Annotated in this window: 105 protein-coding genes (1 of these 105 running past the window's edge); 48 read left to right on the top strand and 57 right to left on the bottom strand. The window is 55.5% G+C overall.

Translation table 11 applies throughout. The annotated features are described in order from the left end of the window. Positions 1-236: 236 nt before the first annotated feature. Complete coding sequence (locus SCARR_RS26560; RefSeq protein WP_136065797.1) at positions 237-581, bottom strand: NADH-quinone oxidoreductase subunit K; 345 nt, start codon at positions 579-581, stop codon at positions 237-239. A gap of 196 nt (positions 582-777) precedes the next feature. On the opposite strand from SCARR_RS26560, the gene SCARR_RS26565 reads away from it, so the two are divergent. Next, a complete protein-coding gene (locus SCARR_RS26565) occupies positions 778-1,248 on the top strand; it encodes a hypothetical protein (protein ID WP_136065522.1) in 471 nt (156 codons plus the stop codon). Here the strand turns inward: SCARR_RS26565 and epmA are convergent. Then, positions 1,202-2,011 (bottom strand): EF-P lysine aminoacylase EpmA, encoded by an 810-nt coding sequence (epmA, locus tag SCARR_RS26570; protein WP_246044549.1) that lies wholly within the window; start codon positions 2,009-2,011, stop codon positions 1,202-1,204. The genes SCARR_RS26565 and epmA overlap by 47 nt on opposite strands. 38 nt (positions 2,012-2,049) lie before the next feature. Further along, the gene (gene efp, locus SCARR_RS26575) at positions 2,050-2,616 is read right to left on the bottom strand and encodes an elongation factor P (protein ID WP_136065526.1); all 567 of its coding nucleotides are present in this window, start codon (positions 2,614-2,616) and stop codon (positions 2,050-2,052) included. Positions 2,617-2,839: 223 nt separating this feature from the next. Here efp and SCARR_RS26580 point away from each other — a divergent pair, with 223 nt between their 5' ends. Beyond that, positions 2,840-3,550, top strand: coding sequence for a hypothetical protein (locus SCARR_RS26580; RefSeq protein WP_136065528.1), 711 nt, complete (start codon positions 2,840-2,842; stop codon positions 3,548-3,550). A 296-nt stretch (positions 3,551-3,846) separates the two neighbouring features. Here SCARR_RS26580 and SCARR_RS26585 read toward each other — a convergent pair whose 3' ends face one another. Next, a complete protein-coding gene (locus tag SCARR_RS26585) occupies positions 3,847-5,652 on the bottom strand; it encodes a phosphoenolpyruvate carboxykinase (GTP) (protein WP_136065530.1) in 1,806 nt (601 codons plus the stop codon). Positions 5,653-6,962: 1,310 nt separating this feature from the next. On the opposite strand from SCARR_RS26585, the gene SCARR_RS26590 reads away from it, so the two are divergent. The 16 genes from SCARR_RS26590 (at position 6,963) to SCARR_RS26665 (ending at position 23,499) form a co-directional block, all read left to right on the top strand. Continuing rightward, the gene (locus SCARR_RS26590; protein WP_136065532.1) at positions 6,963-8,861 is read left to right on the top strand and encodes a phosphoenolpyruvate carboxykinase (GTP); all 1,899 of its coding nucleotides are present in this window, start codon (positions 6,963-6,965) and stop codon (positions 8,859-8,861) included. 470 nt (positions 8,862-9,331) lie between these two features. Beyond that, on the top strand, positions 9,332-9,724 hold the full coding sequence (locus SCARR_RS26595; RefSeq protein WP_136065534.1) for a hypothetical protein: 393 nt from the start codon (positions 9,332-9,334) through the stop codon (positions 9,722-9,724). Positions 9,725-10,035: 311 nt separating this feature from the next. Further along, on the top strand, positions 10,036-10,446 hold the full coding sequence (locus SCARR_RS26600) for a type IV pilus modification PilV family protein (RefSeq protein ID WP_136065536.1): 411 nt from the start codon (positions 10,036-10,038) through the stop codon (positions 10,444-10,446). Between the two features lie 4 nt (positions 10,447-10,450). Continuing rightward, the gene (locus SCARR_RS26605; RefSeq protein WP_168433646.1) at positions 10,451-11,227 is read left to right on the top strand and encodes a type II secretion system protein; all 777 of its coding nucleotides are present in this window, start codon (positions 10,451-10,453) and stop codon (positions 11,225-11,227) included. A 5-nt stretch (positions 11,228-11,232) separates the two neighbouring features. Further along, the gene (locus SCARR_RS26610; protein WP_136065540.1) at positions 11,233-12,282 is read left to right on the top strand and encodes a type II secretion system minor pseudopilin; all 1,050 of its coding nucleotides are present in this window, start codon (positions 11,233-11,235) and stop codon (positions 12,280-12,282) included. After that, positions 12,239-13,630, top strand: coding sequence for a PilN domain-containing protein (locus tag SCARR_RS26615; RefSeq protein ID WP_136065542.1), 1,392 nt, complete (start codon positions 12,239-12,241; stop codon positions 13,628-13,630). The genes SCARR_RS26610 and SCARR_RS26615 overlap by 44 nt, the downstream gene beginning before the upstream one ends. After that, positions 13,627-14,172: a GspMb/PilO family protein gene (locus tag SCARR_RS26620; protein WP_136065544.1), complete on the top strand. Its 546-nt coding sequence runs from the start codon at positions 13,627-13,629 to the stop codon at positions 14,170-14,172. Before SCARR_RS26615 ends, SCARR_RS26620 begins: the two co-directional genes overlap by 4 nt. A gap of 13 nt (positions 14,173-14,185) precedes the next feature. Then, positions 14,186-14,809 carry an MBL fold metallo-hydrolase gene (locus SCARR_RS26625; RefSeq protein ID WP_136065546.1) on the top strand — a complete coding sequence of 208 codons (624 nt, stop codon included), beginning with the start codon at positions 14,186-14,188 and terminating at the stop codon, positions 14,807-14,809. Between the two features lie 27 nt (positions 14,810-14,836). After that, positions 14,837-15,217: a RidA family protein gene (locus SCARR_RS26630; RefSeq protein WP_136065547.1), complete on the top strand. Its 381-nt coding sequence runs from the start codon at positions 14,837-14,839 to the stop codon at positions 15,215-15,217. Next, positions 15,217-16,278 carry an FAD:protein FMN transferase gene (locus tag SCARR_RS26635; protein ID WP_136065549.1) on the top strand — a complete coding sequence of 354 codons (1,062 nt, stop codon included), beginning with the start codon at positions 15,217-15,219 and terminating at the stop codon, positions 16,276-16,278. Before SCARR_RS26630 ends, SCARR_RS26635 begins: the two co-directional genes overlap by 1 nt. A gap of 56 nt (positions 16,279-16,334) precedes the next feature. Continuing rightward, positions 16,335-17,051, top strand: coding sequence for a LysM peptidoglycan-binding domain-containing protein (locus tag SCARR_RS26640; RefSeq protein WP_136065551.1), 717 nt, complete (start codon positions 16,335-16,337; stop codon positions 17,049-17,051). Between the two features lie 16 nt (positions 17,052-17,067). Beyond that, positions 17,068-17,529 (top strand): methylated-DNA--[protein]-cysteine S-methyltransferase, encoded by a 462-nt coding sequence (locus tag SCARR_RS26645; RefSeq protein ID WP_136065553.1) that lies wholly within the window; start codon positions 17,068-17,070, stop codon positions 17,527-17,529. A 95-nt stretch (positions 17,530-17,624) separates the two neighbouring features. Next, complete coding sequence (locus SCARR_RS26650) at positions 17,625-20,084, top strand: glycogen/starch/alpha-glucan phosphorylase (RefSeq protein WP_136065555.1); 2,460 nt, start codon at positions 17,625-17,627, stop codon at positions 20,082-20,084. A 703-nt stretch (positions 20,085-20,787) separates the two neighbouring features. Beyond that, positions 20,788-20,970 (top strand): hypothetical protein, encoded by a 183-nt coding sequence (locus SCARR_RS26655; protein ID WP_136065557.1) that lies wholly within the window; start codon positions 20,788-20,790, stop codon positions 20,968-20,970. Positions 20,971-21,066: 96 nt separating this feature from the next. Then, positions 21,067-21,711, top strand: coding sequence for a 6-phosphogluconolactonase (locus SCARR_RS26660; RefSeq protein WP_168433647.1), 645 nt, complete (start codon positions 21,067-21,069; stop codon positions 21,709-21,711). A 129-nt stretch (positions 21,712-21,840) separates the two neighbouring features. Beyond that, positions 21,841-23,499 (top strand): hypothetical protein, encoded by a 1,659-nt coding sequence (locus SCARR_RS26665; RefSeq protein ID WP_136065561.1) that lies wholly within the window; start codon positions 21,841-21,843, stop codon positions 23,497-23,499. Positions 23,500-23,560: 61 nt separating this feature from the next. Here the strand turns inward: SCARR_RS26665 and ilvN are convergent, their stop codons facing one another. From ilvN to SCARR_RS26700, 7 genes are all read right to left on the bottom strand, one after another. After that, complete coding sequence (ilvN, locus tag SCARR_RS26670; protein WP_187356393.1) at positions 23,561-24,064, bottom strand: acetolactate synthase small subunit; 504 nt, start codon at positions 24,062-24,064, stop codon at positions 23,561-23,563. 118 nt (positions 24,065-24,182) lie between these two features. Then, positions 24,183-25,904 carry a biosynthetic-type acetolactate synthase large subunit gene (gene ilvB, locus SCARR_RS26675; protein ID WP_136065563.1) on the bottom strand — a complete coding sequence of 574 codons (1,722 nt, stop codon included), beginning with the start codon at positions 25,902-25,904 and terminating at the stop codon, positions 24,183-24,185. A gap of 247 nt (positions 25,905-26,151) precedes the next feature. Further along, the gene (locus tag SCARR_RS26680; protein ID WP_136065565.1) at positions 26,152-28,206 is read right to left on the bottom strand and encodes an LPS-assembly protein LptD; all 2,055 of its coding nucleotides are present in this window, start codon (positions 28,204-28,206) and stop codon (positions 26,152-26,154) included. After that, the gene (locus tag SCARR_RS26685; RefSeq protein ID WP_136065566.1) at positions 28,193-29,314 is read right to left on the bottom strand and encodes a tetratricopeptide repeat protein; all 1,122 of its coding nucleotides are present in this window, start codon (positions 29,312-29,314) and stop codon (positions 28,193-28,195) included. The genes SCARR_RS26680 and SCARR_RS26685 overlap by 14 nt, the downstream gene beginning before the upstream one ends. A 98-nt stretch (positions 29,315-29,412) precedes the next feature. Continuing rightward, positions 29,413-30,933 (bottom strand): proline--tRNA ligase, encoded by a 1,521-nt coding sequence (gene proS, locus SCARR_RS26690; protein ID WP_136065567.1) that lies wholly within the window; start codon positions 30,931-30,933, stop codon positions 29,413-29,415. A gap of 353 nt (positions 30,934-31,286) precedes the next feature. Continuing rightward, positions 31,287-32,324, bottom strand: coding sequence for a virulence RhuM family protein (locus SCARR_RS26695; protein ID WP_136065569.1), 1,038 nt, complete (start codon positions 32,322-32,324; stop codon positions 31,287-31,289). 137 nt (positions 32,325-32,461) lie between these two features. Next, complete coding sequence (locus SCARR_RS26700) at positions 32,462-33,211, bottom strand: TIR domain-containing protein (RefSeq protein ID WP_136065571.1); 750 nt, start codon at positions 33,209-33,211, stop codon at positions 32,462-32,464. A gap of 394 nt (positions 33,212-33,605) precedes the next feature. Between SCARR_RS26700 and SCARR_RS26705 the strand changes: the two genes are divergently transcribed. The 3 genes from SCARR_RS26705 (at position 33,606) to SCARR_RS26715 (ending at position 36,353) form a co-directional block, all read left to right on the top strand. Then, positions 33,606-34,625 carry a hypothetical protein gene (locus SCARR_RS26705; RefSeq protein ID WP_136065573.1) on the top strand — a complete coding sequence of 340 codons (1,020 nt, stop codon included), beginning with the start codon at positions 33,606-33,608 and terminating at the stop codon, positions 34,623-34,625. 58 nt (positions 34,626-34,683) lie between these two features. Then, complete coding sequence (locus SCARR_RS26710) at positions 34,684-35,709, top strand: hypothetical protein (RefSeq protein WP_136065575.1); 1,026 nt, start codon at positions 34,684-34,686, stop codon at positions 35,707-35,709. A gap of 155 nt (positions 35,710-35,864) precedes the next feature. After that, complete coding sequence (locus SCARR_RS26715; RefSeq protein WP_136065577.1) at positions 35,865-36,353, top strand: 3'-5' exonuclease; 489 nt, start codon at positions 35,865-35,867, stop codon at positions 36,351-36,353. A 393-nt stretch (positions 36,354-36,746) separates the two neighbouring features. On the opposite strand, the gene SCARR_RS26720 is transcribed toward SCARR_RS26715, so the two are convergent. From SCARR_RS26720 to SCARR_RS26760, 9 genes are all read right to left on the bottom strand, one after another. Continuing rightward, complete coding sequence (locus SCARR_RS26720) at positions 36,747-37,448, bottom strand: RluA family pseudouridine synthase (RefSeq protein WP_136065579.1); 702 nt, start codon at positions 37,446-37,448, stop codon at positions 36,747-36,749. 114 nt (positions 37,449-37,562) lie between these two features. Continuing rightward, the gene (locus tag SCARR_RS26725; RefSeq protein WP_222846483.1) at positions 37,563-37,934 is read right to left on the bottom strand and encodes a DUF6172 family protein; all 372 of its coding nucleotides are present in this window, start codon (positions 37,932-37,934) and stop codon (positions 37,563-37,565) included. Between the two features lie 17 nt (positions 37,935-37,951). After that, the gene (gene rnhA / locus SCARR_RS26730; RefSeq protein ID WP_407984931.1) at positions 37,952-38,467 is read right to left on the bottom strand and encodes a ribonuclease HI; all 516 of its coding nucleotides are present in this window, start codon (positions 38,465-38,467) and stop codon (positions 37,952-37,954) included. Positions 38,468-38,567: 100 nt separating this feature from the next. Next, positions 38,568-39,680: a DEAD/DEAH box helicase gene (locus SCARR_RS26735; protein WP_136065583.1), complete on the bottom strand. Its 1,113-nt coding sequence runs from the start codon at positions 39,678-39,680 to the stop codon at positions 38,568-38,570. Positions 39,681-39,991: 311 nt separating this feature from the next. Beyond that, positions 39,992-40,894 carry a ThuA domain-containing protein gene (locus SCARR_RS26740; protein ID WP_168433648.1) on the bottom strand — a complete coding sequence of 301 codons (903 nt, stop codon included), beginning with the start codon at positions 40,892-40,894 and terminating at the stop codon, positions 39,992-39,994. A gap of 36 nt (positions 40,895-40,930) precedes the next feature. Next, positions 40,931-41,533 carry an HAD-IA family hydrolase gene (locus SCARR_RS26745; RefSeq protein WP_136065587.1) on the bottom strand — a complete coding sequence of 201 codons (603 nt, stop codon included), beginning with the start codon at positions 41,531-41,533 and terminating at the stop codon, positions 40,931-40,933. 4 nt (positions 41,534-41,537) lie between these two features. Beyond that, a complete protein-coding gene (gene brnA, locus SCARR_RS26750) occupies positions 41,538-41,765 on the bottom strand; it encodes a type II toxin-antitoxin system BrnA family antitoxin (RefSeq protein ID WP_136065589.1) in 228 nt (75 codons plus the stop codon). Next, complete coding sequence (locus tag SCARR_RS26755) at positions 41,755-42,015, bottom strand: BrnT family toxin (protein ID WP_136065591.1); 261 nt, start codon at positions 42,013-42,015, stop codon at positions 41,755-41,757. The genes brnA and SCARR_RS26755 overlap by 11 nt, the downstream gene beginning before the upstream one ends. 120 nt (positions 42,016-42,135) lie before the next feature. Beyond that, positions 42,136-43,194 carry an AraC family transcriptional regulator gene (locus tag SCARR_RS26760; RefSeq protein WP_222846484.1) on the bottom strand — a complete coding sequence of 353 codons (1,059 nt, stop codon included), beginning with the start codon at positions 43,192-43,194 and terminating at the stop codon, positions 42,136-42,138. Between the two features lie 81 nt (positions 43,195-43,275). On the opposite strand from SCARR_RS26760, the gene SCARR_RS26765 reads away from it, so the two are divergent. From SCARR_RS26765 to SCARR_RS26775, 3 genes are read left to right on the top strand one after another with little or no spacing between them, the layout of a single operon-like run. Beyond that, positions 43,276-44,118 carry a sugar phosphate isomerase/epimerase family protein gene (locus tag SCARR_RS26765; RefSeq protein ID WP_136065593.1) on the top strand — a complete coding sequence of 281 codons (843 nt, stop codon included), beginning with the start codon at positions 43,276-43,278 and terminating at the stop codon, positions 44,116-44,118. A 14-nt stretch (positions 44,119-44,132) separates the two neighbouring features. Continuing rightward, on the top strand, positions 44,133-45,455 hold the full coding sequence (locus tag SCARR_RS26770; RefSeq protein ID WP_222846485.1) for a Gfo/Idh/MocA family oxidoreductase: 1,323 nt from the start codon (positions 44,133-44,135) through the stop codon (positions 45,453-45,455). After that, positions 45,455-47,002 (top strand): DUF6807 family protein, encoded by a 1,548-nt coding sequence (locus SCARR_RS26775; protein WP_136065597.1) that lies wholly within the window; start codon positions 45,455-45,457, stop codon positions 47,000-47,002. Before SCARR_RS26770 ends, SCARR_RS26775 begins: the two co-directional genes overlap by 1 nt. On the opposite strand, the gene SCARR_RS26780 is transcribed toward SCARR_RS26775, so the two are convergent. The 3 genes from SCARR_RS26780 to SCARR_RS26790 form a co-directional block, all read right to left on the bottom strand. After that, a complete protein-coding gene (locus SCARR_RS26780) occupies positions 46,995-48,455 on the bottom strand; it encodes an FAD-binding oxidoreductase (RefSeq protein WP_136065599.1) in 1,461 nt (486 codons plus the stop codon). The genes SCARR_RS26775 and SCARR_RS26780 overlap by 8 nt on opposite strands. Before the next feature lie 63 nt (positions 48,456-48,518). After that, a complete protein-coding gene (locus SCARR_RS26785) occupies positions 48,519-49,250 on the bottom strand; it encodes a pseudouridine synthase (RefSeq protein ID WP_136065601.1) in 732 nt (243 codons plus the stop codon). Between the two features lie 114 nt (positions 49,251-49,364). After that, positions 49,365-50,225, bottom strand: a complete 861-nt coding sequence (locus tag SCARR_RS26790) for a PocR ligand-binding domain-containing protein (RefSeq protein WP_168433649.1) — start codon at positions 50,223-50,225, stop codon at positions 49,365-49,367. Between the two features lie 141 nt (positions 50,226-50,366). Here SCARR_RS26790 and galK point away from each other — a divergent pair, with 141 nt between their 5' ends. Together galK and galE are read left to right on the top strand one after the other, a co-directional pair. After that, entirely contained in the window at positions 50,367-51,533 is a 1,167-nt protein-coding gene (galK, locus tag SCARR_RS26795) for a galactokinase (RefSeq protein ID WP_168433650.1), read from the top strand. Between the two features lie 67 nt (positions 51,534-51,600). Next, positions 51,601-52,572 carry a UDP-glucose 4-epimerase GalE gene (gene galE, locus SCARR_RS26800; RefSeq protein WP_136065607.1) on the top strand — a complete coding sequence of 324 codons (972 nt, stop codon included), beginning with the start codon at positions 51,601-51,603 and terminating at the stop codon, positions 52,570-52,572. A 254-nt stretch (positions 52,573-52,826) separates the two neighbouring features. On the opposite strand, the gene SCARR_RS26805 is transcribed toward galE, so the two are convergent. Then, positions 52,827-52,985: a hypothetical protein gene (locus SCARR_RS26805; RefSeq protein ID WP_222846486.1), complete on the bottom strand. Its 159-nt coding sequence runs from the start codon at positions 52,983-52,985 to the stop codon at positions 52,827-52,829. 241 nt (positions 52,986-53,226) lie between these two features. Here SCARR_RS26805 and SCARR_RS26810 point away from each other — a divergent pair, with 241 nt between their 5' ends. Next, positions 53,227-53,751: a hypothetical protein gene (locus SCARR_RS26810; RefSeq protein ID WP_136065609.1), complete on the top strand. Its 525-nt coding sequence runs from the start codon at positions 53,227-53,229 to the stop codon at positions 53,749-53,751. A gap of 77 nt (positions 53,752-53,828) precedes the next feature. Beyond that, a complete protein-coding gene (locus tag SCARR_RS26815) occupies positions 53,829-54,158 on the top strand; it encodes a putative signal transducing protein (protein WP_136065611.1) in 330 nt (109 codons plus the stop codon). Positions 54,159-54,259: 101 nt separating this feature from the next. Here the strand turns inward: SCARR_RS26815 and SCARR_RS26820 are convergent, their stop codons facing one another. Continuing rightward, positions 54,260-54,634, bottom strand: coding sequence for a group II intron maturase-specific domain-containing protein (locus SCARR_RS26820; RefSeq protein ID WP_136065613.1), 375 nt, complete (start codon positions 54,632-54,634; stop codon positions 54,260-54,262). A 204-nt stretch (positions 54,635-54,838) separates the two neighbouring features. Further along, the gene (locus tag SCARR_RS26825) at positions 54,839-56,083 is read right to left on the bottom strand and encodes a mechanosensitive ion channel family protein (protein ID WP_136065614.1); all 1,245 of its coding nucleotides are present in this window, start codon (positions 56,081-56,083) and stop codon (positions 54,839-54,841) included. Positions 56,084-56,205: 122 nt separating this feature from the next. Between SCARR_RS26825 and SCARR_RS26830 the strand changes: the two genes are divergently transcribed. Next, positions 56,206-57,036, top strand: a complete 831-nt coding sequence (locus SCARR_RS26830) for an alpha/beta hydrolase (protein ID WP_136065616.1) — start codon at positions 56,206-56,208, stop codon at positions 57,034-57,036. Positions 57,037-57,060: 24 nt separating this feature from the next. Here SCARR_RS26830 and SCARR_RS26835 read toward each other — a convergent pair whose 3' ends face one another. Then, a complete protein-coding gene (locus tag SCARR_RS26835) occupies positions 57,061-58,269 on the bottom strand; it encodes a helix-turn-helix domain-containing protein (protein ID WP_136065618.1) in 1,209 nt (402 codons plus the stop codon). A gap of 149 nt (positions 58,270-58,418) precedes the next feature. Here SCARR_RS26835 and SCARR_RS26840 point away from each other — a divergent pair, with 149 nt between their 5' ends. The 4 genes from SCARR_RS26840 to SCARR_RS26855 all read left to right on the top strand — a co-directional run bounded on the left by SCARR_RS26840 (position 58,419) and on the right by SCARR_RS26855 (position 63,582). Next, positions 58,419-59,525 carry a methylenetetrahydrofolate reductase gene (locus SCARR_RS26840; RefSeq protein WP_136065620.1) on the top strand — a complete coding sequence of 369 codons (1,107 nt, stop codon included), beginning with the start codon at positions 58,419-58,421 and terminating at the stop codon, positions 59,523-59,525. Beyond that, a complete protein-coding gene (locus tag SCARR_RS26845) occupies positions 59,477-60,856 on the top strand; it encodes a methylenetetrahydrofolate reductase C-terminal domain-containing protein (protein ID WP_136065622.1) in 1,380 nt (459 codons plus the stop codon). The genes SCARR_RS26840 and SCARR_RS26845 overlap by 49 nt, the downstream gene beginning before the upstream one ends. A 25-nt stretch (positions 60,857-60,881) precedes the next feature. Then, positions 60,882-61,730: a formate/nitrite transporter family protein gene (locus SCARR_RS26850; RefSeq protein WP_136065624.1), complete on the top strand. Its 849-nt coding sequence runs from the start codon at positions 60,882-60,884 to the stop codon at positions 61,728-61,730. 88 nt (positions 61,731-61,818) lie between these two features. Continuing rightward, positions 61,819-63,582: a formate--tetrahydrofolate ligase gene (locus tag SCARR_RS26855; RefSeq protein ID WP_136065626.1), complete on the top strand. Its 1,764-nt coding sequence runs from the start codon at positions 61,819-61,821 to the stop codon at positions 63,580-63,582. A 2-nt stretch (positions 63,583-63,584) separates the two neighbouring features. Here SCARR_RS26855 and SCARR_RS26860 read toward each other — a convergent pair whose 3' ends face one another. Continuing rightward, positions 63,585-64,784 carry a glycoside hydrolase family 10 protein gene (locus SCARR_RS26860; protein ID WP_168433651.1) on the bottom strand — a complete coding sequence of 400 codons (1,200 nt, stop codon included), beginning with the start codon at positions 64,782-64,784 and terminating at the stop codon, positions 63,585-63,587. A 95-nt stretch (positions 64,785-64,879) separates the two neighbouring features. On the opposite strand from SCARR_RS26860, the gene pyrH reads away from it, so the two are divergent. From pyrH to SCARR_RS26885, 5 genes are all read left to right on the top strand, one after another. Continuing rightward, positions 64,880-65,590 (top strand): UMP kinase, encoded by a 711-nt coding sequence (pyrH, locus tag SCARR_RS26865; RefSeq protein WP_136065630.1) that lies wholly within the window; start codon positions 64,880-64,882, stop codon positions 65,588-65,590. Positions 65,591-65,606: 16 nt separating this feature from the next. Beyond that, positions 65,607-66,164, top strand: coding sequence for a ribosome recycling factor (frr, locus tag SCARR_RS26870; RefSeq protein ID WP_136065632.1), 558 nt, complete (start codon positions 65,607-65,609; stop codon positions 66,162-66,164). Between the two features lie 87 nt (positions 66,165-66,251). Next, complete coding sequence (locus tag SCARR_RS26875) at positions 66,252-66,806, top strand: flavoprotein (protein ID WP_136065634.1); 555 nt, start codon at positions 66,252-66,254, stop codon at positions 66,804-66,806. Positions 66,807-66,818: 12 nt separating this feature from the next. Beyond that, entirely contained in the window at positions 66,819-67,472 is a 654-nt protein-coding gene (locus SCARR_RS26880) for a phosphopantothenoylcysteine decarboxylase domain-containing protein (protein WP_136065636.1), read from the top strand. Between the two features lie 133 nt (positions 67,473-67,605). Beyond that, a complete protein-coding gene (locus SCARR_RS26885; RefSeq protein ID WP_136065638.1) occupies positions 67,606-67,983 on the top strand; it encodes a hypothetical protein in 378 nt (125 codons plus the stop codon). A 64-nt stretch (positions 67,984-68,047) separates the two neighbouring features. Here SCARR_RS26885 and pnp read toward each other — a convergent pair whose 3' ends face one another. From pnp to SCARR_RS26965, 16 genes are all read right to left on the bottom strand, one after another. Further along, positions 68,048-70,153 carry a polyribonucleotide nucleotidyltransferase gene (gene pnp / locus SCARR_RS26890; protein WP_136065640.1) on the bottom strand — a complete coding sequence of 702 codons (2,106 nt, stop codon included), beginning with the start codon at positions 70,151-70,153 and terminating at the stop codon, positions 68,048-68,050. A 183-nt stretch (positions 70,154-70,336) separates the two neighbouring features. Further along, a complete protein-coding gene (gene rpsO / locus SCARR_RS26895; RefSeq protein WP_136065642.1) occupies positions 70,337-70,600 on the bottom strand; it encodes a 30S ribosomal protein S15 in 264 nt (87 codons plus the stop codon). Between the two features lie 169 nt (positions 70,601-70,769). Beyond that, a complete protein-coding gene (locus SCARR_RS26900; protein WP_136065644.1) occupies positions 70,770-71,837 on the bottom strand; it encodes an SMP-30/gluconolactonase/LRE family protein in 1,068 nt (355 codons plus the stop codon). Between the two features lie 8 nt (positions 71,838-71,845). Further along, positions 71,846-72,535 (bottom strand): cupin domain-containing protein, encoded by a 690-nt coding sequence (locus tag SCARR_RS26905; protein ID WP_136065646.1) that lies wholly within the window; start codon positions 72,533-72,535, stop codon positions 71,846-71,848. A gap of 11 nt (positions 72,536-72,546) precedes the next feature. Beyond that, positions 72,547-76,446 carry an SUMF1/EgtB/PvdO family nonheme iron enzyme gene (locus SCARR_RS26910; protein WP_136065648.1) on the bottom strand — a complete coding sequence of 1,300 codons (3,900 nt, stop codon included), beginning with the start codon at positions 76,444-76,446 and terminating at the stop codon, positions 72,547-72,549. A 1-nt stretch (position 76,447) separates the two neighbouring features. Next, positions 76,448-78,076 carry a sulfatase family protein gene (locus SCARR_RS26915; protein WP_136065650.1) on the bottom strand — a complete coding sequence of 543 codons (1,629 nt, stop codon included), beginning with the start codon at positions 78,074-78,076 and terminating at the stop codon, positions 76,448-76,450. 13 nt (positions 78,077-78,089) lie between these two features. Next, positions 78,090-79,022, bottom strand: a complete 933-nt coding sequence (locus tag SCARR_RS26920) for a beta-propeller domain-containing protein (RefSeq protein WP_136065652.1) — start codon at positions 79,020-79,022, stop codon at positions 78,090-78,092. 14 nt (positions 79,023-79,036) lie between these two features. Next, positions 79,037-80,599, bottom strand: coding sequence for a sulfatase family protein (locus tag SCARR_RS26925; protein ID WP_168433652.1), 1,563 nt, complete (start codon positions 80,597-80,599; stop codon positions 79,037-79,039). Positions 80,600-80,752: 153 nt separating this feature from the next. After that, positions 80,753-82,228: an FGGY-family carbohydrate kinase gene (locus SCARR_RS26930; protein WP_136065656.1), complete on the bottom strand. Its 1,476-nt coding sequence runs from the start codon at positions 82,226-82,228 to the stop codon at positions 80,753-80,755. A gap of 11 nt (positions 82,229-82,239) precedes the next feature. After that, positions 82,240-83,505 (bottom strand): MFS transporter, encoded by a 1,266-nt coding sequence (locus tag SCARR_RS26935; RefSeq protein WP_136065658.1) that lies wholly within the window; start codon positions 83,503-83,505, stop codon positions 82,240-82,242. Between the two features lie 55 nt (positions 83,506-83,560). Next, positions 83,561-84,322 carry an SDR family NAD(P)-dependent oxidoreductase gene (locus SCARR_RS26940; RefSeq protein WP_136065660.1) on the bottom strand — a complete coding sequence of 254 codons (762 nt, stop codon included), beginning with the start codon at positions 84,320-84,322 and terminating at the stop codon, positions 83,561-83,563. Positions 84,323-84,397: 75 nt separating this feature from the next. Beyond that, a complete protein-coding gene (locus tag SCARR_RS26945) occupies positions 84,398-85,441 on the bottom strand; it encodes an alcohol dehydrogenase catalytic domain-containing protein (RefSeq protein WP_168433653.1) in 1,044 nt (347 codons plus the stop codon). Next, positions 85,428-86,114, bottom strand: coding sequence for a deoxyribose-phosphate aldolase (gene deoC, locus SCARR_RS26950; RefSeq protein ID WP_136065664.1), 687 nt, complete (start codon positions 86,112-86,114; stop codon positions 85,428-85,430). The genes SCARR_RS26945 and deoC overlap by 14 nt, the downstream gene beginning before the upstream one ends. 51 nt (positions 86,115-86,165) lie before the next feature. Beyond that, on the bottom strand, positions 86,166-86,960 hold the full coding sequence (locus SCARR_RS26955; protein WP_136065666.1) for an SDR family NAD(P)-dependent oxidoreductase: 795 nt from the start codon (positions 86,958-86,960) through the stop codon (positions 86,166-86,168). A 40-nt stretch (positions 86,961-87,000) separates the two neighbouring features. Next, a complete protein-coding gene (locus tag SCARR_RS26960) occupies positions 87,001-87,780 on the bottom strand; it encodes a DeoR/GlpR family DNA-binding transcription regulator (protein WP_222846487.1) in 780 nt (259 codons plus the stop codon). A 132-nt stretch (positions 87,781-87,912) separates the two neighbouring features. Further along, a complete protein-coding gene (locus SCARR_RS26965) occupies positions 87,913-88,380 on the bottom strand; it encodes a hypothetical protein (protein ID WP_136065668.1) in 468 nt (155 codons plus the stop codon). A gap of 93 nt (positions 88,381-88,473) precedes the next feature. Between SCARR_RS26965 and SCARR_RS26970 the strand changes: the two genes are divergently transcribed. Continuing rightward, a complete protein-coding gene (locus SCARR_RS26970) occupies positions 88,474-89,133 on the top strand; it encodes a response regulator transcription factor (RefSeq protein ID WP_136065670.1) in 660 nt (219 codons plus the stop codon). 56 nt (positions 89,134-89,189) lie between these two features. Next, entirely contained in the window at positions 89,190-90,635 is a 1,446-nt protein-coding gene (locus SCARR_RS26975; RefSeq protein WP_136065672.1) for a sensor histidine kinase, read from the top strand. Positions 90,636-90,657: 22 nt separating this feature from the next. On the opposite strand, the gene SCARR_RS26980 is transcribed toward SCARR_RS26975, so the two are convergent. From SCARR_RS26980 to SCARR_RS26990, 3 genes are read right to left on the bottom strand one after another with little or no spacing between them, the layout of a single operon-like run. After that, complete coding sequence (locus SCARR_RS26980; RefSeq protein ID WP_136065674.1) at positions 90,658-91,047, bottom strand: VOC family protein; 390 nt, start codon at positions 91,045-91,047, stop codon at positions 90,658-90,660. 22 nt (positions 91,048-91,069) lie between these two features. Beyond that, positions 91,070-92,239 carry an MFS transporter gene (locus SCARR_RS26985; protein WP_136065676.1) on the bottom strand — a complete coding sequence of 390 codons (1,170 nt, stop codon included), beginning with the start codon at positions 92,237-92,239 and terminating at the stop codon, positions 91,070-91,072. A gap of 16 nt (positions 92,240-92,255) precedes the next feature. Further along, positions 92,256-93,278, bottom strand: coding sequence for an ROK family protein (locus tag SCARR_RS26990; RefSeq protein WP_136065678.1), 1,023 nt, complete (start codon positions 93,276-93,278; stop codon positions 92,256-92,258). A 428-nt stretch (positions 93,279-93,706) separates the two neighbouring features. Here SCARR_RS26990 and SCARR_RS26995 point away from each other — a divergent pair, with 428 nt between their 5' ends. The 3 genes from SCARR_RS26995 to SCARR_RS27005 are packed head-to-tail and all read left to right on the top strand — an operon-like array spanning position 93,707 to position 97,655. Then, positions 93,707-96,067: an SUMF1/EgtB/PvdO family nonheme iron enzyme gene (locus tag SCARR_RS26995; RefSeq protein ID WP_136065680.1), complete on the top strand. Its 2,361-nt coding sequence runs from the start codon at positions 93,707-93,709 to the stop codon at positions 96,065-96,067. Further along, entirely contained in the window at positions 96,064-96,891 is an 828-nt protein-coding gene (locus SCARR_RS27000; protein ID WP_136065682.1) for a hypothetical protein, read from the top strand. Before SCARR_RS26995 ends, SCARR_RS27000 begins: the two co-directional genes overlap by 4 nt. Next, positions 96,891-97,655, top strand: coding sequence for a sulfatase-like hydrolase/transferase (locus SCARR_RS27005; protein ID WP_136065684.1), 765 nt, complete (start codon positions 96,891-96,893; stop codon positions 97,653-97,655). Before SCARR_RS27000 ends, SCARR_RS27005 begins: the two co-directional genes overlap by 1 nt. Positions 97,656-97,810: 155 nt before the next feature. Here the strand turns inward: SCARR_RS27005 and SCARR_RS27010 are convergent, their stop codons facing one another. The 5 genes from SCARR_RS27010 to SCARR_RS27030 all read right to left on the bottom strand — a co-directional run bounded on the left by SCARR_RS27010 (position 97,811) and on the right by SCARR_RS27030 (position 101,747). Beyond that, positions 97,811-98,869 (bottom strand): alpha/beta hydrolase fold domain-containing protein, encoded by a 1,059-nt coding sequence (locus tag SCARR_RS27010; protein WP_136065686.1) that lies wholly within the window; start codon positions 98,867-98,869, stop codon positions 97,811-97,813. A 275-nt stretch (positions 98,870-99,144) separates the two neighbouring features. Further along, on the bottom strand, positions 99,145-99,333 hold the full coding sequence (locus tag SCARR_RS27015) for a ferredoxin (protein ID WP_136065688.1): 189 nt from the start codon (positions 99,331-99,333) through the stop codon (positions 99,145-99,147). Next, a complete protein-coding gene (hcp, locus tag SCARR_RS27020; RefSeq protein WP_136065690.1) occupies positions 99,333-100,946 on the bottom strand; it encodes a hydroxylamine reductase in 1,614 nt (537 codons plus the stop codon). Before hcp ends, SCARR_RS27015 begins: the two co-directional genes overlap by 1 nt. A 19-nt stretch (positions 100,947-100,965) precedes the next feature. Next, the gene (locus tag SCARR_RS27025; RefSeq protein WP_136065692.1) at positions 100,966-101,430 is read right to left on the bottom strand and encodes a carboxymuconolactone decarboxylase family protein; all 465 of its coding nucleotides are present in this window, start codon (positions 101,428-101,430) and stop codon (positions 100,966-100,968) included. 122 nt (positions 101,431-101,552) lie between these two features. Then, positions 101,553-101,747: a hypothetical protein gene (locus SCARR_RS27030; RefSeq protein WP_136065694.1), complete on the bottom strand. Its 195-nt coding sequence runs from the start codon at positions 101,745-101,747 to the stop codon at positions 101,553-101,555. A 166-nt stretch (positions 101,748-101,913) separates the two neighbouring features. Here SCARR_RS27030 and SCARR_RS27035 point away from each other — a divergent pair, with 166 nt between their 5' ends. The 4 genes from SCARR_RS27035 to SCARR_RS27050 all read left to right on the top strand — a co-directional run bounded on the left by SCARR_RS27035 (position 101,914) and on the right by SCARR_RS27050 (position 107,994). After that, positions 101,914-103,410, top strand: coding sequence for an aryl-sulfate sulfotransferase (locus SCARR_RS27035; protein WP_136065696.1), 1,497 nt, complete (start codon positions 101,914-101,916; stop codon positions 103,408-103,410). 86 nt (positions 103,411-103,496) lie between these two features. After that, entirely contained in the window at positions 103,497-105,371 is a 1,875-nt protein-coding gene (locus SCARR_RS27040) for an aryl-sulfate sulfotransferase (protein WP_168433654.1), read from the top strand. Continuing rightward, positions 105,368-106,474 carry a TlpA family protein disulfide reductase gene (locus tag SCARR_RS27045; RefSeq protein ID WP_136065700.1) on the top strand — a complete coding sequence of 369 codons (1,107 nt, stop codon included), beginning with the start codon at positions 105,368-105,370 and terminating at the stop codon, positions 106,472-106,474. Before SCARR_RS27040 ends, SCARR_RS27045 begins: the two co-directional genes overlap by 4 nt. Positions 106,475-106,500: 26 nt before the next feature. Beyond that, complete coding sequence (locus SCARR_RS27050) at positions 106,501-107,994, top strand: sulfatase (RefSeq protein WP_136065702.1); 1,494 nt, start codon at positions 106,501-106,503, stop codon at positions 107,992-107,994. A 23-nt stretch (positions 107,995-108,017) separates the two neighbouring features. On the opposite strand, the gene SCARR_RS27055 is transcribed toward SCARR_RS27050, so the two are convergent. Genes SCARR_RS27055 through SCARR_RS27070 form a run of 4 tightly spaced genes read right to left on the bottom strand, consistent with a single transcriptional unit; the run spans position 108,018 to position 112,155 of the window. Continuing rightward, positions 108,018-109,166 (bottom strand): cell division protein FtsZ, encoded by a 1,149-nt coding sequence (locus tag SCARR_RS27055; protein WP_168433655.1) that lies wholly within the window; start codon positions 109,164-109,166, stop codon positions 108,018-108,020. Beyond that, positions 109,159-110,382 carry a cell division protein FtsA gene (gene ftsA / locus SCARR_RS27060; protein ID WP_136065706.1) on the bottom strand — a complete coding sequence of 408 codons (1,224 nt, stop codon included), beginning with the start codon at positions 110,380-110,382 and terminating at the stop codon, positions 109,159-109,161. The genes SCARR_RS27055 and ftsA overlap by 8 nt, the downstream gene beginning before the upstream one ends. 14 nt (positions 110,383-110,396) lie before the next feature. After that, the gene (locus SCARR_RS27065; protein ID WP_136065708.1) at positions 110,397-111,236 is read right to left on the bottom strand and encodes a cell division protein FtsQ/DivIB; all 840 of its coding nucleotides are present in this window, start codon (positions 111,234-111,236) and stop codon (positions 110,397-110,399) included. Between the two features lie 28 nt (positions 111,237-111,264). After that, positions 111,265-112,155 (bottom strand): D-alanine--D-alanine ligase, encoded by an 891-nt coding sequence (locus SCARR_RS27070; RefSeq protein WP_168433656.1) that lies wholly within the window; start codon positions 112,153-112,155, stop codon positions 111,265-111,267. Positions 112,156-112,308: 153 nt separating this feature from the next. Between SCARR_RS27070 and SCARR_RS27075 the strand changes: the two genes are divergently transcribed. Further along, positions 112,309-113,004, top strand: coding sequence for a hypothetical protein (locus tag SCARR_RS27075; protein WP_136065712.1), 696 nt, complete (start codon positions 112,309-112,311; stop codon positions 113,002-113,004). 4 nt (positions 113,005-113,008) lie between these two features. On the opposite strand, the gene ptsP is transcribed toward SCARR_RS27075, so the two are convergent. Continuing rightward, positions 113,009-114,499: the 3' portion of a phosphoenolpyruvate--protein phosphotransferase gene (gene ptsP, locus SCARR_RS27080; protein WP_136065714.1), read on the bottom strand. It continues 285 nt past the right edge of the window; 1,491 of the gene's 1,776 nt are visible here — the last part of the coding sequence; its start codon lies beyond the right edge, outside the window; its stop codon occupies positions 113,009-113,011.

The following is a 114,499-nucleotide window of genomic DNA, read 5'->3' on the forward strand; positions in this document are numbered from 1 at the left end:
TTCGCTCCGCCCTCGGCCCTCCGGGCCGCCCCTTCGGGGACGGGCTCCGCAAAGCGACGGCATCATAAAGGGGCGGCCTTATTGGCCGCCGGAACACGGAACAGGGAACCGCAGGTTCCACCTTAAATTCGCCGATCCGTGGTCGAAGATTGGGGGTAGGCGCATGGTCCGCAGCCCGCGATGAAACATCAGGCAAAGCAGGCCGGTCAGAAGCGGAAGAAATACCACCAGAAGGATCATCCATCCTCCTTCCAGTGTTCCTCAATTTCATCGACTTCCAGCGTGGGGTACCGTTTGGCAATATACATGCTCTGCACCAGAACCAGTGCCACAATAGAGAATCCGATCACAATCGCTGTAAGGATGACCGCCTGAAGAACGGGATCGGCATACGGTTCGACAGCCGCTTCTTCGGAAACGGTTGGAGTACGCCTGCCGTGGCGCGTGGCATAAAGAACAAACAGGCTGATCACTCCCGTGCCCATCACATCCATCGAAAGAACGCGTAGAAGCAAGTTCCGCTTAAAAAGCAATCCCAGCAGACCAATCAGTATGGTCGCGAAGATCAGTCCCTTCATAATTTGATCGGGCAACATGGCCTTAAACAGCTCCGTTTAAAAAGACGCACTACCTGTGCCGACTATAAGAACCTCTGCACGACAGACCCGTCAATTTAAAATAGGCATCAAAGAGGCCCGACGCGGATTCATAATCTATAGATATTGAAGAAAGCGGTAATGCCCATATAATCCGATGCAATCAAACAGGAGTTTCATCATGGAAGAACTAGACCCAGTCAAACTGAAGGCGGAGTTGGATCAGTTCAAGAAAGAGAAGGAAAAAATTCGGCAGCTCATGGGCCAGATCGGCGGCAAGCATGCCGAAAAGATCGACCGGCGGGTGAACTTCTTTTTCATCGGAGCGATCTCATTGCTGGCGCTGAACGACTTTCTCCACCACATCTTCGAATTCCACACCCCGATCCCTTCCCTGTTTTCGCTGGAAATCGCGGTGCTGCTGGTTTCGATCAAAATTATTTGGATGATGCACAAAGCCACCAAGGTGGAGCATTTCCAGTTCTGGATCCTCAACTCCATCGAGTTCCGGCTCAACGACGTCGCCAAGCAGGTGCGCAACCTCGACAAGACGGTTAAGAAATACCATACGGAGGAAGAGCTGGAACAGCCGATCATCCCAACCTTTAACGAAATGGAAGTACCTGATCCAGCGAAGGTGCCCCCGAAATAAGCATCAACAGCCGGTCCACACCCAGCGCCACGCCACCGGAGGGAGGCATGGTTTCCAGCGCTTGGAGAAATGCCTCATCAATGGGATAAACGGCGGCCCCAAGCGCCTTGCGATGTTCCGCGCATTTCTCAAAGCGGAGACGCTGCTCGGCCGGATCAGTCAATTCGGAATAGGCGTTGGCCAGTTCGATGCCGTCGATGTATAGCTCCCACCGCTCGGCCAAAAGCGGATTGCCCGGCTTGCGTCGCGACAGCGCCGCCGCTTCAACCGGATAGTCGATCAGCACCACCGGCCCGCCGATGGCCTTTAAGGCGGGCTCGACCTTTTCGACGAGATCGATATCGAACCGGTCTTCGTCATAGTTTCCCGCAGGATCCCAGCCGGCATGCTCAAGAAAGGCTTCGGAAACCGCAATCAACTTCCAATCCGTCGAACAAGATTCCCAAACCGTGGCAATCAGCGCCTTGGTGTCTTCGAGAATACCGAGATAGTCGGTCTGGGCGCGGTACCATTCGATCATCGTATATTCGGGATGGTGCAGCGGGCCGCGCTCGCCGCTTCGGAAGCACTTCCCCACTTCAAAGATTTTTTCATGCCCGTGCGCCAGCAGCCGCTTGTGGAACATTTCCGGCGAGGTGCGCAAAAAATGATCCCCGCTCGGCTCGGCGTCGATATGCAGCTCCATGCAAGGCGTTTTAACCCGGATCGGAGTTTCGACCTCCGAAAAGCCACGTTCATAAAAAAACGCCCGGATGCGTCGCATCAAGGCGTCTCTCAGCGTTATGCTGTCTTGAACCATTCCTACCCCTTGGCCACGCGGTCGGCATAGGTGCCGGTACGGGTGTCGATACGGATGGTGTCGCCTTCGTTGATGAAGATCGGCACATTGATTTCGAATCCGTTCTCCAGCTTAGCCGGCTTCATGACATTGGTAGCGGTGTCTCCGCGTGCGCCGGGCTCGGTTTCCGCGACAATCATTTCCACAAAGTTCGGCAGGGTGATGTCGAGTGCGCGTTCGTTGTGGAAAAGGATTTCCACCTGCATATCATCGACGATGAAGTGTTTTAAGTCCCCGAGCAGTTCTTCGCTCAAGAGCGCCTCTTCAAAGGTCTCGTTGTCCGAAAACACATAGTTGCCGCCGTCTATGTAAGAGAAGGTGTAGTCGCGCGAAAGGAGCGCGCAACGGTTCACTTTTTCGACGGAACGGTAGGTTTTATCGAAGGTATTGCCGGTTATAAGGTTTTTGATTTTGCAACGATAGAGCGCCTGCCCCTTGCCGGGCTTGGAAAACTCAAAGTTGGTAATCATGCAGGGATCGCCATCGATTTCGATTTTCAATCCCTTTTTCAAGTCGGATGCACTGTACATAATAGATAGCCCTTGGTTGTAAGCTTAAAAACGGGCGCGCATTATGCAGAAACCCCAATCGACTGCCAAGCGGTTTTTACCGTCGCCGAGCGAAATAAACGGTCATGACTTAAAAAAGTATGGAAAAATATGGAGATTTCATCCAAAAGCATATATATCTAGCACCACATTGGATCTAATCCAGATAGAGCTTCACACCCTAACTCGACCAAGGAGAGAGAGCATGAAAAAAACAATCGCAACCATGATGACAATGACTTTGGCGTTTGGCATCGCCACCAGCGTTATCGCCAAATCGGAAAAGAAAAATGCGCCAAGAAACACAGCCGCCGTTGAAAAAGACCTAAAAGAAGCGGGTTCTGAACATTTCCCAGAAAAAATGAAGGTCGGAAAAGTTGGACCGATCAAAGTAGGCGACACCTACTACCACGCCTTTTGCGGCAACTTGAAAAAGAGTGGCTACCGCGTAATCATTTATGACAATACCCCGAAATATATGGGGTACTACGAAACCGAGTTCGAGCCCTACGACTATGAAGAAGGCGCTATTTTGCTGGACTCCGGCGAAAGCGACGAAGATGGCAACGACATTCCGTTCATCCTGCCGCTCGGCAAGAAAGGTCCGGCGGACCGGATCAACATCGACGGCATCCCCACTACGTTTGTAAAAGCGCCTGGAAATGAAGGCGAAGCGGCTGGCGGAATACCGGCGGGGCCGGCTAAAGTTAAAACGGTTGGCGGCGACGACATGCAACCGGAATACCGCGACTGGACCATCAGCATGAGAGGCAAAAAAATCACCTTCCGCGCCATCTACATCAAGAAAGACCGAAGCAAGGTTTTCTTGAAGGATGAGAAGCAAGGAAACGAGAAGGACTTCTACATCAGAGACTTTTCAAAAGCAGACCAGGAATACATGGAGCAGTTCAAATAAACCGAGCATAACAAACCAATCGGCAAAGGAACCACCCTCGCAAGGTGGCTCCTTTTTTTATGTCTACATGCTGCCACGGTCCGAGAAAACGACTGCGCTTATCGTTTGCTCTGGTGACCCCGCCATACAAGGAAACCTTTCTGGAGAACACTTCCTTGCGGAAGCAACATGCACCCAACAGCATGACGGAGTCTTGCTCCGATGTGAAACAGCGAGTGCCAGCGCTCTTCTTGGCAGGCACAAAAAAAAACGCCCCGCGAACGGGACGCTTTTTATCATTCAATCCGAAGATTGAATTAGCCGAGACGAGCTTCGAGTTTTTCGAGCTGCTCAGTCATCTTGGCAGGAAGCTTGTCGCCAAACTTAGCCAGATAGTCCTTGGCGTCAGCCACAGTGGCTTTGAACGCTTCGGTGTCTACCTTCATCAGTTTTTCCCAATCTTCAGCCGGGATGTCGAGGCCATCGAGGGTCAGGTCACCGTCGATAGGCATCAGGCCGATCGGAGTTTCGCGAGCTTCAACTTTGCCTTCAACACGGTCGCACATCCATTTCAGAACGCGGGAGTTTTCGCCAAAGCCAGGCCACAGGAACTTCTTGCCGTCTTTCTGGAACCAGTTGACGTAGAAACAACGCGGCGCTTTGTCGCCGAGCTTTTCGCCCATGTCGAACCAATGCTGCATGTAGTCGCCAGCGTGGTATCCGATGAACGGAGTCATCGCAAAGGGGTCGAAGCGGAGCTTAGCACCAACGTCGAGGGCCGCAGCAGTCGGCTCGGAAGAAGCCGTTGCGCCCATGTATACGCCCTGTTCGAAATCAAATGCTTCGTGAACCAGCGGCATAACCGAAGTACGCTTGCCACCGAATACGAAGATATCGATCGGAACACCGGCCGGATCTTCCCAATCAGCGCAGATGACCGGACAGTTGGCGGCACGTGCAGAGAAACGGCTGTTCGGGTGAGCGCCTTTGATGGTGTTGCCATCAGCGTCTTTCATGCCCGGCTTCCACGGATTGTTCTTCCAATCGGTTCCGCCGGCGCAATCAATGCCCATGTCTTCCCACCACACATCTTTGTCTTCCGTCACAACGACGTTGGTGAAGATGGTGTCTTTCGAACAGGCGGCAAGTGCCATCGGGTTGGAGTATTCCGCAGTACCCGGAGCAACACCGAAGAATCCAGCTTCCGGATTGATCGCGTAGAGACGTCCGTCAGCGCCAGGCTTCATCCAGGCAATGTCGTCGCCAATGGTTTCAACTTTCCAGCCCGGAACAGTGGACTGCAGCATGGCCAGGTTGGTTTTTCCGCAAGCAGACGGGAATGCCGCAGCAACGTGGAATTTCTTGCCTTCCGGATTGGTGAAACGCAGGATGAGCATGTGCTCGGCCATCCAGCCTTCACGACCGGCCATGGCAGATGCAATACGCAGCGCCAGGCACTTCTTGCCAAGCAGAGCGTTTCCGCCGTAACCCGAACCGAAGGACCAGATGAGGTTTTCTTCCGGGAAGTGGGCGATGTATTTCTTTTCGATCGGGGCGCAAGGCCAGCGTACGTCTTTCTGACCTTCTTCAAGCGGCGCACCAACGGAGTGCAGGCAAGGAATGAAGTCATCAGTCTTTTCGATCAAGCGCAGAACTTCAGTCGTTACGCGGGTCATGATGTGCATGTTGCAGACAACGTATGCAGAGTCAGTGATTTCGATCGCGTTTTTAGCAATCGGAGAACCAACAGGCCCCATGGAGAACGGGATAATGTACATGGTGCGGCCCTTCATGCAGCCCTTATACAGTCCACGCATGGTTTCTTTCAGCTCTTCCGGGTCAATCCAGTTGTTGGTAGGACCGGCATCTTCTTCCTTAACGGAAGCGATGTAGGTGCGGTTTTCAACACGCGCTACGTCGGACGGATCGGAGTTGAACGCAAAGCTGTTCGGACGCTTTTCTTCGTTCAGCTTGATCGCCGCACCAGATTCGACCATTTCGGCCATCAGGCGGTCATATTCTTCTTTGGAACCGTCACACCAGACGACTTGATCCGGCGTGCACATTGCTTCTACTTCAGCTACCCAGTCGAGCAGCTTCTTGTTTGTTGTGGGAGCACTCATTATGCATTCCTCCTGTTAGGTTAAATCTACTGAAATTCAACAAATGGTTCGGTAAGATGAAGAAATGGATTAGCGATGTCAAACCTTGAGCCATTAAATTCATGATCGAATTGGTAATGTTCGCAAACCCCCGCCGAAGAAATAGCTTATCTTGCGCTGTTGCAAATCTTTCCTACTTAAAACCTCGAAAGCAAAAGGTTTGGAATATTGAAAAAAACAGGCTCCAGGTTATCCGGAGCCCTTTAAAAAAAACAGAGGTTTTCAAAATTTATTGCGCAGCTTGAGTCTAATACTCGCCGCATGCGGCGAAAAACAACTCAGAAAGATCGCCTATAAAAAACCCCGCTTGAGCGAAGCGAAAGGCAAGCCTAAGCGAGATAGCTTGCTGCGGAGATTTTTATTGCGATCTGTTACGCCGTAATAAATGAAGGCAGGAACCACAGAGACTCCAAGGATTTTCCAACCCCCCTAATGGATAGGAGGTTAAGCATTGCCTTTCAGTCGATTCGCTACGCAACCTCTTCATATTCAAGGCATAGAAAGATCGAGGTTGCCCGCTGGATTCGGCGCTTCAGAATGATGACCGCAAAGACACGAAGGCGCAAAGATGGGACAGGGCTTTTCATACCCTCTCCGAGGCACAATAAACGTTTCCTGCGGATGGCAAAGTCGCCTCACAAAAAAAAGAATGGATAGTTTTTGTCCACCCGTTTATTCATAGCGAAAAAGAGTAAAAAGGAGCAGGAATCCTTAGTGTCTTTGCGGTCAAAAAACACCGTCTAGGAGAACCTGAAATGCGCTTAACCTCCACCCCATTACCCCCCCCCCGACATTCCAATTAACAATCCGTTCTTCAGCACGGACAGGAACGGGCTTTCAGATTATCTCTCACCAAAACCCCACCCTCAGCATCTGAAGCAATCGGTGAAGAATCGACCAACCCGAATCTCTACTCTGCTCACCCCTATTCGTCTTGGGAACGCGGCCCCAACGAAACCGCCAACCGCATCATTCGCAAGATCATTCCCTAAGGATGCGATATCGGGAAGGTTACTTATATAGGTATCCGTAAGATCAAGGACTGGATCAATCACTATCCTTGCAAGATCCCGAATTTTAAAACCGCTGAAAAACTGTTCGCTCTGGAGGTGGCAGCATGAGATGCCCACCATTATCAAAAGTTGGGCATTTTAATTTTCAGTCTACCTCAATTTACTAGTTTAGCTAAAAAAGCTCTTCTCCTCTTGCGACGCCCTGAAAATATGAATACAGTGCCCCGCATTATGAATTTTGACTCAAAGGAGATTAATATGAATTCAAAATATACAGAATTACTCAAAAGCAAAATGAATGCTGAGAGCTATGAAAAACTGATCGCTCTCGGAAACAACGAAGTCATTGACTTTGTTGGCCTATTCGCAGGCCACTGCAACCCTGCCTCCATCTATGTTTGCAATGACAGCAAGACGGATGAAGAATACATCAAATCCAAAGCCCTTGAACTCGGCGAGGAATTCCAGCTCGCGAAAAACGGCCAAACCATTCATTGGGATGGCTATGCCGATCAAGCACGCGATAAAGTGAACACAAAATACATGGTTTACAAAGAGAATCTCGAGAAGATGAAATCTCTTAATTCCGTGGAATTCGAAGCCGGACAAGAAGAGATCATGGGCATCTCCAAAAATATCATGGCAGGCAAAGAGGTCGTCGTTAAATTCTTCTGCGAAGGCCCCGCGTTCTCTGAATTCACCATGCCTTGCGTTCAGCTCACCGATTCCTGGTACGTTGCCCACTCCGAATCCATTCTCTACCGCCCAGCCTATGAGCATTTCAAAAGCATGGCGGCAGACGATAAACAATTCTTCAAATTCGTCCACTCTGCGGGTGAACTCGATGAACGCAACTGCACGAAGAACATCGATCAGCGCAGAATCTACATGGACACGCAGAACAACATTGTCTACTCCATGAATGATCAGTATGCCGGGAATTCCATCGGCCTGAAAAAACATTCCATGCGCTTGGCCATCAATAAAGCCGGACAAGAAGGCTGGCTCTGCGAACACATGTTCCTCATGGCTTGCCTCAACGAAGAAGCAGGAAGAAAGACCTACTTTGCAGGTGCTTATCCTTCCGCTTGCGGAAAAACATCCACGGCCATGATTCCCGGCGAACAGATCGTCGGCGATGACATCGCCTACTTCCGCAACATCGACGGTGAATTCCGCGGCGTAAACGTTGAACAGGGCATCTTCGGAATCATCAAAGACGTCAATACAGAAGACGACCCGGTCATTTTCGCCAATCTCATGCGCGATCAGGAATTGATTTTCTCCAACGTACTGCGCGGACCCGACAATCAGCCCTACTGGCTCGGCTCAGGCCTTGAAACGCCCAATGAAGGTGACAATCACTCCGGATCCGACTGGAAAGAAGGCAAGACCGATGCGGCAGGAAACGTCATTCCAGTTGCTCATGGAAACGCCCGCTACACCATGCGACTCGACTACCTCGAGAATTACGACAAAAAAGGCTTTGAAGCCAAAACAGGCGTCAAAGTCGACGGCATCCTTTACGGCGGACGCGACAGCGACACCTGCGTTCCGGTTGAAGAATCCGCCTCTTGGGAAGCCGGAATTCTGATTAAAGCATGTACGCTTGAATCCGAAACCACCTCGGCCACCCTCGGAAAAGAAGGCGTTAGAAACCCGAGCCCAATGGCGAATATGGACTTCGTTTCTTATCCTTTGGGTGAGTACACCATGAACAACATTGCTTTCGGAAAAAGCGTTGATCAGACTCCGAAGGTATTTTCGACCAACTACTTTCTGCGGACCAAAGAAGGTAAATTCTGCACCGACAAACTGGCCAAGAAAGTTTGGTTGCACTGGGCGGAAGGAAGAATCCACGGCGAATATGAAACCCTCGATACTCCGACTGGTAAAATTCCCCTTTTCGAGGATTTGAAGGTTCTCTTCAAAAAGTACCTCGATCTGGACTACACCCTGCCCGAGTACACCTACCAGTTCACCTTCCGTTGTTCCAAATGGATCGAAAAACTGCAACGTTCGACCGCATACTTCAAGAAAATGGATGCAAACTGCCCGTCCACCATCTTTGAAGCTTGGGAAAAAGAAATTGCAACCATTGAAAAAGCCCAGGCTGATTTCGGCGACGAAATTGAACCGGGCAAATTTTCAATCTAAGAAAATCATCCAATCCGGAACCTTCCGGATTGGATGTCCTCCGAAAGGGTTGCTTTCAGGAAACTGGACAGCAACCCTTTTTTATCCCCTCCTCCCAACACTTCTTCGACAACAAAACAGGCAACTAGCTCAATCTATGCTAAAGGATGCCTTTTGCGATAGCCACAGTAGCCGTTGCGACGGTTCAGGGTATGATGCGGCCATGGATAGAGCCTGTCGCATTGAAACAGGTTTTAATGCCGCGCATCATTTCGTCTTTTTATCAGCAAACCAAAGTATAAGCACCTAACAACCAGGAATATGTAAAAATTTTATCGCAAGCAACTCTTATGCAACCGGCCCGGTTTGCGATATACTCATAAAGCGTTTTTGAAACAATTGGGGTAATCATAGTTTGATCAGATGTGACTTCATTTAAATCCCAACATCCGGCTTGAGTTTCCCCTCTCGATCCTATTTTTTTACTCGTTATGAGACACCAAAAAGCCAAAGCATGGGAAAAGAAGCTCAAAAGCGTCTTCGACGAAATCGACGCTGAGCTTGAAAAGCAGTACAGCAACCGCTTTAACCTGCACCCCTCCCGCTCCAGCGAGGGCACCACCTCCAATCCCGAAATGGACGGCCTCTTCAATGTGGGCGCCTCCTACTCCGCCGGCTTCGGCTCGAAGTTCGGCCCCGGCTATGTGGTTGAAGTCCGCCTGTCCACCCTCCAGCGCGTGCCTCTGGAACTGACGAGCGAAATGAATGAGAAAGTGAAAGCCTTGCTCAGCGAAAAGCTCCCTCTCGCTTTTCCCGGAAAAACGCTCCACATCGACAACGAGCGCCACCACCTGCGCATCCACGGCGACCTGAGTCTGGACTAAACCACGGTGCATTCTTGATATGCATGCATGAAGGGAATAGAAACCATTCAATACACGATTCGCCCAGCTTCAGCTCCAGGGAACCCCTCTTCCGACAAACGATATTTGGATCGCGGCGCTCGCTATCCTGCATGACCTTCTCCTTTATTCCCGAGTCACGCACTTCGACAACCTCCCACAGGTCGCGAGGATCGATTGATCTTCAAGCACATCCGTCCTAAATTGTGCTGACATATATTTGAAGGCAATAAAAAGCGGGCGATGTTTGTCTTTATTTAACCCATGCGAACTGGGATTGTTTAATTCTGATTATGAAACGCACTTCCCCATCCCGAAAAGGCCTGACATTGATCGAGGTTCTTGTCGCCATGCTGATCCTCAGTATAGGCGTAACCTCCATGATGGTGGCCATGACGCGCTGCCTGGCCGTGGTGCGGACCGCCCGCAACCGGGAGGTGGCCCGCGGCCTGATCCGGCGCGTCGACATCGAACACCCCATTGAAAGCGTCGATATGGCAGAACTGTCCGAATCGGGCGATTTCGAGGATGTCGACGGCTATGTCTGGATGCGCGACATTTTAATGGTCGATGAAGAGGAGCGTCCCGGCCTGTTTTTTGTAACCACGCGCATTCAATGGTCGGAGCGCGGCCGCGACGCCTTTGAGGAAATCACCACCTATAAGTATGCGCCCGACGCAGAAAGCATCAGCAAAGAATTCTAGAACCGTGAAACTCAAAACTCAAAATCTGAATATAGAACAAAAGCGAGCCTTCACGCTGCTGGAAGTAATCGTGGCGATGGTGGTGCTGACGATTGCGCTGTCGGTGGCCTTCCAAGCCTTCAGCGGCACGATCCGTGCGTGGAAGCGCGGCACCGAAGTCATCGACGGCATGAAGCATGGCGATTTTGCGATGAACCAGCTTGTTTCGGCAATCAACTCCACCATCTACTTCAACAATCCCCGCAAAACCTATGCCTTCAAGGTTGAAAAAAACACCTCCGCCGGACTGCCGGCCGACGAGATCAGCTTTGTAACCTCCAGTGGCGCCTTTATGCCGGAATACTCCCCCTTCACCGACGGCCCGCACCGGATCAAGCTGCTCATCGACGACGATGACCGCGGAAACCCCGCCCTGTTCGTCATCGCCATGCCGGCCATTGCAAACGACGAAGATTTTGAAGACGAATACGACGCCGAGCCCGAGTTGGCGTCGCGCGCGGTCCAAGGACTGGAAGTTCTCTTCTGGGATGACGAAGCCGAAGACTGGACCGAAGAATGGGAAAAGGAGAATTCCGTTCCCGAGCGCATCCTGCTGACGGTCTTTGTTGTATCCGACGATGAAGACGAAGAGCCGATAGAGTTTGCACGGGTCATCGATATTCCCGTTGCCCGGTCCGTCGAAGCCAAACTGAGAAGCCCCTCCTCTACCGATCAAAGCAGCGGAAGTACCGGAAACTCCGGCGGTGGCAACAACAGCATCACAATCGGCGGAGCAAAATAAAACCGATGAGCAAGCATCCCTCCCATCATGATTACACGAAGAAAAACGGCGCCGCGCTGATCGTGGCGCTGTGGGTGCTGATCATCCTGTCGCTGATCGTCGGCTCGTTCGCCTTCGAGGTGAAGCTCGAATCCATGCTGGTTTCGTATAAACGCAAAAGATTCCGCGCCGAAATGATGGCGCTTTCCGGGCTGGAATACGCCAAGGCCATCCTCGACCAGCGCCAAGACGCCAAAGAGCTCGAAATCGAAGACCTCGATGAGGACAAAGACGGCTTCATGCAGGCGGCGCTGTTTGTCAAACGCGGCCTTTCCACCACCTCCACCATCGAGCTCGGCGACGGCTCCTTCTCCGTCACCCTCGAATCGGCCGAAGGAGGCCGCAACGTCAACACGCTCACCCGCGACCAGTGGATCGGCATATTTGAAATTGCCAACATTCCCTCGACGGACTGGGATGCCATGATCGACTGCCTCGAGGACTGGATCGATGAAAGCGACCTTCACGGACTCAACGGCGCAGAGTCCGACGACCCCTTCTACGAGGAGCGCGGCTATCCCGTAAAAAACGGCCCGCTCGACAGCATCGAGGAGCTGCTGCTCATCAAAAACTGGGGACCGGACATCCTCTACGGCAAGCCCGCCGATGAAGACAGCGACGAGATCTACCCGATTGCCGACATCCTCACGGTTTGGGGCGACGGCAAGGTGAACCTCAACACCGCCAGCGCCGACCTGCTGCTCAGCTATGCGGAATATGAAGACTGGGAGCTCGAAAGCGTCTTCGAAGCCCGCAAAGGCGAAGACGGCGAAGACGGAACGATCGACGATGGAATCAAGAGTCTGGCCGACGTCGGGGCCGATCCCAATAAATTTAAATTGCAAAGTGAGTTTGTGAAGGTAACTTCTATTGGCGATATATACGGCACCCAGTATCAAATCGAGTGCATCTTCCTGGTGCAGAACAAAGACTCAATGGTGGTTTACTGGAGCGAAGGACCGGTTAAGAAAAATGCGAATACGCGAGAAGATGATAACGGCGACCTGCCGTACTGAGAACGGCATAGAATGGACCAGCCTGAAGATCAAGGCGGACGGTCCGGAACCCGCACAGCACGGTGCTCTCCCGCTGTCGATCCCTGACGGCTCCGCCGCCGAAATTCTGGACAAACTCGTGTTGCCGGATGATATTGCCGAGCATCTCAAGGGCGACATCACCGTAGCAATGCGCACCTCCGAACTGCTGATGCGAACCATGGAGTTCCCCACGGCGGACCCTCAGGAAATTGCCGACATGGTCGGCTTTCAAATCGACAAGGCCTCCCCCTTCCCCGCCGACCAGCTCGCCATCGCGCACGAAGTGCTGCACTTTTCAGAGAACAGCGCAACCGTGCTCATGGCCGCCGCCAAGCGCGAATGCATCGACGCCATCGGCGACACATTCAGCCGGCACGGCGTCCACATCCACAGCATCGACGCCAGCATCCTCGGATGGATGCAGCTGATCCGCGAACACGGCGAACTGGCCAAGACCGGCTGCGAAATCCTGATCGTAGACGACGGCATGGACTTTTCTCTGGCCGTCCTCTCGGACGGCCTGCCGATGGCGTTCCGCGCCCTGCATGCCCAACTCGACGACATGAACGTCGTGGACGAACTGGCCTACGAAATAAACTACACGCTCACGATGCTCGACGGCGAACACGTCCTGGAGACGCCAGAAGCCATTCAGTTCTGGAGCTTCAACGGCGTGCCGGAACCGCTGCAGGCCAAACTCACGGCCAAAACCGGACTCGCCATCCACTGCGGCGAACTCAGCGCCCTGCCGCCACTCTCCGAAGGCATCATCCAGCGCGCGCTCAAAACCGAAAGCCACATCGAACTGATTCCGCGCGAATGGATCGACCATGAAAACCGCGTGATGCTGCGCAAAAAGTTCACCCTCATTTCCTCCGCCATCGCCGCCGTCTGGATCTTCGTCCTGCTCATCTTCTTCGGCATCTACAAGACACGCGACCTCAAGCTCGCCGGCGTGCAGGGCCGCGCCAACGCCATTGCTCCTGCCGCCAACCAGGCGTTGCAGAACCGCAAGAAGCTCAAGGCGCTCAAGGTCTACACCGACCGCTCTGATTCCGCACTGGAATGCCTCCGCGAAGTCACAAGCCAGCTACCGTCCGGCGACATCGAGTTTGTTTCCTACAACTACAGCAAAGGCAAAGGGGCGACCCTGCGCGGCACGGCCGCCAACGACGACCTCGTTAACGACTTTTTTGTCAAACTCACCAAGTCAACGCTGTTCGAACGGCTCAAGGACCAGTCGGTGAACACCAAAACGACCAAAGGCGTGCGGCGCGCCGTCTTTTCGGTTACGCTGGTGCTGCCGGCTGAGGAGGAAGACAAATGAAAATTACTCAACGCGAAATGATTCTGGGCGTGGCCACGCTCGCCTGCGTGCTCGCCGGCGCAACGTGGTACATCATCGACAGCAAAATTGATGCTTGGCATACCAAGAAAAACGAGATAGCAAAACTCAACCAGCAAATCAGCCTGCACCAGAACGCCATTAAAATGCAGGAAGACTGGCTGGACGACTTGAACGCGCTTCAAAAAGAACTGCGGGCGTTCGACTCCAAACAAAAATCCGTGTCCCCAGCGCTGATGAAAACCATCAAATCGATCTCCAGCAAGCACGGCCTCGTCATCAACCGCAGCCAACCCTACAACGAAAAGCCGACCGGCGACCTCTTCGAACTTGGCATCAACTGCACCTGGGAAGGCACCCTCGAGTCGATGGTGAACTTTCTGGCCGACCTGCAGCAGCAAGGCGTCCGCTACGACGTGCGCACCCTCAACGTCACCCCGGTCGGCAAAAGCACCGGCAAGCTTAAAGGCAACATGGTGATCAACTGCGCCTATACCCGAAAGCCGGGCGCGGCAAAGAACTAACCAGAGCAGCGAAATGAACCTCGACGCAATCACAACCGGCGCCTTTCAAGAAATCTGCTACATCGTCTGGGGCAAAGCCAAGCGGGCGCTGGTGCTCGATCCCGGCCAGGACGCCCCGCTCATTTTCCAAGCGCTCGAAAAGCACGGCTTGGAGGTCGAGGCCTACATCTGCACGCACGGCCACGCCGACCACATCAATGCACTCGCCGAGGTGCACGCCAAGCACCCCGCCCCCGTTGCCATGCACTCCGGCGACTGGTCGTGGGCGTTCGGCGACATGAACCAGATTGAGCCCCACTACCCCGTTCCCAGACGCCCGGACGTCGAAGATGCCCTGCGTCTGGAAAGCGCCAAAGACTGGACCTTTTCCGACCTGAAGTTCCAATGCCTGGAAACACCGGGGCACACCCCCGGATCCTGCTGCATCCTCTTTCCCGAAGGACGCATCATGATTGCCGGCGACACGCTGTTCAAAGGCTCCTGCGGACGCACCGACCTGCCCGGAGGCAGCCCGCGCCAACTGAAAGATTCGCTGAACAAACTCAAACAGCTGCCCGACGAAGTACGCGTTTTCCCCGGCCACGGGCCGGACACCACCGTCGGCATTGAACGCGCCACCAACTTTTTCATGCACTAGCCGCTACAGTAAAAAAAGGAGCCACCTATGAAGCATATCATCAATACCGAAAACGCGCCGGCGCCGATCGGCCCCTACAATCAAGCCGTCAAAAGCGGCCACCTGCTCTACACCTCGGGCCAAATCCCGATCGACCCCGCCACCGGCCTGCTGGTGTCTGGAGGCATCCGCGAACAGGCGATTCAAGTGCTCGAAAACCTTAAAGTGGTTTTGGAGGAGGCGGGAAGCACGCTCGAAGACGTCATCAAAACCACCGTATTCCTCGCCGACATGACCGACTTCCCCGAACTCAACACCATCTATGCGGAATATTTCAGCGAGGCCAATGCTCCAGCGCGCTCCACCGTACAAGTCGCCGCCCTGCCCAAAGGCGCTTTGGTGGAAATCGAGCTGGTGGCCAAGGTCTGATGACGCGCAAGAAAGTGATCCAAATGATCGCCGGGCTGGTGCTGGTGCTGGTGCTCGGCATCGGCAGCTATTGGCGCTCGCCCACCATTGAAAACCCCGCGCACTGGGGCGAAACCATGGGCACGACGTACAGCGTCAAAATTACCGGCCCGGTCAAGCAGCGCGAGCTTAAGCGGCTCACGCAACTCATCAACCAACAACTGGCCGAAGTCAATCGCCAGATGTCGACCTGGGATGCCGCGAGCGAGATTTCCCGCTTCAACCATTCGGATTCCACCGAACCGTTTCGCTGCTCGGATGCATTTGCCGCGGTGGTCGGGCGCGCGCTGGAGCTTTCGGGTTCGAGTGGCGGTGCATTTGATCCCACTCTGCAGCCCCTGCTCAATCTATGGGGATTCGGCAGCGAAGGCGCAGAGCGCCAGATTCCGGCCGACGCCGCAATTGCCAAAGCCAAAGCGCAAACCGGTTGGCGCAAGCTGACGGCCGAAGACGGCCCCATCCTCCGAAAAAGCACCCCCGAACTCTCACTCGCTCTCGGCGCCATTGCCAAAGGCTACGGCGTGGACGAACTGGCAAGCACGCTGACCGATTCCGGCTATGAAAACTGGTTTGTTGAAATTGGCGGCGAAGTGGTGGTTCAGGGAACCAACCCCGACGGCGTTCCGTGGAAGATCGGCATTCAGAAGCCGACCACCAACCCGATGGAAGAGGGACAGCTGCAGGGCATCGTCCACATAACCAACGGCGCCGTGGCCACCTCGGGCGACTACCGCAACTATATCCTTGAAGACGGCGTCGTCTATTCCCACATCCTCGATCCGCGCTCCGGCCGCGCCGTGCTTTCGGACACGGCCAGCGTGACGGTCGCTGCGCCGAACTGCATGGATGCCGACGGCTTGGCCACGGCGCTCTTCGTGATGGGCGCGGACGAAGGCCTGCCCTGGGTCGAGCGTCAGCCAGATGTTGAGGCCCTGTTTCTGACGCGTGGCGCCAGCGGGGAAATATTCGAAAAATTTAGTTCGGGATTTGTCGAGGCCGCAGGCTATATTCCCAACTATTAACTGCTCGAGAAAACGAAGCAGACCGGCCTGCCTAAACGAAGAAAAGGAATAACACCATGCGCACAATCTGCCCCCTCCCCCTGTTCATAGCGGCCCTGTTGCTGGCCGGTTGCAGCAAAGACGCCAAAACGATCGACGAAAAAGAAGAGCGCGATCCGCTGGTCAAGACCGGGCAGTCGTATATGGATATCGAGGACTGGAATAAAGCCGAAGACGCCTTCAAGCAGGCCATCGAAAACGAACCGCGCATGGCCCGCCCGCATCTGCAGCTGGCCACGATCTACCAGCAGCACAAGCCGGACTACGCCCACGCCATCTATCACTATGACCGCTATCTTGAACTGCGGCCGGACTCCGAAAAGGCCGGACTGATCAACGACCAGAAACAAAAGATCGAGCAAGCGCTGGCCTACAACATCATCAAAAACTCGCCGGATGTGCAGCGGGTCGTCAGCCAGCTGCAGGCCGCCCAGCGCGAAAACGCCGAGCTCAAGCGCCAGTTGGCCGGCATGCAGCCGAAAAGCGCGGCAACCGTCACGCCCGCACAACAGACCGTCACGAAAACAGTCCCCAAAAGCGCAACGCAAGCCGTCAATTCAAATTCAGCCGCCCACCAGATCTACCATGTTGAAGGCGGCGACAACCTCACTAAGATTGCCCAGAAATTTTACGGCAACGACGAATGGGAGCCAATCTACGAAGCCAACCGAGACCGCATGAAATCGCCGGGCGACCTGCGCGTGGGCCAGACGCTGGTCATTCCTAAAAAATAGAACCGAGCGCCATCCGATGAAAATCAAACGCCATTGCACAACGACATGGGGCGTCATCACCGTATGTCTGGAAGACGGTGCCGTGACGGACTGCACGCTGCCCTTTCTCGAAGAAGAACCCGCCGAAGGCTTCGCCATTCTAGAAAAGGACGCCGGACCGGAGGGCGCCTTCATTGAAGCGGTCTTTTCCGGACGCACCGTGAAAAACCCTCCCGCTGTAAAACTAAAGGGCACCGGTTTCCAGCAACTGGTTTGGCGGGCCATTGCCGACACGCCCAAAGGCCAAACCAAAACCTATGGCGAGCTCGCTAAGGCGGTCGGACGGCCCCGCGCCTGCCGGGCGGTTGCCAACGCCTGCGGACGCAATCCAGCGCCGCTTTTCTTCCCTTGCCACCGAATTGTAGGTGCGAACGAAAACATGGGCGGTTTCTCTGCGGGACTCCCTTGGAAGCGCCTTTTGCTGAACGCAGAACACTAAGCTCTTTTTTTCATGCCAAGAGGGCTTGCATCCCCCTACCCGCTGGGCTAAGTAGAAAGGCGATTTACGTGAACAAACTAAAGGAATTTTAAAAAATGAAGCATTTTAAAGAAAGCATAACCGCCGACCTGTTGGCTGAACGCGCGCTTTTCCACCTTAAATACAGCCGGGGAAAAGACCTCCGCGCCGCTACGACCTTCGATAAAATGAGCTGCTTTTCCCACGCCGTGCGCGACATGGCCGTGGATGGATTCATCGCCACACAGCGCAAGTACCTCGACAACGACGTCCGCCGCGTCAACTATCTTTCAATGGAATACCTCATCGGCAAAATGCTGGCGAACAACGTCGTTGCACTCGGCATCGTGGAAACCTCCAAAGAAGCGCTAAAGAAACTCGACATCACGGTTGAAGAAATTCTCGAACTCGACGTCGAAGCCGGACTCGGCAACGGAGGCCTCGGCCGTCTGGCCGCCTGCTACCTTGACTCGCTCGCCACCATGGAACTGCCGGCCTACGGCTACGGCATCCGCTACGAACACGGCATCTTCCGGCAGGAGTTCGACAACGGCTGGCAGTGCGAACGCCCCGACGAATGGCTGGCCAACGGCTACCCATGGGAGCTGATTCGGCCGGAATACACGCTGCCGGTTTGCGTCTACGGACGCGTGAAGAAAAACTTTATTCCGGGCCGCGGCTCGGTGGATGTCTGGGAAGACTGGCAGATGTTCGAAGCCGTCCCCTACGATGTTCCGATCATTGGATACGGCGTCAACACGGTCAACATGCTCCGCCTGTGGAAATCGCAGCCGGCCGAAGGCTTCCGCCTCGACGTCTTCAACCAAGGCGACTATGTCCGTTCGGTGGAAGAAAAAAACTGGGCGGAAAACGTGACCAAGGTGCTGTATCCATCCGACTACACCTATGCCGGCAAAGAGCTGCGCCTCATTCAGGAATACTTCCTGGCCTCCTGCTCCGTACGCGACATTATCCGCCGCTATAAGAAAACCCACAACGACTTCAGCAAGTTTGCCGAAAAGAACGTGGTTCAGCTCAACGACACACACCCGACGCTTGCCATTGTCGAGCTGATGCGCGTCCTGCACGACGAAGAAGCCATGCCGTGGGACAAGGCATGGGATATCACCGTCAACACCTTCTGCTACACCAACCACACCCTGCTCGCTGAAGCATTGGAAAAATGGACGGTCGACCTCCTGCAGCGCGTACTTCCGCGCCACATGCAGATCATCTACGAAATCAACCACCGCTTCCTCCAGAAGCTGGAAATCAACTTTCCCGGCGACGGCGACTTGATGCGCGCGGTATCGCTCATTGAAGAAGGCCCTCACCAGCAGGTGCGCATGGCCAATCTTTGCGTGGTCGGCAGCAGCAAGGTCAACGGCGTTTCGGCGCTGCACTCTGAACTGCTCCGCACCAAAACCATGCCGGAGTTCGACAAAGTCTACCCCGGCAAGTTCTGCAATGTCACCAACGGCATCACACACCGCCGCTGGCTGCTGAAGTCCAACCCGGAACTGACCGGTCTCATTTCCGATAAAATCGGCGAGGAATGGAAGAAGGACCTCTCCCTCATTAAAACGTTTGAGGACTTCGCCAAGACCAAAGCCATTCAGAAGCGCTTCATGGAAATCAAGCGCGACAACAAGGTGGAGCTTTGCAAAGTCATTAAAGAGCTGACCGGCGAGCATGTCAGCCCCGACTCAATGTTTGATGTTCAGATCAAGCGGCTGCACATGTACAAGCGCCAGTTGCTCAAAGTAATGCACATCATCTACCTCTACCAAAAGATCAAGGCGAATCCCAAAGTCAAGATCCAGGCAAGCACCTTTATCTTTGCGGCCAAAGCCGCGCCGGCCTACCTAATTGCCAAATCGGTGATCAAGCTGATCAACTCCATGGCCGATGTCATCAACCACGACGTGGATGTGGCCGGCCGCCTCAAGGTGGTCTTCCTGCCCGACTACAATGTCTCGCTGGCCGAAAAGATCATTCCGGCCGCCGACATTTCCGAGCAGATCTCCACCGCCGGCCTCGAAGCCTCCGGAACCGGAAACATGAAACTGTCGTTGAACGGCGCACTGACCGTCGGCACCCTCGACGGAGCCAATGTTGAAATTGCCCAGCATGTGGGAGATGAAAACATCTTCATCTTCGGCCACCGCACCGAGGAGCTTGAAGAGCTTCGCACCAAGGGCTACAACCCGTGGGCCTACATGGACAAGTCCAAGGATCTGCAGAACGTGCTCGAAGCCATTCGCGACAATATCTTCGATCCCACGCAGCCCGACCTGTTCAAGGATATCTACAACGACATCACTGAGCACGGCGACTTTTACTTCTACCTCGCCGACTTTGAGCCTTACATCAAGTGCTTCAAAAAAGTCGACAAGCTATACGAAACACCTTCGAAGTGGGCCGAAAAAGCCATCCTCAATGTGGCCCGCATGGGCTGGTTCTCGTCCGACCGCTCCATCCAGAACTACTGCGACGACATATGGCATCTGGAGCGCACACCGATCGAGATGGTCTAAGCCACCAGACGGACCTGAGAAAAAGCGATGGCCCAGCCATCGCTTTTTTTCTGCTCGCTCTTCCGCTCAATCCTTTGATTTTTCTGATTCAATCCTACTTAATTCGTCCCGGTAACGACAAAGATGCCCGGCAACACCTTTCCGCGCCAACCACTTCTGTTTTCTATAGCACTATTCTTTCGCATCAATATCCCCCGTTCCTGCCCATTCCCCTTCCAATTGTGACTCGTGAATCCCGACTGGAGTGGTTAGGGTTTTGCCTGACATCGTCGGAAGGGTCGCATGCCTTACCGAATTTGTGCCCCAATACGGCCCAGCACCTGCACCGGCTGCAAACGGGCGGTTAACCGGAACAGCAGTACGAGGCGGGCAAGCTGTTGGTGTGTTCAGTGAGGCGTAGGCAAACTTTGCTCCGGGAAAGAACCGCAACCGGGCGTCGATGAAGGACATGGCGTGCAAGTCCTTCGTTCTCGCGGTGATTGGGTTTTTACAACCTTGAGTGTTCATAGCCGAGACGCTTTACCTAACTTCATGTTGTGCAGGATGGCACTGCCATTGCTGTTGGTTGGCTCCTGGGTTCATCTTCTGAAAAGATAAGAGACCATTCGACATGCGGCCGAGTGAATCCCTTTCACAAAAAGAGTTGAATCCATCACCGATTTAATTTATACATAGATTAACGAACTTTAAAAGGACTGTAATTATGAGCAAAAAACCCAGTAAACAAGAGTCCAACAAGACCATCGGCATCAACATGAATAAGAAAATGGCGGATGAGCTTACTAAACGGGCAGAATCGATGCACCTTTCGGTCAGCAAATACTGCAAGATCATTCTGCAGCAATGGGTGGATTCCGGCAACAAGCTGAACCTCACCGAAAAATAGAATCCCCATGCGGGAACACGCAACCGGCCTTCTGGCCGGTTTTTTTATGTCCTTTACTCTAACAGCAAGTCAGCTATCTTTCCGCCCATGATCACGTTGCATAGATTTAACTCCATAGAAACACTGACCCTCCAGATGCTGGAGCTTTTGCGCCAAACCCTTTCGACTCCCGGAAACCTGATGCTCAGCGGCGGCTCAACGCCCTACGCCGTCTATAACCGGCTCGCGGCCGCCCCCTGCCCCGTACATCCCAACCGTCGCCTGTTCCTCAGCGATGACCGCATGGAGCCGGCCGATTCTCCAAATAACAACGCCCACAACCTTGACCCGATGCTCAAGGCGCTCGCCTGCGAAGACCGCTTTATCCGGATCGACACCTCCTTGCCGATTGAACAGGCCGCCCGCCAGTTCGAGGCCTGTCTCCAACCCATGGAAACCGGGGATCTCGGCTTCCTCGGCATGGGCGCCGACGGCCATACCGCCGGATTGTTTACGCCAGAGCAGGCGCGGATGGATACGGGGCCTTTAACGCTCTACACCAACCGGCCCGATGGCATGCAGGGCATCAGCGCAACCCCTGCTTTTTTTAAGCGGATTGAAAAAATCGTTCTGCTCGTCACGGGAGAATCGAAGCGAAGCATCATCAATACGCTTTTATCTCGCCCCGACAGCATTCCCGCCGGAATCGCCCTCGGCAAGCATCCCTGCGTTGAGCTTTGGACGGATCTCGAATCGGCTTAAGTAACGCGTTGCATTTCATGCAAATCCCCCATCGCAGATTTGCGCCGTTTCCTTCCTTGAAAAACGGTTTAGGCATGATTCATGCTTTGACTTTAAACATCAAAACTAATTTCAAGAATCAGGGGCTTTATGCAACCAGGAAACCTACACGCAGACCATATGTTCAACCCCATCGAAGATGCCGCCGTACTTAGCGCACTTAACGAGCTGGGCCGATCGATCAATCTGATCACGACCTATGGTAAAAACCACCCGGCCGCCGACCGTGCAGTGGCCGCCGCCGCCGATGCCATGCAGAAACTCTTTATAGAACGTAAAAAAGTGATCATCGGCAGCTTTAACGGAGCGCTGACCATTGATGAGGTTCCCGTCCTCGCCCAAGGCACACTGCTGAAATCGCTGGAGCGGCGCTTGACCCGCCTGCGCATAACCGGGCTTCGCATAACGCGCGGCACCACACAGGATGAGCTGGGCCACCTCGCCAATATCCTGTCGAGCTCCGACGCCGACGAGTATGCCCACGAAATGCAGCGGTCCGGCCTATCACACATCGCCTCGGAAGACGTCAGCTTCAAGGCCGTCCACGAAGACCAGAGCGTGGCCAACAACTCCGAGTTGGCCGGCATGGACGGTAACGGCGTGCTGGTGCTGGAAGACGATTCCCTGGATAATGCCTCCTCCGGAACCGGCGAGGAAAGTTCGGTGCATGTCGAGCAGATCGTGGCGTTCCTCAAAGGCGATATCGAGGCTGACGAAGGCTCCGTCGGCGACGATCTGACCGAAGCCGCCTCCGACCCCGCGCGACTCGGTCAGATGATCATGGAATCGGTGGCCATCCGCCAAGCCGCCTCGGCCCTCTCCGGCGAATCGCTCAGCGATGTGGTTCTCGGGTGCCTGCGCCGCACCTTCGACGGCTTGCGCAAACAACCCGCCTTCCAGACTACGGAAGGCGTAGCAGACCTGCAGAAGGCCCTCCTGCTATTGGAGGAAAGCATGCTCGATAAAATGCGAGACCTCGCTGGCGAAGCCAACCCGGAGGTTGATCGCCAGATCGTTCAGGCCATTCGCGAAATGGACGAAAGCCTCGGCTTTGAACTGGCCGCACGGCAATATGTTGAACACCGCGAATGCCTTGAAGAAAACAAGCAGCAGCTGCAGTCGTTCCTGCAAAGCCGCGGCTCTCTGGTGGCGGAAAGCCTGCTCGAAACCACCGGATTCCCCTCTTCGGACTGGCGGAAAATCGTCGTGGATAGCGGCGGTGCAGTCAACGCAGGCGCAAACCCGCCCATAGCCGCTGGACTCAGCACCTTGGCCACCGTATTTGAAAAGCTCGAATCCGTGATGAAATCGAAGGATGGCAACGAGAATGAGCTCAAGGATCTGCTCGGTCAGGCCAACGAGAATTTAGACGACACCATCGATTCAACCCGGGAAAAGCTCGATACGCTCTCCAAACAGCTCGGCGACACCGGCACCATCGGTGGCCAAGCCCAGGTGATGAGCCGGAAAGAACTGCTCTCCAGCATCTCTGAAGTGGCGCAGGAACTCATGCAGCCGCTCACCGCAATCAACGCCTCGCTGGAAATGATGATTCACGGCTATGTCGGCAGCGTCAGCAACGACCAGCTTGAGATGCTCAATCTGGCCTACAACAGCGGCGAGCACCTTAAGTTTCTCATGAAAGAGTTGATCAACATTGTCGGCCTGCCCGAAAACAAGGGCGTCGACCACCGTTTCCACACCACCAGCGAGCAGGTGGTGCTGATGAAGAGCGGCGACGCGACTTAAAGCCGAAAAAAGGGCAGGAGGGAATCCCCCTGCCCGCAACCTCTTCCAATGGCGGGAAACCCTAGGTCGGTTCCTGCCCGCGCTGCATCACCACCTTGCCGGTGCGGACGAACTCGATGATCGTAAACTTGGCAATCATCTCTTCGAGCGCGTCGATTTTATCAGGATTGCCCACCACCTGCAGAATCATCGATTCCGGTGTCAGGTCGACCGTCTTGCAGCCGTAGTGTTCGGCAATCTGCAGCGCCTCGGAACGGCCTTCGCTGTCGACGGCAATTTTGATCAGCCCCATCTCCTTCATCACCGACTCGTCGTAGGTATGGTCGATGCATTGCAGCACATCAATCAGCTTCAAGACCTGCTTGATGATTTGGTCGAGCCCGTCCGGGTCGCCGCTGCAGCTGATGGTCATCCGCGAAAACTGGCCATCGACCGCCGGCGAAACCACCAGCGACTCGATATTGAACCCGCGGCGCGAAAAAACCTGCGCAATGCGCGCAAGCGCGCCGGGCTTGTTCGAAACATAGACACTCAATGTATGCATGGCTTTATCTGAATTCAGCATATTAAAAACTCCGTTTTAGGGTCGAAGGTCTCATGGTCAAAGGTCGAAGGTCGCCCGCGGATCGAAAGACCTTCGACTTTCGACCGTCCGGCCTTCGGCCACTGGGCCGCCAAACGGCCTAGGTGGATCCTGTCGGCTTTTCGAGTTTCCGGTTCGGCGGCTCGATCAGCATATGCTCGATCGGCGCGCCGGCGGGAATCATCGGGAACACGTTGTCGGTCTTCTCAACTTCGCAGTTGATCAGGCACGGCCCCTCGTTGTAGTCGAGCGCACTCTGCAGCACGCGCTTCACATCGCCGGGGCGGCGCAGGTTAAAACCCTTGATGCCGAACGATTCAGCCAGCTTGACGAAGTCGGGGTTGCCCTCGAGATCCACCCCGCTGGTGCGGTCTTCATAGAACAGCTCCTGCCATTGGCGCACCATGCCGAGATAATGGTTGTTCAAAACCACGATCTTGATCGGCAGCTTATGCAGCGCCGCCGTCGCCAGTTCAAAGAAGGTCATCTGGAAACCGCCGTCGCCAACGAAGCAAACATTGACGTCGTTCGGGCGCCCAAAGGCCGCGCCAATGCAGTACGGCAGGCCAACGCCCATCGTGCCGGCACCGCCGGAGCTGAGCCAGTTGTAGCGGCTGTCGTTCAAATAGAACTGCGCAGCCCACATCTGATGCTGCCCAACGTCGGTCGCCACGCAGGCCTTGCCGTCAGTAAGCTTGTAGAATTCATCAATGATGTGCTGCATCTTGAGGCCGCCCTGCCGCTTGAACTTCAGCGGATACTTGGCCTTGTAACCATCGAGATGCTTGCGCCAGACCGCGGTCTCGAGAACAGGCACATGCTTGATCAACTCTTCGAGCGCCGTCTTGGCATCGGCCACGCAGGCGATCTGCGGCTGGATCATCTTGCCGATTTCGGTGGCATCGATGTCGATGTGGATGATGGTGGCGTTCTTGCAGAACTCGGCAGGCTGGCCAAGAATACGGTCGTCGAAGCGCGACCCAATGTTCAGCAGCAGGTCGCACTCGCAGACGGCCTTATTGGCATAGGCGGTTCCGTGCATGCCCAGCATGCCCAGCGCAAGCTCATGGGTTTCGGGGAATACGCCCTTGCCCAGCAGCGTGGTCGTAACCGGAATCTGCGCCTTTTCAGCCAGCGTCTTCAGAATATTGTCTGCGCCGGAAATCATCGCGCCGTGTCCGGCGAGAATCAACGGACGTTCGGCCTTCGAGAGCGCCTCGGCAATTTCGTGAATGATGTCGTTGTCTACACTAAAATCGAGACGATAGCCTGGCAGATCCATTTCGGCGTGCAGATCGGCCGTACATGGGCCGCCGCTGATATCCTTTGGAATATCGATCAACACCGGACCGGGACGGCCGGTGGTGGAAACATGAAACGCCTCGCGGACAATGCGCGGAATATCGTTGGGATCCTTCACCATATAGGAGTGCTTCACCACCGGCATGGTGATGCCGAAAATATCCGCTTCCTGGAAGGCATCCTTGCCGAGCATCCACGAAACCGACTGCCCGGTCAGGACAATCATTGGAACCGAATCCATATGGGCGGTCATGATGCCCGTAAGCGTGTTGGTTGCGCCGGGGCCGCTGGTAACGAGCACCACGGCCGGCTTGCCGGTGGCGCGCGCATAGCCGTCGGCCATATGGGCCGCGCCCTGCTCGTGACGAACCAGAATAAACTTAATCTTGGTGTTGGTTGTAACCAGCGCGTCGAAAATTGGAATCGCCGCTCCGCCGGAGTAGCCGAATATGTATTCAACTCCCTCACTTTCCAGGCACCGGATAATCGCCTGCCCGCCTTCCATGATTTCATTAGCCATGTTTTTGCCTCCAAATATGAAAGCACCTTATTTTATATCTGATTTTAGTCAATAAAAATACCAACTCAATGCATCGAAGCGGATATGACAACAAATCACGAAAAACAAAGAGCCCGAAACCCCTAATAAAACGAAACAATCGAACGTATTGAACAGCGACGGCTGAAAATAGAAATTATTCGCCAAAAAGCAAAGAGAAACGACTGCTCTTCTGAAACAGAAGATACAATAACAAAAAACAGGAAGACTAAAGACCGCTTCCGATGCCGATGCCCGGATAAGCAGAGAGGCCGATGGAGAACATGACCTGGAATTCATTGTCATCATAGAAGTGGGCTCCCAGGCCGTAGCGCAGGCAGCAAAAGTTTTTATAGGCAATGGCGGCAACTTCTTCGATGTCGTTTTCGTGGTGGTCGTAGCGGCAGTAGGCCTCGAAGGAGGTGTCGGCCTCAGGAAACAGTTCAATCCTTGAAGTCCAGAGGGAGCGTTCGCCCTGCTGGTAGAGATGCTCCAACGAATAGGTAATGTCGTCCGACTCATGGGAGGCGCGTGTATTGAAATAGGGGAATTCGTTCTTGTTCCAGTCGTATGCGCCCTCCAGATCAACCATGGTCCGCTTGGTCAACGGCATGCGGGCATTAAGGAACAGCGGAGAAAACGTATCTTCCGCACCGTTCTTATCGATGAGGTAGTAGGTAAAGACATCAAGATCAATAAAACGCGACAGCTTTCCGTCGCGCTTGGTCTGCAGCACGTTCCGCAAGCCGATCTTGAGTTTGTTTTCATCATCCAGCGTATCGACGTCGTCGAATTGCAGCAACCGGTTGGTGGAAGTCGTGGATTGGGCGTAGATGTAGTCGACGTAAGGCTCCATCTTGTGGCGAAGCCCTTTGCCGTACCACCGCTCGCGATCGGAAAGCACCTTGTTGGCCTGGAACGAAACCTCCATTCCTACGCCCGGAATCTGCCGCACCTCTTCGCTGCCGCCGTTGTACGCGGTGGAATCCGAGTAATAGGTAGCCCGGTAGGTTGCGCGCGGCACGACGCTGAGGAACCCAAAGGTCTGGGGCATGCTCAAAACATTGTAGGAATCGACGCGCGACGAGTTGTAGGCGCTGTCGACGTTGTTGGTTTCCCCGTAAACACGATCAAGATAGGCCACGGAGTTTTCGGACTGGAAATAAAACGGGGAGTTGCCGAGCTTGGTGCGGTAGAGGTCGGCGGAATACTCAACCCGGTTCAGGTTGTCATAATAATCGTTCAGCCGGGTGGAGACAAAAGCCTCTGTTCCCACATAGCTGTTTCCATACACCAGCGACGCATAGTTTTCGGGCTGCGGATTCTTGCGGTATTCCGATTTGAAGAATTCCTCCAGCACGGCGGGGTCGCTGAGGTAGTTCCATTTGGTGTTCAGGTAGGCCGTGTCCGTAAAGTTGTAAAGCTCTTCAAGCTTCAAGCGGTACCGGTCGCGATCGATCTGGTCGCGTGCTTCTTCAGAGTCAAACTTTGTGTAAGGGTCTTGGTCATACAGGTGGAACGCAGAAAACTCACCGACCGAATTGGGATAGTCCCAAGCAAAGCCCTGCCCCAACCCCACGCCTCTTTTCGCATACAGGTTGACGTCGGTAAGGGAGTCGATATTCTTATTCACCGGCACTGTGGCGCGGATCAAGGCAAACGCCCCCCATTCTGAGCCATAGCCCACCCGATAGCTAAAGATGCTTTTCTCCAGATCCTGGCGCCAGTACGGCAGGTAGAACACCGGCACTTTACCCAGATAGACCGTAACGCCCTTGGCTTTGATGTAGCGTTCATCCACCAAATAGGCCTCTCTGGCCCGCAAATGGTAGTGCGTCTTTTCCTCTGGGCAGGTGGTGAAGGTGGCGCCTTTAAGCAGGTATTCATTGGTCGAAACGCGTTCAACGTGATCAACGCTCATCAAGACCGGATCAAATTCAAAGGCGGACGGGCCGAAATCACCGGTCTGCGTGATGTAGTTGTAGTTCAACTCGGTTCCCTGCCAAACCACGTTGTCGCGTTCGAAATGGATATCGCCCTCCATGTGCAGGTCGCCGGTGTCGGGGTTGCCCGATACCATGTCGGCACTAAGCATCACGTTCTCAAAGCGTCCGGTCACGCCGCCACTGGCAATCATGGTTCCATTGGTATACTCCAACCGGGAGGCTTGCAGGTCAAAAGGTTCATCGGGAATGGTTTCGGGCAGGTCGATGCCGGAAGCCAGAGCCAAGGAGGCCGCACCAGCCACAACCAGGAAAACAAGCGTGAGCCTAGCTTTCCTCATTTCCCGCTTCCTTTCCGAACCATGGCAGCGGCCGCGAACGCGGCGCGACGGCAGCGGTATCTTCCGGCATAGCCATCAGCGCCTCCAACTCGCCGATGCGCTCCTGGGCTTCGGGAACCAGCACGCTCAAAGGATATTCCTCCTGCAGCGCGTTATAATAGATGATGGCGGATGCCGGCTGCTTAGGCACCTTGGCGTAGAAACGGGCTTCCTGATACACCTTGCCGGCCTTGATTTCGTAAAACTGGTTGCGCAGCTGAATGATCTCATTCTTCCGGGCAGAATCGGAATAGGTCGACAAAAACACCGTCGTGGCGGTCAACGTCCGGTCCAGCGTATCCAAATTATTGGGATACCTCTCCCTCAACTCTTTCAGGCAGTTGATCTGTCGCCAAGCGCCTTCCTCCGCATGCTTGCTTTCCGGATAACGATAGCCCAGCACGCCGTAAGACATAATCGCCAGCTCCAGATCCTCGGCATGCTCATAGCATTGCCCAATCATGAACTGCGCTTCCGGCGCCCGCACCCACTGCGGACCATTGCGGATCACCTTTTCAAAATAGTCCACGGCGTATTCCGGCGCGCGGTAGCCGCCAAACAGCCAGCGCATACGCTTGCGCTCCATAATCTTTACGGCAATCTCAAACTGATTCTCCAACACCGAACTATAGTCGCGCATGCGGCTGGAATAGTTATCGATCAGATTCTGGTATTCCTCAAACGCCTCTTTCGCCTTGCCGCGCGCATAGAGCATATCCGCCCGGGCCCGGGCCGCCCAAGGCGCTTCCAGGCTGTTCGGCCAGCGGCGCACGAGATACAGCATGCGGCGGTCCGCCTTTTTCAGCCGGCCTTTGCTCTGCGTGTCCCGCGCATATTTCCACTGCTCCGCCGACGTCGCCATTTTCTTGTCGAACATCACCCGCCAAGTGCCGCGCCCCTTCTCTTCAACCATATAGACGCTTTCGGGCGGGGAGCTCTTCCCGTCAGACAGGCCCTTTAAACCGGTATTCAAAGGCTCCATCACGCCACGCGATGCCACGGGAGAAAAAGAAAGCACCGCAACCAGCGCCATTAAGAAATAAGTAGAGATTCGCATAATTCGGGACAATCTAGTGCACCTCGGCGGAATCGGCAATTCCAAAGAAGTGATTCGTGAAACGCGAAGCGTGATCACTCATTCACGTTTCACGCCTCAATCGTCACTCGTTAATAACTCTTCGCAAACACCACGCGTCCGGCACTCGGCTTGCCGCAGCAGATGCACTCGCCCGCCCCACTCTCCGCGCGGTCGAACGGAACCGTTCGGATCGTTACGGAAAGCTCGTCGTTGATCTTGTCTTCACATTCCGCGGCGTCGCACCAATGGCTCATGGCAAATCCGCCGTGCGCCTCCGGGCGATTCTTGTTTTCCGGCGTAAAAAACTGCACAAATTCATCGTAAGAGTCGATTTCCTTCGTATTCGCCGCCCGATGCTCGAGCGCCCGCTGCAGCAGTCCCTGCTGGATGTCTTCCAAGGTCTGGACAATGCCGTCCACGAAAGCATCCTTATCGACGCCCTCTTTCTTGCCGGTGTCGCGGCGCACCATAAACACGGAATTATTCGCCATATCGCGCGGCCCCACCTCGGCACGGACCGGAATGCCCTTTTTGACCCAACTCCAGCCCTTTTCACCGGCATTAATGTCGCGGGCGTCAACGACCACTTCCACATCGCGTTCGTGGAAACGTTTCTCGCGCAGCTTGGAGGCCAGCTCGTTGCAGTAGGCCAAAATCGACTCGCGGTCCTCTTCGTTGCGGATGATCGGCAGAATCACCACGTGGCTCGGCGCCAAGCGCGGCGGCATAATCATGCCGTCGTCGTCGCCGTGCGTCATAATCATGCCACCGATCAAACGGGTCGAAACGCCCCACGACGTGGTCCATGCATAGTCCTTGGCGCCGTCGCGGTTGCTGTATTGAATGCCCGACGCCTTCGCAAAGTTTTGGCCGAGGAAGTGGCTCGTTCCCGCCTGAAGCGCCTTGCGGTCCTGCATCATGGCCTCGATGCACAGCGTGTTGACCGCGCCCGGGAAACGCTCGCCGGCCGTCTTTTCGCCTATCAGCACCGGCATCGCCATGAATTCTTCGGCGAAGGTTTGGTAGACATCGAGCATCTTGCGGGTTTCTTCCAATGCTTCCGCTTCGGTTTCGTGGGCGGTGTGCCCTTCCTGCCATAGAAACTCAGCGGTACGCAGGAACAGGCGCGTGCGCATTTCCCAGCGCACCACGTTGGCCCACTGGTTGATCAGAATCGGCAGATCGCGGTAGCTCTCCACCCACTTGGCATAGGTGGCGCCAATAATCGTTTCCGAGGTCGGACGTACAATCAGCGGCTCTTCCAGCTCGCCGGCCGGATGCAGCTTGCCGTCGTCGCCCTGCTCCAGCCGATGATGCGTCACGACAGCGCACTCCTTGGCAAAACCGTCTACATGCTCCGCTTCCTTTTCCAGATAACTCAAAGGGATAAACAGCGGGAAATAGGCATTCACATGCCCCGTATCCTTGAACATTTTGTCCAGTCCACGCTGAATGTTTTCCCATAGGGCATAGCCCCAAGGCTTGATCACCATGCAGCCGCGCACATCGCTGTTTTCCGCCAATTCGGCGGCACGCACCACTTGCTGGTACCACTCTGGATAGTTTTCGTCACGGGTCGGCGTAACCGCCGTTTTCTTCTGCTTTGCCATAGTTAAAACCAGTTATTTGTTAAGAGTTATTCGTTAATCGTCCGATGCACAGAGAAGTCAATCCTGATCCCTAATACCCATTAACGATTAACCGCCGGTTTCACCGGCTCCAAAAATGAAGCGCGCAATCTACAGGAGCGCCAACCGGAATTCACGCGAAAAAGAAGACGGAGACGAGCGTGGGGCCGGATTCCAATCCGGCGCCCTGCGCACAGAAGGCGCCGGATTGGACGCGCTTAAGCGTAGCGAAAATAATTTGCGAAGCAAATAGTGACCAGCGGGAGCGTTTCACCGAGGCTTGAGGAACGAAAGCAATGAAATGGCAATCCGGCCCCACGCCGTTCATAAGACCGCTAATGCGGATCTGGCCCGTCATTTTGCGACGCGTTGTTCGCCGTGAGCGACTTCAAGTCGTTTTCAAGTTCACGCAGGTTGTTTTCACGCTCCAACTGCGTCTGCTCATCCTTGAAGTGCTTGTATTCCAGTTCAGATTTTTCCACCGCCACCGCATGGCTTATTTTTCCCGCATGATCCAGCAGCTCCCGGCCGTTGAGCTGAATGATGGAATCCAGCCGATCCGCCCAATCCTTCATGTACATCGGGGTATGCTGCTGCGCCATCGTTTCGGCAAAGGCAAGGTATTGCTCCACCAGCAACCCCAACAGCCTGATTTCACTTTCCGCTAAATAGTTTTTGGCAATGCTGACATCACTTTTACGTATGGCTTTCGCATCTGCTTTGTCGAACGACTTCATACCCATCAATGGGAGCGCCGCGTCCGCACGCCGATAGACCAGTTCCGCGGCGGTTTGTTCGCTGATCGCCCACAGCAGCTTGTTCTGAACCACCTTGAAAAATTCATGGGTCTGATCCGACGCAGGGTCGTAGTCGATGCTGGTCGTATAGATGTCTTTGATCTTCTGGTAGAAAAACCGTTCCGAAAGGCGGATTTCCCGGATGCGTTCCTGCAGTTCGTCGAAGTAGAGCATCGACTGCCCCGTCTTAAACCGGTCGTCGTTTAGCGCAAATCCCTTTACGATGTATTCCTTAAGCCGCTGGGTCGCCCAGATACGGAACCGGGTGGCCACTTGGCTTTTGACTCGGTAGCCAACGGAAAGAATCGCATCCAAGTTATAAAACGCCAGGGTTCGATTAACTGCTCGATTCCCTTCCTGACGAACTACCGAGAAATCCTCGGTAGTTGCCGAACGCTCCAATTCACCTTCTTCATATATATTTTTCAGGTGCAGCGAAATATTGTCAGAGGAACAGTCAAACAACACCGCCATATGCGCCTGCGTCAGCCAGACCGTCTCATCCTCCAAGCGCACATCAAGACTGATTTTCCCATCGGGATTCTGGTAGATAAGGATTTCCGAGTTGCTGTTCATTTATTCACTTCGATCCATTTTTGATATGAGGTCATTTGCTCTTCACTTCTTCCTCGCACCAATATCAAAGGACTGACCCCTTCGACGGAGCCAGCGATAGAGTGAACGCGCTTAATGGTGGTTAGGCAATCCTGTTTTCATGCCAACCCAATGGCTTCAAGTTCCCTTTGGATTTCCAACACTTTCTCTTCGATGTTGTTTTGAAACTGGATTCTAGAAATTCCATCAATGTCCGATTGCACTGTTGCTCCGTCCTTGAGGAGGAGACAGACACGGGGAATACCAAGACGACCCACAAACCAACCCGCTTCGAAAATCACATTGGGTCTGGCTTGGTGGTAGGGGGTGGCGTGGTTAGCAATCTCGTCATCTGGCGTGATTAGGGCAAAGGCCAGGGCACAGGCGGATGCCGTATGCTCGAATTTATCGAGCAATGCCCGGCTCATGCCGGGCTTGCTCATCATGACGACAGGGTTGAGACCAAAATTGTCTTGGAGAAGCGATCGAAGACGGTGTGTATTCAATTCGTCATGACCGTGAATGATGAAAACATTTTTCCCTGCTGGTGGGATTGATGGCTGAGACATTGGGTTTGCCAGCTCCTGTCCAGATATGAACTCGAGGTAGTTCAAGATGTGCTCAAATTCCACGAACAGCGCCGTGTATTGATCCTCCGTAATCTCACGCAGTCCTTTGATGGTGTTAGCTTTCACGTACTTGCGCACAATGGGTGCCTTGAGTCCGTAAAGCGCCTGAAGGGCGCTCTTTGCCCGCGCAATAAATGGCCGACGATTAGACTTCTTGCTGAAGTCGTTCAGCGCACGTACCCCTGCAGAGTGTGCAGAACGGAACCTCGCGATCAGAATTGGCGTTTCATTCGTTTCCATTGATTCTCCATTTGCCTAACGTCAAAGCTCAGCCGCTGTGCCTTGTACCTTGCCTGACTCGCCGGGAAATGGGGTCAAAATAGAAAATGGGGTCAGTCCTATGAAATGATGTTTTCTGCATTTCCCCTATCCCCTGTAGCCGTTCCCTAAAAGACATACGCTTCAAAATTAGTAGCCATTATACCCCGCATTAATCACTTCTGCCAGTCATTGGTTCAGAAAAAGTCTTTGGCGCGACAAGGTGGCGAATGACTTTCTGGAGTGCGGTAATTTTATGGAGTGCGGCGGGAACTGGAAGGCACCGCGCTTTGCGCACGAAAAGCGGTGTCGCCCGCGGGTTGTCCAATATCGATGGGCGCACCGCGTCGCTTTTGAAAGCAACAGGGGAAACAAAATGAAGCGATCGACTACGTTTGTGCTGGCGGCTATTTTTTCGGCGGCGCTTTTGAATACGCAAGCCAAAGAAATGAAGCCGTGGATGCTGGAAAAAGGCGCCGTAGTATTTGCGGAGGATTTTTCGGGCGCGCTCGATCCGCAAGTGTGGAGTTCGGCCAAAGGAACGTGGGTGGTTGAAAACGGCGCGCTGAAGGGCGTGGAGCGGGCGGACGACCACCATGCGGCGGCGATCCGAAGAGCAGCATCGATGCGGCATGTGATTATCCAGTTCGACTTCCGCTTTGACGGCAGTCCGGGATTTTCGCTGAGCATGAACCACGACGGCGGGCATAACTCGCGCATCGTATTCACTCCGGACAGCTTCGCCATGAGGAAAGACCTCAACAAAAAAGATCCGGCGGACTTTTCGGCCATCCTCGGCGAATGCACCTGCACCTTCGAACCGGGCAAGTGGTACACGATGCTGGTGGAATACCATGGGAAGGAAATGCTCGCCCGTATCGACGACCAGGCCTTCATTCTCGGTGCGCACAGCTATATCGACCAGGAACGCACAAGCATCGGCTTCCCGGTTCTTGGCGACTCGGCCTCGTTCGACCATGTGAAAGTGTGGGAAGGCACGCTGCGCAGCGACTGGAACGCGCGTCGCATCAAGCTCGCCCAAACCCAGGCGAAACGGCCGGGCATCGAGCACAAGAATCCCAAAGACGCGTGGCGGGCGGGCGAATCGAAGCTGCGTATGGAGTTGATGGAGAACGATCCTTCTTTCCGGGCCATGGTTCAGAAGCGGGCGGCCATCGACGCCAATCTTAAAGCCGCCTATCCCAAAGCGTTCCGGACCAATGCCAAGGGCGCAGCGGAAAAGGCGGCCCTGATGAATACAGATCCCGCATTCAAACAGTTGATGAGAGACCTGAATCTTGCCCGCAAGGCGGAGCGCGAATACATGCACAAAAAGGATCCCGGGCTGACCGGGCTCTACGTCCGAATGCAAACGTCTCGCAAACCGAAGAAGTGACAGCCCCCCTCAGTGGATGAAAAATGTCCGCGCGCAACGCCTGATAAATGGAGAAAAAATGAACCGAACGATGCTCCCAATGCTGCTTTTACTCCCGTTGCTGAACGTTTCATATGCCCAAACGCCGCCGCCGCAAATCCATGAAAACCTGATCACAGACAAGGACTACCATTACAGTATTAGCCTGCCGAACACGTGGACGATTGAGCAGGACAACGTCTCCACCACCCTCCGGAAGCTAAAAGCATTCTCCCCCGACAAAACCAAGATTGTTTTTGTCTATTCGATAAAGACCAACCGCAAAATCAATACTGGAAAACTGCAAGCCATGGGAACCAAGTGGTTCAAGGACATCGGAACCAAGATAGAAGAACATCAGTATACGGAGCTGACCTCAAAGAAAAAAACAGAACTAGGCTTTATAAAAAACCTTGTGCTGAATCCGACCGAAATCGAGGAATTGTACTGCACCCGTGATGGAAAGGTATTCACCCTCGTTCGCTCCTATGCAAAGGGAAACCACGGATACAATGTCATTGTCCGCTCCGTCGGCAAAGATTTCCCGCTGGCGCTCCACGCCGCCGGCACCTTCAATGCCAACCCTTCAACGAAAGACAACCTCAAGAACCTGTGGAAACGGAACAACGAAAACGGCTCGTGGATTTTCCACACGAAAAGAAAAGACGAAACCATGGCCGAACATCTTGTTAGAATCTCAAAAGAAATGGTGCCGTATATTCTCTTTGCGCTGTACGCAGGCGTGTGCGGCTTTGCTGGAATGAAGCTCAGGAAAGGTATCGAAATCAAGCGGGCCTTGAAAAAATTCAAGCAGGAAGAAGGCCCCGGGGCAACACTTCCGAAGCTGTACTTCAAGATGCGCAGAAAAGCGAATGGCATATTCTTCGGCATATTTTTTTCGTGGACCGTGCTGTCCGCCGCTACATACCTTCTGCTTTCCTTGAAATCCACCCTATATTACGCGGGCCTCTCCTTGGCGATGATCGTTGCCGGCATCTTTGGCGTTGTATTCACCGTTAACGACAAGCCTGACCTTTCAGGATGCGATCCAGCAGATTCGCTGTGACATTGCCGGGAATGCACGGACACGCCAACCGTCTCGCCTCTATGCCTGCCAAAACAAGTCCATGTCCGCCGGCTGAAAAGGTGCCGTCGACCGGACTTTCCGTGAAAATCAAAGAAAATTGTTCCCCTAAGTCGAAAAGCGGATACATTGACTCAATGAATTTTACGGCCATCGATTTTGAAACCGCCACCGGCAAGCGCGACAGCGCGTGCGCCGTCGGCATAGTTACCGTGGAAAACGGCGCAATCACCGAAGAGTTTTATTCGCTGATCCAGCCACCGGGAAACGCCTACTTCGGCATGAACATTGCTGTGCACGGCATCCGCCCGCACAACACCATCAATGCTCCGACCTTTGAAGAGCTCTATCCCAACATAAAAAGTCGTTTGCAGAATCGCACCATCGTCGCGCATAACGAGGTGTTCGACCGTTCGGTCTTAAAGCGCACGATGGAATACTACGACCTGCACTACGGCGAGCTCGGACTGGCCGACCGCTGGGAATGCACCATGCGCATCTACAAGGCCAAGGGATACGTGCCGTACAAGCTGAACAGCTGCTGCGACCGGCTCGGCATCCACCTCACGCACCACGAAGCCCTCTCCGACGCCATCGGCTGCGCCAAGCTCTACCTCAGGCGCTAACCAGTGACGATTGATGTAGGCTGGGTGCCCCACCCGGCGCGCGTCCGCGCCGTCCTCCACACCGCTCCGCCGAACGCCCGGTCGGGGGACCGGAGCCTACACGACGCAGCAGCGCCTATCTGCCTGTGCCCTGAACCGTTGTGCTTCAGATTCCTCCTGAGCAGTTACGACGGCTGCAATAAATGTGGCGCCGGATTCCAATCCGGCGCTACGGAACCGGCCCGGCAATCCCTTTATGGAGCGCAGCGTTTCATCGTCGCCTGCGTGGACAGAGATTCCCGCGCAGGGCCGGATGCGATGAAACGCATCCCCTCCAACAAGAGCCTCTGCCGTCTTCGTGCCTCTTGCACCTCTTCACGGCAATCCTCTCTCATGAATCAAGAGCAGGCGCGCCTACTTCATCAAGGTGTTGAAATAGGCGGGCATTTCGGTTTCGAAGGTCATCGGTTCCTTGGAGAAGGGATGCACGATGGAAAGGGACGTCGCGTGCAGGCAAAGGCGTTTGGCGCTGTTGCGCTGCCGGCCGTATTTTGTGTCGCCCGCCACCGGGCAGCCCTGGTCGGCCATATGCACGCGGATCTGGTTTTTCCGGCCCGTCAAAAGACGGACTTCCAGCAGGCTGTACTTGGCAGACTCCTTTAAGACCTTATACAAGGTCTGGGCCAGCTTGCCTTTTTCCGGATCGGATACGGAATACATTTTCTGGGCGCTGTTCTCGACGAGATAGGAGGTAATCTTTCCTGACTTTTCCTTTAGCGTTCCGCAGACAACGGCATAGTAAATTTTTGTGAAGTTCGTCCATTCGCGCTGAAAGAAGCGCTTGACCTTCTCGCTCTTGGCAAAGACGAGAACCCCGGAGGTGTCGCGGTCCAGGCGGTGGACGACATATACCCGGGCGCTTGATTTGGAGTTTCCTTTCCGAACATATTCGTTAAGGAGATACTGCGCCGTTTTTTGCCGCTCCGTTTCGGTGCTGACCGTCAAGAGCCCGTTCGTCTTGTTCACGACGAGGATGTCCCAATCCTCATAAAGGATCTCCAGCCCCTTGGGATGGTATTTTTTGGATGGCTGCTTGAAGGGTTTCTTGTTTTGCATAGGACTTCCGTGTCAGTTTCCGCGCACGCCCGATGAGGGCATCGGGCCTACATGCTCAACGGTTCGTGTAGGCCGGGTGCCCCACCCGGCGCTCTGCCGCACTTCCGTTATCAGTTAGTCCTCGCCGAAGGTTTTTAATTTGGGGAGCACCGGCTTCGGCGGCTCCACCGGAGCAGCCGCCTCGGGCTCCGCTTCTTCTCCAGCCGGCTTGGCGCGGACGCCCTCTTTTGCCAGAATTTCCACGTAAAACGAAAGCAGGCCGCGCGCTTCGACATCGTTGATGCATTTGTCGAGCTCCGACAAATGAACCACCTTTGCCTCAACCTCGGTGTCGCCGAATTTGCAGTCGAAATCCCAGAAATCGACGCCTTTCGGAAGCTCCTTGCGACGCTCCCGCTTGATGTATTTCCGAACGTCGTGTTTTGCACCGTCAACTAAACGGGCGTACTTAATCTTGGGATGGGTCAGTTCAAATGTCTTTTTCATGGTATTCCTTATTGTTTCTACAGGCTGAACAGGTCGCCTTCGGGCAGCGCGGCGTCTGGATTTTCAAACGCGAGGTCGGCCGGCAGGTTTTTGCCCTGCGAGGCCGCCACGGCGAGCGCGTCGCACCGCTCGTTTTCTGGATGCTCGTTATGCCCCTTCACCCATTTAAATTCAACTTTATGTTCGTCGCAGCAATCGAGCAGCTGCGTCCAGAGGTCGGGGTTTTTGGCGGCCTTCGACGGCGAAAGCATCCACCCTCTGGAGCGCCACTTTTTGGCCCAGCCTTTGACCATGGCGTTCACCACATATTTTGAGTCGCTCGTCAGCACCACCGCGCACGGATGCTTCAACGAGCGGATCCCTTCAATGCAGGCGAGCAGCTCCATGCGGTTGTTGGTGGTTTTGCGGAATCCGCCAGACAGCTCACGCTTGTTGCCGTTGGCAATGAGCACCACGCCGTAGCCCCCCGGCCCAGGATTTCCCTTGCACGCCCCATCGGTGTAGATTTGGATGATATCCGGCATCTGTTTTATGAATTAGGTTTTAAGTGTTTAAGAACAGACCTCGGATGAAACATGCCAACCCGTCGCATATTCTTCGAGCCCTTCGTGTCTTTGTGTTTAACGCGCTCGTCTAGGCGATTTCGCGGAAGGTGATGCCGAGCTCGCGCTCGAGGCGGACCAGCTGCTTTTCTTCGTGGTGGGTAATGAGCGCAAGAGAGATGCCGGTCTTGCCGGCACGGGCCGTGCGTCCGCTGCGGTGCGTATAGTATTCGTTCTTTTCCGGCAACTGATGATGGATGACGAACGAGAGCCCCTCCACATCGATGCCGCGCGCCGCCACGTCGGTGGTGATGAGAATGCGCGCGCGCCCCTTCTTGAACATGCGCATAACCTTGTCGCGCTCGGTCTGCATCAGATCGCCGTGCAGAACGACGTTGGAAAAGCCATACGGCTCCAGCGCTTCCCCGAAAGCAATGGTATCCGCGCGGGTGCGGCAAAAAATGAGGCCGCGTTGCTCGCCTCGGGCCTTCAGGAATCCAACAATCCGCTCCAGCTTTTCCCCTTCCTTGCAACGGATGTATTCATTCCGGATATTGGGGTTCACGATATTTTTCTTGTCGATCTTCAAAACCGGCGCATCGGCCGCCAAATGCTTGTGGATCATCTTTTTAATGCCGAGGGGCATCGTGGCCGAAAACAGCCAGATGTGGCGCGAACCGCGGGTCATGGTCATGATCGAGTCAATATCGTCACGGAAGCCGAGCTTAAGCATTTCGTCGGCCTCGTCGAGCACGAGGGTTTTAACGTGCGAAAGGTCGACCGCTTTACGCCGGATCAGGTCCATCAGACGGCCGGGGGTCGCCACCAGAATCTGAGTGGGCCGCTTCAGGGCTTCGATCTGCCGGTCAATCTTGTCGCCGCCGCAGACGACTTCGGAAAATATTTGCTCGGTGTACTTGGTAAACTTGAAGAGTTGCTTCTGCACCTGCTTCGCCAGCTCGCGGGTGGGAGCAAGGACAACGCCTTGAATCTTAGGGTACGTGGGATCGACGCTGGCCAGCAGCGGAAGGCCGAACGCCGCGGTTTTGCCGGTGCCGGTCTGGGCCTGCCCCACAAAGTCGGTGGTTTTTCCCAGCAGCATGGGAATGGTCTTGGCTTGGATATCGGTCGGGATCTGGATGCCCAGTTCCGCAAGCCCTTTAATATAACCCTCGGCAATGCCAAGTTCTTTAAACGTATTCATATCCATCCATCCTTGCTGGTTTTACTTAGGAAACGGGGGAACCTGCACTTAAGGCGCGCCCGACTCCAGTTAATACTTCGGGAAAGTGTTCCGCCACATGGCCTAAAGCGGCTGCGCAACAGATTTATTGATGCAAAATGATTTGGAGCAAAATGATTACTGTGAGGGATGTCTGTTTTAAATTATTTTGCTCATAATTATTTTGGAAAAGCGGTATCTGAAGGGGATTTAACTGTTGGTGCTGAACAGGTAAAGGGTCATCCATCAAGGAACGCAAAATGACAAGAAATTGGAATGCAAGAAACTACAACTTATTTTGACGCCGGATAGGCGCGCAAGTTGGCGGAAGCCGCTGTCGGGAAATCGGCGGGCACCGCCGCATCGATTGGCCGTCCCGCCAACCACTGCACCGTGCGGGGCAGCAGGGTTTGGAATCCGGCGCAGCAGATTCCCTTCGGCTCCTGCTGATCTTTCCACACATGCCCGAAGGTGGAGTTGTAGACGCGGCCCTTTCCATAGTCCACCGTCCATTCAATCGGAAAATTGAGCCCGGTCTTCGCATCCCTGGCATAAGAGAGCACCGTCAGGTTTGCTGCGGGACCGCGCGCATAGCGGTAAATTTCAATATCAGCCGCCGTCCATTCCCGAGGCAGGCCCGCGTGGATCGGATGATCTCCCAAGCGCGTCAAATGGGCATCCACCCGTTTCCCGTGACTCGTCTTTTCCCCTTCGCCGGCAGGGACGCGAACGACCTGACCCTCGTCATCAATGGTGACCGCCCAGCCAAAATCCGCTTTACGCCAGCCCAAACCGATCATCCGGTTGTAGGCATTCCAATGCGGGAACGCATTGTTGGCGGAATGAAATACATAAAGCCCACCGCCCTGATCCACATAGCGCTCCAGCGCGAGCTCCACCGACCGGGGCCACTGGGGGCCGCCGCCAATATCGTTGCAGGTTTGGATTACCACTTCATAAGCTGCAAAATCGGGGTTCCATGAAGCTGCGTCATCCGCAGGGAACGTGGAAATCGAAACATCAAACCCGGGGGTTTGCTCCAGCAACGCCTGCAGGCATCGCGTCGTATGCTTCCAATCGTGGTTGCTGAATCCATCGACGATCAACACCCTGACCGCTTTCCCCTCGCCGGCGGAGGCCATGCTAAACAAACCAAACATGGCCATGAAACATATGCATAATCCTTTTCTTATCATGGTTCCACTCTCCTGAATCACCTGATGCATCGCTTATCAAAGTCCAAAGAACTCATTCGCCGCATTGCGAATGGCCTCGTGGTTTTCGGGAACAAACTGATAGGCCTCAATCCCCGCTTCGCGGGCGACCTCCACATTCTCTGGCTTGTCGTCCAAGAAGAAGCACTCCTCCCCCAAAGCGCCCAGATGATCCAGCACCTTCGTATAAATGGCCATATCCGGTTTGCGAACGCCCATCTTGTACGACATGAACAGCCCGGTCATTTTATCAAAAAACCCGCTCCAATTATTTTCGATGGCATCCACATGATGCTGGGCAATGTTGCTGAGCGTGTAAATCTGAACATCCGCCTTCAGTGCGTCCAGAAAAAGGCCCTGACCGGTTTCGTGCAGCGAAAACATCTTCGACCACATCGCGACTAAATCGTCCACCGTCCATGACAGCCCTTTGGCCTCGTTGAGGTAGTCCACAAAACCGGCGTCGCTAAGCCGGCCCGTTTCAACCGCATCGATCCTTTCCAAATCGCGCGCCGTCAGCGGCTCAACCTCCCGGCCGGCCTCGGCCGCAATTGCATCCAAGAAATCCTGCGCGTTAAAATCGACCAGCACGTTCCCAATATCGAACAAAAAATATTTCATAGCACTATGACGCCTTCTGGTGAAGCCGCTCGTCGATCCACATCTTTATGATCGACTGGCGCGTAACCCCAAGGCGCTTCGCTTCCTGATCAAGCGCACTAACCATCCATGCCGGGAAATCGACGTTTACCCGCTTCGCCTCCAGGTTGGGACGGCGGGCAGACGACAAATCAAAATACTCAAGCACATCTTCGCCATCATCAAATTTTTTATCTAGCTCTTCACCTGTCATAGATCTCAACCTCCTTTACCCTCGCCCTGCGAACCGAGATAATCCGTATATTTTCACTCCGATAGGTGACTATCGCCGTCCAATGCCTATCTTCCATCATGCCGATCATCAAATAACGCTCTTCCTTTGGATCCCTCGAAGGCAACTCAACGAGGTCGCCATCGCCCCACAACTGCTGGGCTTCCACGAAGTCGATGCCGTGCTTCTGCTTATTGGCTGCGCTCTTTAATGGATCAAACTCAAAGGTCATGGATGCATAATGGTATATTTATTATACCTGTCAAGGCGCAGGTAAACCCTTTATGGGTCATATCCCCAAACATGAGCAGCAGGAATTGGGTTTTTATTTCCCCGATGCCGTATTCGCAACTCATTTTACGCCCGAATCAGCCCGGGCACGAAACTGACGCGGAGAGACTCCGAAATTTTTGCGGAATGCTGTTGCGAAATACTGACTGGTAGAAAAACCGCAATCGAACGCGATATCGGTGACGCTCTTTTTCGGTTCTGATTTCAACCTCGTCACGGCCGCATTCAGACGAACCGCATTAAGATACCGCTGCGGTGTCTGATTGGTAATCCTCTTACAGTAATGCACAAAACGGGTCACACCAAGTCCGCAGCTTTGGGCCATGGAGTCGAGTGTCCATTCGTCCGCATAACTGGCTTCCAGAGAGGATAAAAACAGTTCCACACTGCGCTGAGCATCGGTGAGGGATTTTGTACGCGGCACCTTTTGTTCACGGAACAGATCAAGCAGGTGCAGCAACAGTTCATTGGCGCAGACCGCAAGGCGGGATGGACTCTGCTGTTCCTTGATCGTTTTACCGATCTGCCGGAAACAATCATGGATCTCCCCGGTCGCATTCCAGACGGGCTGCTCGTTTTCGCGCAGATAGGCAGTCAATTCGGCGAGGTCCTCGGGCATGATGACCAGCCAGTCCGGCCATTGCCATTCTTGGTGGGGCTGGCGGACCCCGACATCGATAATGATCCAGTGCAGGCGCCCAATTCCAATATTGGGAAGCCCCAGCTTGTGCGGCTGCCACGGGCGGGTAATCGCCAGGTCCCCCGGCTTGAGGAAGATGTCCTGCCCATCCACCGAAAAGGCCATTGAGCCGGTTTCAAGGAAAGAGAGTTCAATGCCTTCGTTCCGGTGCCATGGAAGGCCCCACGACTGTTCTTGCCTGGCGTTCCAGTAGCCTACGGACTGAAGCCCCGGCAAAACGTGACCCGGAACCCGTTCACCCGGATAGGTCGCCCGCCCGATTGCCGACAGCTCCAGCTCGCCTTTTTCAACCGCCTCAATCAATGGATCGCACGAGTCGGCGTGATAGGTCTTGCCCTGCTCTTTATAAATTGGGACATGCTGTTGAGCCATAAAATGAACAGTAAGGATTTCCACCCATTGGAAAAGTAAAATGTTCAAAATCCTTCACTGGCCGGATCGGAACGACGGGAATCGCATTGCCTGCTACCTTCGTCCACTCAATTGGAAAAGGAGTCATACATGAAAATTGGATGCTTTGCACTGGTACAGCCGTTCCTGCCCGTCACCGAACAGCTGAAGTTGATCAAAGAAATGGGCGTCGATTATGCCGACGTGACGGACAACCACGACGGCGGAAGTCTGGGGGCCGAATATGGCTTTGCCGAAACCGTCAGTCTCGACAGTCATCCGTCTAAAATCAAACAGATGGCCGCCGATGCCGGAGTTGAACTGACCGCATTTTGTGCCCACGCCAACCTGCTGGATCCGCCCTCCCCCGACATCTATTCCACCAACCAGATCATCAAGGCCATCCGGCTCGCCGCCGACTGCGGCATTGACCACGTCATCACCACGGAAGGCGATCCCAAAACCGATTTCGGCCAAAACCTGACCGCCGAGGAACAGATCTTCGCCATCACCGAGCGCCTTTATGCGCCGATCCGCTGGGCAGAGGAACTGGGCGTTAAGCTGCTGATCGAAACGCACGGCCAGGTTACAGATAGCGTGGATGCGATGGAAACGCTGCTCGCCAAACTCGGCCACGAAGAGACCGTCGGCATCTGCCTCGACACCGGCAACAGCTGGCTCGGCGACGCGGAGCCGATCGACTATATCAAACGCTTCGGCTCCCGCATTCAGCATGTGCATTGGAAGGACATGCCTGAGGAATGGATTGAAAAACGCGGAAAAAAGTTTGGCTGCGGCATGGCCATCATCCCATTGGGCGACGGCGTGATTGACATACCCGCTATTGTTAATGAACTTAAAGCAGTGGGCTTCGACGGCGCGACAACGCTGGAGATTGCCGGGGAAGATAATGTGAAAACCTCCATCGCCCGTCTGAAAGAATGGATTGCTTAAACGGAGAAAAGAAAATGAATCGTCAAAACTTTCTCAAGACCTCTGCGCTCTTGGGTGCAGCCGCCGGCTTCCCTTCCATTATTCCCGCATCAGCCCTAGGTGCAAACGGAACGGTTGCTCCAAGCAACCGCGTCACTCTGGGCATTATCGGTTGCGGCGGGCGTTCCCAGTCGTGCGGGGAATATTCACGCTATGCAAAATCGGAAATCATTGCCACATGCGATCCGAATACTGAACGGCGGATTAAGCGGGCACAGGAATGGGGTGCTAAAGATCACTACAACGACTTCCGAGAGATGATTGCCCGCGATGATCTCGATGCTGTCCATGTGGTGACCGGCGACTATTGGCATGTGCCGATCTCCATCGCAGCGGCAAAGGAAGGAAAGGATGTCTACTGCGAAAAACCGTTGGGGCTGTGCATCGAGCAGGATCTGGCAACGAGGCAGATTGTTGAAAAATACAACCGTGTTTTCCAGTACGGCACACAGCAGCGCTCCCAGCAGCACTTGCGCATGGGCATCGACCTAGTGCTGAATGGTCATATCGGTGATGTAAAAGAAATATTCGTGTGGGCCCCGAAAGGCGCGAGCGGAGGTTCAACGGCCACCGAACCGGTGCCGGAAGGGTTTGACATGAATCTATGGCTGGGCCCGGCTCCGGATGCACCATTTTCCACCGACCGGTGTTTGAAAGGTTCTGGCGTGTATCACACCTATGACTACGCGATTGGTTTCATTGCCGGCTGGGGCGCTCACCCGGTTGATCAGCTCCAGTGGTGGGCGGACGAAGTTGGCTTGGGCATTCCGGTTGAATACAAAACGACAGGAAAGATTCCAGCAAAGGGACTGTTCAATACATTGACCAACTGGGACATGGAAGCCGTATATGCAAATGGCATCAAGCTGTGGTTTACCGACAACCAGACCGCATTTAAGAAGCAACATGCTCCCGGATTGGATAAAGTGAACAAATTCAAAAACTGCACCATGTTTGTTGGTGAAAAAGACTGGGTCGCCGTTTCACGCGCCGGGATGGTTTGCTCGTCCGAGGAACTGCGCCGCAAGGCCATAGATCCCGGCCCAGTTCATCTCACTCCCAGCACAGGCGGGCATATGGCAAACTTTGCCGACTCCGTCCTATCGCGCAAGCAACCGGTCGCACCGCTTGAATCAGCCATCATGTCCGACATCATCTGCCACATGGGCGACATCGGTGTTCGCACCGGCGAAGCGCTGGGATGGGATCCGGTGAAGGAAACCATTATCGGCAGCGATGCTGCGGTTAAGATGATGCACCGCGATATGCGAGCCCCCTTCGACAAACTGATGGCCTAATGAAAAAGCTGCTACTCTCACTGGCCTTGGTTTCCTCTTCGGTTTTAGCCGGAGTGGAAATTAAGGAATCGCCAAGTTCAGTGTCAGCAGAACTGGATGGAAAAGTTCTGTGGACGTTTAACCATGACCCAGCGGAGGGGAAGCCGTATTTCCATCCGCTTGCCTCGACGGACGGAACTTCGTTCACTGATCTGCGCCCGAAAGACCACCCTTGGCATCGCGGAGTGTGGTTTTCCTGGAAATACATCAATGGCGTGAACTATTGGGAGGAAAGCCGGGAGACCGGAAAGTCCAAGGGCGAAACCCGTATAACGAATATTGAACGCGAGGCGGGAAGCGAACAGGGAGTCCGTCTGAAGCTGGACCTTGAATATGCGCCAACAGAAAGCAAGGCCGTCGTGATGAAAGAACACCGGTCGCTGTTCATCTCCCCGCCGGATGAGACGGGGGCATACACGATCGACTGGTCATCCGAGTTCCAGGCATTGGAAAAGGATCTTGTGCTTGATCGCACGCCGATCCTCGGCGAACCAAAAGGCAAAGCACACGGCGGTTATGCCGGCTGGTCCGTCCGCATGAACAAGGACATGATCGGTGGTGCTTTTCTGAATAGTGAAAGCGAAGAAGGAGCGGATAGGAAACCAGCTGCATGGATGCAGTTTAAATCTCCGAATGGAGGAAGTCTGCTGTTCATGGATCATCCGGACAACCTGAACTATCCATCCAAATGGTATCTCGCACAGGGCATGCCCTACTACAGCCCGGCGGTGATTCACGACGGCCCGCATACCATCCAGGCTGGTGAAGTGCTGAAGCTGCACTATCGCCTGGTGGTTGCCCCCGTTGCGATGACTGCAGAAGCGGCTTCCAAGCATTGGGAAAACTGGACCAGTAGTAAAGTGGTCATCCTTACCGGAGCAAACAACCACAAGTGGAAGGAAACCACTCCGGTGCTGGAAGCGATTCTGGAAGGTTCCGGCCGGTTCGATGTCGACGTGGTTGAAGATCCCGAGCAGCTTACCGCTGAGTTCCTGACGAACTATGACGTGCTTTTGAGCAACTGGAACGCCTACGGGAAAAGCAAACCTGCTCCGTGGCCGGAACAGCTGAAAAAAGCCTACATCGTTTTTGTAAGAAAGGGAGGCGGACATGTGGCGGTGCATGCCGGCTCGTCTTCCTTCGACAAGTGGGATGATTACCACGCCATCTGCTGTGCCTCATGGAAAAAGGGTGAAACCGGACACGGGAAACCGCACAAGTTTGAAGTTCGGATTTCAACGCCCGCTCATCCGGCAGTCCAGGGATTGGAAAACTTTGAAACAACGGACGAGTTGTGGTTCCGGCCGCTGGTGCATCCCGACGCTGAAGTGATCGCCGAATCCTTTTCCGAAACAACCGGAAACTGGGAACCGACCGCATTGGTCAGCCAATTCGGCAAAGGCCGATGCTTCACACTGCTGCTAGGTCACGACAGCGAAAAAATGAAGAAGCCTGGCTTTAAGAAATTGTTCATTTCCGGCACCGAATGGGCGGCGGAAATCAGATAAAAAGATTTCCCGGATTCAATCGGCCATCACGATCAAAAAGGGTTTTCAGCACACGCATTTTCTCAATCCCCTCCTCACCGTACATAAGCTCCAGAAAAGAGGTCTTCAGCTTTCCAATGCCGTGCTCGGCGGAGACGGAGCCCCCCCACTCAACGACCTGCTTTGCCCAATCGAAGTAGAGCGCTCTGCCGGCTTCGTATTCCGCCATGCTGCGGGGCAGAATGTTGACGTGGACGTGGTTGTTGCCAATGTGCCCGAAAATAACGTATTCGAGCCCGGCTTCGGCGAGCCCATCATGATACATGCGCATCACATCCTCCAACCGGTCGTCCGGCACCGACATATCGGTGCCGAGCTTGGTCAGCTCGGGAATCGTTTTCTTGCGCTCCCCGATCAGCATGTTGACCGACTCGGGAATGGCATGCCGGAACTTTTTGAGCGCTTCAATTTCGTGCGCGCCCTCCGCGAACCAGCAATCGACAGCCTCGTCCGCCTTTTCAACAACGGCATCTGGCACCTCGCAATCAAACTCGAAATAGATGGCCGTGCGGCATCCGGACTCCAGCTTCGGCAGATCGGAAAACGCCGCGTTTTCAGCCTTCATCCGGCGCAACAGTGCCAACGATTGGCAGTCGAAAAACTCGATGGCTGAAGGCCGGGCCCCCGGCCCGGCGCCTCGCAGGAACCGCACAAACTCCAAGGCCTCTTCCTCAGCAGCAAAGAAGGCCGTCAGCCCATTCATCTGCCCCGGTTCGGGCAGCAGCCTGATCGTTATTTCGGTGACGACGCCCAGCGTGCCCTCCGCTCCGATAAAGAGATCGACCAGATCCATGTCCGGTTTTACAAAATAACCGGCCGCGTTCTTAATACCGTCACACCTGCGCAGGTGTGACAGATCCGGCAACATGCCCTCAATGCCGCCCAGCTTGAAACCGAGCCCGTCGGCTTTGTGGACGCCGCGCTCAACGTGGATGGTTTCGCCATTCGCCAGCACAACCTCCAACGCCTGAATCCAGTTCCGGACGGCGCCGTAGCGGAACGAGCGCGCACCAGACGCGTTGTTCGCCACCATCCCACCGATGGAAGCCGTGGTTTCGGTGAGGTCGGATGGAAAAAACAGAGCGGGGTCGCCGCCACCGCCTACAGCTTTTCGGATATCGGCGAGCAGCGCGCCGGGCTGGACGGCCATGGTGTCGCCGTTGATTTCGCCGATGGCGTTCATGCGCGACAGGTTGAGAATCAGGCCCCCATCGGGCACACAGCCGCCGGTGATGCCGGTACGCCCGCCTTGGATGGTGACGGGCCAGCCATTCGTAGAGGCGGCCTCCAATGCCTGGGCCACCTCGGTTGTGGAACGGGGAAAGCAAATCGTCTCGGCATGCCCCACCCTGCGCGACTCATCGCAGAGATAATCCGCATGCCCTTCGTTCACATCTAGTATCTGAATAGCCATACATGGATATTAAACACCAAGGCACCAAGAACACAAAGCTTCGTGCCCTTTGAGTCTTTGTGTTTAGAATTTTTCGCCGTCGCCGAGGTAGCGCCATTGGCCGTCGGGGAGGTTGCCAAGAACAACCTTGCCGATGCGGATGCGCTTGAGGCCGACGACCTTTAAACCCACGAGCTCGCACATGCGGCGAATCTGGCGTTTTTTCCCTTCGCGCAGAATAAAACGCAGCTGATCCTGGTTTTGCCAGGTCACCTTCGCGGGTTTGAGCGGTTTCCCGTCGAGCTCCAGCCCATGGTTGAGCAGTTTGAGATCTTCGTCCGAAAGCTCGCCCTGAACGCGCACGAGGTATTCCTTATCGACGTCCGTATCCTCTCCAATGATGCGACGGGCAACGCGGCCGTCCTGCGTGAGCACGAGCAAGCCGTTCGAGTCGATGTCGAGCCGGCCGGCCGGCGCCAGCCCCCGAAGCATGCCGTGATGAAAAGTGCGGCGCGTGCGGTCGTCCTTCCAGTGGTTTTCGCGGGTCAGCAGATCGGAAGCCGGCCGATGGCCGTCTTCCGGCTGGGCCGAAACATAGCCGATGGTTTTGTTGATCAAAAACGTCGCCTGGGCATCGCGGCGTTTCAGCCCCTCTTCGGCCAGTTCAATTTTCTGGTCGGGGAAAATCTTGCTTCCAAGCTCGGAGATGACTTCGCCGTCCACCAGCACCAGCCCTCGTTCAATGTAGCGGTCGGCCTCGCGCCGGGAGCACATGCCCCGCGTTGCCATGATTTTTGATATGCGTTCTTTTTCCATAGCGGGGAATCTAACGCGACTTGGCTGCAGAAGAAATAGGCAAAATAATTTTGTGGCAGAATAATTTCAGGTTCCGAAGCAGGAAAAATAATTCTGCCCCTCCATTATGCGGCCCTATCTCCCGGCTGCGCCAGTCGCTTTGGACTCTAAGGACTTTCGGCATTCGCTCGGCGAGATGCCGTGAAACTTGCGGAAGATGCGGGAAAAGTAGAGCGGATCGTCGTAGCCGACCGCGAGTGCAATTTCGGCCACAGGGCTGTTGGGCCGGGCCTTGAGCTGGGCCACCGCCTGCTCCATCCGGTGACCGACCAAATATTGCTTAAAGCTCCGGCCGGTCACTTTCTTGAACAGGCGCGTTACCGTCGACGGGCTCCGCCCGACCATTCGCGAGGCTTCTTCGAGAGGAAGCTCCAACTCGGGATGGTCGTGAATCCGCTGGATGACGGGTTGCAGCAGGTCGTAGTCCTTATGATGAATGAGCTGTTTGCTGATAATGAATTCCATCAACAGCCGGAACATGGACAGCAGGGTTTCAATCTTCTCTTCCGGAAAGACCGGCGTGCGCTTATATTCTTCCTGCAGTGCATCGGTGCCCTGCGAGGCTTTCCAGTCGCTGGAATAAGGCGAAATATCCGGAGCGGCCCCGCTGCGGAACTGGCCGGGCATCACAAAGCCCACCAACTCGCCGCCCACATACAGCGGGGCAACAGCCTCCATCATACCGGCGTGACAGGTGTAGGTAACCATTTCCTGACGTTCCAGCGCCTTGTCCATCATCTTGCGATCAAGGTCTCGGCACTTCGAATCCATGCCCAGCGTTTCGCGCAACATGATGCAATGCGGGCAATTTGGACGGCCCACGGCATCGGGATAGATCAGTTTCCCGTCGGGGCTGAAGAGCGAGATGCGGATGCCGTGAAGCTCCGTGTAGAGGTCGAATATTTCAGAGACCTTTTGGCTTATGGTATGGTGCATACATTCCAACATGTTGATAAAAGAGCACAAGACGCCCGATTTGTCCATGCCTTTGCCGGTTTATCCTATGGATTCTGTTGCGCTGACCGCGTACATTTCAACACTCATAAATCCATTCATATTCAGCAGAGAGGAATGACCATGTATGATGAAAAAATAGTTGAGCAGGCCATCGCCATTCATACCGAAACCTACGGCACCGCGCCCACCACCGTTTCCTACGCCCCCGGACGCATTGAAGTCCTCGGCAACCACACCGACTACAACGAAGGCACCACCTTCTCCACCGCCATCAACATGGGCCACTGCTTCTGCATCTCGGCTTCCGGCAAGCCGGGCGTCCGCCTGACCGCCGGCGACATCCCTTCCACCACCGAATTCGACCCCTCCACCGACGAGCGCCTTGAAAAGAAGTTCCAGTGGGCCAACTATGTCAAGGGCGTCTTTTTCTACCTCCGCGAACACGGCGTTGAAGTTGACGGCGTCGACTGCACCTTCCTCGGCTCCATCCCGATGGGCGCCGGCCTTTCCAGCTCCGCCGCGCTGGAAGTCGCCACCGCCTTTGCCGTGCTGAAATATGCCGGCAAGGATCTCGACAAAAAAGACATCGGCATTCTCGCCCAGAAGTCCGAAAACAACTTTGCCGGATGCAACTGCGGCCTGCTCGACCAGTTCTCCAGCATCTACGGCGTACACCACGGCCTCATTCACTCCGACTTCCGCACGCTCGAAACCTACCCGGTCAAGCTGCCCGACGACGTCGTATTCCTAATGATCAACCCGCACATCAAGCACACGCTGGCCGACTCCCCCTACAACGCCCGCCGCATCAGCTGCGAACTGGCCGCCGCCGAGCTCGACACCCTGATCGACCACGACGTCAAGGCCCTCCGCGACGTCAGCTGGGAAGAGTTCGAAGCCAACAAGGACAAGATCGACCCCGAAGCCGCCAAACGCGCCACCCACGTCGTTGGCGAAATCACCCGCGTCGAAAAAGGCGTCAAGCTGCTCGCCGAGGGCAAGCTGGCCGCATTCGGCCAGTTCCTGTTCGACTCGCATGAGACCTCACGCACCGCATTCGAAAACTCGTGCGATGAGCTCGACATGGTCGTCGAAGCCGCCCGCGACGCCGGCGCACTCGGCGCCCGCCTGTCCGGCGGGGGCTGGGGCGGCAGCGTGGTTGCGCTCGTACACGCGAAAGACGCCGATGCCATCTGCGGTAAGATTATTGAAACCTGCAAAGCCAAAGGGCTTCACCCCACTGCGGAAACCATCATTCCTTCCGCCGGTGCAACTATTATAAAATAAATAAGCCGTAATGCGTAATTCGTAATCCCGTTACGAATTACTCGTTACCTATTACGGAGATTCAGCTATGAAAATACTCGTTGCCGGCGGCGCCGGATATATTGGAAGTGTTACCACCCAGATGCTTTGCGATGCAGGACACGACGTGGTGGTGTTCGACAACCTTGAGCGCGGCCACCAGCCCGCCGTCGACCCGCGCGCCAAATTCATGCAGGGCGACCTGCGCTACAAAGAAGACATCAAAAGCGCCCTGCTCGCCGAACGCCCCGAAGCGGTCATTCACTTTGCCGCCTATATCGAAGTCGGCGAATCCATGGTTGATCCGATGCCCTTCTTCGAAAACAACGTCAGCGGTTCGCTTAACCTAATGACCGCCATGGTGGCCTCCGGCTGCAAAAAGCTGATCTTTTCCTCCACCTGCGCCACCTACGGAACGCCCGACCGCATTCCGATGGACGAAACCCTTCCGCAGAAGCCGGAATCCGTCTATGGCGAATCCAAGCTGCTCTGCGAAAAAATCTTCCAGTGGGGCGAAAAAATCCACGGCATCGAATGCGTCTTCCTGCGCTACTTCAACGCCTGCGGCGCCACCGAGCAGTACGGCGAAGCGCACAATCCCGAAAGCCACCTCATCCCGCTCGTGCTGCAAGTGGCCCAGGGCACGCGCGAAAAAATCTTTATCTTCGGCGAAGACTACGAAACCCGCGACGGCACCTGCGTCCGCGACTACATCCATATTAAAGACCTCGCCCAAGCGCACATCCTCGCGCTCAAGCCCGGCATCGCCGGTGCGTTCAACCTCGGCAACGGCGACGGCTACACGGTGAAAGAAGTCATCGACGTTTGCCGCAAAGTGACCGGCCACGCCATTCCCGCCGAGATGCAGCCGCGCCGCGCCGGCGACTGCACCGCGCTCGTCGCCGACGCCACCAAAGCGAAGACCGTCCTCGGCTGGGATCCGCAGCACGCCGACCTCTCCGAGATCGTCGAAAGCGCCTGGAACTGGCACCGCGCCCACCCCAACGGCTACGAAGATTAAGAAAAGTTCGTAAACGATTCGTGAAAGGTTCGTAGTTCCGGCTTCAGCCGGCCAGTCCAGAAAGCCCCGCCCCGTGCGGGGCTTTTTTCGTGCGGGCCTCCCAAAACTTCAACTCACGCCCGAAAAGATAATTTCCAAAGGAAATAACGAGCAACGCGAGTGGTTCAAGGCGCAAAGCCACGAAGGTTGAGATGCCCGAGACGCAATCGGCACATAGAGCCGACACTACACCGGTGAGTGTTGTAGAGTTGGCTCTATGAGCCAATGGCAAATCGCGGCAACGGCGGGGGGCAAGCGGCTCTCCAATATGTCTGCTCCGTGCGGTAGGCATAATGGTGGTAGCGCAAAACCTCGCGAACCTGATCCATGAGCTTAAGATCTGGATCCGGCTTGAATTTCTTCTTGTTTTCCATGCTTCCCTCCATGATTATGGCTCCGTCTCTAATACTGATTAAGTATAACATGACAGAGAGAAGAAAAAAGTCCGTTTTCCATGTTTGCCCCTTTAATACGGTCATATGTGGCCTAGCGGAGCGCGATAATTTTCGGAACGAAAATAATGACCGAAAGGAATGGTTCACATGAGTCCATCCCATAAGGGTCATATATGGAAAATTTTCCACTGATGACACTGTTCGAAGACAAAAGGAGAATATGAAAATTTCAATCCTACTAATCCCAATTTCTCTATGTATGACCGGTTGTTTGAATCCCAAATTATGTGAAACAAAAGAATCCATCGGCAAGAAGGGTCTCGCAACTGAGCATATAGAATATTTTAAGGATAAACCCACACTGTCTGTTGCAGAAGCCCATGGAACAATTCTTCCCATTGCCCATGTAAGAGAACATCTTCAGAAAAGGTCAGATGGTTATCGTTATGTAAATTATGTTTCTTTGTTTGGGGGCTTACTCCTAGAAGGAGGATCAACACAGAATTTTGACCAGAAAGGAAAACCAGTCACTGATAAGGCTATGTCTGGGCATATAAACATGCTTTCCGGGTTACTTTTTGAAATCGATATAGATGCAGATATGAACAACTTATCCGGATCGATAAATAAATCATTTTTAATGAAATCTTTTGGTTCGACCCAAGAAATTGGAGGCAGCAAATATTACACAATTTTCTGGATGCCAATGAAATTTTCGAACCAGGCAATTGAGGCTAAAAAATAGGGCGGCAAAATTTAATTGATGAGGCAGAGCAATCAGCGCCCAATTTTGCTCCTCATCGCAGACGTTCGCTCAAATATATGAAAAAACTATATACAGACCCAAGTGTAGTTCCTTGTGATATGCTTAAAACCTTTTTGGAACTCCAGGGCATAACGGTAATGATTAAAAATGAGCGTGGTTCTGCCAGTGCAGGGTATGGGCTTCCAGTGCCAATGATATCATTGTCATTTGCTTGGCCAGAAGTTTGGGTTAACGACCAAGATTTCGAAAAAGCACTGACTGTTTTAAATGACTGGCAGAAGGAAAATGTCGATAGCTGTGAAAGCTGGATATGTAAAAATTGCAATAGTGAAGTCAATGGTGAGTTGGCAGTATGCTGGAACTGCAATACTCCTCAAAGTGAATAGCAATAGCGATCGGGATAGGACTCCCCATCACTGAGGAGCCCTCCCACACCGCACGGACATACAGATCTGTATACGGCGGTTCGGCTGTGAAAGACGGGAGTCTATCGAAGGCGGATTAATCCGTGGTTTTTGACGAACCATTGAGCCGGCAGGGCAAAGTTCATCAGCATATAGTCGCTGACAGCCCATGGCCCTTTCCGGGTATTTCCAAGTTTCAGGGCATCGTTGTGGCTGATCCCCAGTCCCTTCAGGTTCCTCACTTTCGTGCGTGGCAGTTTCCACTGTTTCCAGAGGAAGACCCGCAACCGCCGGATGATCCAGCGGTTGAGTTCCTGAATCAATTTCTTGCTGAGACCTACCCGGAAATAGTTCAGCCACCCCGAAAATGGTGCCAGTCCTTGAATAACAACATTATGAAGTAACCCCAGTTTGACGGGCACTCGGCCTTTGACCCCTTCGGACGCCATTACGTGCATTGTCTTAACTTGTTTGGGACTTCATGACTTATGGTGGAGGGCGACGGTTGCCGCTCCATAACGCCGCTCCAATTTTTCAAGTTGGCTGCCCACGCTTCGCTTCGGCTCGTCGGAGCCATTCCGTGTGCTGGCTCGGACAGAGCCTCGCCCTCCAGTCCCGTTCATGAAAAATCCAGCGCAGCTGGTGGGGACCTAAAGATCGAGCTATATGCTTTTCAACGACAGCACATCGTTGCCGGAGGGCTGCTGATAGACGCGGAGGCCGAATTCGGGGAGGGACGCGAGGATGTGGTCGAAGATGTCGGCCTGGATGGATTCATAGTTTGCCCAGATCTTGTCGGAGCTGAACACATAGATTTCGATGGGCAAGCCTTGGGGCGTGGGCTGCAGATGGCGCACGAGGAAGGTCATGCCTTTATGGATCTTGGGGTTGCCGCGCAGGTACTCAACCAAGTAGGCGCGGAAAATGCCGAGGTTGGTCTGGCGCCGCCCGTTGACCACCGTCGCGGAAAGATCGATCCCCTGCTCCGAGTTGGCGGCATTGATCTCTTCCTGCCTCTTTTCAACATATTCCTTCAGCAGCTCCATGCCTCGGAACTTTTCGAGCATTTCTTCATCGGCAAAGCGGACGGTGTTCATATCGATGCAAATGTTGCGCTTAATGCGGCGCCCGCCGGACTCGCTCATGCCCCGCCAGTTTTTGAACGAGTCGGAAATGAGCGCATACGTTGGAATGGTGGTGATGGTCTTGTCCCAATTGCGGACCTTGACGGTATTGACGGCCACTTCGATTACATCGCCGTCGGCGCCGTATTTGGGCATTTCAATCCAGTCGCCCTCGCGCACCATGTCGTTGGCGCTGAGCTGTATTCCCGCCACGAACCCGAGGATGGTATCCTTGAAAACGAGCATGGTGACGGCGGTGAGGCCGCCCATAAGGCCGAACAAGTTCCAAGGCGATTTATTGAGCAGCACCGAAACAATGAAAATTCCGGAAAGGAGATAAAGGACAATGGTCAACGTTTGAAACAAGGGCCGGATCGGCTTGCGTTTCTTGCTCTTCTCGTCGTGGTAAATGTCCGACGCAGCGCTGATGAAGGCTTCAACCGCGCGAACGCCGGCAAAAATGATCACGGCAAACAGGATACGTTTCAGCAGGGCAAACTGGCCAGGCATCGCCCGGTCAATGCAGACCGCTATAAACGTTAGGGGAATGAGGCGAAGGAAGCGTTGGAACACCCCCGCATCCATCAGCTCATCGTCCCAAGTGTTGGAGGTCTTGGTGACGACACTGTGAATGAGCTTCAATAAATAGTTGCGCAGCACCCAGTAAACCAAATAAGCGCCCGCTGCAATTAGAAGCATCAGCGCTGCAACGGCCAAGGTGCCGGCGGTTTTCGTTTCAATTCCCGCCGAAACCAGAACGTCTTGAATATTCGTCATAAGCATGGAGACCACCCCTGTTAAAACAAGGAGTCTAGCGGTTCATGTCCGAAATTGCATTCGCATAACGTTGATTGATTAGCCCCAGACGGGCAGATTTCCATTATTTGGATAGGAATTAATAAGAAATGAAAAAAACTGCCATACTCATTTGCTTTCTAGCCGTCGCCTCCGCATGGGCTGCCGACAAGCCGAAACCCGACCAGCTCATCCCCTACAAGGAAACGCCGCAGGGCGAACTGCGCCTGCACATTTTCAATCCAAAAAACCAGACCCCCAAAAAGAAGGCGCCGGCCATCGTGTTTTTCTTTGGAGGCGGATGGAACAGCGGTTCCCCGTCGCAGTTTTATGCACAGTCCAAGCATCTGGCGCAACGCGGCATGGTGGCGATTGCCGCCGAATACCGCACCAAGAAAGGGCACGGCACTGATCCGCGCGCCTGCGTGATGGATGCCAAGTCGGCGATGCGCTGGGTGCGCGCCCACGCCGGGCAGCTGGGCATCGACCCCAACCGCATTGCCGCGAGTGGCGGTTCGGCCGGAGGCCATCTGGCCGCCGCCACCGCCACGCTTGAAAAGTTTGACGAGCCTGGAGAGGATGTTTCCGTCAGTTGCCGCCCACAGGCCCTGGCGCTGTTCAATCCCGTCTTTGACAATGGGGAAAAGGGCTATGGTTATGACCGCGTCGAATCCTACTGGCAGGATTTTTCGCCCATGCACAACCTCAAGAAAGGCGCGCCGCCCACCATCGTCTTCCTTGGCACCAAGGATGATTTGATCCCCGTGGAAACGGCCGAAGAATATAAAGCGGTTATGGAAGCCAATGGCGGACGCTGCGACCTTCATCTCTATAAAGACCAGTCCCACGGCTTTTTCAACAAGGCAAAATACAAGGAAACCCTCGCCGAGACGGACCAGTTTTTCGTTTCTCTCGGATGGCTGAAACCGCTCAAGAAATAGGAGCAGTGCCACACCGGGCAACCATCAGGTGCGGCAGGACTTGCGGTATTTCGCCGGCGTAATGCCCATCCATTTCCGGAACTGCTTGATGAAGTAGGACTGGTCGCCGAAGCCGGTTTCGTAGGCAATGTCGGTGCACGACATATCGCTGGTTTCAAGCAGGCGACGCGCTTCTTGAATACGCAGGTAATGAATGTTTTGCAGAGCGGTTTTTCCCGTGGCCGCCTTCAGCAGATGCGCGATGCGGAACGTACTGAGCCCGGCGGCGGCGGCAATTTCCTCGAGCGCAATCGGCTCGGTGTAGTTGGCCGCAATATAGTCGAGCGCTTTGCTGACTGCCGGACTGACGGGACTGACCCCTTGCAGAAAGATACTGTTCATGAAGTCGTCCAGCGCCTCGCTCAAGACGTTGCAGAGGTCGTCAAAGTCATTGGTCTCGACAATCCGTTCAATCCACTGCATGTGGCGCTCCAGCAGCGGCTCCGCCAACGGGCTGTCCTCCACGGCGGTGCGGACGAGGTAGCCCATCATTTCGATGGCGCGGGCGCGCACCACCACCGGCTTGGGCGAATAGAGGAACATGGCGGCCAGCATCTTGTTGAACATTTTGCGCGCGCCGGCACGGTCGCCGACGCGGATGAGGGAAAGCAGGATGCGCTCATCGTCGTAGGGATAGGCGCGGTTCTGCTCCACCTTGCGCTGGTGGATCTCCTCGGCAATCTGGCGCTGCTGCTGCATTTGGTCGCGGTTGCGTTTGAGGCTCAGCGGATTCCACCCGCTGTATTGGTAAAACAGGTCATATAGGTTGTCCGCCGCCTCGCGAACGCGCTCCTGCTCGAAGGTTTCCAATCCTTGGACAAACTGCAGGGCCTCCTTGCGCTTGCCCCCTTCGCCGACCAAATAGTTCACCGCTACGTTAATGGAGGCCGCATCATCCTCCAGCAGAATATACCCCCCGCACAGCCCGCCCTTAAGCTCGGTATGCTCCACCATTGGAACAATCCAGCTCATGATGCCGGGAGCGGCAAAGAACACCTGCGGCTCGCCCCATCGCACCGACTCACTTAAATTATGCCAGCGCAAGTGGCAAAGCGATGGAAGGTTCATGATCGGCCCCAGAGCTTCCGGCATGACCACATGCCCCTCGGCATTGGCTAAAGAAACCTCCAAACCATAGGCGACGCGATAATCCTTGGCCACCGAGCCAAACAGTCTTTTCGACAAGATCGACATAACACATTCCCAAAATATAGAATAACTAAGGAGCTAAACCACACTCTTACGACACTAGACAGCAAGATTGCAACATTACAGATGCAAAAACTCCTATTGAAACCAGCCCCGAGCATGAGAGCCTTTGAACATCAAAAAGGGTCCCACCCATGCGACGACTTAAAGACAGCCTGCTAAACAGCCCGGACTTTACCGTAATTGCTGAACTGACCTCGGGGCAGGGATACAGCATGGATCCCATTGTCCGGTTCCTTGAAGCGCACAAGGCGTCGGGCGGAAGCGAAATTCCAAAAGGGTTCGACTTTGCCAGCATTGCCCTGCCCCAGAATCCGGGAGGCATTTCCAATCTGGACCCCACCGATGTGCTGGCCCAGCTCTCCGGCACCGGCTTGCTAGACGACCTCGACTTTATCCCGCACATGAGCTGCAAGGACCACAACAAGGCGGCGCTGCACTCCGTTCTCGTCGGCTACAAACAGCGCGGCGTCCAGAGCGTACTGGCCCTGACCGGCGACAAGCCCGTTTCGGCAAAGGGCGTTTTTGAACTCGAAGCCGTTGGCCTGCTGCAGCTGATCTCAAAGATGAACCTCAAGGAACTCCTGAAAGGCGGTCACGACGATCTCAGCCAAATCCCTCAGTTTTTCTCAGGCGCAGCGGTCTCGCCGTTCAAATATTCGGAGCCGTCGCAGCTGCAGCAATACTTCAAAATGGAAAAGAAGGCGGCCTGCGGTGCGCGCTTCTTCATTACACAGGTCGGCTGGGACTGGAAAAAATCGCTCGAACTCAAATTCTACATGGAGGAAGCCAAGCTAAACCTGCCCGTGCTGGGCAACTGCTACTTCCTCACCTCCACCAACGCTGCGCCGCGGTTGATGAACAGCGGCCACCTGCCCGGCTGCTATGTGAGCGACGAATTGCTGGCCACGCTCAAGTCGGAAACCAAAGAGCAGCACATCGAACGCTGCGCCCAGCAGATCGCCATGTACAGGGCGATGGACTATGCCGGCATCGACCTCGGCGGCATACACGACTACGAAACCTTCTGCATCATCCTGCAGCGCGCCGCCGAAATCGGCGAAGGCTGGGTCGAGTTCCAGGACAACCTCTGCCGGCCTCCGGAAGCGACCTTCTATCTCTACGATCAGGAAGGCGGCCGCACTCCGCTGGCGCCGGGAAAAAAACCCTGCACCAGCGCTGGTTCAGCTTCATGCACAAAACCCTGCTCGACCCCGGCCACAAAGGCTTCCATGGATTAAAGAAAACCATGGAGCTGGCCGGAGCGAAAAAAAACCCGGAGGGTCTCGTTGCCAAAACGTTCTTCGCCATGGAACGCATCGCAAAGCACGCCGCCTTCGAGTGCGAAGAATGCGGCGATTGTTTCCTTTCGGAAAACTTTGGCTTCTGTACCATGGGCGGATGCGCAAAGGGACTGGCCAACGCCCCCTGCGGTGATGCAAAGCCGGACGGAACGTGCGGCAACGAAGAAGGGGTGGTCTGCCGTGGAGAACAAATCTATCTTGCAGCAAAAGCGGAGGAAGGCGGGCTGGCGCGGCTACGGACCACCATCAACAATCCGCGCAACGCATCCCTTGAACACTCGTCCTCAATACTTAACTATCTTTTCGGAAAGGATCACACCATGAAAAATGCAATCATCACCATCGGCGAAGACATCCATGCTTCCATCCCGAAGCATGGTGCAGTGATGCGCGAACTCCACAACCTCGGCGAGGGTGCCTACGAAAACGACAGCCCGCAACTCGACTATGTCCGCGCACTGATCGAAAACCAGGCGGCGGAAGGCGCCGACTATATCGCCATCAACGTGGATGACTTTGGCGATTCCGATCCGCAGCTCTCCGTGAAAATCATGGTGGAATACGTCAAGCTCGTCCGCAAATGGGGAGGCATGGTTCCGGCTTGCATCGACAGCTCCAACGACGACGTGCTGATTGCCGGGCTAAAGGAATGGTACAACACGGACGCCCCCGTCAAAGCGCCGCTGGTCAACTCGATCAAGACCTACACCGCCGACAACATGATGCCGCTGAAAAAGGATTACGACTTTTCCTTCATCGGCCTGCTCATGAGCGAGGAAGCCGCCAGCGCAGGAACCATGCAGTCCGTCGATGATCTGGTTGAGCTGGCCAAGGAAATTTTCGGCAAGGCGATGGAGCATGGTTTCAAGGCGGAGGAAATCTTCTTCGACTCTACCGTCTTCCCGCTGGCGATCGATATGCCAATGCAGCCGGGCGTGGCGGGCTACACCTACCGCGCATTCGAAACGATCAAAGCCATCAAAAACGATCCGGCAATGAAGGGCGTGCACTTTTCAATGGGCGTGAGCAACTGCTGCCGCGACCTGCCCGGACGCAGGATCGGCATCGCCCGCGCCTATGTCCAGAAAGCCATGGAATGCGGCCTCGACGCCGGCATCGTGAACGCCGCCCACAAGTTCGGCGCCAAACCCGCCGACCCGAAACTGGTCGAGCTCGTCGAGGCCTACGCCGCCATGGACGGCGACTTGGACAAGACCAACGACGCCATCGAACTCATGGGCGAGTTTTGCGAAAGTTTCCGGAAATAACGCGATAAACAAGGGGAAAGCAGCAATGGAAGAAACGATAACAGATGCCTATGTGCCGGCGGAAATGGCCAAGCGCGCCGAAGCCTCGGCCATCCGCAAAGCGAACCGCGATTTTGTCAGCGCCTTCTTCCTGGCCGTGCAGGCGGGCTCGTTCATCGCGTTCGGCGCGGCGTTTTTTACCCTCGCGGTGCACGACTCCGCACTGGGCGTCGGCCTGACCAAATTGATCGGCGGCATGACCTTCTCGCTCGGCCTGGTGCTGGTGATTATTGCCGGCGCGGATCTATTCACCGGCGACACGCTGATGGTGATGGGGTGCTTTACCGGCAAGATCAAGGTGCGGCAAATGCTGCGCAGCTGGGTCTTTGTGTTTTTCGGGAACCTGGCCGGGGCTTTGGCGATTGTCGCCATGGTGCACTGCAGCGGGCACTGGCTGGGCAACGGCGGCGCTGTCGGCGCCAAGGCGCTGGCCATTGCCAACGCCAAGGTGAACCTCACGTTCCAGCAGGCCTTTTGCAGCGGCATGCTCTGCAACATTCTCGTCTGCCTCGCGATCTGGCTGTGCTACAGCAGCCGCTCCGTCACCGACAAGATTCTCTCCATCCTCTTTCCCATCACCGCCTTCGTGGCCATGGGCTTCGAGCACTCGATCGCCAACATGTATTTCATTCCGGCCGGACTCGTGCTGAAGCACAATCCAGAAATTGCCGGCATGCTCAACGGCACGGATCTTTCCAACCTGACCCTTTCCGGATTCCTGGTCGACAACCTGCTGCCCGTCACCCTCGGCAATATGATCGGCGGCGCAATATTCGTTGGAACGATCTACTGGATCCTTTACCTTAGAAAACAAGAAGACCATTCAACCGAATAAATTCCACGACAGAGGCTCGGAGTTTTCAGATCAAGCTCAGTGCCTCTATGCCTCCGTGGTAAAAAAAATGTTTTAAAGGAGACTCACCATGAAGCTCGACCCAACCCAGATGGCCGACTGGCAGATTGCCGAAGCCGCCGAACAAAATATTAAGCCCATTCAGGAAATCGGCGCAAAGCTCGGATTGCAGGAAGGCGAACTAATCCCGATGGGCCCTGCCGTGGCCAAAATCAACTACACCCAAACATGGAAGCGCCTCAAAGATGCTCCGACCGGGAAATATGTCGATGTAACCGCCATCACCCCCACCCCGCTCGGCGAAGGCAAGACCACTACTACGATGGGGCTCGTCGAAGGCCTCGGCGTGCTCGGCAAAAAACCGATCGGCGCGATCCGCCAGCCTAGCAGCGGCCCCACCTTCAACATCAAGGGCTCCGCCGCCGGCGGAGGCCTGGCGCAGTGCATTCCCCTCGCCCCCTTCTCGCTCGGTCTTACCGGCGATTTCGACGCCATCACCAACGCACACAACCTCGCCATGGTGGCGCTCACCGCCCGCATGCAGCATGAAAACAACTATGACGACGAACGTCTGGCCAAGATCGGCATCAAGCGGCTCGATGTTGATCCGGAGCGCGTTCAGCTTAAATGGGCCATGGATTTCTGCGCGCAGTCGCTGCGCAACATTACCATCGGCAAAGGCAGCAAAATGGACGGCTATGAAATGGAGTCCGGCTTCCAGATCACCGTCTCCAGCGAAATCATGGCCATCCTCGCCGTCGCCAGCAGCCTGAAAGACATGCGCGAACGCATCGGCAAAATGGTGGTGGCCTACAGCCGCAGCGGCGCAGAAGTCACCACGGCCGACCTCGAAGTGGATGGCGCCATGACTGCCCTCATGGTCGATGCGCTCAACCCCAACCTCGTGCAGACCATCGAAGGCAACCCCGTCCTCGTACATGCCGGCCCCTTCGCTAATATTGCCATCGGCCAAAATTCGGTCATCGCCGATATGCTCGGCATCCGTATGGGCGACTATCTGGTGACTGAAAGCGGGTTCGCCGCCGATATCGGCTTTGAAAAATTCTGGAACCTAAAGTGCCGCTACTCCGGTCTGAAACCGGATGCCGTCGTGATTGTGGCCACGGTGCGCGCCCTCAAAATGCATGGAGGCGGCCCATCCGTGAAACCCGGCAAACCGCTGGATCCGGCCTACACGGAAGAAAATCTGAAGTTGCTCGAAAAGGGCTGCGCCAACCTGACGGCCCACATCAACATCGTCAAACAAAGCGGCGTCAGCCCAGTGGTCTGCATCAACGGGTTCTATACCGACACCCAGGCCGAACACGACCTGATCCGCCGCATCGCCAAGGAACAAGACGCGCGTTGCGCGGTTTCTGAACATTGGCTCAAAGGAGGAGAAGGCGCGGTCGAACTGGCCGAAGCCGTTGTGGAAGCCTGCGAAGAGGAAAACCACTTTGAATACCTGTACGACCTCGACATGCCGTTCAAGGATCGCGTCCATGCCATCGCTACCAAGATCTATGGTGCATCGGGCGTTGAATGGTCGGAGGCCGCCGACAAAAAGATTTCCATGTTCGAAGCGGATCCTGAAATTAAGCAAATGGGCATGTGCATGGTGAAGACCCATCTCAGTTTGTCGCACAATCCCGACTTCAAGGGTGCGCCAAGCGGGTGGATCCTGCCGATCCGCGATGTGCTGATTTACAAAGGCGCCGGATTCGTGGTCCCCGTGGCCGGCGACATCAAGCTGCTTCCAGGCACAGGAAGCAATCCCGGATTCCGACAGATCGACGTGGATGTCGAGACCGGCAAAGTGACCGGGCTGTTCTAGGCTTAAGGCATAATCTTCGGAAGAAGAGTTCCGCCTTTTTCCGTTAGGACGTGCTGCTCATCGAACAGGAACGAGTAGGAAAATACGGCGAAGCCGGCACACCCGGAGTTTTTGACCGTTTCGATTTGCGCAAGGAGATCTTCGACGTCGTTTTTGCAGTAGATGCCGACCACCACCGATGAAGCAAACTTGCGCCGGCCGGCCGCTTTTTTCATGGCGAGGAGATAGCGGTCGAACGAGCGCGTGCCATAATTCATCTGAACCACCCAATCGACCAGCCCCCGGCGCGCCCAGTCGCCCGAATCCTGATAGGCCGTGTGCTTCCCTTCCACCGGATTCCCCATGACGCTGGCCGAGAGCAGGCAGTCGCTCGGCTTCTCTTTCTGCATGACGTAGGAAATGTCGCGCACAATACGGGTGACCGAGTCACAGCGAAACTGACGGATCTGCTCCTTGGATACATCCCAGCCATACTGGTCAAACAGCGCGGCCTGAGAGGCGGGGTCGTAGGAAAACTCGGAATGCCGCTGGATTTCCTCGTCCGTCGCGTTGGGGTGGCGTTGCTTTGCGACAAGGCGGTAGTCGTGCGGATAGCGGATGTAGTCGAGGTGGATGCCTGCCAGATCATACCGGCAAAGCTCGGACACAATGCCACGCAGATGCGCCCGCACTTCAGGCAGCACCGGATTGAGAAAAGAATACCATCCGGAGGTCGGCAGCATTTTCTGACCCAGCGAATCCACCATGAACCAGTCCGGATGCTCGGTCCATAGCTGGCCCACGGCCGGAGGCGGATCCTCCACGCCCTTCCAGCCGGGAAGCACGTTCATATAGGCATGCACCCGCAGCCCGACGGGCCGGGCGGCTTCAATGGACTGTTGCAGCGGATCCCAGCCGGGATCGGTTCCAAGCTTGGGCAAGCCTCCCTCCGAGAGCTCGTAGGCCCAAGGCTCGATCCGGCTGCGGAAGAAAACCGTTCCGTTGCCGCGAATCTGAAAAAAAACGTCCGTGAACCCGGCATCGGCTGTGTTTTTGATGATTTGGCGGACATCTTCGGCCGAGTCGTAGTCGAAGCGCGTCACCCACAGCGCGCGGATCTGCGAACGCTGGGAAGGCTGGATATAGCGCAAGACCGCAACCAATACAATGGCCGCAGCCGCGACTAAAATCAATCCTGCCAAAAATAACCGTAAGCTTTTCATAGGTTTCCGTCTCGACGTGCAGATTCCAGACATTGGAAATTTACACACCCGTGTCCATGTTCTAATATTTTGAACCGATTACATAAAAGGAATTTATGAAATATAAACGTATTGTGCTGAAAATCAGCGGTGAAGCATTGCAGAACAAAGCGAAGGGATTGAACCATGATCCCGATATTCTCGCCATGGTGGCGGCGCAGTTTAAACAGATGCTCGACATGGGAGCAGAGATTGCAGTGGTGGTCGGCGGAGGCAATATTTTCCGAGGCCTCGCCGGAGCCGATAAAGGCACCGACCGCACCACCGGAGACTACATGGGCATGCTGGCCACGGTCATCAACGCCATGGCGATCCAAAACGCGCTTGAAAACGAAGGCATCCAAACGCGCGTAATGACCGCGATTGCCATGCCGGCCATTGCCGAACCATTCATCCGCCGCAAAGCCGTACGGCATTTGGAAAAAGGCCGCGTCGTCATCTTTGGCGCCGGAACAGGCAACCCCTACTTCACCACCGACAGCGCCGCCGCGCTGCGCGCCTCCGAAATCGGCGCCGATGTGCTGATGAAGGCCACCAAGGTCGACGGCATCTACACCGCCGACCCGGTCACCGACCCTACCGCGACGCGATTTGAACAGATTTCCTATCAAAACGCGCTCTCACGCCAGCTCAAGGTCATGGACGCCGCCGCTTTTTCATTGTGCATGGAGAACGACATTCCTATTGTCGTGTTCGATTTTTTCAAGGAAAACGGAATGGTGGAAGTGCTTGCAGGATCAGACTCCGGCACGCTGGTAACCCATTAATTACAAGGAAAGAAACATGACTGACGACGTACTGCTGGAAACCGAAGACAAGATGGACAAAACCGTGCAGTTCCTACAACAGGAGCTCAGTGGCCTGCGCACCGGCAAAGCCAACCCGGCGCTGGTGGACACCATCACCGTAGACTATTACGGAACCCCCACACGCCTGCGCGACATCTCCAACATTTCAACCCCCGAACCCCGCCTGATCGTGATCAGCCCCTTTGATCCTTCTTCGCTGGGCTTGATCGAAAAAGCGATTATCGCCGCCAACATCGGCATCACCCCGATGAACGACGGACGCCTCATCCGCGTGCCGATTCCGGAGCTTTCCGAAGAACGCCGCAAAGACATGGTTAAAATGGCCGGCCGCACCACCGAAGAGCAGCGCGTCTCCGTGCGCAACATCCGACGCGACTCCAACGAACAGCTCAAGGCCCTGCAAAAGAACGGCGACATTACCGAAGACGACCGCGACGGCGCGCTGGATCAGGTTCAAAAAACCACCAACGAGCACATCAAGAAAATGGACGCCATGCTCGCCGCTAAAGAAAAAGATATCATGGAAGTGTAGCAACGGTTATTTTAAAATTGTTACTGGCTAATAGGCATATTATCTGTTAGCCATTAGCCATGAACAACTAACCGTGCGAGGCACACCATGAAGCCGAAAGTGTTGATAGGGGTTACCGGAGGCATTGCTGCCTACAAGAGTGCAGAGGTCGTCAGCCAGCTCGTCAAAGCCAATTGCGATGTGCGGGTCATCATGACCGAGGCGGCCACCAAATTCATCGCCCCCCTCACCTTTGCGGCCCTCACGCAGCAAAAAGTGATCACCTCCATCTTTCCGGACAGCAGCGCGGGCGGCATGGATGTAATCTATCCGCATCTTTACCCCGCCACCGAAGCCGATGCATTCGCCGTGCTCCCCGCCACCGCCGACGCCATCGCCAAACTGGCCAACGGCTTTGGCGACGACATCATCTGTTGCAGCGCACTCTCGCTGAAACCCAACTGCAAGCGCATTTTCTGCCCCGCCATGAATGTACAGATGTGGGAGCAGCCGGTAGTGGCGTCCAACGCCCGCAAACTGCTAAAGCTGGGCTGGCACCAGGTCGGCCCCGAAAAAGGGAGGCTCGCCTGCGGCACTTCTGGCTACGGACGCATGAGCGCCCCAACCGTTATCGCGCAGATCATTCTCAATTCGGTGTTTTAAGCTATATCGTCGATGAATAAGCGCGTCCTCATCCTTTCCGGACCAACCCACGAATACATCGACCCTGTTCGGTTCATCGGCAATGCCAGCAGCGGCCTGATGGGCAAGGCCATCGCTCAAGCGGCATTGAACCAAGACTGCCGCATCGATTTTGTTACCGGCCCCGTGGCCGAACAAAACCTTCCAACCCTAGGCGGTTGCGGACAAATCGAAAAGGTCGTATCCGCAGAAGAAATGCTGGCTCGTGCGCGCGGCCTTTTCCCTACTGCAGACCTCATCATCTTCGCCGCCGCGGTAGCCGACTATGCCCCCGTCGAAAAGCTGAATGATAAAATGCCCAAATCCGCCGCCGAGCTGATGCTGCGCCTGCGCCCCACGCCCGACATCGCCAAAACACTCGGCGCAACAAAACAGGCAAACCAGATCGCCATCGGCTTCGCCCTGCAAACCTCGGACGGCGAAACCAACGCAAAGCGGAAACTCGCCAGCAAAAACCTCGACGGCATCGTACTCAACACCCCCGCTTCACTAGGCGCAACGAACGGCACCTTCAGCTTTCTGGCCAATGGCGCATCCCGCTTCGAAGAATGGGGAAACATTGACAAAGCCACTTGCGCCAAAAGAATTTTCGAGGCGATCCGCCTCATCGCCGACCGCCCGGCGTAGCTCTGGATTTGCCCTGCCTATTTTTGCGTGTTGCGCACAAAAATCATCGCCGGGGCCAATTTAACCGAAATAAGAGTTGCTCCAACAGCAGCAGTCCCGCTAAGAAAGCTCGACGAGAGCAGGAGAACAACACATGGCCATAGAACTCCGATTTTCCAATAGGAACTCCCGCGTCGATATTGTCTGCACCGGACTGCTGAGCAGTAAAGAAGCACGCTCAATGCCGGATAAGGCCTTCGCGCCCGAAACCCTGCCGAAGCTGAAAAAAGTTGTCGTGGACTATCTTTGCGTTGAACACTTTGGACTTGCCCTGCAGGATCTTGAATATATGGCGAAAAAAACCGTTGTCGCCGCAGAAAAAAGAAAGGGCATCGTGATCGCAATCATAGCAACCCGCCTGCTTGCCATCCGCCTTACTCGAATGTGGCAGGCTTTTGCGCGGAATGCCGATGTGGAGATTGAGATTTTCGATTCGTGCGAAAACGCCGAAACCTGGCTGGCCTTGCGCTAGCCGTACCAAAGAAAAAAGGCGCCCCGCGAGGGACGCCTTTTGCATTTTCCAATGATTGGAAAACTTATTCCGCAGCAGCGGCATCGTCGTTCATCGCAGCTTTGCGGCTGAGACGTACGCGGCCCTGGTTGTCGATATCAATGCACTTGACGCGCATGGCATCGCCGGGCTTGCAGATGGCATCAACACTGTCGATGCGCTCGTTGGCCATTTCGGAAATGTGAACCAGACCTTCTTTGCCCGGCATGCACTCGACGAAAGCACCGAAGTCCTTAACGGCAATAACCTTGCCGTCGTAGATCCGGCCGATTTCGATTTCGGCGGTCAGGGCATTGACCTGGCTGATCGCGCTGTCCATTGCATCAGCATCAACGGCGAAGATATTCACGGTGCCGTCTTCCTGAATGTCAATCTGAGCGCCTGAGCTTTCGGTGATCGCGCGGATGTGCTTTCCACCCGGTCCAATAAGGGCACCGATCTTCTCAGGGTCAATTTTAATTGTAGTGATGCGCGGTGCAGTTGCAGCGAGCTCAGTACGCGCTTCAGGAAGAACAGCTTCCATCTGGTCGAGAATGTCGCAACGACCCTTTCGGGCAATTTCGAAGGCTTCAGCCACCTGGTCCCAGTTCAGTCCGTGAACCTTGAGGTCAACCTGGAAGCCGGTGATGCCCTTGCGGGTTCCGACCACCTTGAAGTCCATGTCGCCGCAGTGGTCTTCCACACCGAGGATGTCGATAACCTGAATCGATGCACCCTTTTCATCCGTGAACAGGCCAACGGAAATACCGGCAACCGGTGCTTTCAGCGGAACACCCGCATCCATCAGTGCCAGACAGCCGCCGCAGGCGGAGGCCATGGAAGAGGATCCGTTGGACCCCATCACTTCGGACACAACACGTACGGTGTAGGGGAAATCATCAGGCATAACCGGAACAAGCGAACGCTCAGCCAAGTTGCCATGGCCGATTTCGCGGCGGCCGGTCATTCCCAGACGTCCGACTTCACCTACCGAGTAAGGAGGGAAGTTGTAGTGCAGGATAAAGTTCTTTTCATTAACGCCGCCGGTAACCGCATCGAAACGCTGCGATTCTTTAGTGGTTCCGAGCGTAATCATGCAGATGGTCTGCGTTTCGCCGCGGCCGAAAATGGCCGAACCGTGTGTGCGGGGGAGTACGCCGACCTGAATATCAAGATCACGAAGCTCCAGCATGCCACGTCCACCGATGCGGGTTCCGCCTTCGGTAACGTTTTTGCGAACGGTTTCAATTTCCAGTTCGTGGAAAGCGTGGAAGAACTCATCTTCAGTCATTTCTGCGAAGAGTTCCTGCATCTGCGACTTAAGCTCTTCCTTCAGAGCAGTAACGGCGTTTTGACGCTCAAGCTTGCCACCGATTTTCATCAGTTCTTTGAACTTTTCACCAACCAGTTCGCGGGCCTTGTCAACCAGCGTGGTGTCTTTGGCTTCCAGTGCATAAACTTTTTCCGGCATGCCGAGGGCCTTGCGGAGTTCCAGCTGGCCGTCGATAATCTTAACGACTTCGGCGTGTGCAACTTTCATTCCTTCGATGAATTCCGCTTCCGGAACTTCATGGGCGCTGCCTTCAATCATCATTACCTTGTCGCGGGCGCCGCAGTAGGTCAGATCAATGTCGCTGGCTGCGAGCTCGTCGTGGTTCGGGTTGACGATCCACTTGCCTTCGTTGCGGACGATGCGGACGGCGCCGATCGGGCCGTCGAACGGCAGGTCGGTCAGAGTCAGCGCGGCCGAAGCAGCGTTAACGCTAAGCACGTCGGTGTCGAACGTGCCGTCGCAGCTCAGCAGCATGTTGTTGATCTGCACTTCACGATGGAAGTTGTCCGGGAACAGGGTCCGGATCGGACGGTCGGTAACACGCATGGTAAGGATTTCCTTCTCAGAAGGACGTGCCTCGCGCTTGATGTAGCCGCCCGGGAAACGGCCGGCCGCATAAAACTTTTCGCGGTATTCCACCTGCAGGGGAAAGAAGTCGCATCCTTCGCGGGGTTCTTTGGCTGCGGTGACGGCGGAGAAAACAATGTTTTCACCGATTGCACAGGTCACAGAACCCTGAGCCTGTTTGGCCAGAAGGCCGGTTTCGAGAACCATCGACTTGCCGCCGACTTCGAATTCTACTTTGGTTGTACCCTTCATAATTAACATTGCGCCCTTATCAATTTCTGAAGAGCGCACCTTTCCTTGGTTGTTTTTACTGTTTTCCGCCGGAATTCCCGGCCGGAACCTTCTTTCGTTCTGCTTCTTTCCAGAAACAACGCAAGCCCTTTAGCAATAAAGGGCTTACGAACGAATAAGGATTTTGACCATCTGAACAGATGATTATTTCCGCAAGCCGAGTTTTCCAATCAGCTCTTTGTAACGGGCGTCGTCTCTCTTCTGAAGATAGACGAGCAGTTTGCGACGTTTGTTGACCATCATGATGAGGCCTCGACGCGAACTGTGATCCTTCTTGTGAATTTTGAGATGCTCCGTCAATTCCTTGATGCGCGATGTAAGCAACGCGGCCTGGACCTCGACGGAACCGGTGTCTTGCTCGTTGCGCTTATATTCGTTTTTAACTTCAGCTTTGACTGCTTGATCCACGTGTGGACTCCTTGTTTATCTCTGTGTCTTCTAAAAGTAAGAGCGGGACTATACGTAGCCCCCCATCCCATGTAAAGCATAGTTTCTACAGCTTTTCAGGCTATTCCCTCCAAGCTGAAACACCTCGGAAACACCCGTTTTCAGGGCAAATTACTATATCCACATTCCATCAGGGCAGGACGAAAACCGAAATCGTATGGATCTCATCTGAAGTATTGGATCCATAGGTCAGGTCGATGTTGGCCACATAGACCTTGTTGCCGCGGCGGATGCACTCGGACGGTGCATCCATGGCGCCGCCCTTGCCGTCGCCGGGTTCGTTCTTGGCGACCACTTTGACCGCGCCGCTCTTCGGGCAAATGCAGGCGATGGCGTTGCCAAGGAAGTCGGCCGTCCAAAGCTTGCCGTACTGATCGATCTGCAGGCCGTCGACGCTGTCGAGCCCTTCGCCCTTGGAGAAGAGCTTCCAGCTTTCGACGCTGCCGTCTTTGTTGAAGGCGGCCTTCCAGATTTCAGCATCGCCAAAGTTGCAGACAAACAGTTCGCCGCTCTTTGAATACGCTGCGCCGTTGGCGCCCACCTGGTGCTTTTTGTTCATGGTCTTGAGCGTGGCGATCAGATGCGGGTCGCCAAGGCCTTTGACCTGCACCGGACCTTTGGCCAGCTCTTCGATGCTGAAGCGGTAGGTGCCGGAGGTGAGCGGGTAGGTTGTGTCGATGCTGGTGTCGTTGACCGCAATGAAGCCGCCGAATGCGGTTACGCCGTTGGCCATCTGCAAACCGGTTGCAACCACGTCAACGCCGGCGGCTTTGCCGTTCTTGATGTTGATGCGCAACAGGCGGGACAGGCCCGGTTTGTCGGTGACGAACGTTTGGTTGTCGGCCACGTAGAGGTTGCCGTCGGAGCCGAAGACGATGCCGAGCGGGCTGACCTTGCCGGTTTCCGGATGCGGCGGCAGGTCGGAAAAAACGCTCACCTTGTCGTTCGCATCGATGATGCCGATTTTGGCCGGATAGGACTGGTCGCCGACATTGTTGATGGAAAGGTAGATGTTTCCATCCTTTCCAACCGTCATGCCGTCGGGGCTGTTCCACTCGTTGGGCAGCACGATGGGCGCCGCGGGCTTGAGCAGCTCGCCGCCCAGCTTGCAAACACCGCTGCATTCTTTTTTCGGGGTTGTGCATCCGCCGAGCATCGCGACAACGGCCAGCGACGCCACCACTTGATATATTTTCATTGCTGCTCCTATCCTTTGAGGAAAAAGTCGTTGATGGATTTGTCGGAATGGCGTACCGCCGAATCGGTGTGCACATTGGCGACTTCGGAGATGATTGCGCCTTCGGTTCCGCCAAACTGCCAATGGCGGGTCTTGACTGCCGCGACCGGCACAAAGATGCCCGGAGTTGCTGGAACGACATGCTTGGTGGTCACCTTGCCGCCCATATGGCACGGGGGAACCACGATTTGCGGATAGTCGGCCAGGTTTTCGTCGCCGATGCCGACGACATAGCTTTTGCCGTAGCGGATGAGCCAGCCTTCGCGCTTGGCTGGATTGCCTTCGCCGTCGAGGTGCCAGTGCTCCGGCAGCATCTGGCCGGGCAGCAGGAAGAGATCCATCAGCATGTAGCGGTCTTCTTCGTGGTTCATGAACATATAGGCCGCGAGTCCCAGCTCGGTGAATTTTCCGGTGTTGTAGTCGCTCACCCAAAGATTCTTGCGGAAGTCCGGGAAAATGGGATAGCCATGGAATTCGCATAGCTTAATGATGGCGTCCTTGCCTTTCTCCACATCGAACTTGCCGTCAGCGGTGTAGAACTCCTCGTTCTTGAACTTTAGCTTCTTCCCGAACAACCCGGCTTCGGCTTTCACGGCCGTTCCCAGCGCGGCGACTCCTGCGCCAACCGCCACTGCCTGCATTGCGCTTCTTCTCTTCATTCCTGTCTCCTTTATTCTTCTATGATGATTCTGAATCCAAGATCCGGCAAGCGGATGTTTTCATTATAACCCCAGCGTGTGGCCGAGGTTGCATCCTTGGGCATGTCCGACCAAGAGCCGCCCTTGACGATGTATTTGCCTTCGCCGCCTTTGGAGGCGGTCCACTCCTCGGCATTGCCGGCCATGTCGTGCAGGCCCCAGGCGTTCGGCTTGTAGCTCTTTACCGGGGCGGTGGCATCAAACTTGTCGTTCACGTTCTCGACATAGGTGAAGTAGAGCGGCGCGTTGCGGCGCATCAGCTCCCCGGAGAAGCGGGCCTTGTCCGACAGGTTGGCGAAAGCGGCAAAGTCGTCGTCTCGGCCGCCGTACCATAGGTCGGAAGCGGTGCCGGCGCGCGCGGCCCATTCCCACTGCTCTTCGGTGGGCAGCGAAACCTTTTTGCCGGTCTCTTTGGAGAGCCAGTCGCAGAAGGCCGCCGCCTTGCCGTGGCTGACGCGTACGGCGGGCTGGGCCTCGGTGTAGAGCGGAACGCCGCGACTCGACTGGTCCTTTTCCGGAAGGTCGGCAAACTTGCTGTCGTGCTGCGGATCGAAGGCCTGCAGCTGCGAGTTCGAAATCTCGGCCACCGACATCCAGAACGGCTTTTTGATTTCCACCACGCGCGGCGTTTCGTTCGGGTAGCCGTTGGCGGCGCCCATCACATACGTGCCAGCGGGAATGCGGACGAACTCGATGCGCTCTTTGCCATCCAGCATTTTCGTGATGGCGCGGTTGCTGTCGTAGCTCTTGGTTTCGCGGCCAGGAGTGCCGAATTCGACGGCCATGGTTTTCTGCCCGCCCTTGGCATCGAACGGCCAGCCTTTCAGTTTAGGCATTTTCAGCTTTTTCTGCTTCTTCGGCTTGATGGGTTTGATGGCCGGTTGCTTAACGAATTCGCGAACCAGGTCCTTGTATTCGTTTTCGGGATCCCAGTCGAGGCCGGCGTATTTTTTCAGGCTGTCGCGGCGCCATTTGACCTGATCGCCGTATTCGTCGTATTGGCCCGGATGGAACGCCGCGTGGAAGGGGACGTTGAGGTCGATCCACATCGTCAGGCGCCGCATGGCCTCGTCGTCGAGCTGAACGCCGTGGTGCCCTTTTTCCAGCATCTGGATCAGCTTGCTGCTCGACGCATGCCACTCCATCGGCACCATCAGCTCCGGATTGCTTTCGGGGCCGTTGCGTCGGACATATTTCTGCAGGATTTCGTAGGAGCGCGAATAGCGCTTGGAATCGAGCATTTCCTCTTCGGAGAAACTGTTGGTCAGGTCGATTTTCTTCCCTTCGCCGTGGCAGGCGATGCAGTATTGATCGAGCAGCGGCTGCACCTCCATCACGAAGGAATACGGCCGCGCCGGGCCATGCCAGGGCTTGATTTCGTGCGGGCGCTGGGTAAAGGCCTGGGTCGGGCGGTTGACAGGCGCCTGGTCGGCGGTTTCGTGGCAGCCGATGCAGGAAAGGTTTTCCCCGGGCTGCGGGTTCATCCAGGTGCGCATCTTCTGAACGGCCATGCCATCCTTGTCGAGTGCGAGGAATGTGATGGGCATCATGGAGGGCACGGTGAACATGGCCGAGCCGTCTTCGTTGACCGGAACTGTGCCGAGCATGTAGCGCGCATCCCAGCCGCTTTCATGGCCGACGTAGCGGTGCGACGCCGCCGATTTGTAGCCATAGTGGAAGGCGTAGATCGCCAGCTCCTTCACGGTGCCGCGCGGGATGCCTTGGAGGCCGGGGCCTTCGTAGATGTCCTGCACATAGAGGGTGCTGGTCTTCGAGTCCTCGCGAACGCGGGACGGGATGACCGGCGGCAGCGGCTTTTTCTTCAGCACCTGCGGCCAAGCCAGAAAGCCGTCGCGCGGCTGATGGATGAGCGTTTTGTTGTCGAACACATCGACGAGGTAGAGCCCCCACGGCGCATACCGGTCCGGCTTCATCATGGCAATATGGTATTCCGCGTCGAGCGGCACGGAATACATGAACTTCGGGTAGTCGTTCGCATAGAGCCGGTCCACCATGACCGCCTCGACCGGCTTTTCCTTGTCGCCGATAAACTGCACGGCGCCATCGGCCTCGCGCCGCCCTTTGGAAACATCGAAAAGGACGAGCGAACCCATGTGGGTGGGCCCATGGTGGCCGGCGACGGTGGCGGTGTAGAGGTTGGGCTTGCCGGGCACTTGCTGCGGATAGAAGAGGGCGGTGGGCCAGACGGAGTTGCTGCCGTAGATTTCGCGCTGGTTGGTGCCGTCGGGATTCATGTTCATCATGATGCGCATGAAATAGTGGGCGGCGTCGGTGTATTCATAGCGAATGTAGAGCACGCGGCCATCCTCCTGCACGGTGGCGTGGTAGGAGTTTTCCTGGTCGACGCCCAGCTGCCGGATTTTTCCGGATTCCGGATTGAGCATATACATGTTGGCGAGCATATGCGAACCGCCCTCGCATGGCAGGCCGGTCATGATGGCGGTGGACATCACGATAATGTTGCCGTCGGGCAGGTAGCACGGATCGAAAAAGTGGTCTTTCGACTCCGGGGTGAGCCGCGTGGTTTCGCCAGACTTCATATCGAGCTCGAAGAGGGCCATCGGCTCTTCGTACGAGCCCATCGAAAAGGCGACGCGTTCGCCGTCCCAATGCAGACGGGCGTTGCTGATCAGCATTTGGTCGTCGTCCGGCGCATAGAGCGGCGTGGTCTGCACATCGCCGCGCAGGTTGGACAGCTTGACGATGCTGCTGTTCCAGCCGATGCGGTTCGGGCTTTGGATATTCTTCACGATGCTGTGGGTGGAGAGGCTCGGCGCCCCGAGCACCGCGCCGGAACCGCCACGTCCGATGCGGCCGGGAAACGGCATCGACGCGAATTCGTCGCGCAGGTTGAGGTGGCCGACTTCGCGCTGAACGGCCAACACTTCCATGTTGTCGAGCAACGGGTTGGCCAGCAACAGCCGGCGGTAGCCCTCCATCAGGGCATCGGCCGCCTGCCCGGCATCCGGCGATCCGGACGCAATCTTTGCAAGCACCGCTTCCTTGCGCTCCGCCAACTTGGGCACCAGGCGACCGAGCTTGTCGAGCACCTTGCGCTCCGGGAATTTACGGTTCATATCGTTCAGGGCGAGCATTATATGGTCGGGGTGCACGCGCTCAATCCGGGCCCTGAGTTCTTCCATTCTGCAATCCGTAAGGTAGAACTGCCGAACGTTTTCTGCATCCGCCCAGCTTCTGGCCTTTTTCGCGGCGGCGGCGGCCTTATCCTTTGCACCGGCCGAGCAGGCGTTGGCATAGGCCTTGGCCATGGCCTGCGGCGTTGTCGGGAACGGCTTGCCGCCCATCGCCTTCAGTTCAAAATAAAACTCGTCCGCCGTGATCCCGTGCTTCTCCAGCAGCGGCACCCATTTCGCGGAATAGATTTGGATGCCCGGCATGATGTATTTCTTGATGATTTTGCTAATCGTTTCTTTTTCTGCCACCCAGACCTGGAAACCTCCTGCCCATGAATTGATCTGGATGGCATCCGCGTCCAGCATGTTCTTGGAAAGCTTGATGACTGAATATTCGCCGGACGACATGCGATAGTCGTTGCCCAGTTTGCCGTCGCGGACGGCATGGTATTTTCCGTTGGTCTTTTTTCCCCGATGCACGGGCAAAACGAGGATCTGCGGATTGTCGAACTGCGAGCAGTCGATCAGGCAGCTACGATCATTGATGTCAAAAAAGCGCCACTTCATCCCGTCGGCACCACCATCCTGAAAGGCCTGTTCGGTTAAGGCCGACACGGCCTTCTGCTCCTCGGCCATCTCCTTGAGGAACGCGGCGTTGCCGAAAGCGGAACAGGCCATGACCACCAGTCCCAGTGATAAAGCGGTCTTCTTCTGCATCTTATTTGCCTTCCTTCTTCGCACGCATGGCATGGGAAATTTCAACCGCCTTGGCGCGGTCTTTGGCATCGTAGTCCCAGAAGTCGTCGATCACCTTGTTGAGCGCAAACTTCGGATCGTCCTCGCCCAGCTCGGCGCGGCGCGCCTTGAGCTGCTTCTTCAGCTTTTCAATCACGCCGGCATATTCCGGGTTGTCGTAGATATTGTTGTCTTCGCTTGGATCGTTCTTCAAGTCATACAGCTCCCAGCCCGGCGGGGTGTCGGGGGTGGACTCGCCCTTCCAGCCCGTGCCATAGAACATGATCAGTTTGTAGCGCTTGGTGCGGATCGCGATGTGCCCGGGATTGTCGTGGTGCGCCATGTGCATCCAGTAGTGGTAGTAGGCGGCCTTTTTCGAACCCGTGCCTTCCTTGCCGGTTTCGAGAATCGACTTGAAGCTTTGGCCGTGCATGTAGTCCGGCGTCTTGACGCCGGCAAAGTCGAGCATGGTCGGGGCATAGTCGATGTTTTCCACGATGGCGTCGGAGCGGCCGGTTTTGACGGACTTGGGATAGCGCACGATGAACGGCATGCGCATCGACTCTTCATACGCCCATCGCTTGTCCATATAGTCGTGCTCGCCGAGCCAGAAGCCCTGGTCGCCGGTGTACATGATCACCGTGTTGTCGTAGAGCCCTTCGGCTTTCAAATAATCAATAACGCGCTTGAGGTTGTCGTCCACGCCCTTGACGCAGCGCAGGTAGGCCTTCATGTAGCCTTGGTAGGCATCGCCGATAATTTCTTCATCGCTCCTGCTCTGATCCAGATCCTTTACCCACAGGCCGCTCTTCGTATAGTTGCGCCGCGGATTGCGCCGGCCGATGGAGGTTCCAATGTAGGGAACCAGTTCATCGTTGTCGCCGCGCGTGGCGATCGAACCGTGGTTCTTGCGGTCGCGCATGTTGTCCGGTTCGGGGATTTCAACATTGGCGAGATAGGATTCGTAGCGCGGCGCATATTCAAACATGTCGTGCGGCGCCTTGAAGTGCAGCTTCAGGAAAAACGGCTGCTTCGGGTCGCGCTTTGTCTTGAACCATTCCAGCGCCGAGTCCGCAATGCAGTCTGAGGAATGCCCTTTCATCTGGACGGCATCCGGGCCAAAACTCTTTCTTCGAGCCTCAATCGTACCGGTTTTCCCCGTCTCGTAGAAAATGGGATCAAAATAGAAGCCTTGTCCCGGCAGCACCTTGTAATAGTCGAACGTCGAGGGCCGCTCCTTCAAGTGCCATTTTCCAATGACCGCAGTCTGGTAGCCCGCTTTTTTCATTTCCATGGACAGATATTGGCGCTCCGGCGGCAGCTTTTCGCCCAGCGTAATGCAGCCGTTCACGGCGGCGCTCTGGCCGGTCATGATGGCGGCGCGGCTCGGCGTGCAGATCGCATTCTGGCAAAACGCGTTTTCCATCACCATGCCTTCGTTGGCAATGGAATCGATGGTCGGCGTGGGATTCAGCTTAGCCAGTCGGCTGTTGTAGACGCCCACCGCCTGCGACGTGTGGTCGTCCGACATGATGAATAAAACATTGGGTTTAGCGGCGTGGCTAAGTCCCACGCTGGCCAGCAGTAAAAATGTCGCGATTATTTTAGTCATAATATGTATTTCCCTATTTTAAAACCGTGCCCGCATATACGTCGCCGCCCACGTCCATAATTTGGACATTGCCCATGTTTCCGCCGGGCGTGTAGAGCTTCCAAACCACCTTCTTGCCGGGGGTTGTCTCATAAAGCATCGGCGCGGTTTTATCCGTGTGCTTGCCGTGCCAGACATTGCTCACCACCGTGTTGCCGTTCGGCAGGCGCTGCAACCCGCAGACCATATTCAGATGAAAGGGCAGGTCGTCCTTCGCCAGCTGCCAGACGACTTTGCCGGTCGCATCGTACTCCACAACCGGCAGGTCGCCTTTGCCGCTCGTCAAGGTGTTGCCGTTCGGCAGGCGCATCGCCACAAAGCCCCCGGTCGGGAAAGTGCGCAGCAGCTTGCCGCCGGCATCCCATTCGTAGGTTTTGTTCTCGCACATCATCGCACCGACATAGGTGCCCGCAGGCGACTTGCGCACCTGGCGGAAAGCATGGTGGTAGTTCGGGGATTCTTCCGCCACTTTCACGCGCTTGAACTCTTTGCCGTTTTTATCCAGCTCAACCATCCAGAGTCCGTCCTTCGCGCACTCGCCCATCAAAAATCCGCCGTGCGGCAGCGGCTGGCAGGAATGGTTGTCGCGCCCCGCCGGAACCAAATGCGTCCAGACGACTTTTTGGTTTTTGTCGATGCGAATGACGCCGGCTTCACCCTGCTTGCGGCGCGAAAAACTGTAGACCGCTCCGCCGTCCGGCAGCGCCCATGCGTCGCTCAGCTCGTCCTTGCACGGAACCTTCCACTCCGACTTGCCGTCGGCGTCGAACACCTCCACGCCGCCCGATTGCCAGCCCGCGCGCAGAAAGCGGTGCTTCACACTCCCCTCAACCTTGCACTGTGCAAATGCGGAACTGGTCACGGCCAGCGTGGCAATAATACTTAGGATGGATTTTGGTCGTTTCATGTTTGCCCCCAATTCTATTTGCGCGGCACATTGCTGGAGCCGTCGGTGCCCAGTTCCTTGTTGCCGCGGATGGTGTTCAACAAGCGGTAGAGTTCCTGTTCTTTCTTGAGAGACTTGGGCGACGGGTCGCTCAGCAGGTTGACACGTTCGCCGGGATCTTTTTTCAGATTGAACAGCTGGCGCGGCGTTCCACGGAGCGTACCGATCGTGAGGGTTTCTTTATTGTCCGCATCGCAGGTTTTCCTGTTGCCGCCTCCGCCGGTTCCATCGATCAGCTTCCATTCTCCAGTTTTATCGACGATTGCAAACTGTCCTTTAGACGAGTGCTGGATGAATCCGGCGCGGCGTGCCGCGGGCATCGGCTTGCCGGCCAGTACCGGCATAAAGCTTTCGGCGTCGGGTGCTTCGTCCGCGCCCAGTTTGTATCCGAGCGCATCTGCCATCGTCGCCACAAAATCGCCCTGCCAGCAGGGATGGTCGGTCGTGCCCGGCTTCACCTGGCCCGGCCAGCGCACCATGAACGGAACGCGGGTGCCGCCCTCGTAGCTGTCGCGTTTGCGTCCCGCCCAAGGGCCATTCGCATCGTGATTCATTTTGAGGCTGGAAGTATAGGCGGCGTTTTCCGGGCCGTTGTCGCTGGTGATGAATACGATTGTGTTGGCCGCCAGGCTCTTCGGATTGTTCGGATCGCCCAGCGCCTTCAGGATTTCGCCGGTGTAGTGGTCGGCCTGCACCACATAGTCGCCGTAAACCCATCCAGCGCTTCCCTCGAACTGCTTCTGAACAGTATGCGGCGCATGCGGCGCGGGCATCGGCACATAGATGAAGAACGGCTTTCCGTCCTTTTCCCGCGCACCGATGACATCGGAAACCTTTTGCGCCTGAACTTGGAGATAGTCGGCGAAAACAAACGTCGGATCGTTCACGCCGGGACGCCCATGCCGCTTGCCTTCGGCCAAGTCGGAATTCTTGGCGATACGCGCTTGGCTGAAGTCGACTTTGCCGTCCTTGACGATTCCGCCCTTTGTCAGCATGTGTACCTCGTTGTTTTTCGATTCAAGCCAGGCATAGGGAGGCATGTCGAGCGAGGCCGGGGTTCCAAAATAGTAGTCAAATCCGCCTCGATGATACGGCGTATCCAAAACAGGCTTTGAAAAATCGATCTGATTTTTTTTCAGCACGCTCGCCGTGTTGCCCAGATCCACCGGCTTTCCGTCTGGACTGAAAAACTGCATGCCGATGTGCCATTTGCCGACCATAGCCGTCTTGTATCCCTGCTGCTGGAACATCTTGCCAATGGTAAACCGGTCGGCGCTCAAGAACGTTTTGCTGTAGCCGCCGGTCACGCCTTTCTTCAGGGAAGTGCGCCAGGAATAGTGCCCCGTCATCAGCGAATAGCGCGACGGCGAGCAGACGCCGTCTGCGGAATGGCCGTTGGTGAAGCGCAGCGCGCCTTCCGCAAACGAATCAAGGTTCGGCGTCAGGCTTTTTGGGTTCGATGGAAAGTTCGCGCCAAAATCGCCATAGCCCATGTCATCATAATAGATCAACAGCACGTTCGGCTTTGTCGCATCCATGTTCCCCGCAAAGCAGGAAACTGCAAACACGCTCAGCAGTAGGGATTTCCACCACGGAGGCACGGAGGCACAGAGTTTATTAAATTTCCATTCCTCCGTGTCTCCGTGACTCCGTGGTGAAAAAATACGTTTGTTCAATTCTAGTTTCATTGTTTATCTCCAGATGGCGTCGAGGGTCTCGACGGCTTTTTTGTAACGCGCATATTTTTCGGCATAGATCGCGGCTTTGGCCGGATCAGGATCGTGGCGGCGGGCGATGCGGGTCATCGCCTTCGCCGCTTCCGGGAAATCTTCATAGACGCCCGCCGCAACCGCGGCGGCCATGGCCGCGCCGAGGGCGCCGAGTTCCGTACCCGCCGGAATCTCGACCGGAATCTGGAAGCAGTCGGCAAACATTTGCACCCACACCTCGCTGCGCGCCGCGCCGCCGGTAAAGCGAATGCATTCCGGCTTGTCGCGGAACTGCAACAGACGTTGCAGATGGTGGTTGTGCGAAAAAACAACGCCTTCGTAGACCGCGCGCATCATATCCTCGCGGGTATGTCGGCCTTCCAGTCCCAGGAAACTCGACTTGGCGGCCGATTTTTCGTTCGTCCCATAGAGGAAGGGCAGGAAAACAATTTCATTGGCGGCGGGCTCAATCGCGCCCACCGCCTCGTCGCACGCCTTGAGATCCGGTTCGTCGAAGAAACGGTTTACGAACCATTGCAGGTTGCTGGCGGAGGTCGGACTGCCTTCGAGCATCAGGTACCAGCCGGGAATGCTGTAGCATGAGGTCATGAATAGTTCTTTATCGATCAGCGGTTCCTTCGCAATATATTGATTGTTGCCCCATGTGCCTGCTACGAGCGACATCTGCCCCGCATCCACAATCCCCGACGCCAATCCGCAGGCATCGATATCAAACATGCCGCCCGCCACCGGCGTGCCTTCAGCCAAACCGGTCAGCGCCGCCGCATCGGCGGTCACCTTGCCGCAAACATCGTGCGACTTTTTGAGCGGAGGAAGCAGGCGCTTCATGTCGGAGAGGCCGAAAAGTTCAAGCACCTCGTCGTCGTATTCGCCGGTCACGACATTCATCAGGCTAGAGCCCGACATGTCGGTCAGCTCCATCCAGATTTCACCGGTCAGCTGCGTGCGGATATAGTCCTTGGCAAACTGAACCGCGCTTGCCTTGGCTAGCGTTTCCGGTTCGTTGTCGCGCAGCCACGCCAGCAAGGCGTTAGGCTGCGCCGGCCAGAGGCATTGCGTGGTTTTGGGCAGCACCTTTTCATCCACGCCATCGGCCATCCAGCGTTCAATGTAGCTCGCGGCGCGGCTATCGGTGGAGTTGATCGAATTGCGCACCGGTTTGCCTTCAGCATCGATCAGGTAAAGCCCGTTGCCGTGGCCGGTGCATGCGACGGCGGCAATCTCCTTTGGATCAAGATTTGATTTTTCAACCACTTCCCGAATGGCGGACGCCGTTCGTTCCCATACGCCGGTGGCGTCGCGCTCCGACCAACCGGGATGAAGTTCGAACGATTGCACGTTGCGGGAAGCACATGCGACTTCCTTGCCTGCCGTTGTGAACAGCGCGGCTTTCGACATCGTGCCGCCATTGTCGATTCCCAATAAATATTTAGACATGGTGGATTCTCCTAAACCTCAACGGCATCCTTGGCTGTTTCGGAATCTTCCGCCAGTTCTTCGCCGCTTTCCGGCTCGATTTTTTCTCGGAACAGCACGAGGAAAATCACGACCAGCAGGAACGAAAAGACAGTGGTCACGCCCCAGATGGCGTTCCAATTGTACGTCAGCGCTTCCGCCGCCTTGGTGGTGTATTTATCGATGAGCCAACCGTTGAAATAGTTGCCGATCAATAGGCCGGTGCCGAACGATGCGAGGAAGATGAATCCCTGTGCCTGCGCCTGCAGTGCCGCCGGGGCTTTCTTGTTGATGTAGATCTGGCCGCCGACAAAGAAGAAGCCAAAGATGATGCCGTGCACCAGGATGGCGACATAGTAGAGCCACGGCATGTCGAACTTGCCGCCGCAATAGAACGCCACGTAACGAATAAGCAGCGCAACCAGCCCCACCATCATCGCCCATTTCACACCCATCTTCTTGAGCGCCAAGGTAACCATGAGCATGAAGAACATTTCGGCAAACTGGCCGAGGTTCATCGTGGCGGTCAGCTGCGTGAAGCCCATCGCCTGCAGAAAAGTGGAGCCGTACGACCAGTAGATCGAAAACGGAATCATCACCAGCATGGTAACCAGCACGAAGACCGCAAAGTTTTTGTCCTTCATCAGGCTGAACGAACGCAGGCCAAGCGCATCAATGACCGAACCCTTTTCTCCCTTGGCCGGCGGCGGGGTTTTCGGCAGCAGCAGCGCAATGAACGCTCCAACAAAACCGATTCCGGCTCCGCAATAAAGCGGCAGCGCCGTTCCATCGAACACTTCGACCCCCAAGCCCTTCACGGCAACGAGGCTGAAGACCGCTGCGCACACCCAGCCAATGGAACCAAACACGCGAATCTGAGGAAACTGTTCCGCCGGACTGTTGGCCATGGCAATCGAACTGGTCAGTGCCCAGGTCGGCATGTAGCAAAGCATGGCAATCAACAGGAAGGTAAACAGCATCCCGAATGAAGCCGTCTTCGCCGCTAGAAACAGGAAGGCCGCACTTATGAGGTTCAGCACCAGCAGCACCTTTTCGCTGTTGAAATGCCGGTCGGCCACCATGCCGATAATCGGCGCCGCCATGCAGCCAAAGGCCATGGTGCTCAGAATGGTTGATTTCTGTGTTCCGCCAATTCCAATGTTGTCGAGGTATGCGCCCAACGGCACCCACCACACAGCAAACATCATGAACTGCAAAAACATCATTGCGCTAAGCTTGATTCTCGTTCCTATCGGCATTGCTTGCTCCTTTTCTGGATTCCTTCTTCTGAACACGGTCTTCCGGCTGCTGCCTCTACCTCATCATCATGCCGCCCGTGGCATCGAGCGTGGTGCCGGTCATGTAGGCGGCGGCATCCGAGGCGAGGAATGTGACAATCGATGCAATCTCCTCCGGTTCGGCGATCCGGTAAAGCGGGATGCGCGCGAGGTAGGAATCGAGTTTGGTTTCGAGGTTTTTCTTCACCATCTCGGTCTTCACCAGACCCGGTGCGACGGCGTTCACATTGATGCCCTTTGGCGCCACTTCGCGGGCGATCGCGCGGGTCATCGAAACCATTGCGCCTTTCGAGCTGTCGTACGGCAGGTGGCCGGACGTCGAACCGAGGAAGGCGGCCTGCGAAGCCACATTAACAATCTTGCCTTTCACTTCGCGTTCCAGCCAACGCTTAACCATTTCGCGGCTGATAATGAAACACCCCGTCACGTTGACCGAAAAGGTAAATTCCCACTCTTCCTTCGTGTAGGAGGTGAGGGGGCCGCTCGGGCAATAGGCGGCGTTGTTGACGAGGATGCCGATTTCGCCAATCGCTTCTTCGCACTGGGCAATCATGTCGAAGATATCCTGCTCCTCGGCCAAGTTGCCCTTGAGCGCAACGGCCTTGACACCGAACTGCTCGGCCAATTCCTTCGCCAACTCCTCCGCCTCGGCGGCGCTGCTGTTGTAGTTGATCCCAACGTTCACGCCTTCTTCCGCAAGGTCGCGGCAGATAGCGGTGCCAATCCCTCGCGAGCCGCCAGTGACAAGTGCTGTTTTACTTTTAATATTTAACTTCATCTCGTTTCCCTCTGTTTTTACGCAACGAGTAATTCGTAACTAAAGCAAATTACGCAACTCGTTAAGAATTACGCGTTAGGGCGTCAGCACAACGCGCAATGATTCCCCGCTCTTCATTAGTTCGTAGGCCTCGAAGATTCCCTCCAACGGCAGCATGTGCGTGGCGAGCAGATCGGCGCGCAGCGTGCCGCCCGCAATCATTTCGACCGCTTTCGCGACGTGCGCCGGTGTGGAGTCACTAGAACCGACGAGTTTGATTTCGCCATAGTGGACAAGGCGGCTGTCAATGTTCAGCATGCTTTTACCGACCGGCAGCGAGGCGAACAGGCAGACCGTGCCCTGCTTCCGAACCAAGAAAAGCGCCTGTTCCTGAGGCGACGCCGCCGGAGCGGCCACGATAACCACATCCGCACCAATGCCATCGGTTTCGTCCTTCACGATTTGTTCCAGATCCTGTTCTGCCGGGTTGACCAGCAGATCGGCGAACGGGCCGCACTGCGATAAACGGGCAGGATTGATTTCCGCCATAATGATTTTCCCGGCGCCCATTTCGCGGGCAGCGCAGGCGTTCAGGATGCCCATCGGCCCCGCACCAATCACGACGACCGAGTCGCCTTCCTGGATATTGCAGTTTTCGCACGAGTTGACCGCGCAGCTGAGCGGTTCGGCCAGCGCAGCGTGTTCAGCTTTTACAGATGCCGGGACTTTGATGACGTGGCCGTTTTGGATGGCGCGGGCCGGAATGACAATGTATTCCGCCATGCCGCCTTCATAGGAAAAACCCATCGGCGCCAGCTCGGCGCAGAGGTTGTTGTGGCCCTTTTTGCAGTAGAAGCATTCGCCGCAAGAAACCGACGTGGCCATCACAATGCGCTCGCCGACGGCAAAACCTTCGACGGACGCTCCGACATTTTCAATGATGCCGGTAAATTCGTGCCCCATGATGCGCGGCGCCTGGATGCGCGGATTGCCGACAATCATCGACTTGAGGTCGGTGCCGCATACGGCGCAGGCATCGACCTTGACCAGCAGCTCGTCCGCACCGTTTTCCGGCATGGCGACCTGCTCGACCCGGATGTCGCCGGGCGCGTAGTAGACCACTCCTTTAATAGTCGCCATCTGCAGTGCCTCCATCGAGTACGGCAACGGTGGAGCCAACGCCGAGGCGGTCGGCACCCTGCTCCAGATAGGCCACGGCCGTTTCCCAGTCGCGGATGCCGCCGGACGGCTTGACTTCCATCTTGTCGCCCACGGTCTTGATCATGACAGCGATAATATCCGGTGTGGCGGGGGTGGTGTTGAATCCGGTGGAGGTCTTTACGAAATCGGCGCCGGCTTCATAGGAAAGCTCGCAGGCCTTGGCGATCTGTTCCATGGTCAGGAAGCCGCTTTCTTGAATAACCTTCACTTTCACGCCGCTGGCATGCGCCACGTCGACAACGGCCTTGATGTCTTCGCGGACGGCGTCGTAGTTGCCGGAAAGAAACTGGCCAATGTTCATGACCATGTCGATTTCCTGCACGCCGTCTTCAATCGCCTGCTTGGCTTGGAACGCCTTGACCGGCGCGGCATCCGCACCGTGCGGAAAGCTCAGCACGCACGAAACCATGACGGGCGAATCCTTCAGCAGCTCGGCGGTCAGCTTCACGTCGCACGGGCGAACGCACATGCTCGCAACGCCGCGCTCAATGCACATCGCCGCGTTTTCACGGACGTCAGCTTCGGTTTGGTCGGGTTTCAAAACCGCGTGATCAATCTTTGAGGCAACTTCGGCAACTGTGTATTTGCTCATTCTTTAAATCTCCGTTTCTTCAAGTTTCAAATTTCAGGTTTCAAGTTTCCGCTAATGCATTTCCCTACCGCCGGTAATGTTCACGGCTTGGCCGGTCATGTAGGCGGCGGCGTCGGAGCAGAGGTAGCAGGTGAGGTTTGAAACGTCGCTGACATAGGCCAGGCGCCCCAGCGGCACTTTGGCGGTGAAGGATTTCACGACCTCTTCGCGGGAAGCATCCATGTTCTTGATGTAGTCGGCCGAGACCTTGTCCCACACGCCGGAGTTGTCGGTGATGCCTGGGCATACGCAGTTGACGTTGATGTTGCTCTTGGCCAGCTCGAAGGCGAGGCCCTGCGTGAAGGCAATGATCGCGCCCTTGGCGGCGGAATACGGAACCATCAGCGCCGAGCCGGTTTTCCCGGACTTGGAGGAATAGTTCAGGATCTTTCCGTAGTTGTTCGCCTTCATCAGCGGCACAACATGCTTCACGAAAAAGAACGATCCCTTGCAATTGACCGCAAACGCGAATTCCCACTCGTCTTCGGTGACGTTTTCAATGTTGTTGCCGTCGCCCGCGCTGCCGGCCACGTTGACGAGGATGTCGATCTTGCCGCCGAGGAATTCCTTGGCCGCTTCAACCACCGCAACCACTTGGTCTTCCTTCGTGATATTGGCTTCAAGCCCCTTGCATTCCTGCCCTGCGGCAGAAATCTCAGCAGCCGCAACATCGATCGCGTCCTGCTTGAGGTCGGTGATGAACACCTTTGCGCCATACGTGGCCATGTCCACGGCAACCTGTTTTCCGATCGCACCCGCCGCGCCGGTAATCAGCGCAGTCTTTCCTGTAAAATCTACCATTCCCATTTTTTGTTTTCCTTTACGTTAAGTTTGCTTGTTCAATTTACTAAACCAGTTCCACCGACAGGCCGAATTCCTCCAGCGCCTTGCTGGCTGAAGAGGGCAGTCCGGTATCGGTGATGATGCCGTCGAGAACGTCGAGTCCCATGATGTGTGCAAAACCGGCGCGGCCATATTTAGAGGAGTCCGCCAAGAGCAGGCTTTGCTCCGACCGAGAGGCGGCCATTTTCACAATCTCAGCCACCTCCACAAAATCGGCCGTGATGCCTGTGCCCAGCGAAAAGCCATCCGCCCCCAAGAAGGCCTTCTGAACATGGAAGCGCGTGAGACCCTGAATCGCTTCCGGCCCCAGAATCGCCTCGGCTGACGGGCGGAACTCCCCGGCCACGACGGTCAGGCGGATGGAGGGATTGATGCGCGCCTGCGGATAGATCAGCGTCGAGTTGGTGACAATGTGGATGTCGCGCTTGCCGAGGAGATATTTCACCATCAGCGGCGTTGTGGTTCCGGCAACAATCATAATGTTGTCGCCATCCTCCACATGGGAGGCAGCGGCTTTCGCAATGCGCTCCTTTTCTTCGACCATGTGCTTCTGGCGTTCGAGAATGGACGGATGAAACGCCGGAAATGCGCCTCCGCGGGTACGAACCACCAACCCTTTGTCGGCCAACGTCTTCAGGTCGCTACGGATGGTTACGGCCGAAACTTCCAGCATTTCGCTGATTTCCGTCACCGTTTTCCCGCTGTCTTCCGACAAAATCCGAAGGATTTCCTTTTCCCTGCCCAGCATCTGAACCATCGCGCACGCCTTTCGTGATTCTTTCATTTCTCTTTTTGAATTGCTTCGTTCTACCCACTAAACGTCTTCGATTCAAGTTTTTAGACGGATAAAGACAAAAAAAACGGCTGCCCATCATGGACAACCTCCCTAAACAGCCGATGGCTGAAGTATCGCGCTTTATTCAACGGTTATAATCGTTCCTTCCATTCCCGCGCGAAACGAATAAGCCTCGCCCTGCTTTTTATCCAATAATGCTGCGCCAACGGGGGATTCCGGCGTAATCACCGTTACCTCGGCCCCGTCGTTCTGCACCTCCACGCCGCCCCCGCACTTAAGCAGGAAGAAAAACAGCGGTTCGCCGCTCATCCGGGCCTGCACGAGCGCGCCCACACCGATCGGCTTTCCCAAAAAGTCCGAAGGAACAAAACCCCGAAGCTCTTCCACCTGCATGGCCAGCGCCTCGAACTGCTTGGCATGCCCGCGCGCCAGATACGACTGCTCCAGCCCGCAGGTGTCCCACTTGGTCTCGGCCTTCGCCTCGCCATGGGTCGCCCCAGCCGACGCCGTCTCGTTAGCCGCCAGCTGCCGCCGAAGCTCCTCTTCGAGCTCCGCCTGCACCGCCTTCAATATTTTCTTCTTATCCATAATGCAGTTCAAAATACACATCGCGCCCCCATTACGAAACCGTAATGAACAATTGAATGTTTTCCAGCGGTTGTAACTGCTAGCCTACTCGGCATGAAGGTGCTCGTGGTTGAAGATGAAGAGAAGATTGCGTCGTTTGTCCACAAGGGGCTCGAGACGCAGGGGTTTTCGGTGACGGTGGCCGACAACGGCGACGACGGCTTTGCCCAAGCGGCATCCCAGGCGTACGATGTCGTCCTGCTCGACATCATGCTGCCCGGGCGCGACGGCCTCTCCATTCTGAAAGAGCTACGGGAGCAACAGCATTCGGTTCCCGTCATCCTGCTGACCGCGCGGTCGGAAGCCAACGAACGCGTTGGAGGGCTCAACCTAGGCGCGGACGACTATGTCACCAAGCCCTTTTTCATGGACGAGCTGCTCGCCCGCATCAATGCCGTTGCCCGGCGCACCAGCGTGCTCCATGCCGGACCGCTGACGCTCAACCTGATTTCCCGCGAAGCGCGCTACGGCGACGAGGAAATTATTTTCGCCCCGCGCGAATTCAGCTTGCTTGAGCACCTGATGCGCACCCCCGGCAACGTTTTCACCCGCACCCAGCTGCTGGAGCAGGTCTGGGGATATGGGTTTGATCCGCAAACCAACCTCGTCGATGTCTGCATCCGCCGCATCCGCGAAAAGATCGACCGCGACGGCCGCCAATTCATCGAAACCGTCCGCGGCGTCGGCTACCGTTTCAATAAAGCCGAAACGTGAGGCGTGAGGCGGAACAATTCTTAACACTTAAAACCTAACCACTTAAAACTCCAACCATGATCCGTTCCTTCAAACTAAAGATTGCCCTGTTTAGCGTGCTGCTGTCGGGTGCGATGCTTTTGGCGTTCGGGCTGTTCTTTCTCCAAATGTCGTACAAGATCGGGATCGACCGCACCGACCGCGAGCTGCGCGCACTCGTTGATGCCGACATGAGCAAATCCCAGCCTTCCAACCACTGGAACCGCTTTAACGACTCGCTGACCGGCTTCTTTGGCGAAGCCGCGGACAAACAATTTCTTTTGCGCATTAGCGATAAGCAGAACCAGCCTCTTTTTGAATCGGCTCAATGGGAAGAAGAACTCGTTGGCGCCGTACTGCCATCCGCACCGGAAGCACCGCCGGCTGAACGGCCTTCCGAAAAACAACGCACGGGCCGGCAGCGCAAGAGTGACCGCCCCCCTCCTACAGTGCTACCTCTCGGCGAGGCTAGGTTCATCACCATCAACAGTTGGCGCATCATGACCGTTGGCAACGCGGAAATCACAGCACAACTCGGGATCAGTCTCGACTCACTGAACGCGGAAATCGCCCGTTTCCGCAACGCGTTGCTGCTGGCCGTGCCGGTTGCGCTACTACTGATGATCGGCGGCGGGTGGTTGCTGGCCCAGCTTGCCCTGCGCCCGGTCAACACCATTGCCCGCACAGCCAAAAAGGTAACCGCACTCCATCTGGATGAACGCATCCCCGCCACCAAGGCCGATCATGAATTCCGACAACTCATCGACATCATCAACGAAATGCTCAACCGGCTCGAAGCCAGCTTCCAGCAGGCTGTGCGCTTTAGCGCCGACGCCGCCCACGAACTAAAGACCCCGCTGACCATCCTGCAGGGCGAACTTGAAAACGCCCTGCAAGCCGCCGCCGACGGATCGGCTGATCAACGCACCTATAAGGAATCGCTCGACGAAGTCCAGCGGCTTAAATCCATCATCCGCAAGCTGCTCCTGCTTGCGCAGGCCGACGCTGGCCGGCTGCCGCTCAACTTCCAACCCTTGGAATTTTCAAAGATGATCGAAAACCTGGTCGAAGACATCGGCATCCTCAATCCTGATTTGGAAACGGTCGCCGACATCCAGCCCGGCGTCACCATTGAGGCAGATGCAGGGCTGATTGGACAAATCATCCAAAACCTCGCGAGCAACGCCGTCAAGTTCAGTCAGGGCGAACCGCCGGTCACGCTGTCGTTGAAACAAAAAGACGCCGGCGTTGAGTTCATGATTTCAAACCGCGGCCAAACCATCCCGGCAGAAGACCGTTGCAAAATCTTCGACCGCTTTTACCGCACCGACAAAGCCCGCAGCCGCAAGACCGACGGCACCGGCCTCGGCCTAAGCCTCGCCCGCGAAATCGCCCTCGCCCACAGGGGCACGCTTGAATTAATGGAATCCAACGAAGACATAACCACCTTCCGCCTAATCCTGCCGGAAGCAGTCAATGACTGATGCCGGAACGTGCAATGGATAATCAGGCGGTGATTTCGATGCGGTTGTTGTCGGGATCGAGGATAAGGCTTTCGTAACACCCATCACCGGTACGGCGCGGGCCGTCAACGACAGTGTATCCGTCCTGGCGAAGTCGGTCGGTTAAAGCGTCAACGTGCTTCTCGCTTTCTGTTTCAAATGCTAGATGCGTCAACCCCTGCGCTTGTGCGAATGGATCATTAGCCGTGTCTGGAATGGAGTCATTTTGCATAATTTCCAGGCGCGCCCCCGACTCAAAACTTAAGAAAAAGGAGGAGAATCCTTTTTGGGCATTGATATACCTGTCGTTCGAACGGGCATCAAAATACGTGATGTAAAAGGTGCGAAGGCGATCGATGTCGCGCGACCAAACGGCCATGTGTCCGATGTTCATTTTAATCTCCGATGGATTTCATTTATTCGTGCGTGGTTAATGCAATCAGGCGTTCTGAACAAAACAGCATAGACACCGCGAGAAGCAACATGGCGCCTGGAAGCAGGCTGGCCGAGGTGTACTGCAAAAAGACCCCTGCCAGCGGCGATAAAAACGTGTTGCCCAGATAGGCAAAACCCATCTGATAACCAACCAGGATCTGCGAACTGTTACGCCCGAAGCGCACGGGAGTTTCGTGCAGCATCGAGGGGAAAACAGGAGCCAGACCCAACCCAATTAAAACGAGAGCCAATCCGCTTAAAAAGGAGATGCCGGGCACAAGCAGCAACACAAGGCCACCAATCGCAAGCAACATGCCCCCGCGAATCATCTGTACATTATTAAACCGAATGGAGATGAAGCCGGAAACAAAGCGGCCGGCTGTAATTCCTCCATAATAAAGCGCAATCCAAAAGGCGGCCCGCTCAATCGAAAAGCCGCGGCTGCGCACCAGAAACGAGCTGCCCCACAGCCCCAGTCCTGCTTCGACCGCGCAATAGAGCGCCATGACCGCAAAGGCATAATTCACGCCCTTCAAACGGAACGGGTTTTCTTTGGATTTGGTCTTCTCGGTTCCCCCCTCGTCTTCTCGATGCGTCGCAGGAACCTTTTTCCATAGCGGCAGGGTTAGAAAAAGAATCAGCGACAAACCAAACTGGATAAGAGCGATCGAGCGATATCCGGCGCGCCAACTATCGGTCTGAGTGATGCTGAACGTCATGATGATCGGACCGAGAGTCGCCCCGACCCCCCAAAAGGAGTGCAGCCAGTTCATGTGCTTGGCTTTAAAGTGAAGCGCCACATAGTTATTCAGCGCGGCATCCACCGCCCCCGCGCCCAGCCCCAGCGGAACGGCAAAAGCCAGCAACCATCCATAGGCGGGCGCCCACGAGATTCCCAACAACGCGGATGCCGTGATCACGCAACTGATGAAGGTAATCCGCCCCGCGCCCAGTTTTTTAATGATATGACCACTCGCAAAACTGGAAATGACCGTACACCCCACAATGACCGCCGACACGAGGCTGCCATCGCTAAGCGAAAGCAACCACTCGGGGCTCATGGCGGGCAGGCTGACCCCCAGCACCGAGTCGGGGAGGCCGAGGCTGATGAAGGCAAGGTAAATTACAAGAAGCAGCAGAATAATGATCATGTTCAAACTTCGTATATTAAATTTTTATGATTTGAATCCCGCAGCTCAATTGCTGCAACCCGGAAAACGTGAGTCCGGCAAGATAGCTCGCGTGAATATCGCATTCGAAATGCAGTTCCGGAACATGGTTGGGCAGCGACGATGAAGAAACAGCGCGTTGGATTGCATCTTTGTGCTCATCGCGCAGCCACTGCCCCGCCAGCACAATCGATTCAGGGTTCAACAGACAATCGGTCGAAAGCACCATTTCGGAGGCAAACCGGGCAAACCGGTCGATGGTCTGCTGCGCCTGGGCCTGATCGTGCCGAGCAATGCTGAGCGGCATATAAGAAACCTCACCGGCAAACCGGTTGCGCCCACGGATGACCCGGCCATTCACCACAATCCCTGCACCCGCGATCCCGTCCTCTGGAAAATAGATATACACCAGACTCTCAGGCTGGAGGTTCGTGCGCTGGTGATAAAACCCCAGCGCGGTGGCGTTCACATCGTTTTCAACAGTTACCGGGCAATCCAGCATCTCATTCAGGTGCGAGGCCAATGCCACTCCGTTGAGTGACTCAACATCGCAACCTTCAATCAAGCCTTCATTCACGACCCCGGGAACCCCCACGCTGACCGATTCCACCTGCTCGTAGCGCGCTGCCCACAGCTTTGCTTGCCCAACAATGGAATCGACATCAATTTCCGCAACTTCAGCAAACGATTCATCCAGCACCTCGCCCCTCAAATCCACCACGGCGGAATAGATGGTTTTCATGCTCCCTTCCAGCCGCAGATAGATCACCAACACCAACGCGTGCCGGGCATTATAGGCAAAGCGCCGCGAGGGGCGCCCGCCAGTGGATGAGGCCAACGCCACCTCCTGCACTTCACCTCGCTCAAGCAATTCACTCAAAATATTGCCGCACGACGCAACACTCAGCCCGGTCTCTTGCGCCAGGCTGTTTTTAGTGCAGGTTTCCGACTGTCTCAATGCATGCCGCACCCGATCAACATTCACCTGCTTCAATTTAATCGTGTCAAAATTCACTTTCATCACCTCTTGCCGAAAGTGGTATTGACAGCAAGCCTGCACCCCGCTGTCTACTCAAAAAATCGTATTCCGCACCGCTTGCGCAACGTCACGTCGCGCCACGCCTGTTTCCTTATCCTGCGATTCGGCATGACGGCGAATAATCACACGGTCTTCTCCTGTTCCTTTGACGGTGCTTACTGAAATAGCAAAAGATGCCAATCTGCTGTTAGGCGGAATGAAGAAGTTGTATTTTTTTCATCCGTGGCAATCGCTCAATACTCTCTCGGAAAACAGGGGTTATCCAGTTTATACTCCAACTTGCCACATCGTGGTGGCCTTACCGGTTCTGCGTTCCGATCACCCCGGAACATTACGGAACCGTAATTCAAAGCTGTTCGATAAATTTGCCGCCCGCCCGTTATCTTGTTGAACCAAAGGAAAGGAACAGTATGAAAACTCTAATCTCAGTCGCACTCATCGCCACCTCCGCATGGGCGGCCCCCGAAACCGTATTGATCCTCGGTGGCTCGTTCGAAATGGGCGATCACCACGACCTCGGCGGGCGCGAGCACCGCAACGACGAACTGCCCATCCGCACGGTGCAGGTTGCGCCTTTCCACATTGGAAAATATGAAGTCACCACCGCCGAATACTGCGCATTTCTCAACGGTGCCGTGGTCGTGGTCCGCGACGGCTTGGTTTTTCCAAAGACAGGAAAAGCTCCCCTTTGCGACACCCGCCTAAGTTCCGAATACAGCCGGATCGGTTTTGACGGAAAACAATTCAAGGTGCTCGACGGCAAAGAAAACCATCCCATGACCGGAGTCCGCTGGGCGGGCGCAGCAGCGTATTGCGATTGGCTGAGCGACCAGCAGAACGCCGAACCCCGCTATCGCCTCCCCACCGAAGAGGAGTGGGAATATGCCGGGCGCGGCGGACGGCATAACCCCTACTGCATTTTCCCGTGGGGCGACGACGACAATCCCGCCCGCGCCAACTGGCCCAACTCCGGCGATCCCTTTGAAAAAGGCAAGCTCCCCTACACCACGCCGGTCGGCTACTACGACGGCTCCAACCATGACGGCTATCAAACCCTCGACGGCTCCAACGGCTATGGCCTGCACGATATGGCGGGCAACGTCTGGGAATGGTGCAGCGACCTCTATTCCCAAAGCTCCGCCGATCCAGACATCGCCAAACCGATGCCCGACGGCAAGGACTACCATGTGCTGCGCAGCGGCAACTGGTTCAACGGCGAATGGGGCCACTCGCGCGTCTCCAACCGCAACCCCGGCTATTTCCGCGGGCCGCAGGACCCGAACCACCCCTACTACCACATTGGCCTGCGCATCGCCCGCAGCGCAGCCGACCTCCCGCTGATCGCGGGCGAGCTCCAAATCCTGGGCGACAACTTCCAATTCACCGAAGGCCCCGCCAGCGATGGCGAAAGCAATGTCTATTTCACCGACATCCGCGCCAACCGCATCCATGTTTTCCCACCCTCTGGGAAACTGGAGGTCTTCCGCGAAAACTCCGGCGGCGCCAACGGGCTCTATTTTGACCGAGACGGCAACCTGCTCGTCTGCGAAGGCATGAACGGAAAATTGACTTCCATCTCGCCCAATGGCGACGTGGCCGTGCTGGCCGATGAATACAACGGAAAAGGATTCAACAAACCCAACGACCTGTGGATCGACCCCAAGGGTGGCGTCTATTTTACCGACCCAATCTATGGCCGAACCGAAAAGAAGCAGGACGGCGAACACGTCTACTATCTCCTGCCCGACCGCTCGAAGGTTATCCGCGTCATTGATGATTTTACCCGCCCCAACGGCCTCATTGGCACATCCGACGGCAAGACCCTCTATGTCGCTGACCACGGTGCTTCCAAGATTTGGAAGTATGCCGTCAACGCCGACGGCACGCTGACCGGTAAAACCTTTTTTGCCGACTGCTCCAGCGACGGCATGACCATCGACTCGCAAGGAAACATTTACGCCACGCAGGATTCCGTGCTCATCTTCAGCCCCGACGGCGAACAGATTAGCGAAATAAAAACGCCCGCCCGCCCCACCAACGTTACGTTTGGTGGCAAAGGCAACCGCACCCTGTTCATTACTGCGCGCACACATCTTTGCGCAATTCAAATGAATATTGGAGGGACGACCTCCGTGTCGTCCACCCGTACGCAAAGGACGGGACAGAGCCCGTCCCTCCAACAGGGAAAACGCCCGCAGGGCCGGCCGGATAAACCGTGGTTGCTCGAACACGCCAAAGAGCTGGATGAGAACGGCGATGGTGCCGTGGCTCGGAAGGAAATGCTCGACGAGGCGGAAAAGGCCTTCAAGCTTTACGACAAAAACAACAATGGCGAACTGGCCTCATCCGAACTCAAGGGCAAAGGCATGGCCAAGTCGGCCATGGGCGGATTCATCAAGCTGCACGCCGAAGAGCTCGACAGCAACAGCGACGGCACCATCACCCAAAAAGAGATGCTCGACGAAACCGCCAAGCTCTTCGACAAGTCCGACAAAAACCGCGACGGAAAAGTGGATGCCAAAGACCAATCACGCCGCACGCCTCAATCGTCACGCCCACAAGGCGGCGGAAACCGTTTTGCCGAAATGGACTCCAACAAAGATGGCGCTGTTTCCTTAAAGGAATTCGTGGCGCAGGAGAAAAAGAAAAAAGGCCAGGTGGATGAGTCCCGCGCCCGGCAGAAATTTGAACAAATCGATAAGGATGGAAACGGAAAGCTTTCCCAGCAAGAAGTCGAAAATGCACCGAAAGGCAAAGGAGGCCGCAAATGAAAAAACTAATCCTACTCTTCACCCTCATCACCTTAAGCGCTAGCGCGGTTGAATACCGAACCTTCACCGCACAGGATGGGCGCACACTCAAGGCCAAGGTGCTTGCATACAACGGAACCACCGGCCAAGTGCAAATCCAGAGGGAAGACAAAAAGAAACTGACCGTGGCCAGCGCCGCGTTTTCAAAAAAAGACCAAACCTACATTGCCGCATGGCAAGCCGCACTGGAGTTTATGGCGCCGGGCAAGCTTAAGCTTGAGCTTAAACGCAACGAAGTAAAGAGCTTCAAAAAGGATCATGAGGCCGACCTCAGCAAAATCAAAACCGGCAGGGGCGGCGAAAGAGACGGCATCGAAATAATCGCCACCGACAAGAACACCCAATACAAATTCGACCTGCAAATCGAAAACAAGGGGTCGGTGCCGCTGAATAAGGTGACCTACGAATATCGCGTCTACTACGAGCAAGAAAAGCCGGTAAAGGATGCGGAAGATGAAACGCGGCGCAAAGAGAGTGGCGAAAAAGACACCGATGAACGGGTGCGCTATAATGCCGTGAACGAAAACAAAGTGAAGGACGGCAGCGCCCGGCTAAAACCCATCAACCCCAAGGATTCTAAAGTGATGTCCACGGGCATAGTGACCATCCTCAAGCGCACGGCCGGCAAGCCCTATCAGGATAAAATCAACCTCAAAGGTTCTCTGGCTGGTGCATGGGTGAAGCTGACCATGAAAAGTCCGGATGGCGAAACCCTCGTCCGCGAAGTTGCCTCGCCCGCCAGCATCATGAAAAAATTTCCGTGGGATCCTGTAGAGGAAAAATAATGAAACGAAGAATCTTCATCTGGGAAATCACAGTCGCATCCGTGGTATTCAATCAAAATTCGGCACTCGGAAATCAAAAATCGTCTCAGCCCAACTTTATCTTCATCCTCTCCGACGATCAGGACTGGACGGAGACCTCGGTGCAGATGCACCCCGATCTGCCGAACTCGAAAAACCGCTACATCGAAACGCCCAACCTCGAAAAGCTGGCCAGCCAAGGCATCGTGTTTTCGACGACATATGCCCCCGCGCCCGTCTGCTCGCCGACGCGCATCAGTTTGCAGACGGGCAAGAGTCCAGCGGCGCTTCACTGGACGAAGGCCTCAAACCCCGTCACGGCCGCTGACAATTTTCCGTTGGTTCCGGAGCGCATCAACAAAAACATCCCCGCCGACGAAACCACCATCGCTGAAATATTGAAAACAGCCGGTTACGCCACCGCGCACTATGGCAAGTGGCACCTTGCCGGCGGCGGACCTGAAAAGCATGGCTACGACGAATCCGACGGCGACACCAGCAATCAGGATGCGGCTCCGCACATTCCGCCCAATCCCGTCGATATCTTCGGCATCACCGAACGCGCCTGTGCCTTCATGGAAAAAAACGCCACGGCGGATACGCCCTTCTTCATGCAGCTCTCGCACCATGCCCTGCATTATCCCCAGAATGCCGACCCGATCCTGCTCAAAAAATACGCAAGACTATCGGGTGGCAGCACGGAAGATAAAAACGTGCGGCGCATGGCCACAGATCAACACCAATGAACACGGGGTTGGCAAGTGTAGTATCGTTTCACCTTGCGAAGCGAGGAAAACGACCCCCTGCGACAGAACAACGCTGTCCCCGCAGCGCGGGGAGAAGCGTTCTCTACACTTGAACCTCGCTAAAGGCATACGGTGGCATGGATTGCTCGTCCGGCCTACTGCTTATTTTCCAAAGGAGCGGCGACGAGGTGACGGAGGGTAAACCGAACCATGTCATCGTACGAAGCGGCGGGTGAGTTGTAGTCGGCATCGGTTTTGCACATGCATTCGATGCCCTGTTTCTTCATGGCGGTTTCGAGATAGGTTCCAAAGTTTGGATGATGAATATTGCCGTCGGTGCGGGTCCGTTCCGAATGAAAGATAAAGACCGGCGGATCGTCCGGCGTGAGGTGGTTGATGGGAGAGGCATCCTTGATGAGCGCGTCGAGCTTGGCATCGATTTCTGCCGTTTCCCAGTTCCAGTCGGCGGGCAGGCCGTAGAATGGTTTCAACGCGCTGTCATCAAAAGCATTGCCGGGGATGATTTTCTTGATGACGCGCGGGTCAAGAGTGGACTGCATGCTGAGCGCCAGCGCACAGCTGACCCGGGTGGAAAGGCGTTCAACCGGATCGTTGCTTTTCGGATCGGCTAGATCGTCGTGAAAGGCCAGCCACTGGGAAATGCCGGAACCGGCAGAGCCGCCGCCGACGGCAATCCGGGCCGGATCGATATTCCATTCCGCCGCTTTGGAGCGCAGGAACTGGATCGCCCGGGCACTGTCGTGCATTTGCATGGGATAGGGGCCGATCCCAGACAGGCGATAGTTGATGGAGGCCACGGAGACGCCCGCTTTCAGGAACGGTTCCAGCAGCTGGGCATTTGCGGGCGCTTTGTCGCCGCCCCGGAATCCGCCGCCGTGAATCCAGACGAATAGCGCGGCCGGCTCGGCCGACTCGGCTTTCCAGAAATCAAGCTTCATCGAGGAGTGGCTGCCGTAGGCCACGTCGGAATAGGTCGGGGCAACCCGGTTGGTGCGCGGTTGCTTGGTTCTGCGATCACGCGCCTTCAGCGCCTCTTCCACGGTCAGGATTCCATCGCGGTTCAGATCCAGCTGCGGGCGCAACTTGAGCAGTTCGGCCAGTTTCGGGTTATCTTCGGAACTTCGCCCCGGGCGCTGGGCAAAAACAGCGGATGTTGTCAGCGCCAGTATGGCAAGAATGCAGTTTTTTTTCATGGATAGACTCCCTGAGTTTTCTAATAAACGCGCGACTCCGTCTTTTTCGTGCAATCAGAGCCATAGAAGTGATTCTATGGCCACGAATTAACACAGAGCAACACGGATTTCTGGAGAAAGTGTGGAGATCGTTTCACCGACCACCGGGAGGAAAACAAATAAACGCACATGTTAAGCGCTGTTGAATATTCGGATAGCCAGTCCCCATATTCCATGAGAACTAAACCGCATCGGCACAAGCGTGCCGATGCGGTTTAGCAATCATTGCGGTGCCGCTATTCCGCGATGGATATGGCCTCTACGGGACATGCCTCCGCGGCTTCCCGACAGGCGGCTTCGGCCTCGGCGGGAACGGGTTCCACTTTTGCCCGAGCCACATCACCATCCATTTCAAAGACCGCGTCGCAAATCTGTACACAGACTCCGCAGCCGATGCAGCTGTCTTTATCTACCGTTGCTTTCATTATTTTCCCTCCATCATGGCGGCGACATCCGCTTCGACTTCGCCAATCGGTTTGATGTCAAAATTATCAACCAGCACCTTAACCACGTTCGCCGACAGGAACGCCGGGAGCGTCGGTCCAAGACGAATGCCTTTAACACCGAGGAAGAGGAGCGCCAGCAATACGATAACCGCTTTCTGTTCATACCATGCGATATCATAGGAAATCGGAAGATCATTGATATCGTCCAGACCGAAAACTTCCTGCAGCTTCATGGCAATCACGGCCAGCGAATAGGAATCGTTGCACTGACCGGCGTCGAGTACCCGCGGAATGCCGCCAATATCGCCAAGCTCCAGTTTGTTGTAGCGATATTTCGCACATCCAGCCGTCAGGATAACCGTATCCTTCGGCAGGGTTTCGGCAACGTCTTTATAGTAGTCGCGCGTTTTATGACGCCCGTCACAACCGGCCATGACCACAAACCGTTTGATGGCGCCGCTCTTCACGGCATCAACGACTTTATCGGCCAGCTGCATCACCTGATGATGGGCAAACCCGCCGGTAATCGTTCCGGTTTCAATTTCTACAGGAGCCGCACAGGTTTTGGCCTGTTCGACGATTGCAGAGAAATCCTTTTTGCCGTCTTCCGGACGGTCCGCAATGTGCGCAACGCCGGGATAGCCCACAGTGTTGGTGGTATAGATGCGGTCTTTATAGGCCTCCTTCACCGGAACAATGCAGTTGGTGGTCATCAGGATAGGGCCATTGAACGTGGTAAACTCTTCACCCTGCTTCCACCAGGCATTTCCATAGTTGCCATGGAAATGATCATACTTTTTAAAGGCGGGATAATAGTTTGCCGGCAGCATTTCGCCATGCGTGTACACATCGACGCCCGTTCCCTGGGTCTGTTCCAGCAGCTCTTCCATATCTTTCAGATCATGGCCGGAAATCAAAATACCCGGTTTAGAGCCCGCGCCGATATTCACTTCGGTCATTTCAGGGTTGCCGTAGGTTTCGGTGTTGGCCTGATCCAGAATCGCCATGGTTTTCACACCCATTTCGCCGGTCTTCATCGTCAAGGCAACGAGTTCATCAACCGAAAGATCGCGAGTGGTCGACGCCAGCGCTTCCATCATGAAGGCATAGAGGACGTCGTCTTCAAAATCGAGCACCGCCGCATGTTCGGCATAAGCCGCCAGCCCTTTCAGACCATAAACAACCAGCTCCCGCAGCGAACGGATATCTTCATTTTCAGTCGCGAGAACACCAACGCTTTTTGCTTTCTCCAAAAAAGCATCCATGCCGTCCGCCGTCCAGGTGACAGAATCATGCAGGTTTTCCGCCGCGTCCATCGGCATGGCATGCCTGATCTTCAGGGCTTGCTGAATCAACTCGGCAAACCGGTCGTTGTCAAAGTTGGCATTGGTGATGGTGGCAAAGAGCCCTTCCGCAATAAAACGGCCTGCTTTACGGTCAACCATCTCCGCCTTTTCGCCTTTGATGGAAATGCCCTTTAATAGATAAATCAGCAAATCCTGCAGATCAGAGGTTTCACCGGATTTCCCGCACACGCCACGCATGGTGCAGCCTTCATTTTTCGCTGTTTCCTGACATTGATAACAAAACATGACTATAGTTTCCTTAGGGTTATTTTTTAAAGTTCTCGGGAGCATACCCCGTTGCAACATCGCGATTCTTTTCGCCGAAATTTTCGCTCAGCTTCCCGGACACCTGTTCTCTGGAAAGCCCTTCATCTTCGAGGGTTTTGACGCACTGGTACGCGGCAAACAGCTGCGACGGCCCGATTTCCGATGCAAAATGGCCAGCGCCCTGATTCCATACAAACAGACTGAACAGCTCATCCAACTCCGCCACCGTGGTTCCGGCGGCATAGGCTTTAACCAGTTCGCGCGTGGCCTGCCGATATCGATGCGCTCCAACCGCATTGGAAAGAGAAAGGAGGTACTTGGTCCTCTGATCAATCGCCGGGTTTTCCTTATTCCACGTCAGCTTCCAGAAATTACCGATAATCTTCGCCAGCTCCTCATCGGTCTTTCTGAAATTCATCAGAGCCAGTGGTTTCAGCGGCGGTGTTTGTTTGCCTTCACTCATTGCATTCTCCTGTCTGTGTAATCTTGAAATGAACTCGTTTCGAAATGATGGAGCCAAGTATGCACAGATCAGCAGAGAAAACCTTGACGTAAATCAAGTACTGGGATTTAAGTGTTTTCTCTTTAGTTGATCGCACAGCTGTAAGTCTGTTGTCTTTTTCTCATTTCAAACCGGGCGACAAACACCGCCGCTAAAAAGAAAAAGGATGAATTACGAAAGACGACCTCTGCTCCCTGCACTTTCATGAGGGCGGCGTTAATGGATCTTCCGCAGGCGCCGCCCAGAAACAGGTTAAAGCCGAAGATCGACACCACCATGCCTTTGTGTTCCTTGCGTCCTCTTGTGGCCAATATTCATCTGCGTCTATCTGCGTCATCTGCGTCATCTGCGGGTTCCCTTCTCCATTACCAAACCGTAATGCAACATCCGTTGTGTTTTCGCCCGCTGGATCGTTATCTTCTCAACTGAAACAAGGAGCAACATATGAAAACAACACTGATTGGGCTTACTCTTTTGACCGCACTCGCAACGCTAGGCATCGAAAAGCAACCGCACCGCTCGCCGGAGGATTCGTTCGGCGAAACCAAGCGCCAGCTCGGACTGATCAAGAACACGGACAAAGCATTCCCGGGATACACGCTTTTCGCCCCGAAGCATTTCACGAAGACGTACTTGATGGACAACAACGGGATGATCGTGAACGAGTGGGCAAGCGAATATGAGCCGGGGCAGTCGGTTTACCTGCTGGAAAACGGCAACATGCTCCGTTGCTGCCTCACGAAAAACAAGGCGTTCATCGGCGGAGGCGAAGGCGGCCGGCTGGAGGAATATGACTGGGATGGAAATCTGGTTTGGGAATACTGGCTCTCTGACAACAAAAACCTGATGCACCACGACATTGCCCCGATGCCCAACGGAAACATCCTCGCGGTGGTCGTGGAGCATAAGTTGATGGAAGAAACCATGCAGTCCGGCTTTAATCCGAACATGCTGAAGGACAGCAAGCTCTTCCCCGACTACATTGTCGAAATTGAAAAGACCGGCCCCAAGTCCGGCAAGATTGTCTGGCAGTGGCATGTGTGGGATCACCTGATTCAAGACTTCGACAAAACCAAAAACAACTATGGCGATGTCGCCGCCAACCCCTGCAAAATCGACCCGAATGGATCCGGTCGCCGCGCCAAGGCGTTCTGGAACCACTTTAACTCGATCGACTACAACGAGCACCTCGACCAGATCGTGATCAGCTGCCGCGGCAACAGCGAGTTTTGGATTATCGACCACGGCATCACCGTCGCAGAAGCCAAAGGCCCGAAAGGCGACCTGCTCTACCGCTACGGCAATTCTTCCACCTATCAGCGCGAAGGCAAACAGACGCTATTCCAGCAGCACGACTCGCAATGGATTGCTGAAGGCTGTCCGGGCGCTGGAAATATCCTCGTTTTCAACAACGGCCTGGGCCGCGGCTACACCAGTGTGGACGAGCTGGTCATGCCGATCAAAAAAGACGGCAACTATGAACTTCCAAAGGGTGGAACGTATGGCCCCGACAAGCCGGTCTGGAGCTATACCGACCCAGATCCAAAAACCTTCTTCTCGCAGGAAATCTCCAGCGCGCAGCGCCTGCCCAATGGCAACACGCTCATTAACGCCGGCGTCCACGGCACGGTGTTTGAAGTGACGCCCGAAGGCGAAACCGTGTGGGAATATGTAAACCCCGTCACCATGCACGTACTGAAGCAGGGCGACACCGTCCCGCTCGACCACCGTTACCACGCACAAAACGCGCTCTTCAAGGTACACCGTTACCCGCTCGACTATGCCGCCTTCAAAGGCCGCAACCTAAAGCCGAAATATGCGCTCGTCGAACCGCTTCCCAATCCCGTATCGCCGGAAGTCCGCGCCGATCATGAACACGCGGATAAAAAGCCGGACGACAACAAGCGAGGCGGAGGAAAACGCGGTGGAAAGAGAAAGTAGACGGAGCTTCCAGCTCCGTTTGATCGAACCAAACACGTTGATGATGCAAAACGGAGCAGGATGCCCCGTCTACGATGGAGAACAAAATGAAAGCAACTAGACAAAATATTAGCCGCCAAAGAACGCATAGATCGCAAAAGAAAACTCCTATTGCTCTGCTCTGTGTACTTTGCGCTCTTTTGTGGCAAAACGTCTCCGCCTACGAATCGTTGCAGGGGCCGACGGAGCTGCTCTACTGGAACAAGGAAAAGGCGTTCAACGGCTACACCCTGTTCGCGGCCCATGGCCGCAGCTACCTGATCGACATGGAGGGCCAGTTCGTGAACGAATGGCCCATCGGCACCAACCCGCGCTTTTTGGACAACGGAAACCTGCTCGATGCCATGCAGGATGATCCCAGCTCCTTCAAGGGATTCCAAGAACTGGACTGGGACGGCAACGTCGTTTGGACCTACGAGGAGAAGCGTCCCAATCACGCGCCGCACCACGACTTTGTCCGGATTTTCAACAAAAAGCTGAACGCACCGACCACGCTCTATATTTCCGGAAAAACCATCACCCGCGAAATGGCGCTGGCCATCGGCGTTGATCCCGCGAAGGCACCGTCGGAAGGCGGCGAAGGAAACCGCGGCGGACGGCTGGCCAAGGGCGGCAAGACGATGGTCGACGCCATCGTGGAAGTCGACATGGACGGCAGCGTGGTTTGGGAATGGTGTTTCTTCGACCACCTCGTGCAAAACCTTGATCCGAACAAACCGAACTATATCGAAAACATTGCCGATGCTCCCGGGCGACTGAACATGAACCTGCCCGGCAAAGGCATGCGCGGCGATTGGCTGCACTGCAACTCGATGGACTACAATCCCGAACTCGATCAGGTGGCAATCAACTCCGTGCAGGGCGAGTTCTACGTGATTAACCACAACACCACCACGGAAGAGGCCAGGGGACCAAAGGGCGACTTCCTCTACCGTTTCGGCGACCCCGCCCGCTACGAACAGGGCGACCGTCCCAGCATCAACGAAAACTGGACGAAGGGTTCCTCCGGCCACAAGCAAATCGGTGGCGCGCACGACATCCAATGGATCGATGCCGGCCTCCCCGGCGCCGGCAACTTCCTAATCTTCAACAACGGGCAATACCTGTTCGAACAGACCGCGCAGTCGTACATCTACGAGATCGATGGGTACCGAAAAGCGGACGGCTCGAAAAGCGCCAGCTACGTCAATCCGCCCGACGCCGGTTATGTCCGCCAGTCCTACCACCCCGACATGCATAAAGTTGCGCGCAACCTTTCCAACCAGCTCGTCTGGCTCTACGGCTCTAAATCGAACCAGGGCTTCTTCAGCCATATTGGCGCGGGATGCCAGCGCCTGCCCAATGGCAATACGCTGATCTGCTCCGACACTGAAGGTCACTTTTTTGAAGTGACGCCCGAGTGCAAACTGGTGTGGGAATACATTAATCCGATCACCAAGGAATTCGGCGTGCTCAAAACCATCGGCGACATGATCCCCATGGCCAACTCCGCCTTCCGCTGCTATCGATATGCAGCCGGCCACCCCGCACTCAAGGGAAAAGGCCTGACGCCCAAAGGCCTCATCACCGACGTCGTCAACCGCCCCGCCCGAAAAGATCCTGCCGAAGAAAAATTCCCGCAGCCCAATAGCGTAGACGATGCTTCCAGCTTCGTTAAACCTGAACGGACTACCGAGTCCACGCAACGGAGCAAGATGCTCCGTCTACAATCCGGTGGCGACCGCTTCTCCCGCATGGATAGCAATTCCGACGATTCGGTTTCGTTCGAAGAACTATGCGCTCAGGAAAGGGAAAAGCGCGGCGGGGAACTCGACGCGGGACGAACCAAGCGCAAGTTCGATGAAATCGACACGAACAAAGACGGCGCAATCTCAAAAGAAGAAATGGACAAGGCCCCGAAGGGAAAAGGCGGCCGGAAATGAAGTTCCGTATTCTATTGATCATCATTGGAAGCATTGCCCTTTCGACCAGTGCCCAGCGCTCCGGTTCGGTTCCTCAGGGCGGCGTACTCAGCTGCGGACCGCTTCCTGATTTGAATGCATTCACGGCCGAAGGAAATCCCGTAAAACTGCGCGAGCTGTGTAAAGGAAAATACACGGTCCTGAAAGCCGGATGCCTGACCTGCCCGGAATTTCACAGAAGCTATCCCGGGGTTGAGACGGCCTATGCGGACTATGCCCCCAAAGACGTCCAGTTTTTCTACTTCTACAAAAGCCTGCGTCACCCCGAACTCAACGGATACGTGCAGGCGCAGAACATGCGGGAGCGTCTGCTGCAACTCGCCGAAGCCCGCAAAAAACTGGGCACCAAAGCACCGTGGATTGCCGACACCATCGACGACTCCATTCGGATCGGCCTGCGCTCGGGTTCGAATTCAATCTATCTGATCGATCCCGATGGAAAGATCGTCTGGGCCGCTCCAAAAATGGATGCGGACGGACTGCGCACCGCGCTCGCCAAAGCCGCCGGCCCCGTTGCCAAGCCCACCAAGGTCAGCGATCTGGATCTAGCGCAGGTTGAGAAACAAGCCCGTGCCATCAACGAAGACTCTGAGCTGGGCGTGGCCCGTCCCGACGGGCTGTCCATTCTCTCGATCATCCCAGCCAAGCCGGAAGAAACCTACTATGTAAAGCTGCGTGCAGAGGCTGCGCCCGAACTGCTTAAGACCGGAACCGGCCGTCTCTTTCTGGGATTCTACCCCGACCCGATCCACCACGCCCATTGGAATAATCTCGCGCCGCCGATGAAATATTCGCTCACCCTTCCGAAGGGGGTCACGGCCACACCAGCTGAAGCCTCTGCAAAAAAGGGGCCAGGCGACAGCGATACCCAACCGCGCCAGTTCTGGGTCAACATCACCGCAAACAAACCGGTCGAGGCCATCCAGCTAAAGCTGAACTATTTTGGATGCACGCCGGATCTCTGTCTGGCGCTGACCCATGAATATACCATTCAGCTCAAAGCAGAAAACCGGGGGTCCAGCACCTATGGAATGAATCGGGGCAAAAAGGGCCGTAAAAAATAGATGAAACATCCACATTGGAGAACTAAATGAAACGAAGATCTTTCTTAGCAGCCACCGGTGCAACCCTGCTATTCAATCAGCCCGAAAGCGAAGCGATAGATAATTTGCGGCAGCAAATAACGACCAGAGGGAGTGGTTCATCGGCATTCGGAAATCGGAAATCCCCTCCACCCAACTTTGTCTTTATCCTGATCGACGACATGGGCTGGGGCGATGTCGGCTTTATGGGCAACACCTTTATTGAAACCCCAAACATTGACCGCATTGCGAAGGAGGGCATGGTCTTTACCGATGCTTATTGCAACGCGCCCAACTGCGCGCCGACACGCGCCTGCATCATGACCGGGCAGTACATGCCGCGCCACGGCGTCTACACGGTCGGCGAATCCAAACGCGGCGACACCCGCAACAAGCTGATCCCGATCGAAAACACGCAGCGACTTCCGGCGAACTCGGTAACCGTTGCCGAAGCACTGAAGAGCGCGGGCTATACCAGTGCTTGCGTCGGCATGTGGAACCTCGGTCGCAGCCGCGAAAAAGAAAGCATGCCGCTCGCCCGCGGATTCGACTATGCCATCGAACCAAAGAAGCTCGGGTTCCAGCATCAGCTCCCCGGCTCTGACAGCCGCAATTCGGGCGGCCCAGCGCTGAACTATTTCGAGGGAGACGACTATCTGACCGACCGATTGACCGACAAAGGCATCGAGTTCATGGAGAAGGCCAATAACCAACCGTTCTTTCTCTACCAAGCCTACCACGCCGTTCACCGCCCCTATCAACCGAAACCGGAGCTGGTGAAAAAATATGAACGGAAAAAGAACAACCCGCGCGGCGATCTCGTTGAATATGCCGCGACGGTCGAGGCGGTCGACCAAAACGTCGGGCGGATTTTCCATGCCCTGAAAAAGAACGGGCAGCTCGAGAACACCATTATCTTTTTCTTTTCGGACAACGGCGGGGACCTAGGTCAGAAGAAGGGAACCAATGCACCGCTTAAAGGCGGGAAGGGACAACTGTTTGAAGGAGGCATCCGCGTTCCTCTAACTATCTGGGGTTCAACATGTGTCACACCTGCGCAGGTGTGTCATGTCCCCGTAATGAGCTTTGACTTCTACCCGACCATGCTGGAACTGGCGGGAGCGCCGTTGCCAAAGAACCATGTGCTCGACGGCAAAAGCCTGGTTCCGCTGCTGACCGGCAAAGGAACACTGAAACGCGATGCACTCTACTGGCACTTCCCGTGCTACCTCGGCAAAACCACGCCCGCCGGCGCGATCCGCCAAGGCGACTACAAGCTCATCGAATATTTCGAGGACGGGCGCTTGGAGCTGTTCAACTTAAAGGACAACATCGGCGAGACCGACAACCTCGTTGCAGAACAACCAAAGATAGCCGCCGAGCTGCACCAAAGGCTCCAAACGTGGCGCAAGAAAATCAATGCTCCGGTTCCGACCGAGCCCAACCCCGACTACGATCCCTCTACAGAGAAAAAGCGCCGCAGAAAGAAAAGCGGCCTTTAGTGTCCTCCGCCAGCCTTTTCCGTCTAACGGGGCAGTTTGATGGCGCGGCGGATGTAGGTGGGCACATCAAGATCCTGATTGTCGTGGATGGTTGGATCAAGGTTGGTGAAGCGCCCTTTTCCCGCTGTTTCGAGCGGGAGTTCGCCCTGCTCGGACCGCTTCCCAAACAAGACCATCTGTCGGTTGGCATCATCGACAAGCGCCTCGCGCCACTGTTCGGCCACCAGCACAAAAACCGCCAAACGCCCTTCAAAGGAGGGATCGGTCACCACGCCAAAATTCACCCAGGCATCCGGTCGCAGATTTTCCTGAACGGCATCCATGACGGTCTCAATCTCGCTCAAGCGCAAATCGGCGCCCCCGGTGATCCCAACCACCATGCCAGCCGAGCTGGCGAGCAGTTTGCCTTTGTTGAGCAACTGATGTTTTGCAAGCCCTGCAGCCACGCTGGCCGCACGGCCGCTCCCCTCCGCCTCGGCGCTGGCAAAATGGCAAAAGCCGTCGCAGTTGCGCAGCATGGTATGAATGCAGGCAAAATCCAGCCCGCACACTCCGGTTTGCGGCAGCATCCGGCCCAACGAAAAAACGGCGTCGCACATCACCTGATGGCTTCGGGCAAAGGCTTGCTCGGCCAGCAGATCGGCGTCGGCACGCTCCAGCAGCCGCTCGTTTGGAATGCGCACGATGGCGTCGGCATGCGTGCGGATGCGTTTCAACGCATCCTCGGCTATATTCGAAATTTTACGGCCTTCAAACTTAAACGGCATCGACGCCATGCACAGCACCAATGCGCCCGCTTCGCGCGCCAGCCGCGTAATGACCGGCACTGCGCCCGATCCGGTGCCGCCGCCGAGGCCCACTACAACTACGAGCAGGTCAACCTCCCGCAACTGTTTGCGGATGCCGGACGAGTTTTTTTCCACCGACTGGCGACCGAGTTCAACATCGCCGCCCGCGCTCAGGCCATTGGTGACAATCGCGCCGATATGAATGCACTCCTTCATCGGGCAGGCTTCCAGCATTTTGGTGTCGGTATCGACCACGACAGCAGACAGCGCAGGGTTCACCCGGGACATGGCCGCCACGGCTTGAACGCCGCTGCCGCCCACGCCCATCACCACCATGCGCGGAACCTTGATGTCTCCCGCCTGGCTTGATGCAACATCACTCATGGCTGCCTCCCCACAACGCATGCAGCAGCCGTTGCCTAAAGCCTCGCTCTTCCTCGACCTTGCGCAACGAGGCCGCATAACGAATGCAGCCAATGTGCGTTGCATAAAGCGGACCGGACTTAGCCGAAGGGAGACCTTGGACGTCGAACGGCTTGCCATGGGCGCATGGCGCATTGAATACTTTCTGCCCCAGATCGCGTGCCCCGTTCATAAACGCGCCGCCGCCGGTCAGCAGCACGCCGGCGCTCAACGGCACGTTCGGGCAGTGCCGCTCGATGTGCTCCTTGACCAGCGTAAAAATTTCGTCCATGCGGGCATTGATGATGGTATTGAGGGTTACCGCACGCACCATGCGGCCGGAAAAGCCTTGGGAAGCGGGCAGCGGAATATTGTGGTCACGCTCCATCAGATTGGTCAATGCACTCCCGTCCTTCACCTTGATCTCTTCCGCTTGGTTAGCCGGAATCTGCAGTCCTACGGCGATATCGTTGGTCACGTGGTCGCCGCCTACGGCAAACGAACCGGCGGCATGAATGAAGCCTTCGTTGTAGAGCACAAAGTCGGTGGTGCCGCTGCCGATATCGATCACGAGCACGCCGGCGTTTTTCTGCTCTTTGCTGACCACGGCCATGCCGGCGCACAGGCCGCTGAATACGGCGTCTGTGCATTCGATGGGCACATCATCGACCATCTTGCGGAAGTTGTCGACCGTGCTGCGCTTGCCGTGAATCGTGAGCATGTCAACCATCAGCTCTTCGCCGGCCATACCGATCGGGCTGGTTACATTGACCATGTCATCAACTTGGAAATACTGCTGCAGCGTGTGCAGCTTGATCCGGGTTTCCGGCAAGGCCACCTTACGGGCCACCTCAATCACTTCGGCAACATCCTCGTCAACAATTTCAGTAAGCTGGTTGTATTCCGGGTCAACCAGCTTGTGGATGCCGGTGCTGGTTTTGCTGACCGCCTGACCGCCGGAAGTGACCAGCATGATGGAATGGATGCGCTTGCGCCGATTGTCCTCGGCCGCCTTGAGCGCGGCGCGGACGCTGCCGATGGCATGGTCGCGGTTGATGATTTCGCCTTTGCGGATGCCACGCGATTCCGCCTCGCCGATTCCGATGACCGAAACAATTCCGTCATCGCGCAATTCCCCCACCATGACGCGCACGGTGCCGGTGCCAATATCTAAAACTGCAGTTGTTTCGATGGCCATGCTTATACCCGGAATCAATAATAGGTGACGGGCACTTTGGCCGAATCGAGAGTGAGGTCAACTTCCTTCACGCGCTGCCCCTGCCCAGTGGCAATCTTGATGACCGTGGCCAGATTTTGAAGCTTGGGCTTGAGCGAAAAGCGAGGCATGCGCACTCGGATGCCGCCCTGCAGGCGCATGTCGATGAAATCGGAATACTTAACGTCCAGACTCTCAAGACGGACATAGGCGCGCAAATAGCCGGTGCTGTCGCACAGAGCGATCACCTTCAGCGCCGTTTCCACATCCTTGTGCTCCGCGGGCAGGCCCAGCCGAAGCTCCGAATCGAGTCCTTTAATCAACGGCAGCGCGGCGGCGCTTTGGCGCGGGGGAAGCACATAGCCGTAGCGGTCGACCACGAATGGAAAACGACGCGATTTGAGCCCCTCGATCCGGGCAATTGCAACGCGCTCCTTAACCCCCACAATCAAGGTGTTCGGCAGCTTGCGTTCAAGGTAAACCGACTCAATGACCGGCACCTTGCTTAACTCCTTCTCGATGTCGCCAAACGACACGGCAAACAAATTGGTCCCCTCGCGCAGACCGGTGTATTCGCGAATGCGGTCCTCAGTCAACTTGCCGTCGCACGAAATCTCCAAATGCTGGATTTCAAACCGCGGATTTTTAGAGAAAAGCTTGTGATTGATCCATTCAAAGCCCTCCTTGACGCCAAAAACAACCCCGACAACAATCAGGATTAGTAAAAAGACCGTAAACGAGCGCCTCGCCAGCGCGGACGAGTCCGCCCCCTTGCGTTTATTCGCCCTTACATACTGCGGCTTTTTACGTGTTGTGGTCTTTTTGCGTGCGGCCATTCCCTACATCCTTAAATCAATCGAGAAACTATAGATGAGCCAACTCCATGATTCGACAACAAAGCTCTGAAAAACCGATTCCAGCCGCCTGCGCCGCCTTTGGAAGCAAGCTTGTGGCGGTGAATCCAGGTATGGCGTTGAGTTCAAGCACGTAGGGACGGCCTTCGGGCGACAGGCGGAAATCGACACGGCCAAAGTCGGAGGCACCCAAACAGTCAAAGGTTTTCAGAGCGATCGACTGAAGCTCGGCCACGGCTTCAGGTTCGAGCGGAGCTGGGACCACATATTTGGTGTCTCCCGTGACATACTTGGCCTCATAGTCGTACCATTGCGAGGCGGTCTTGATTTCCACCACAGGGAGCACCTGCCCGTCCACGACGCCGACCGTCAGCTCCCGGCCGGGAATGTATTCCTCGACGAGCGCCGCACCAGAGTGCCGGACAGCGTCGGCGAACGCCGCCTCCCACTCCGACTCCTTGAACACCAAATGGCACCCCACGCTCGAGCCCTCCCGCGGCGGCTTGACCACCAGCGGAATCTGAATGGTCCGATCCGAAGCCTTTTCGAGCAGCTCCCCCTTGGGCACCGGCACTCCGCACCGCTCCAAACACTCGCGTGTGAGCACTTTGTCGAACGAAACCCGGCTGGATGCTGCGCCGGATCCGGTAAAGGGCATTTGCATATCGGTCAGCAGCTGCTGGATTTCTCCGTCCTCGCCAAACTGCCCGTGCAACGCGATGAACACTGCTTCAACCCCGGCGGGAATAGCGAGAGCCTTCGATGCGACATCAACTTCTTCAACCGCGTAGCCACCGGCGCGCAAACCCTGCACAACCGCCGCGCCCGAGCGCAGCGAAACCTCGCGCTCCGACGAAATCCCACCTATTAAAACCGCCACCCTGCTGAATCTGTTGCCCATGTCCGCTCCAAAGTAAATTTGAAGCTCCATTAAACAAAAATTTACCTCCATCGGAAAGCCGGAATGCACGCCAGCGCACCTTCAAAGTTCCACCGATTGGAACCGTTGCCTTCCGACGGCGGGATATGCTACATAAAGCGTATGTGGAAGTTCTTGAAAATGTTGATCGGCATCGCGCTGCTTCCGGCGTGCTGGGCGGCGTCGTTCGCGGTATACGAGTTGTATCAGACGTCCGTCGGATCGGCGGCGGCGAGCGGCTGGGAGGCCTGGGCGCTGCCGATCGGCTTCCTGCTGTGGGTGCTTCTCTTTTTTCTGCTGCCTCGACCGGTGCGAACCTATGTGTTCGGGCACGAACTGACCCATGCACTGTGGGCGCTGATGATGGGCGGGCGAGTGGGAAAAATGAAGGTGGGAAAAAGCGGTGGCCACGTCGAACTTTCAAAAACCAACTTTGTCATCACCCTCGCCCCCTATTTTTTTCCGTTCTACACGTTTCTGATCATTGCCGCCTATTATCTTGCGGGCCTGAGCGTTGAGGTGGAGCCGTACCGGGCATGGTGGCTGGGGCTAGTAGGATTGACCTGGTCGTTCCATATCACCTTTACGGTTCACATGCTTTCGCAGCGGCAGCCGGATGTGCAGGAGCACGGACGGATTTTTTCGTATGCGGTGATCTACTTCATGAACGTGCTGGTGATCGGCGTTTGGGTGGTGCTGGTCGGCGGACCGGAATTCAAGAGCTTTGGCGACCTGCTCGCACATGAAACCACCGCGGCATACAGCTTTGCCGTCCAATACATCCTGCTGGCGCGGGACTGGTCGGCATCGCTGGTTCAAACGCTGAAATAACCCCTTATTCCGACAATTCGAGCAACTCGGGCGCAATCTCTTCAATCAACTTGTGGCAAAGCGCGTCCACATGCTCGGCCGACCGGGAAACCAGCGCCTGCTGGGCGAGTTCGACCGCGCCGGAATAGTAAAGCTTGCGCACCACATCTTTAATCATGGGCGCCTGCGACGGGCTTACGCTCAATTCATCGACCCCCAGCCCGATCAGCAGCGGAACCAGCTTCGGATTGGCGGCCATTTGGCCGCACACGCACGTCCAGAGCCCGTACTTGTGGCTCACCTTAACAACGTGGTCGATCAAACGGACGATGGCCATGTGGGTGGGCTTGTAGAGGTGCGCCACGTTTTCGTTTCCGCGGTCCACTGCCATCGTATACTGAATCAGGTCGTTCGTCCCAAGACTGAAAAAGCTGACGTGCGGCGCGATGATGTCTGCAACAAGCGCTGCAGATGGAACCTCGATCATGGTGCCGATTTGAATGTTTTCATTGAAAGGGATCTTCCGCTCGCTCAACTCCATCATGCATTGGCGAAGCAGTGTATTGGCATCCATCACCTCCTGCACGCAGGAGACCATCGGATACATCATCCGGATGTTTTCATGAACGCTCGCCCGCAGAATGGCGCGCAGCTGTGTTTTGAAAAGCTCGGGGTGCGAGAGGCACAGCCGTATGGCCCGGTCGCCGAGGAATGGATTGAGTTCATCCTTGGCCTCAAAGCCGGCCGGAAGCTTATCAGCGCCCAGGTCCAAGGTTCGAATAACCACCGGTGACGGGTATTGGCTCTTGGCCGCCCGCTCGTAGGCGGCGGCTTGTGCATCTTCATCCGGCAAGGTTTTGACGCCAAGAAACAAAAATTCCGTGCGGAACAGACCGATTCCTTTTGCGCCGCGCGCTCCAACCGCTTCGAGCTCTTCAAGCAGTTCGATGTTGGCCGTAATGGGAACCAGATAGCCGTCCTTGGTTTCCGGCGGCTTGTCGCGCAACGTGTCGAGTTCCGACAGAATCACCATCTGGTCCTGCGCCCGCTTGCGGTATTCCTCGAGCCGGGCTTCGGTGGGATGAATGAAAACCAACCCTTTGCCGCCGTCGATCAATACGGTATCGCCCGAGCTGGCCACCGCGGTAACGTTGTGCAGGCCGACGACCGCAGGCACGCCCAGCGCCTTGGCCATAATGGCGGTATGCGAGGTCGAGCTGCCGAGGTCTGTAACAAAAGCGATGACCTTTGCCTTGTCGATGCTGGCCGTATCGGAAGGAGCCAGATCGTGGGCAACCGCTATGCAGGGTTCTTTGATTTCCGCCATCCGATCAAGCGCTTCACCGGCCAAGTTGGCCAGAATGCGCTTGGTGACGTCGCGGATGTCGGCGGCGCGTTCGGAGAGGTAGGAATCCTCCATCTTGGCGAGCATGTCGGCATAGCGGTTGGCCACGGCCAGCAACACCGGCTCAACGTTCAGCAGGTCTTTTTTGACGGAGCGAATGACATCTTCAAT

It is taken from the genome of Pontiella sulfatireligans (assembly GCF_900890705.1).
Lineage (GTDB): Bacteria > Verrucomicrobiota > Kiritimatiellia > Kiritimatiellales > Pontiellaceae > Pontiella > Pontiella sulfatireligans.

What these genes read in the sequence shown, in the direction of transcription:
- SCARR_RS26655 (WP_136065557.1), top strand. Translation starts at nt 20,788, where the DNA reads ATGAGCAAAAAACCCAGTAAACAAGAGTCCAACAAGACCATCGGCATC.
- SCARR_RS26995 (WP_136065680.1), top strand. Translation starts at nt 93,707, where the DNA reads ATGAAAACTCTAATCTCAGTCGCACTCATCGCCACCTCCGCATGGGCG.
- SCARR_RS26590 (WP_136065532.1), top strand. Translation starts at nt 6,963, where the DNA reads ATGAATTCAAAATATACAGAATTACTCAAAAGCAAAATGAATGCTGAG.
- hcp (WP_136065690.1), bottom strand. Translation starts at nt 100,946, where the DNA reads ATGTTTTGTTATCAATGTCAGGAAACAGCGAAAAATGAAGGCTGCACC.
- SCARR_RS26720 (WP_136065579.1), bottom strand. Translation starts at nt 37,448, where the DNA reads ATGCAAAACAAGAAACCCTTCAAGCAGCCATCCAAAAAATACCATCCC.
- SCARR_RS26640 (WP_136065551.1), top strand. Translation starts at nt 16,335, where the DNA reads ATGCGCACAATCTGCCCCCTCCCCCTGTTCATAGCGGCCCTGTTGCTG.
- SCARR_RS26840 (WP_136065620.1), top strand. Translation starts at nt 58,419, where the DNA reads ATGCGACGACTTAAAGACAGCCTGCTAAACAGCCCGGACTTTACCGTA.
- SCARR_RS26860 (WP_168433651.1), bottom strand. Translation starts at nt 64,784, where the DNA reads ATGAAAAGCTTACGGTTATTTTTGGCAGGATTGATTTTAGTCGCGGCT.
- SCARR_RS26735 (WP_136065583.1), bottom strand. Translation starts at nt 39,680, where the DNA reads ATGAATACGTTTAAAGAACTTGGCATTGCCGAGGGTTATATTAAAGGG.
- SCARR_RS26780 (WP_136065599.1), bottom strand. Translation starts at nt 48,455, where the DNA reads ATGGCTATTCAGATACTAGATGTGAACGAAGGGCATGCGGATTATCTC.
- SCARR_RS26585 (WP_136065530.1), bottom strand. Translation starts at nt 5,652, where the DNA reads ATGAGTGCTCCCACAACAAACAAGAAGCTGCTCGACTGGGTAGCTGAA.
- SCARR_RS26885 (WP_136065638.1), top strand. Translation starts at nt 67,606, where the DNA reads ATGGCCATAGAACTCCGATTTTCCAATAGGAACTCCCGCGTCGATATT.
- SCARR_RS27070 (WP_168433656.1), bottom strand. Translation starts at nt 112,155, where the DNA reads ATGGGCAACAGATTCAGCAGGGTGGCGGTTTTAATAGGTGGGATTTCG.
- SCARR_RS26635 (WP_136065549.1), top strand. Translation starts at nt 15,217, where the DNA reads ATGACGCGCAAGAAAGTGATCCAAATGATCGCCGGGCTGGTGCTGGTG.
- SCARR_RS26705 (WP_136065573.1), top strand. Translation starts at nt 33,606, where the DNA reads ATGAAGCGATCGACTACGTTTGTGCTGGCGGCTATTTTTTCGGCGGCG.
- SCARR_RS26940 (WP_136065660.1), bottom strand. Translation starts at nt 84,322, where the DNA reads ATGAAGTTAAATATTAAAAGTAAAACAGCACTTGTCACTGGCGGCTCG.
- proS (WP_136065567.1), bottom strand. Translation starts at nt 30,933, where the DNA reads ATGGCAAAGCAGAAGAAAACGGCGGTTACGCCGACCCGTGACGAAAAC.
- epmA (WP_246044549.1), bottom strand. Translation starts at nt 2,011, where the DNA reads ATGCGACGCATCCGGGCGTTTTTTTATGAACGTGGCTTTTCGGAGGTC.
- SCARR_RS26905 (WP_136065646.1), bottom strand. Translation starts at nt 72,535, where the DNA reads ATGAAGAGAAGAAGCGCAATGCAGGCAGTGGCGGTTGGCGCAGGAGTC.
- SCARR_RS26815 (WP_136065611.1), top strand. Translation starts at nt 53,829, where the DNA reads ATGAAAAAACTATATACAGACCCAAGTGTAGTTCCTTGTGATATGCTT.
- SCARR_RS26970 (WP_136065670.1), top strand. Translation starts at nt 88,474, where the DNA reads ATGAAGGTGCTCGTGGTTGAAGATGAAGAGAAGATTGCGTCGTTTGTC.
- SCARR_RS26745 (WP_136065587.1), bottom strand. Translation starts at nt 41,533, where the DNA reads ATGAAATATTTTTTGTTCGATATTGGGAACGTGCTGGTCGATTTTAAC.
- SCARR_RS27050 (WP_136065702.1), top strand. Translation starts at nt 106,501, where the DNA reads ATGAAACGAAGATCTTTCTTAGCAGCCACCGGTGCAACCCTGCTATTC.
- SCARR_RS26620 (WP_136065544.1), top strand. Translation starts at nt 13,627, where the DNA reads ATGAAAATTACTCAACGCGAAATGATTCTGGGCGTGGCCACGCTCGCC.
- SCARR_RS27015 (WP_136065688.1), bottom strand. Translation starts at nt 99,333, where the DNA reads ATGAAAGCAACGGTAGATAAAGACAGCTGCATCGGCTGCGGAGTCTGT.
- SCARR_RS26665 (WP_136065561.1), top strand. Translation starts at nt 21,841, where the DNA reads ATGCAACCAGGAAACCTACACGCAGACCATATGTTCAACCCCATCGAA.
- SCARR_RS26845 (WP_136065622.1), top strand. Translation starts at nt 59,477, where the DNA reads ATGCACAAAACCCTGCTCGACCCCGGCCACAAAGGCTTCCATGGATTA.
- SCARR_RS26680 (WP_136065565.1), bottom strand. Translation starts at nt 28,206, where the DNA reads ATGAGGAAAGCTAGGCTCACGCTTGTTTTCCTGGTTGTGGCTGGTGCG.
- SCARR_RS27010 (WP_136065686.1), bottom strand. Translation starts at nt 98,869, where the DNA reads ATGAAAAAAAACTGCATTCTTGCCATACTGGCGCTGACAACATCCGCT.
- efp (WP_136065526.1), bottom strand. Translation starts at nt 2,616, where the DNA reads ATGTACAGTGCATCCGACTTGAAAAAGGGATTGAAAATCGAAATCGAT.
- SCARR_RS26990 (WP_136065678.1), bottom strand. Translation starts at nt 93,278, where the DNA reads ATGAAAGTGAATTTTGACACGATTAAATTGAAGCAGGTGAATGTTGAT.
- SCARR_RS26630 (WP_136065547.1), top strand. Translation starts at nt 14,837, where the DNA reads ATGAAGCATATCATCAATACCGAAAACGCGCCGGCGCCGATCGGCCCC.
- SCARR_RS27040 (WP_168433654.1), top strand. Translation starts at nt 103,497, where the DNA reads ATGAAAGCAACTAGACAAAATATTAGCCGCCAAAGAACGCATAGATCG.
- SCARR_RS26755 (WP_136065591.1), bottom strand. Translation starts at nt 42,015, where the DNA reads ATGACCTTTGAGTTTGATCCATTAAAGAGCGCAGCCAATAAGCAGAAG.
- SCARR_RS26820 (WP_136065613.1), bottom strand. Translation starts at nt 54,634, where the DNA reads ATGCACGTAATGGCGTCCGAAGGGGTCAAAGGCCGAGTGCCCGTCAAA.
- SCARR_RS26625 (WP_136065546.1), top strand. Translation starts at nt 14,186, where the DNA reads ATGAACCTCGACGCAATCACAACCGGCGCCTTTCAAGAAATCTGCTAC.
- SCARR_RS26725 (WP_222846483.1), bottom strand. Translation starts at nt 37,934, where the DNA reads ATGAAAAAGACATTTGAACTGACCCATCCCAAGATTAAGTACGCCCGT.
- SCARR_RS27000 (WP_136065682.1), top strand. Translation starts at nt 96,064, where the DNA reads ATGAAAAAACTAATCCTACTCTTCACCCTCATCACCTTAAGCGCTAGC.
- SCARR_RS26765 (WP_136065593.1), top strand. Translation starts at nt 43,276, where the DNA reads ATGAAAATTGGATGCTTTGCACTGGTACAGCCGTTCCTGCCCGTCACC.
- SCARR_RS26595 (WP_136065534.1), top strand. Translation starts at nt 9,332, where the DNA reads ATGAGACACCAAAAAGCCAAAGCATGGGAAAAGAAGCTCAAAAGCGTC.
- SCARR_RS27045 (WP_136065700.1), top strand. Translation starts at nt 105,368, where the DNA reads ATGAAGTTCCGTATTCTATTGATCATCATTGGAAGCATTGCCCTTTCG.
- SCARR_RS26875 (WP_136065634.1), top strand. Translation starts at nt 66,252, where the DNA reads ATGAAGCCGAAAGTGTTGATAGGGGTTACCGGAGGCATTGCTGCCTAC.
- SCARR_RS26810 (WP_136065609.1), top strand. Translation starts at nt 53,227, where the DNA reads ATGAAAATTTCAATCCTACTAATCCCAATTTCTCTATGTATGACCGGT.
- SCARR_RS26785 (WP_136065601.1), bottom strand. Translation starts at nt 49,250, where the DNA reads ATGGAAAAAGAACGCATATCAAAAATCATGGCAACGCGGGGCATGTGC.
- SCARR_RS27025 (WP_136065692.1), bottom strand. Translation starts at nt 101,430, where the DNA reads ATGAGTGAAGGCAAACAAACACCGCCGCTGAAACCACTGGCTCTGATG.
- SCARR_RS27055 (WP_168433655.1), bottom strand. Translation starts at nt 109,166, where the DNA reads ATGAGTGATGTTGCATCAAGCCAGGCGGGAGACATCAAGGTTCCGCGC.
- SCARR_RS26710 (WP_136065575.1), top strand. Translation starts at nt 34,684, where the DNA reads ATGAACCGAACGATGCTCCCAATGCTGCTTTTACTCCCGTTGCTGAAC.
- SCARR_RS27005 (WP_136065684.1), top strand. Translation starts at nt 96,891, where the DNA reads ATGAAACGAAGAATCTTCATCTGGGAAATCACAGTCGCATCCGTGGTA.
- SCARR_RS26825 (WP_136065614.1), bottom strand. Translation starts at nt 56,083, where the DNA reads ATGCTTATGACGAATATTCAAGACGTTCTGGTTTCGGCGGGAATTGAA.
- SCARR_RS26565 (WP_136065522.1), top strand. Translation starts at nt 778, where the DNA reads ATGGAAGAACTAGACCCAGTCAAACTGAAGGCGGAGTTGGATCAGTTC.
- SCARR_RS26925 (WP_168433652.1), bottom strand. Translation starts at nt 80,599, where the DNA reads ATGGATGCGACAAAGCCGAACGTGCTGTTGATCTATTATGATGACATG.
- SCARR_RS27030 (WP_136065694.1), bottom strand. Translation starts at nt 101,747, where the DNA reads ATGGTGGTGTCGATCTTCGGCTTTAACCTGTTTCTGGGCGGCGCCTGC.
- SCARR_RS26650 (WP_136065555.1), top strand. Translation starts at nt 17,625, where the DNA reads ATGAAGCATTTTAAAGAAAGCATAACCGCCGACCTGTTGGCTGAACGC.
- SCARR_RS26715 (WP_136065577.1), top strand. Translation starts at nt 35,865, where the DNA reads ATGAATTTTACGGCCATCGATTTTGAAACCGCCACCGGCAAGCGCGAC.
- pnp (WP_136065640.1), bottom strand. Translation starts at nt 70,153, where the DNA reads ATGAAGGGTACAACCAAAGTAGAATTCGAAGTCGGCGGCAAGTCGATG.
- SCARR_RS26945 (WP_168433653.1), bottom strand. Translation starts at nt 85,441, where the DNA reads ATGGCGACTATTAAAGGAGTGGTCTACTACGCGCCCGGCGACATCCGG.
- SCARR_RS26975 (WP_136065672.1), top strand. Translation starts at nt 89,190, where the DNA reads ATGATCCGTTCCTTCAAACTAAAGATTGCCCTGTTTAGCGTGCTGCTG.
- frr (WP_136065632.1), top strand. Translation starts at nt 65,607, where the DNA reads ATGACTGACGACGTACTGCTGGAAACCGAAGACAAGATGGACAAAACC.
- pyrH (WP_136065630.1), top strand. Translation starts at nt 64,880, where the DNA reads ATGAAATATAAACGTATTGTGCTGAAAATCAGCGGTGAAGCATTGCAG.
- SCARR_RS26985 (WP_136065676.1), bottom strand. Translation starts at nt 92,239, where the DNA reads ATGATCATTATTCTGCTGCTTCTTGTAATTTACCTTGCCTTCATCAGC.
- SCARR_RS26960 (WP_222846487.1), bottom strand. Translation starts at nt 87,780, where the DNA reads ATGAAAGAATCACGAAAGGCGTGCGCGATGGTTCAGATGCTGGGCAGG.
- SCARR_RS26790 (WP_168433649.1), bottom strand. Translation starts at nt 50,225, where the DNA reads ATGCACCATACCATAAGCCAAAAGGTCTCTGAAATATTCGACCTCTAC.
- SCARR_RS26835 (WP_136065618.1), bottom strand. Translation starts at nt 58,269, where the DNA reads ATGTCGATCTTGTCGAAAAGACTGTTTGGCTCGGTGGCCAAGGATTAT.
- deoC (WP_136065664.1), bottom strand. Translation starts at nt 86,114, where the DNA reads ATGAGCAAATACACAGTTGCCGAAGTTGCCTCAAAGATTGATCACGCG.
- SCARR_RS26855 (WP_136065626.1), top strand. Translation starts at nt 61,819, where the DNA reads ATGAAGCTCGACCCAACCCAGATGGCCGACTGGCAGATTGCCGAAGCC.
- SCARR_RS26965 (WP_136065668.1), bottom strand. Translation starts at nt 88,380, where the DNA reads ATGGATAAGAAGAAAATATTGAAGGCGGTGCAGGCGGAGCTCGAAGAG.
- ilvB (WP_136065563.1), bottom strand. Translation starts at nt 25,904, where the DNA reads ATGGCTAATGAAATCATGGAAGGCGGGCAGGCGATTATCCGGTGCCTG.
- SCARR_RS27065 (WP_136065708.1), bottom strand. Translation starts at nt 111,236, where the DNA reads ATGGCCGCACGCAAAAAGACCACAACACGTAAAAAGCCGCAGTATGTA.
- SCARR_RS26580 (WP_136065528.1), top strand. Translation starts at nt 2,840, where the DNA reads ATGAAAAAAACAATCGCAACCATGATGACAATGACTTTGGCGTTTGGC.
- SCARR_RS26645 (WP_136065553.1), top strand. Translation starts at nt 17,068, where the DNA reads ATGAAAATCAAACGCCATTGCACAACGACATGGGGCGTCATCACCGTA.
- SCARR_RS26930 (WP_136065656.1), bottom strand. Translation starts at nt 82,228, where the DNA reads ATGTCTAAATATTTATTGGGAATCGACAATGGCGGCACGATGTCGAAA.
- SCARR_RS26980 (WP_136065674.1), bottom strand. Translation starts at nt 91,047, where the DNA reads ATGAACATCGGACACATGGCCGTTTGGTCGCGCGACATCGATCGCCTT.
- SCARR_RS26850 (WP_136065624.1), top strand. Translation starts at nt 60,882, where the DNA reads ATGGAAGAAACGATAACAGATGCCTATGTGCCGGCGGAAATGGCCAAG.
- SCARR_RS26880 (WP_136065636.1), top strand. Translation starts at nt 66,819, where the DNA reads ATGAATAAGCGCGTCCTCATCCTTTCCGGACCAACCCACGAATACATC.
- SCARR_RS26910 (WP_136065648.1), bottom strand. Translation starts at nt 76,446, where the DNA reads ATGCAGAAGAAGACCGCTTTATCACTGGGACTGGTGGTCATGGCCTGT.
- SCARR_RS26900 (WP_136065644.1), bottom strand. Translation starts at nt 71,837, where the DNA reads ATGAAAATATATCAAGTGGTGGCGTCGCTGGCCGTTGTCGCGATGCTC.
- SCARR_RS26610 (WP_136065540.1), top strand. Translation starts at nt 11,233, where the DNA reads ATGAGCAAGCATCCCTCCCATCATGATTACACGAAGAAAAACGGCGCC.
- SCARR_RS26770 (WP_222846485.1), top strand. Translation starts at nt 44,133, where the DNA reads ATGAATCGTCAAAACTTTCTCAAGACCTCTGCGCTCTTGGGTGCAGCC.
- galE (WP_136065607.1), top strand. Translation starts at nt 51,601, where the DNA reads ATGAAAATACTCGTTGCCGGCGGCGCCGGATATATTGGAAGTGTTACC.
- SCARR_RS26615 (WP_136065542.1), top strand. Translation starts at nt 12,239, where the DNA reads ATGCGAATACGCGAGAAGATGATAACGGCGACCTGCCGTACTGAGAAC.
- SCARR_RS26955 (WP_136065666.1), bottom strand. Translation starts at nt 86,960, where the DNA reads ATGGGAATGGTAGATTTTACAGGAAAGACTGCGCTGATTACCGGCGCG.
- SCARR_RS26920 (WP_136065652.1), bottom strand. Translation starts at nt 79,022, where the DNA reads ATGAAACGACCAAAATCCATCCTAAGTATTATTGCCACGCTGGCCGTG.
- ilvN (WP_187356393.1), bottom strand. Translation starts at nt 24,064, where the DNA reads ATGCTGAATTCAGATAAAGCCATGCATACATTGAGTGTCTATGTTTCG.
- SCARR_RS26740 (WP_168433648.1), bottom strand. Translation starts at nt 40,894, where the DNA reads ATGATAAGAAAAGGATTATGCATATGTTTCATGGCCATGTTTGGTTTG.
- SCARR_RS26695 (WP_136065569.1), bottom strand. Translation starts at nt 32,324, where the DNA reads ATGAACAGCAACTCGGAAATCCTTATCTACCAGAATCCCGATGGGAAA.
- SCARR_RS26915 (WP_136065650.1), bottom strand. Translation starts at nt 78,076, where the DNA reads ATGACTAAAATAATCGCGACATTTTTACTGCTGGCCAGCGTGGGACTT.
- SCARR_RS26600 (WP_136065536.1), top strand. Translation starts at nt 10,036, where the DNA reads ATGAAACGCACTTCCCCATCCCGAAAAGGCCTGACATTGATCGAGGTT.
- SCARR_RS26700 (WP_136065571.1), bottom strand. Translation starts at nt 33,211, where the DNA reads ATGGAAACGAATGAAACGCCAATTCTGATCGCGAGGTTCCGTTCTGCA.
- SCARR_RS26775 (WP_136065597.1), top strand. Translation starts at nt 45,455, where the DNA reads ATGAAAAAGCTGCTACTCTCACTGGCCTTGGTTTCCTCTTCGGTTTTA.
- SCARR_RS27035 (WP_136065696.1), top strand. Translation starts at nt 101,914, where the DNA reads ATGAAAACAACACTGATTGGGCTTACTCTTTTGACCGCACTCGCAACG.
- SCARR_RS26830 (WP_136065616.1), top strand. Translation starts at nt 56,206, where the DNA reads ATGAAAAAAACTGCCATACTCATTTGCTTTCTAGCCGTCGCCTCCGCA.
- galK (WP_168433650.1), top strand. Translation starts at nt 50,367, where the DNA reads ATGTATGATGAAAAAATAGTTGAGCAGGCCATCGCCATTCATACCGAA.
- SCARR_RS26935 (WP_136065658.1), bottom strand. Translation starts at nt 83,505, where the DNA reads ATGCCGATAGGAACGAGAATCAAGCTTAGCGCAATGATGTTTTTGCAG.
- ftsA (WP_136065706.1), bottom strand. Translation starts at nt 110,382, where the DNA reads ATGGCCATCGAAACAACTGCAGTTTTAGATATTGGCACCGGCACCGTG.
- brnA (WP_136065589.1), bottom strand. Translation starts at nt 41,765, where the DNA reads ATGACAGGTGAAGAGCTAGATAAAAAATTTGATGATGGCGAAGATGTG.
- SCARR_RS26805 (WP_222846486.1), bottom strand. Translation starts at nt 52,985, where the DNA reads ATGGAAAACAAGAAGAAATTCAAGCCGGATCCAGATCTTAAGCTCATG.